107 protein-coding genes, 1 tRNA gene and 1 pseudogene (2 of these 109 running past the window's edge) are annotated in these 112,733 nt (G+C 70.8%); 43 read left to right on the forward strand and 66 right to left on the reverse strand.

Annotated features, from left to right (window positions below; translation table 11 throughout):
• A protein-coding gene (locus tag ACTXG6_RS12445; RefSeq protein WP_445187935.1) for a S10 family peptidase crosses the window boundary here: on the reverse strand, nt 1-767 show its 5' portion. Its footprint begins 709 nt before the window's first position; only the first 767 of its 1,476 coding nucleotides appear in the window; it begins with the start codon at nt 765-767; its stop codon lies beyond the left edge, outside the window.
• Between ACTXG6_RS12445 and ACTXG6_RS12450 the strand changes: the two genes are divergently transcribed.
• Together ACTXG6_RS12450 and ACTXG6_RS12455 are read left to right on the forward strand one after the other, a co-directional pair.
• Nucleotides 766-1,482, forward strand: a complete 717-nt coding sequence (locus ACTXG6_RS12450) for a uracil-DNA glycosylase (protein ID WP_445187936.1) — start codon at nt 766-768, stop codon at nt 1,480-1,482. The genes ACTXG6_RS12445 and ACTXG6_RS12450 overlap by 2 nt on opposite strands.
• A 112-nt stretch (nt 1,483-1,594) precedes the next feature.
• The gene (locus tag ACTXG6_RS12455; RefSeq protein WP_445187937.1) at nt 1,595-2,923 is read left to right on the forward strand and encodes an NAD(P)/FAD-dependent oxidoreductase; all 1,329 of its coding nucleotides are present in this window, start codon (nt 1,595-1,597) and stop codon (nt 2,921-2,923) included.
• A 13-nt stretch (nt 2,924-2,936) separates the two neighbouring features.
• Here the strand turns inward: ACTXG6_RS12455 and ACTXG6_RS12460 are convergent, their stop codons facing one another.
• Both ACTXG6_RS12460 and ACTXG6_RS12465 read right to left on the reverse strand, forming a co-directional pair.
• Nucleotides 2,937-3,875, reverse strand: coding sequence for an Abi-alpha family protein (locus ACTXG6_RS12460; protein ID WP_445187938.1), 939 nt, complete (start codon nt 3,873-3,875; stop codon nt 2,937-2,939).
• A gap of 183 nt (nt 3,876-4,058) precedes the next feature.
• Nucleotides 4,059-5,147, reverse strand: coding sequence for a hypothetical protein (locus ACTXG6_RS12465; RefSeq protein WP_445187939.1), 1,089 nt, complete (start codon nt 5,145-5,147; stop codon nt 4,059-4,061).
• A 165-nt stretch (nt 5,148-5,312) separates the two neighbouring features.
• On the opposite strand from ACTXG6_RS12465, the gene ACTXG6_RS12470 reads away from it, so the two are divergent.
• A complete protein-coding gene (locus ACTXG6_RS12470) occupies nt 5,313-6,281 on the forward strand; it encodes a VWA domain-containing protein (protein WP_445187940.1) in 969 nt (322 codons plus the stop codon).
• 100 nt (nt 6,282-6,381) lie between these two features.
• A complete protein-coding gene (locus tag ACTXG6_RS12475; protein ID WP_445187941.1) occupies nt 6,382-7,440 on the forward strand; it encodes an undecaprenyl-diphosphate phosphatase in 1,059 nt (352 codons plus the stop codon).
• A 97-nt stretch (nt 7,441-7,537) separates the two neighbouring features.
• On the opposite strand, the gene ACTXG6_RS12480 is transcribed toward ACTXG6_RS12475, so the two are convergent.
• Nucleotides 7,538-8,428 carry an SDR family NAD(P)-dependent oxidoreductase gene (locus ACTXG6_RS12480; protein ID WP_445187942.1) on the reverse strand — a complete coding sequence of 297 codons (891 nt, stop codon included), beginning with the start codon at nt 8,426-8,428 and terminating at the stop codon, nt 7,538-7,540.
• A gap of 103 nt (nt 8,429-8,531) precedes the next feature.
• Here ACTXG6_RS12480 and ACTXG6_RS12485 point away from each other — a divergent pair, with 103 nt between their 5' ends.
• The 12 genes from ACTXG6_RS12485 (at nt 8,532) to ACTXG6_RS12540 (ending at nt 23,826) form a co-directional block, all read left to right on the forward strand.
• Nucleotides 8,532-9,098 carry a TetR family transcriptional regulator gene (locus ACTXG6_RS12485; protein ID WP_445187943.1) on the forward strand — a complete coding sequence of 189 codons (567 nt, stop codon included), beginning with the start codon at nt 8,532-8,534 and terminating at the stop codon, nt 9,096-9,098.
• A gap of 173 nt (nt 9,099-9,271) precedes the next feature.
• The gene (locus tag ACTXG6_RS12490) at nt 9,272-10,024 is read left to right on the forward strand and encodes a TetR/AcrR family transcriptional regulator (RefSeq protein WP_445187944.1); all 753 of its coding nucleotides are present in this window, start codon (nt 9,272-9,274) and stop codon (nt 10,022-10,024) included.
• A gap of 35 nt (nt 10,025-10,059) precedes the next feature.
• Nucleotides 10,060-10,551 (forward strand): MarR family winged helix-turn-helix transcriptional regulator, encoded by a 492-nt coding sequence (locus tag ACTXG6_RS12495; protein WP_445187945.1) that lies wholly within the window; start codon nt 10,060-10,062, stop codon nt 10,549-10,551.
• A gap of 267 nt (nt 10,552-10,818) precedes the next feature.
• Nucleotides 10,819-12,099, forward strand: a complete 1,281-nt coding sequence (locus ACTXG6_RS12500) for an FAD-dependent monooxygenase (protein WP_445187946.1) — start codon at nt 10,819-10,821, stop codon at nt 12,097-12,099.
• A gap of 42 nt (nt 12,100-12,141) precedes the next feature.
• Nucleotides 12,142-13,548, forward strand: a complete 1,407-nt coding sequence (locus tag ACTXG6_RS12505) for an MFS transporter (protein ID WP_445187947.1) — start codon at nt 12,142-12,144, stop codon at nt 13,546-13,548.
• 4 nt (nt 13,549-13,552) lie between these two features.
• Nucleotides 13,553-14,383, forward strand: coding sequence for an FAD binding domain-containing protein (locus tag ACTXG6_RS12510; protein WP_445187948.1), 831 nt, complete (start codon nt 13,553-13,555; stop codon nt 14,381-14,383).
• Complete coding sequence (locus tag ACTXG6_RS12515) at nt 14,380-16,767, forward strand: xanthine dehydrogenase family protein molybdopterin-binding subunit (protein ID WP_445187949.1); 2,388 nt, start codon at nt 14,380-14,382, stop codon at nt 16,765-16,767. The genes ACTXG6_RS12510 and ACTXG6_RS12515 overlap by 4 nt, the downstream gene beginning before the upstream one ends.
• On the forward strand, nt 16,764-17,288 hold the full coding sequence (locus ACTXG6_RS12520; protein WP_445187950.1) for a (2Fe-2S)-binding protein: 525 nt from the start codon (nt 16,764-16,766) through the stop codon (nt 17,286-17,288). The genes ACTXG6_RS12515 and ACTXG6_RS12520 overlap by 4 nt, the downstream gene beginning before the upstream one ends.
• The gene (locus tag ACTXG6_RS12525; RefSeq protein ID WP_445187951.1) at nt 17,285-17,941 is read left to right on the forward strand and encodes an isochorismatase family protein; all 657 of its coding nucleotides are present in this window, start codon (nt 17,285-17,287) and stop codon (nt 17,939-17,941) included. The genes ACTXG6_RS12520 and ACTXG6_RS12525 overlap by 4 nt, the downstream gene beginning before the upstream one ends.
• Complete coding sequence (locus ACTXG6_RS12530; RefSeq protein WP_445187952.1) at nt 17,938-18,777, forward strand: alpha/beta fold hydrolase; 840 nt, start codon at nt 17,938-17,940, stop codon at nt 18,775-18,777. The genes ACTXG6_RS12525 and ACTXG6_RS12530 overlap by 4 nt, the downstream gene beginning before the upstream one ends.
• A gap of 177 nt (nt 18,778-18,954) precedes the next feature.
• Nucleotides 18,955-22,980: an NACHT and WD repeat domain-containing protein gene (locus tag ACTXG6_RS12535; protein ID WP_445187953.1), complete on the forward strand. Its 4,026-nt coding sequence runs from the start codon at nt 18,955-18,957 to the stop codon at nt 22,978-22,980.
• A gap of 72 nt (nt 22,981-23,052) precedes the next feature.
• Nucleotides 23,053-23,826, forward strand: a complete 774-nt coding sequence (locus ACTXG6_RS12540) for a glycosyltransferase family 2 protein (RefSeq protein ID WP_445187954.1) — start codon at nt 23,053-23,055, stop codon at nt 23,824-23,826.
• A 49-nt stretch (nt 23,827-23,875) separates the two neighbouring features.
• On the opposite strand, the gene ACTXG6_RS12545 is transcribed toward ACTXG6_RS12540, so the two are convergent.
• Nucleotides 23,876-24,544 (reverse strand): hypothetical protein, encoded by a 669-nt coding sequence (locus ACTXG6_RS12545; protein WP_445187955.1) that lies wholly within the window; start codon nt 24,542-24,544, stop codon nt 23,876-23,878.
• Between the two features lie 81 nt (nt 24,545-24,625).
• Complete coding sequence (locus tag ACTXG6_RS12550) at nt 24,626-25,870, reverse strand: ABC transporter permease (RefSeq protein WP_445189985.1); 1,245 nt, start codon at nt 25,868-25,870, stop codon at nt 24,626-24,628.
• Nucleotides 25,871-29,545: 3,675 nt separating this feature from the next.
• On the opposite strand from ACTXG6_RS12550, the gene ACTXG6_RS12555 reads away from it, so the two are divergent.
• Nucleotides 29,546-29,791 carry a hypothetical protein gene (locus ACTXG6_RS12555; RefSeq protein WP_445187956.1) on the forward strand — a complete coding sequence of 82 codons (246 nt, stop codon included), beginning with the start codon at nt 29,546-29,548 and terminating at the stop codon, nt 29,789-29,791.
• A 43-nt stretch (nt 29,792-29,834) separates the two neighbouring features.
• Here ACTXG6_RS12555 and ACTXG6_RS12560 read toward each other — a convergent pair whose 3' ends face one another.
• Nucleotides 29,835-30,203: a hypothetical protein gene (locus tag ACTXG6_RS12560; protein ID WP_445187957.1), complete on the reverse strand. Its 369-nt coding sequence runs from the start codon at nt 30,201-30,203 to the stop codon at nt 29,835-29,837.
• 721 nt (nt 30,204-30,924) lie between these two features.
• On the opposite strand from ACTXG6_RS12560, the gene ACTXG6_RS12565 reads away from it, so the two are divergent.
• Nucleotides 30,925-31,209: a hypothetical protein gene (locus ACTXG6_RS12565; RefSeq protein ID WP_445187958.1), complete on the forward strand. Its 285-nt coding sequence runs from the start codon at nt 30,925-30,927 to the stop codon at nt 31,207-31,209.
• A 72-nt stretch (nt 31,210-31,281) separates the two neighbouring features.
• Here the strand turns inward: ACTXG6_RS12565 and ACTXG6_RS12570 are convergent, their stop codons facing one another.
• From ACTXG6_RS12570 to rpmG, 12 genes are all read right to left on the reverse strand, one after another.
• The gene (locus tag ACTXG6_RS12570) at nt 31,282-31,932 is read right to left on the reverse strand and encodes a hypothetical protein (protein WP_445187959.1); all 651 of its coding nucleotides are present in this window, start codon (nt 31,930-31,932) and stop codon (nt 31,282-31,284) included.
• Between the two features lie 1,458 nt (nt 31,933-33,390).
• Complete coding sequence (locus ACTXG6_RS12575) at nt 33,391-34,134, reverse strand: maleate cis-trans isomerase family protein (protein ID WP_445189986.1); 744 nt, start codon at nt 34,132-34,134, stop codon at nt 33,391-33,393.
• 20 nt (nt 34,135-34,154) lie between these two features.
• A complete protein-coding gene (locus tag ACTXG6_RS12580; protein WP_445187960.1) occupies nt 34,155-35,186 on the reverse strand; it encodes a leucyl aminopeptidase in 1,032 nt (343 codons plus the stop codon).
• A gap of 129 nt (nt 35,187-35,315) precedes the next feature.
• Nucleotides 35,316-36,617 (reverse strand): MFS transporter, encoded by a 1,302-nt coding sequence (locus ACTXG6_RS12585; RefSeq protein ID WP_445187961.1) that lies wholly within the window; start codon nt 36,615-36,617, stop codon nt 35,316-35,318.
• Between the two features lie 694 nt (nt 36,618-37,311).
• Nucleotides 37,312-38,673: an amino acid permease gene (locus tag ACTXG6_RS12590; RefSeq protein ID WP_445189987.1), complete on the reverse strand. Its 1,362-nt coding sequence runs from the start codon at nt 38,671-38,673 to the stop codon at nt 37,312-37,314.
• A gap of 438 nt (nt 38,674-39,111) precedes the next feature.
• A complete protein-coding gene (locus tag ACTXG6_RS12595; protein ID WP_445187962.1) occupies nt 39,112-39,453 on the reverse strand; it encodes a hypothetical protein in 342 nt (113 codons plus the stop codon).
• An 800-nt stretch (nt 39,454-40,253) separates the two neighbouring features.
• A tRNA-Leu gene (locus ACTXG6_RS12600) sits at nt 40,254-40,327 on the reverse strand.
• A 146-nt stretch (nt 40,328-40,473) separates the two neighbouring features.
• On the reverse strand, nt 40,474-41,103 hold the full coding sequence (locus ACTXG6_RS12605; protein WP_445187963.1) for a response regulator: 630 nt from the start codon (nt 41,101-41,103) through the stop codon (nt 40,474-40,476).
• On the reverse strand, nt 41,100-41,792 hold the full coding sequence (locus ACTXG6_RS12610) for a sensor histidine kinase (RefSeq protein ID WP_445187964.1): 693 nt from the start codon (nt 41,790-41,792) through the stop codon (nt 41,100-41,102). Before ACTXG6_RS12610 ends, ACTXG6_RS12605 begins: the two co-directional genes overlap by 4 nt.
• 159 nt (nt 41,793-41,951) lie before the next feature.
• A complete protein-coding gene (gene rpsN / locus ACTXG6_RS12615; protein WP_445187965.1) occupies nt 41,952-42,257 on the reverse strand; it encodes a 30S ribosomal protein S14 in 306 nt (101 codons plus the stop codon).
• Nucleotide 42,258: 1 nt separating this feature from the next.
• Entirely contained in the window at nt 42,259-42,495 is a 237-nt protein-coding gene (gene rpmB, locus ACTXG6_RS12620) for a 50S ribosomal protein L28 (protein WP_445187966.1), read from the reverse strand.
• Nucleotides 42,496-42,635: 140 nt separating this feature from the next.
• On the reverse strand, nt 42,636-42,800 hold the full coding sequence (gene rpmG / locus ACTXG6_RS12625) for a 50S ribosomal protein L33 (RefSeq protein ID WP_445187967.1): 165 nt from the start codon (nt 42,798-42,800) through the stop codon (nt 42,636-42,638).
• A 74-nt stretch (nt 42,801-42,874) separates the two neighbouring features.
• Here rpmG and mrf point away from each other — a divergent pair, with 74 nt between their 5' ends.
• Entirely contained in the window at nt 42,875-44,209 is a 1,335-nt protein-coding gene (gene mrf / locus ACTXG6_RS12630; RefSeq protein ID WP_445187968.1) for a ribosome hibernation factor-recruiting GTPase MRF, read from the forward strand.
• Nucleotides 44,210-44,246: 37 nt separating this feature from the next.
• Here mrf and ACTXG6_RS12635 read toward each other — a convergent pair whose 3' ends face one another.
• Nucleotides 44,247-45,122, reverse strand: coding sequence for a LysR substrate-binding domain-containing protein (locus tag ACTXG6_RS12635; protein WP_445187969.1), 876 nt, complete (start codon nt 45,120-45,122; stop codon nt 44,247-44,249).
• Nucleotides 45,123-45,236: 114 nt separating this feature from the next.
• Between ACTXG6_RS12635 and ACTXG6_RS12640 the strand changes: the two genes are divergently transcribed.
• Both ACTXG6_RS12640 and ACTXG6_RS12645 read left to right on the forward strand, forming a co-directional pair.
• Nucleotides 45,237-46,202, forward strand: a complete 966-nt coding sequence (locus ACTXG6_RS12640) for a threonine ammonia-lyase (RefSeq protein ID WP_445187970.1) — start codon at nt 45,237-45,239, stop codon at nt 46,200-46,202.
• Between the two features lie 119 nt (nt 46,203-46,321).
• Nucleotides 46,322-47,155, forward strand: coding sequence for a Bax inhibitor-1/YccA family protein (locus tag ACTXG6_RS12645; protein ID WP_445187971.1), 834 nt, complete (start codon nt 46,322-46,324; stop codon nt 47,153-47,155).
• 181 nt (nt 47,156-47,336) lie between these two features.
• Here the strand turns inward: ACTXG6_RS12645 and ACTXG6_RS12650 are convergent, their stop codons facing one another.
• The 4 genes from ACTXG6_RS12650 to mca form a co-directional block, all read right to left on the reverse strand.
• Nucleotides 47,337-48,557, reverse strand: coding sequence for an acetyl-CoA C-acetyltransferase (locus tag ACTXG6_RS12650; protein ID WP_445187972.1), 1,221 nt, complete (start codon nt 48,555-48,557; stop codon nt 47,337-47,339).
• A gap of 253 nt (nt 48,558-48,810) precedes the next feature.
• Nucleotides 48,811-50,862: a thioredoxin domain-containing protein gene (locus ACTXG6_RS12655; RefSeq protein WP_445187973.1), complete on the reverse strand. Its 2,052-nt coding sequence runs from the start codon at nt 50,860-50,862 to the stop codon at nt 48,811-48,813.
• Between the two features lie 112 nt (nt 50,863-50,974).
• Nucleotides 50,975-51,325 carry a hypothetical protein gene (locus ACTXG6_RS12660; protein WP_445187974.1) on the reverse strand — a complete coding sequence of 117 codons (351 nt, stop codon included), beginning with the start codon at nt 51,323-51,325 and terminating at the stop codon, nt 50,975-50,977.
• A gap of 28 nt (nt 51,326-51,353) precedes the next feature.
• The gene (gene mca / locus ACTXG6_RS12665) at nt 51,354-52,235 is read right to left on the reverse strand and encodes a mycothiol conjugate amidase Mca (RefSeq protein WP_445187975.1); all 882 of its coding nucleotides are present in this window, start codon (nt 52,233-52,235) and stop codon (nt 51,354-51,356) included.
• 452 nt (nt 52,236-52,687) lie between these two features.
• Between mca and greA the strand changes: the two genes are divergently transcribed.
• A complete protein-coding gene (gene greA / locus ACTXG6_RS12670; RefSeq protein ID WP_445189988.1) occupies nt 52,688-53,176 on the forward strand; it encodes a transcription elongation factor GreA in 489 nt (162 codons plus the stop codon).
• A 22-nt stretch (nt 53,177-53,198) separates the two neighbouring features.
• Here the strand turns inward: greA and ilvA are convergent, their stop codons facing one another.
• Nucleotides 53,199-54,425 carry a threonine ammonia-lyase gene (gene ilvA / locus ACTXG6_RS12675; protein WP_445187976.1) on the reverse strand — a complete coding sequence of 409 codons (1,227 nt, stop codon included), beginning with the start codon at nt 54,423-54,425 and terminating at the stop codon, nt 53,199-53,201.
• Nucleotides 54,426-54,507: 82 nt separating this feature from the next.
• Between ilvA and ACTXG6_RS12680 the strand changes: the two genes are divergently transcribed.
• The gene (locus tag ACTXG6_RS12680) at nt 54,508-54,759 is read left to right on the forward strand and encodes a hypothetical protein (RefSeq protein ID WP_445187977.1); all 252 of its coding nucleotides are present in this window, start codon (nt 54,508-54,510) and stop codon (nt 54,757-54,759) included.
• Nucleotides 54,760-54,883: 124 nt separating this feature from the next.
• Here ACTXG6_RS12680 and ACTXG6_RS12685 read toward each other — a convergent pair whose 3' ends face one another.
• The 9 genes from ACTXG6_RS12685 to ACTXG6_RS12725 all read right to left on the reverse strand — a co-directional run bounded on the left by ACTXG6_RS12685 (nt 54,884) and on the right by ACTXG6_RS12725 (nt 63,800).
• On the reverse strand, nt 54,884-56,035 hold the full coding sequence (locus tag ACTXG6_RS12685) for a cystathionine gamma-synthase (RefSeq protein WP_445187978.1): 1,152 nt from the start codon (nt 56,033-56,035) through the stop codon (nt 54,884-54,886).
• 141 nt (nt 56,036-56,176) lie between these two features.
• Nucleotides 56,177-57,565, reverse strand: a complete 1,389-nt coding sequence (locus ACTXG6_RS12690) for a cystathionine beta-synthase (RefSeq protein WP_445187979.1) — start codon at nt 57,563-57,565, stop codon at nt 56,177-56,179.
• Between the two features lie 7 nt (nt 57,566-57,572).
• Nucleotides 57,573-58,844, reverse strand: coding sequence for an RNA polymerase sigma factor (locus tag ACTXG6_RS12695; RefSeq protein WP_445187980.1), 1,272 nt, complete (start codon nt 58,842-58,844; stop codon nt 57,573-57,575).
• 2 nt (nt 58,845-58,846) lie between these two features.
• Nucleotides 58,847-59,197: a YciI family protein gene (locus ACTXG6_RS12700; protein WP_445187981.1), complete on the reverse strand. Its 351-nt coding sequence runs from the start codon at nt 59,195-59,197 to the stop codon at nt 58,847-58,849.
• Between the two features lie 256 nt (nt 59,198-59,453).
• On the reverse strand, nt 59,454-59,915 hold the full coding sequence (locus tag ACTXG6_RS12705) for a pyridoxamine 5'-phosphate oxidase family protein (RefSeq protein ID WP_445187982.1): 462 nt from the start codon (nt 59,913-59,915) through the stop codon (nt 59,454-59,456).
• 56 nt (nt 59,916-59,971) lie between these two features.
• Nucleotides 59,972-61,240 carry an S-adenosylmethionine:tRNA ribosyltransferase-isomerase gene (locus tag ACTXG6_RS12710; protein WP_445187983.1) on the reverse strand — a complete coding sequence of 423 codons (1,269 nt, stop codon included), beginning with the start codon at nt 61,238-61,240 and terminating at the stop codon, nt 59,972-59,974.
• Nucleotides 61,237-61,917, reverse strand: coding sequence for an SDR family oxidoreductase (locus tag ACTXG6_RS12715; RefSeq protein ID WP_445187984.1), 681 nt, complete (start codon nt 61,915-61,917; stop codon nt 61,237-61,239). The genes ACTXG6_RS12710 and ACTXG6_RS12715 overlap by 4 nt, the downstream gene beginning before the upstream one ends.
• A gap of 114 nt (nt 61,918-62,031) precedes the next feature.
• Nucleotides 62,032-62,649: a response regulator gene (locus ACTXG6_RS12720; protein WP_445187985.1), complete on the reverse strand. Its 618-nt coding sequence runs from the start codon at nt 62,647-62,649 to the stop codon at nt 62,032-62,034.
• Nucleotides 62,646-63,800: a GAF domain-containing sensor histidine kinase gene (locus tag ACTXG6_RS12725; protein ID WP_445187986.1), complete on the reverse strand. Its 1,155-nt coding sequence runs from the start codon at nt 63,798-63,800 to the stop codon at nt 62,646-62,648. The genes ACTXG6_RS12720 and ACTXG6_RS12725 overlap by 4 nt, the downstream gene beginning before the upstream one ends.
• Before the next feature lie 120 nt (nt 63,801-63,920).
• On the opposite strand from ACTXG6_RS12725, the gene ACTXG6_RS12730 reads away from it, so the two are divergent.
• Nucleotides 63,921-64,517, forward strand: coding sequence for a hypothetical protein (locus ACTXG6_RS12730; protein WP_445189989.1), 597 nt, complete (start codon nt 63,921-63,923; stop codon nt 64,515-64,517).
• Nucleotides 64,518-64,593: 76 nt separating this feature from the next.
• Here ACTXG6_RS12730 and trhA read toward each other — a convergent pair whose 3' ends face one another.
• Nucleotides 64,594-65,286, reverse strand: coding sequence for a PAQR family membrane homeostasis protein TrhA (trhA, locus tag ACTXG6_RS12735; RefSeq protein WP_445187987.1), 693 nt, complete (start codon nt 65,284-65,286; stop codon nt 64,594-64,596).
• A gap of 148 nt (nt 65,287-65,434) precedes the next feature.
• On the opposite strand from trhA, the gene ACTXG6_RS12740 reads away from it, so the two are divergent.
• Nucleotides 65,435-66,196: an isoprenyl transferase gene (locus ACTXG6_RS12740; RefSeq protein WP_445189990.1), complete on the forward strand. Its 762-nt coding sequence runs from the start codon at nt 65,435-65,437 to the stop codon at nt 66,194-66,196.
• Between the two features lie 838 nt (nt 66,197-67,034).
• On the opposite strand, the gene ACTXG6_RS12745 is transcribed toward ACTXG6_RS12740, so the two are convergent.
• Together ACTXG6_RS12745 and ACTXG6_RS12750 are read right to left on the reverse strand one after the other, a co-directional pair.
• A complete protein-coding gene (locus ACTXG6_RS12745; RefSeq protein WP_445187988.1) occupies nt 67,035-67,328 on the reverse strand; it encodes a hypothetical protein in 294 nt (97 codons plus the stop codon).
• A gap of 311 nt (nt 67,329-67,639) precedes the next feature.
• Nucleotides 67,640-67,981 carry a hypothetical protein gene (locus ACTXG6_RS12750; RefSeq protein ID WP_445187989.1) on the reverse strand — a complete coding sequence of 114 codons (342 nt, stop codon included), beginning with the start codon at nt 67,979-67,981 and terminating at the stop codon, nt 67,640-67,642.
• Nucleotides 67,982-68,342: 361 nt separating this feature from the next.
• On the opposite strand from ACTXG6_RS12750, the gene ACTXG6_RS12755 reads away from it, so the two are divergent.
• The gene (locus ACTXG6_RS12755; protein WP_445187990.1) at nt 68,343-69,578 is read left to right on the forward strand and encodes a DUF885 domain-containing protein; all 1,236 of its coding nucleotides are present in this window, start codon (nt 68,343-68,345) and stop codon (nt 69,576-69,578) included.
• 474 nt (nt 69,579-70,052) lie between these two features.
• The gene (locus tag ACTXG6_RS12760) at nt 70,053-71,411 is read left to right on the forward strand and encodes a PhoH family protein (protein WP_445189991.1); all 1,359 of its coding nucleotides are present in this window, start codon (nt 70,053-70,055) and stop codon (nt 71,409-71,411) included.
• A 60-nt stretch (nt 71,412-71,471) separates the two neighbouring features.
• Here ACTXG6_RS12760 and ACTXG6_RS12765 read toward each other — a convergent pair whose 3' ends face one another.
• The 3 genes from ACTXG6_RS12765 to ACTXG6_RS12775 form a co-directional block, all read right to left on the reverse strand.
• Nucleotides 71,472-72,917 (reverse strand): GuaB1 family IMP dehydrogenase-related protein, encoded by a 1,446-nt coding sequence (locus ACTXG6_RS12765; protein WP_445187991.1) that lies wholly within the window; start codon nt 72,915-72,917, stop codon nt 71,472-71,474.
• Nucleotides 72,918-73,103: 186 nt separating this feature from the next.
• Nucleotides 73,104-74,603, reverse strand: a complete 1,500-nt coding sequence (locus tag ACTXG6_RS12770; RefSeq protein WP_445187992.1) for an ATP-dependent DNA ligase — start codon at nt 74,601-74,603, stop codon at nt 73,104-73,106.
• A gap of 78 nt (nt 74,604-74,681) precedes the next feature.
• Nucleotides 74,682-76,106: an MFS transporter gene (locus ACTXG6_RS12775; protein ID WP_445189992.1), complete on the reverse strand. Its 1,425-nt coding sequence runs from the start codon at nt 76,104-76,106 to the stop codon at nt 74,682-74,684.
• Nucleotides 76,107-76,275: 169 nt separating this feature from the next.
• Between ACTXG6_RS12775 and ACTXG6_RS12780 the strand changes: the two genes are divergently transcribed.
• Complete coding sequence (locus tag ACTXG6_RS12780) at nt 76,276-77,118, forward strand: helix-turn-helix transcriptional regulator (protein ID WP_445187993.1); 843 nt, start codon at nt 76,276-76,278, stop codon at nt 77,116-77,118.
• A gap of 138 nt (nt 77,119-77,256) precedes the next feature.
• Here ACTXG6_RS12780 and ACTXG6_RS12785 read toward each other — a convergent pair whose 3' ends face one another.
• The 3 genes from ACTXG6_RS12785 to glpX all read right to left on the reverse strand — a co-directional run bounded on the left by ACTXG6_RS12785 (nt 77,257) and on the right by glpX (nt 80,624).
• Nucleotides 77,257-78,660, reverse strand: a complete 1,404-nt coding sequence (locus tag ACTXG6_RS12785) for a class II fumarate hydratase (RefSeq protein ID WP_445187994.1) — start codon at nt 78,658-78,660, stop codon at nt 77,257-77,259.
• 72 nt (nt 78,661-78,732) lie between these two features.
• On the reverse strand, nt 78,733-79,374 hold the full coding sequence (locus tag ACTXG6_RS12790) for a L,D-transpeptidase (RefSeq protein WP_445187995.1): 642 nt from the start codon (nt 79,372-79,374) through the stop codon (nt 78,733-78,735).
• Nucleotides 79,375-79,556: 182 nt separating this feature from the next.
• Entirely contained in the window at nt 79,557-80,624 is a 1,068-nt protein-coding gene (gene glpX, locus ACTXG6_RS12795) for a class II fructose-bisphosphatase (protein ID WP_445187996.1), read from the reverse strand.
• Between the two features lie 103 nt (nt 80,625-80,727).
• Here glpX and ACTXG6_RS12800 point away from each other — a divergent pair, with 103 nt between their 5' ends.
• On the forward strand, nt 80,728-81,447 hold the full coding sequence (locus tag ACTXG6_RS12800) for a DUF4245 domain-containing protein (RefSeq protein WP_445187997.1): 720 nt from the start codon (nt 80,728-80,730) through the stop codon (nt 81,445-81,447).
• 51 nt (nt 81,448-81,498) lie between these two features.
• On the opposite strand, the gene ACTXG6_RS12805 is transcribed toward ACTXG6_RS12800, so the two are convergent.
• Genes ACTXG6_RS12805 through ACTXG6_RS12820 form a run of 4 tightly spaced genes read right to left on the reverse strand, consistent with a single transcriptional unit; the run spans nt 81,499 to nt 84,277 of the window.
• Nucleotides 81,499-81,783: an exodeoxyribonuclease VII small subunit gene (locus ACTXG6_RS12805; protein WP_445187998.1), complete on the reverse strand. Its 285-nt coding sequence runs from the start codon at nt 81,781-81,783 to the stop codon at nt 81,499-81,501.
• A 43-nt stretch (nt 81,784-81,826) separates the two neighbouring features.
• On the reverse strand, nt 81,827-82,243 hold the full coding sequence (locus tag ACTXG6_RS12810) for a hypothetical protein (protein ID WP_445187999.1): 417 nt from the start codon (nt 82,241-82,243) through the stop codon (nt 81,827-81,829).
• 25 nt (nt 82,244-82,268) lie between these two features.
• A complete protein-coding gene (gene xseA / locus ACTXG6_RS12815; protein ID WP_445188000.1) occupies nt 82,269-83,513 on the reverse strand; it encodes an exodeoxyribonuclease VII large subunit in 1,245 nt (414 codons plus the stop codon).
• A complete protein-coding gene (locus ACTXG6_RS12820; RefSeq protein ID WP_445188001.1) occupies nt 83,510-84,277 on the reverse strand; it encodes a lipid droplet-associated protein in 768 nt (255 codons plus the stop codon). The genes xseA and ACTXG6_RS12820 overlap by 4 nt, the downstream gene beginning before the upstream one ends.
• A 135-nt stretch (nt 84,278-84,412) precedes the next feature.
• Here ACTXG6_RS12820 and ACTXG6_RS12825 point away from each other — a divergent pair, with 135 nt between their 5' ends.
• Nucleotides 84,413-85,378: a 4-hydroxy-3-methylbut-2-enyl diphosphate reductase gene (locus ACTXG6_RS12825; protein ID WP_445188002.1), complete on the forward strand. Its 966-nt coding sequence runs from the start codon at nt 84,413-84,415 to the stop codon at nt 85,376-85,378.
• A 104-nt stretch (nt 85,379-85,482) separates the two neighbouring features.
• On the opposite strand, the gene ACTXG6_RS12830 is transcribed toward ACTXG6_RS12825, so the two are convergent.
• The 3 genes from ACTXG6_RS12830 to ACTXG6_RS12840 all read right to left on the reverse strand — a co-directional run bounded on the left by ACTXG6_RS12830 (nt 85,483) and on the right by ACTXG6_RS12840 (nt 89,652).
• A complete protein-coding gene (locus ACTXG6_RS12830; protein WP_445188003.1) occupies nt 85,483-86,724 on the reverse strand; it encodes a DUF6542 domain-containing protein in 1,242 nt (413 codons plus the stop codon).
• The gene (locus ACTXG6_RS12835; RefSeq protein WP_445188004.1) at nt 86,721-88,259 is read right to left on the reverse strand and encodes a DNA recombination protein RmuC; all 1,539 of its coding nucleotides are present in this window, start codon (nt 88,257-88,259) and stop codon (nt 86,721-86,723) included. Before ACTXG6_RS12835 ends, ACTXG6_RS12830 begins: the two co-directional genes overlap by 4 nt.
• A 256-nt stretch (nt 88,260-88,515) precedes the next feature.
• Nucleotides 88,516-89,652 carry a winged helix DNA-binding domain-containing protein gene (locus ACTXG6_RS12840; RefSeq protein ID WP_445188005.1) on the reverse strand — a complete coding sequence of 379 codons (1,137 nt, stop codon included), beginning with the start codon at nt 89,650-89,652 and terminating at the stop codon, nt 88,516-88,518.
• A gap of 64 nt (nt 89,653-89,716) precedes the next feature.
• Here ACTXG6_RS12840 and ychF point away from each other — a divergent pair, with 64 nt between their 5' ends.
• Nucleotides 89,717-90,790, forward strand: a complete 1,074-nt coding sequence (ychF, locus tag ACTXG6_RS12845; RefSeq protein WP_445188006.1) for a redox-regulated ATPase YchF — start codon at nt 89,717-89,719, stop codon at nt 90,788-90,790.
• A 28-nt stretch (nt 90,791-90,818) separates the two neighbouring features.
• Here ychF and ACTXG6_RS12850 read toward each other — a convergent pair whose 3' ends face one another.
• On the reverse strand, nt 90,819-91,802 hold the full coding sequence (locus tag ACTXG6_RS12850) for a helix-turn-helix domain-containing protein (RefSeq protein ID WP_445188007.1): 984 nt from the start codon (nt 91,800-91,802) through the stop codon (nt 90,819-90,821).
• Nucleotides 91,803-91,999: 197 nt separating this feature from the next.
• A complete protein-coding gene (locus tag ACTXG6_RS12855) occupies nt 92,000-92,461 on the reverse strand; it encodes a MarR family winged helix-turn-helix transcriptional regulator (protein ID WP_445188008.1) in 462 nt (153 codons plus the stop codon).
• Between the two features lie 93 nt (nt 92,462-92,554).
• Here ACTXG6_RS12855 and ACTXG6_RS12860 point away from each other — a divergent pair, with 93 nt between their 5' ends.
• Both ACTXG6_RS12860 and ACTXG6_RS12865 read left to right on the forward strand, forming a co-directional pair.
• Nucleotides 92,555-92,749: a hypothetical protein gene (locus ACTXG6_RS12860; protein WP_445188009.1), complete on the forward strand. Its 195-nt coding sequence runs from the start codon at nt 92,555-92,557 to the stop codon at nt 92,747-92,749.
• A 71-nt stretch (nt 92,750-92,820) separates the two neighbouring features.
• A complete protein-coding gene (locus ACTXG6_RS12865) occupies nt 92,821-93,465 on the forward strand; it encodes a hypothetical protein (RefSeq protein ID WP_445188010.1) in 645 nt (214 codons plus the stop codon).
• A 32-nt stretch (nt 93,466-93,497) separates the two neighbouring features.
• Here ACTXG6_RS12865 and ACTXG6_RS12870 read toward each other — a convergent pair whose 3' ends face one another.
• Nucleotides 93,498-93,923, reverse strand: coding sequence for a VOC family protein (locus ACTXG6_RS12870; protein WP_445188011.1), 426 nt, complete (start codon nt 93,921-93,923; stop codon nt 93,498-93,500).
• 219 nt (nt 93,924-94,142) lie between these two features.
• Here ACTXG6_RS12870 and ACTXG6_RS12875 point away from each other — a divergent pair, with 219 nt between their 5' ends.
• The gene (locus ACTXG6_RS12875) at nt 94,143-95,075 is read left to right on the forward strand and encodes an alpha/beta fold hydrolase (RefSeq protein ID WP_445188012.1); all 933 of its coding nucleotides are present in this window, start codon (nt 94,143-94,145) and stop codon (nt 95,073-95,075) included.
• 95 nt (nt 95,076-95,170) lie between these two features.
• The gene (locus tag ACTXG6_RS12880; protein WP_445188013.1) at nt 95,171-95,635 is read left to right on the forward strand and encodes a pyridoxamine 5'-phosphate oxidase family protein; all 465 of its coding nucleotides are present in this window, start codon (nt 95,171-95,173) and stop codon (nt 95,633-95,635) included.
• Between the two features lie 4 nt (nt 95,636-95,639).
• Here the strand turns inward: ACTXG6_RS12880 and ACTXG6_RS12885 are convergent, their stop codons facing one another.
• Nucleotides 95,640-96,287 carry a phosphate signaling complex PhoU family protein gene (locus ACTXG6_RS12885; protein WP_445188014.1) on the reverse strand — a complete coding sequence of 216 codons (648 nt, stop codon included), beginning with the start codon at nt 96,285-96,287 and terminating at the stop codon, nt 95,640-95,642.
• Nucleotides 96,288-96,497: 210 nt separating this feature from the next.
• On the opposite strand from ACTXG6_RS12885, the gene ACTXG6_RS12890 reads away from it, so the two are divergent.
• On the forward strand, nt 96,498-96,719 hold the full coding sequence (locus ACTXG6_RS12890) for a DUF6158 family protein (RefSeq protein ID WP_445188015.1): 222 nt from the start codon (nt 96,498-96,500) through the stop codon (nt 96,717-96,719).
• A 63-nt stretch (nt 96,720-96,782) separates the two neighbouring features.
• On the opposite strand, the gene ACTXG6_RS12895 is transcribed toward ACTXG6_RS12890, so the two are convergent.
• From ACTXG6_RS12895 to ACTXG6_RS12915, 5 genes are all read right to left on the reverse strand, one after another.
• Nucleotides 96,783-97,403: a DUF3558 domain-containing protein gene (locus tag ACTXG6_RS12895; RefSeq protein WP_445188016.1), complete on the reverse strand. Its 621-nt coding sequence runs from the start codon at nt 97,401-97,403 to the stop codon at nt 96,783-96,785.
• Nucleotides 97,400-97,927, reverse strand: a complete 528-nt coding sequence (locus ACTXG6_RS12900) for a hypothetical protein (RefSeq protein WP_445188017.1) — start codon at nt 97,925-97,927, stop codon at nt 97,400-97,402. The genes ACTXG6_RS12895 and ACTXG6_RS12900 overlap by 4 nt, the downstream gene beginning before the upstream one ends.
• 222 nt (nt 97,928-98,149) lie before the next feature.
• Entirely contained in the window at nt 98,150-98,362 is a 213-nt protein-coding gene (locus ACTXG6_RS12905) for a hypothetical protein (protein ID WP_445188018.1), read from the reverse strand.
• Between the two features lie 102 nt (nt 98,363-98,464).
• Nucleotides 98,465-99,334 carry an SMP-30/gluconolactonase/LRE family protein gene (locus ACTXG6_RS12910; protein WP_445188019.1) on the reverse strand — a complete coding sequence of 290 codons (870 nt, stop codon included), beginning with the start codon at nt 99,332-99,334 and terminating at the stop codon, nt 98,465-98,467.
• A complete protein-coding gene (locus ACTXG6_RS12915; RefSeq protein WP_445188020.1) occupies nt 99,331-99,519 on the reverse strand; it encodes a hypothetical protein in 189 nt (62 codons plus the stop codon). Before ACTXG6_RS12915 ends, ACTXG6_RS12910 begins: the two co-directional genes overlap by 4 nt.
• A 123-nt stretch (nt 99,520-99,642) precedes the next feature.
• On the opposite strand from ACTXG6_RS12915, the gene ACTXG6_RS12920 reads away from it, so the two are divergent.
• Nucleotides 99,643-100,398: an SDR family NAD(P)-dependent oxidoreductase gene (locus ACTXG6_RS12920; RefSeq protein ID WP_445188021.1), complete on the forward strand. Its 756-nt coding sequence runs from the start codon at nt 99,643-99,645 to the stop codon at nt 100,396-100,398.
• A gap of 32 nt (nt 100,399-100,430) precedes the next feature.
• Here the strand turns inward: ACTXG6_RS12920 and ACTXG6_RS12925 are convergent, their stop codons facing one another.
• Together ACTXG6_RS12925 and ACTXG6_RS12930 are read right to left on the reverse strand one after the other, a co-directional pair.
• Complete coding sequence (locus tag ACTXG6_RS12925) at nt 100,431-101,036, reverse strand: L,D-transpeptidase (protein ID WP_445188022.1); 606 nt, start codon at nt 101,034-101,036, stop codon at nt 100,431-100,433.
• Between the two features lie 225 nt (nt 101,037-101,261).
• Nucleotides 101,262-102,044, reverse strand: a complete 783-nt coding sequence (locus ACTXG6_RS12930) for a TetR/AcrR family transcriptional regulator (RefSeq protein WP_445188023.1) — start codon at nt 102,042-102,044, stop codon at nt 101,262-101,264.
• 82 nt (nt 102,045-102,126) lie between these two features.
• Between ACTXG6_RS12930 and ACTXG6_RS12935 the strand changes: the two genes are divergently transcribed.
• From ACTXG6_RS12935 to metF, 3 genes are all read left to right on the forward strand, one after another.
• Complete coding sequence (locus tag ACTXG6_RS12935; protein ID WP_445188024.1) at nt 102,127-102,978, forward strand: oxygenase MpaB family protein; 852 nt, start codon at nt 102,127-102,129, stop codon at nt 102,976-102,978.
• Nucleotides 102,979-103,144: 166 nt separating this feature from the next.
• Nucleotides 103,145-104,698, forward strand: a complete 1,554-nt coding sequence (gene guaA / locus ACTXG6_RS12940; RefSeq protein ID WP_445188025.1) for a glutamine-hydrolyzing GMP synthase — start codon at nt 103,145-103,147, stop codon at nt 104,696-104,698.
• Nucleotides 104,695-105,567, forward strand: coding sequence for a methylenetetrahydrofolate reductase [NAD(P)H] (metF, locus tag ACTXG6_RS12945; protein WP_445188026.1), 873 nt, complete (start codon nt 104,695-104,697; stop codon nt 105,565-105,567). The genes guaA and metF overlap by 4 nt, the downstream gene beginning before the upstream one ends.
• 81 nt (nt 105,568-105,648) lie before the next feature.
• Here the strand turns inward: metF and ACTXG6_RS12950 are convergent, their stop codons facing one another.
• The 3 genes and pseudogenes from ACTXG6_RS12950 to ACTXG6_RS12960 all read right to left on the reverse strand — a co-directional run bounded on the left by ACTXG6_RS12950 (nt 105,649) and on the right by ACTXG6_RS12960 (nt 108,182).
• A complete protein-coding gene (locus ACTXG6_RS12950) occupies nt 105,649-107,589 on the reverse strand; it encodes a heavy metal translocating P-type ATPase (protein ID WP_445188027.1) in 1,941 nt (646 codons plus the stop codon).
• A gap of 94 nt (nt 107,590-107,683) precedes the next feature.
• Nucleotides 107,684-107,911: pseudogene (locus ACTXG6_RS12955) on the reverse strand (hypothetical protein); the annotation flags it as partial.
• Nucleotides 107,895-108,182: a DUF1490 family protein gene (locus ACTXG6_RS12960; RefSeq protein ID WP_445188028.1), complete on the reverse strand. Its 288-nt coding sequence runs from the start codon at nt 108,180-108,182 to the stop codon at nt 107,895-107,897. The gene ACTXG6_RS12960 and the pseudogene ACTXG6_RS12955, both read right to left, overlap by 17 nt.
• Nucleotides 108,183-108,424: 242 nt before the next feature.
• On the opposite strand from ACTXG6_RS12960, the gene ACTXG6_RS12965 reads away from it, so the two are divergent.
• Entirely contained in the window at nt 108,425-109,027 is a 603-nt protein-coding gene (locus tag ACTXG6_RS12965; protein WP_445188029.1) for a TetR/AcrR family transcriptional regulator, read from the forward strand.
• Between the two features lie 148 nt (nt 109,028-109,175).
• On the opposite strand, the gene ACTXG6_RS12970 is transcribed toward ACTXG6_RS12965, so the two are convergent.
• Together ACTXG6_RS12970 and ACTXG6_RS12975 are read right to left on the reverse strand one after the other, a co-directional pair.
• Nucleotides 109,176-109,433, reverse strand: a complete 258-nt coding sequence (locus ACTXG6_RS12970; protein WP_445188030.1) for a hypothetical protein — start codon at nt 109,431-109,433, stop codon at nt 109,176-109,178.
• Complete coding sequence (locus ACTXG6_RS12975; protein WP_445188031.1) at nt 109,426-111,003, reverse strand: PspC domain-containing protein; 1,578 nt, start codon at nt 111,001-111,003, stop codon at nt 109,426-109,428. The genes ACTXG6_RS12970 and ACTXG6_RS12975 overlap by 8 nt, the downstream gene beginning before the upstream one ends.
• A gap of 189 nt (nt 111,004-111,192) precedes the next feature.
• Here ACTXG6_RS12975 and ACTXG6_RS12980 point away from each other — a divergent pair, with 189 nt between their 5' ends.
• Both ACTXG6_RS12980 and ACTXG6_RS12985 read left to right on the forward strand, forming a co-directional pair.
• Nucleotides 111,193-112,620, forward strand: a complete 1,428-nt coding sequence (locus ACTXG6_RS12980) for an ATP-binding protein (protein WP_445188032.1) — start codon at nt 111,193-111,195, stop codon at nt 112,618-112,620.
• A protein-coding gene (locus tag ACTXG6_RS12985; protein ID WP_445188033.1) for a response regulator crosses the window boundary here: on the forward strand, nt 112,617-112,733 show its beginning. It continues 585 nt past the right edge of the window; the window shows 117 of its 702 coding nt (coding positions 1-117); it begins with the start codon at nt 112,617-112,619; its stop codon lies beyond the right edge, outside the window. The genes ACTXG6_RS12980 and ACTXG6_RS12985 overlap by 4 nt, the downstream gene beginning before the upstream one ends.

Consider the following 112,733-nt stretch of genomic DNA (forward strand, 5'->3'; position numbering starts at 1 on the left):
TGGTAGTGCGCGACGGCCGCGTAGCTGGGCAGGAACAGCGAGTACGGCAGCAGGTTGCCCTCGTGGAACCGGATGCTCGTCATGTCCAGCACCGTGGAGATCAGCATCAACCCGTTCAGATACATGCCGAACTTCTCCTGCAGCCGCCCGGCCAGCGCCGCGGCCCGCAGGGTGCCGTAGGACTCACCGGCCAGGAACAGCGGCGACAGCCAGCGCTGCTGCCGGGTCACCCAGAGCCGGATCACCTCGGCGACCGCGTCCAGGTCGCCTGCGAAGCCGTGGAAATCGGCCGGCTTGCCTCCGGTGACCGCGCGCGAGTAGCCGGTGGACACCGGGTCGACGAAAAGCAGGTCCGACTGGGCGAGCAGGGACTCGGCGTTGTCGACCAGCCGGTACGGCGGCGGGACCGGGTCGCCGGCATCGCCGGACAGCACCCGGCGCGGCCCGAGCAGCCCCAGGTGCAGCCACACGCTCGACGACCCCGGACCGCCGTTGAACGCCACGGTGAGCGGCCGTTCGGCGGGGTCGGAGCCCGCCGCACGGTCCGCGGTGTACGCCACCACGAACACCTCCGCCCCGGGCTTGTGGCCGTCGAAGACACCGTCGGTGTGCTCCTCGCGGCGCAGCACGATCCGGCCCGCGGTCGCGGTGTAGGCCAGCTCCCCGGCCGGGGTGCGTAACGTGTGCCGGGTGGTGACCAGGTCGTCGGCGGGCTCGTCCCGGGGTGTGCGGTCGTCGGCCACTGCGTCGGCCCGGTCCTCGCTCATGCCGGCGAGCCTAGGTCAACTCGACGCCGCGATCAGCGAGTGCCGTAGCTGCCCCCGGCTGGTGTCCTGGCGCGAGCAGGTGGCCCGGGAGAAGCGGGCCGCCTACGCCGACCAGGTCTACTGGGGGCGCCCGGTTCCCGGGTTCGGGCCGGCGGACGCCGCACTGCTCGTCGTCGGGCTGGCCCCGGCCGCGCACGGCGCCAACCGCACCGGCCGGATGTTCACCGGCGACCGCAGCGGCGACGTGCTCTACGCCGCACTGCACGCCGAGGGCCTGGCCAGCCAGCCGACCGCGACGCACCTCGGCGACGGGCTCACCCTGTACGGCACCCGGATCACCTCGCCGGTGCACTGCGCGCCGCCGGCGAACAAGCCCGAACCGGCCGAGCGGGACGCCTGCCGGCGGTGGCTGCTCCAGGAGCTCGCGCTACTCACCCCGACGTTGCGCGCGGTGGTGGTGCTCGGCGGGTTCGGCTGGCAGGCGCTATTGCCGGTGCTCGCGGAGAGCGGCTGGACGATTCCCCGGCCGCGCCCTGTCTTCGGTCACGGGGCGCACGTGGAGCTGGCGCCCAGCGGCCCGGGCGGCCGGCCGTTGCACCTGCTCGGCTGCTACCACGTCAGCCAACAGAACACCTTTACCGGCCGACTGACCCCGGCGATGGTGCGGGCGGTGTTGGCCAATGCGGCCCGGTTGGCCGGTTTGCGCCCCGAATAACGGAAATAGAAACATCCTCGTAATTAAGTTAAAAAAGTAGCCCCGATCACGCGACGAGGCTCACCCGGTATGGACGTGTGTTGTTTGCCCGGCTGATGGGAGCATAAGAAGTATGGCAAGCAACGCACGAATAGTGATCGTCGGCGGCGGCTACGTCGGCATGTACACCGCGCTGCGCCTGCAGAAGAAATTGGGCGCCAACGAAGCGTCGGTGACGGTCATCGATCCGCAGGCGAACATGACCTACCAGCCCTTCCTGCCGGAAGCGGCGGCCGGCTCGATCGAGCCCCGGCACGTGGTGGTGCCGCTGCGCAAGACGCTGCGCAAGTGCCACGTCCTCACCGGGCGGGTCACCGCGATCAGCCGGGAGGCCCGCGAGGTCACCGTGGAGGCGTCCACCGGGAACATCAGCAAGATCGGCTACGACGTGCTGGTGGCGGCTCCCGGCTCGGTGGCCCGTACGTTGCCCATTCCCGGGCTGGCCGAGCAGGGCATCTCGTTCAAGACCGTCGCCGAGGCGATCTACCTGCGCAACCATGTGCTGTCCCGGATGGACGACGCGACCAGCACGCTCGACCCGGCGCTGCGCCGCAAGCTGCTCACCTTCATGGTCGTCGGCGGCGGTTACGCCGGCGTCGAGGCGCTCGCCGAACTGGCCGACATGTCCCGCTACGCCAGCCGCTACTACGAAACGATCAATGCGTCCGATCTGCGCTGGGTGCTGGTCGAGGCGTCCGGGCGGATCATGCCCGAGGTCAGCGCGCCGATGGGCGAGTACACCGTCAAGCAGCTGCTGGCCGCCGGTACCGAGGTCTTCCTGGACACCCGGGTCAAGACCATGGAGGGCGGGCACGTCGTACTGGACGACGGCACCGAGTTCGACGCGGACACCATCGTCTGGACCGCCGGGGTGAAGCCGAACCCGATGCTGGCCAACACCGACCTGCCGCTCGACGACAAGGGCCGGGTGATCTGCTCGGCCGCGCTGCAGGTCGAGGGCAGCCCCGAGGTGTTCAGCGCCGGGGACTGTGCCTCGGTGCCCGACCTGTCCAAGGACGACCCGGAGGCCAAGACCAGCCCGTCCGCCCAGCACGCGGTCCGGCAGGCGAAACAGCTCGCCGACAACATCGTGGCGCACCTGCGGGACGAACCGGTCAAGCCGTACAAGCACAGCTACGCCGGTTCGGTGGCCAGCCTCGGCCTGTACAAAGGCGCGGCGGAGATCTACGGCGTCAAGCTCAAGGGTGTCGTGGCCTGGTTCATGCACCGGACCTACCACCTGAGCCGGATGCCCACCTTCAACCGCAAGTTCCGGATCTGCTCGGACTGGACGCAGGCGCTGCTGTTCCGCCGCGAAGTGGTCTCCCTGGAGCAGATCCACGAGCCCAAGGCGGAGTTCTCCCGGGCGATCGGCCTGCCGCAGGAGCCCGACAAGGACTGAGCGGCGGGCGCGGTCAGCGGCCGGCAACTCCCGAGGTGTGGCTGCCGTTCAGGCTTCCCGAGTCGGGCCGGTACCCGGTGTCCGGGTTGAACTGGAGCCCAGATGCCGCCGAGCCCAATGCCCGGGCCACACCGTCGGAATCGAGCAGGTCGGCGTCGGAGACGCTCTCCGGACCCGGTTCGGGCAGGTCATCGGGCCGGCAGGCCTTCCACAGCTCACGGCCCAGCGGCGAGATGCGCAGTGTCCGGCGGACCACCCGGGCGCCGAGCCGACCGGCGTCGCGGGCCTCCTCCTCGGCGGCCCGGACCTCCGGCTCGCCGAGCAGGATGTCGTACTGCACGCTCTGGGAGTCGTCGGAAGGGCCCTCCTCGGCCAGCCCGAGGGCGCGCAGGTGGGCGACGTAGGTGCTCACCGCGTCCGGCACCTGCACCCCGGCCGCGCGGCCGACGGAGGAGGCGTTGGACAGCACGGTGCGGCCGCCGTTCGCCCGCGCCTGCACGTGGACCAGCGGGTACGGGGTGCCGTCCGACAGCGCGGCGAGGATCCGGGCCTCGTCGGGGACCAGCCGCAGCAGCAGTGCGCGGTACAGCTCGTCGCGGCTGCCGGCGGAGTCGGCGTCGATGGAGGCACCGAGCAGGTCGTCCAGCAGCTGGCCCGGGGTGGGCTTGCGACCGCCCGCCGCGTGCCCGTGGTGCGGCCGGTGGTCGCCGGTCGCGTCCACCTGGTCGAGCCGGTTCTTGATCTCCCGCAGGACGGCGTCCTCGATGCGGGTCCAGCCGGTGGTCAGCTCGGTGATCGGCGGCATCGGCACCCGAGGCACCTGGCGTGCCATGTTGGCGCCGGCAACGGTCAGGTCGACCGCGAGGGTACGGACGTCACGGAACACCGCTGCCCAGGACGCGGTCACACCGGTGGCCGGCTCAGTGCTCTCGTCGTCCCAGTCCTGCCGCACCGCTTGTCACCTCTTACCGTGAGTAGGTTAAGTGATGGTGGAGTGCCGGGCGCACGGATGCAAGTTCCAGCGCGCAGTCGTGGCGGGCACCACGTCAATGGGTGGAAAAACGGGCTCTGAAAACGTTGTGAGCCCGGGAATTCACCACCGCGGTGAGCCCCCGGCCGGGATCGCCGGGCCGGCTCAGGGATTGCCCCCGGACGGCGGACCCTGGTACCCCGGCTTGGACGAGTCGTCCATGCCGACCTCGTAGCGGACGGCCGGGTTGATCTTGTTGTCGCTGACCTTCGTGCCGGTGGTCATGTTCTGCAGGGCGAACGCGTGGTTGATGTCGCCGGCGATCTCGTTCCTGGTGATCGTCAGGTTCTGCACGTCGTCGATCTGCAGTGCCTCGTCGGCGTGGTTCTGGCAGTAGTTGTTGACGTAGGTGACGTCGTTGGTCGCGCCGACCCCGCTGCCGTCGCCCGCTTCGCTGTTCGGACCCTCCATGATCAGGCAGGTGTTGGAGATGTCCTCGCAACGGTTGCTGTCGATCAGGATGTGCTGACTCGCGGGGCTCTCGTCGTCGGTGGCGAAGGTCTGCATGCAGTCCGCGTGTGCCTTGTGCGCGTTGCTGGTGTGCTGGATGGTGTTGTGCCGGATCACGATGTTGCTGCCCCAGAACCGGATGCCGTCGGCGTCGTCGCCGTGCGGGCTGATCGAGGTCGAGTTCTCCAGGGTGATGTTGTTGCCGGCAAGCGAGATGCCCGGGGCGTGCGGGTTGATCGCGTTGATGCCGTTGATGTCGACGAAGCTGGCCGCCACCGTGATGCCCTTGACGACGGTCCTACCGTCGCCGACGACACGGATCGGGGCCTTCGCGGTGCCGGAGCTCTTGATCGACAGGCGCGCGTCGCCGAGGTTGCCGAGCACACAGATCGTATTGCCCGGCCGGGCGGCGGCCAGTGCCTGCTTCATCGCGTCGCTGTCGCTGACCGTGCTGGTGCAGCCGGCCGGCGCCGCCATCGGGCGGATCACACCCCGGCCGTCCGGCGCGGTGGCGGTCGGGCCGGTGGGCTCGGCCGGGCCGGGTGGCGCGGCCTCGGTCGGGCTCGCGGACTCCGATGGGGTACCAGTTTCACCTGAGCCGCCGGTCCCGCCGTGGCCGCAGCCGGCCAGCAGCGCCGCGGCGCAGGCCGCACCGAGCGCCGCGGCCAACCAACGGGCCCGGCGGCGTCGGCGCGGCGCCGGGGCGCCCGGTCGGCTGGACGGATCGGTGGTCAACGGGAGCATCTACCCTCCGGGTTCTGGGCCGGGCCCGGCCACGGCGGGCCGTCCCGAGTCTTCCCGGGGCCGCTGTCGCTGTCGCGCAGGGCCGCACCGGTTGGCTGAGAGCATGGCGGGTTCCGGGCCCGGGCCTTCACTCGGGTTACATGCCGGACGGGGTTCACTCTGGGCATGGCCATCGACGGGTTCGCCCAGCCGTGGTGGCTGGTGCTGCTCGTACCGGTCGCCGCCCTGGTCGTCGGATATCTGTGGGCGCAGCGCAGGCGCCAGCGCGCCGCGCTGCGGTTCAGCAACCTCGCGCTGCTCGAGCGGGTGGCGACCAGGCTGCCCGGCTGGCAGCGGCACATTCCGGCGGCGCTGCTCGGGGTGGCGCTGCTGGTGCTAACCGTCGGGCTGGCCGGGCCGACGGCGGAGACCAAGGTGCCACGCAACCGGGCCACCGTGCTGCTGGTGATCGACGTCTCGCTGTCCATGCAGGCCACCGACGTGGCGCCGAGCCGGCTGGCGGCGGCCCAGGACGCGGCGGCGAAGTTCGTCCGGGGCATGCCCCCGACCATCAACCTCGGGTTGGAGTCGTTCGCCGGCACACCCGCGGTCCTGGTGCCACCGACCACCGACCGGGACGCGGTGGTGGGCCAGATCCAGACCCTGAAGCTGGCCGAGTCGACGGCCACCGGTGAGTCGCTCGCCGCCGCGTTGAACGCGATCGATGCGTTCAATGCGCAGATCCCGGGCAGTGAGGGTGGGCCGCCACCGGCCCGGATCGTGCTGATGAGCGACGGCAAGCAGACCGTCGGCCAGGACGAGTTCGCGGTGGCCGCCAGGGCCGGGCAGCGGCACATCCCGATCAGCACGATCTCCTTCGGCACGCCGTACGGCTCCATCGACCTCGAGGGGCGGCAGATCCCGGTGCCGGTGGACGACCCGTCGCTGGAGCAGGTCGCCCAGATGTCCGGTGGCCAGTTCTACCCGGCGCAGAGCAACGCCGAACTGCACCAGGTCTACGACACCCTCGGCGAGCAGATCGGGTACCAGAAGGTGCACGCCGACGTCAGCAAGCCGTGGTTCGTGCTCGGCACGCTGATCCTGCTGCTGGCCACCGGCCTGGCGATCGGCCGGTCCCAGCGACTGCCGATCTGAGACGTTGTCAGTCGGTGCCGTCGCCGCGCCGCGCGGTCCCCTAGCGTGGCGGCGGTCGGATCGGCAGCCGGTGCCAACGGCCGCGACGTGAAAGTGGGCAATGTCGACAATCAGTTATCTCGAGGCGATCGTCATCGGGGCCCTGCAAGGCGTCAGTGAGCTCTTCCCGGTTTCCAGCCTCGGGCACAGTGTGCTGTTCCCGGCGCTGGTCGGCGGGCGGTGGGCCACCGACCTGAGTGTGGTCGGCAACGATTCGCCGTACCTGGCGGTGCTGGTCGCCATGCACGTGGCCACCGCGCTGGCCCTGGTCGTGTTCTTCTGGTCGGACTGGGTGCGGCTGGTCGGTGCGCTGTTCGGCTCGATCCGGCGCCGGCGTATCCGGACCGCGGACGAACGGCTGGTCTGGCTGCTGGTGCTGGCCACGATCCCGGTGGGGCTGGCCGGGTTGGTGCTGGAGCACGCGCTGCGGAGCACGCTCGGCAAGCCGATCCCGGCCGCGATCTTCCTCGCGTTGAACGGCCTGGTGCTCTATGCCGCCGAGCGGATGCGGCGGGGCGACGCGGCCGGGACCGCTGTGGTCGCTGACCGGGGCGCCAAGGTGGCCGATGGCCCGGCGCCCGACACGGCGCCTGACACGACCGCTGACGTGGACGCCGACACGGCCGCCGACGTGGACCCTTCGGCCCCGACCCAGATCATCGACATGTCCGGCCAGGACACCGTGGTGCTGAGCGGGCTGGTCGACACGCTGACCGCCGGGGGTGACGCCGACCGGCGGCTGGCCCGGCTCTCGGTGCGGGAGGCGGTGCTCATCGGCGCGACGCAGATCCTGGCGTTGCTGCCCGGTATCAGCCGTTCCGGGATCACCATCGTCGGCGGGCTGTGCCGTGGCCTGCGCCATGACGACGCGGCCCGGTTCGCCTTCCTGCTGTCCACCCCGGTCATCCTGGCCGCGGGGGTACTGAAGGTCCCCAGCCTGTTCACCCCGCAGTATCACTCGGTACTCGGCCCGGCACTGGCCGGCAGCCTGGTCGCCGGCGGCTGCGCCTACCTGTCGGTGCGCTTCCTCACCTCGTACTTCGAGACCCGTACGTTGAAGCCGTTCGCCATCTATTGCCTGGCCGCCGGCCTCGGCAGCCTGGTGTACCTGGCCGGGTAGGGCCGGGGGTCGGCGTGCGGGAGACCGGGAGGGCCGCCGCCCAGACGGCGTGGCAGCCCTGGTTGGGGGGCCGCCACGCACTCGCTGATCCCGGTGTTCAGTCGGCCGAGGAGACCGAGGCGAGCATGTCCTTGAGCGCGGCCAGGTGCGCCGGGATCCACTCGTCGTGGTCGGTGGACTCGCTCAGCTCCCGCAGCTGATCGTCGGACTCGGCGCGGACCTTCGTCAACTTCTCGGCCACGGCGACGGCGTCGCTGCCCAGCAGCAGGCGCAGCGGCGGGTTCTCCATGTCGGCCACCTGCAGCAGCACCTGCGCGACCTTTGCCGGGTCGCTCGCCGCACCTTCGTTGTTGGCGCGGATGCGCTCGGCGAACACGCCGACGGTGGCCTGGTAGGGCTCGCTGACCGGCGGCACGGCCATCGACGAGCCGCCCCATTCGGTGCGCATGCCGCCCGGCTCCAGCACGGTGACCTTGATGCCCAGCGGCGCGACCTCCAGGTTCAGCACCTCGGAGAAGCCGCCGACCGCCCATTTCGCGGCCTGGTACGCGGACAGCCCGAGCGCCGGCCCCCGCCCGCCCACCGAGGACACCTGGATGATGTGGCCGGCGCCCTGCTCGCGCAGCACCGGCAGGGCCGCCTTGGTCACGTTCACCACGCCGAGCAGGTTGGTGTCGATCTGCTCGCGGAAGTCCTCGGCGGTGATGTCCTCCACGGAGGCCAGGTTGGCGTAGCCGGCGTTGTTCACCACCACGTCCAGCCGCCCGAAGGTGTCGACGGCGGTGCGGATCGCGCGCTCGGCGGCCGCCGGGTCGGTGACATCCAGTGCCACGGCGCGGATCTGGTCGCCGTACTTCTGCACCAGGTCGTCGAGCTGCTCCGGCTTGCGGGCGGTGGCGACCAGCTGGTGGCCGGCCTCCAGTACCGCCTCGGCGATCGACCGTCCCAGGCCTCGTGAGCTCCCGGTGACGAGGTAGACCTTGCTCATGTCCGTTCCCTTCTCGAACACAGTGCTTTTCTAAACGGTTAGTTAGAGTGAACCATCGGCACTCCACGTTGTCAACTAGTTGGTTAGTCAGTTAGAGTGGGTCATGCCCGGAGACTCGGAAGCCACCAAGAAACGCCTGCTGGAGGCCGGTGCGCGCGAGTTCGCCGCGTACGGGATCGCCGGCGCCAGGGTGGATCGCATCGCCGAGCAGGCCAAGTCCAACAAGGCGCAGATCTACCACTACTTCGGCAGCAAGGACGCGCTGTTCGACGCGGTCTTCCACGAGCTGGTGGTGAACACCGTCCGGGAGTCGCCGATCGACCCCGACGACCTGCCCGGCTACGCCGCGCGGCTGTTCGACGGGTACGAGGAACGTCCGGAGATCCAGCGGATCGCCACCTGGTACCGGCTCGAGCGGGCCGACACCCAGTCGCCGCTGGAGGTCATCGTGGCGAGCAACCGGCACAAGGTCGAGGTCATCGAGGCAGCTCAGCGGGCCGGCACGATCTCCTCCCGGTGGCCGGCGGCCGACCTGCTCGGGCTGCTGCTCAGCATCACCGCCATGTGGACCACCGTGACGCCGGAGTTCAACGAGCTGATCGCCGGGCGCACCAGGGACGAGCGCCGCAAAGTGATCATCGACGCCGTCGCCGCCCTGATCGCCGTCTGACCAGCTCCCGCGAGTCGCGGATTTCGTCAGGGTGAGTCGGGGGATTTGTCGGTGCTCTTCATCGGGCCCTCCGGAGGCTTCGTCGGTGCGCCCGAAGTTAACAGCCCGCCGGTCCGTAAACAATAGGACGCCGGTCTCTTAATAACGCACTAGCGGGCTGATAGCCTCGTCCGGTGAATACCGGGCAGTGCGGATTCCGGCGGGCCCGACGCCCTGAGCAGGTCGAGGCGCGCCGGGCGGCGATCCTGGACGCTGCCGTGTCGATGTTGCGTGAGCGTCCGGTGGCCGACATCAGCCTACGCGAGCTGAGTGAGCGGATCGGCCTCGCGAAGTCCAATGTGCTGCGCTACTTCGACAGTCGCGAAGCGATCTTCCTCGAAGTGCTGGACCAGGTGTGGAGCGACTGGCTCGACGCCCTGGAGGCCGAGTTCGACACCCTGCGCGCACCGGCCGACGGCTATCGGCGTGCGGTCGAGGTCGCCTCGGTGGTCGCCGCCGCGCTGGTCCGCGACCCGCTGTTGTGCGAGCTGCTCGCGGCGATGGCCGGCGTGCTGGAGCGCAACATCTCGGTGGACTTCGCGCGCACGTTCAAGGGCCGGGCCCGGGTCAATGCGGGGCGGGCCGAGGTGCTGGTGCGCCGGCGCCTGCCTGAGCTGAGCGCGGCCGCCGCCTCGCAGTTCGTCGGCACCGTGGGTGTCCTGCTGGCCGGGCTGTGGCCGCACGCCAACCCGACGGATGCGGTGGCCACCGTGATGGCGGAGTTCGGTGCGCCGGACGCGCGCGCGATGTTCGGTCAGACGCTGACCCAGGCGTTGATCAACCAGCTGGTCGGGCTGGCCGCCCGGGAGGCCGGTGGCTTCGGTCCGGGCGGCGGGTCCGAGGTCGGTGTCGGCTCCGGTGGCGAAACGCCGGGCGGGACCCCCTGAGACAACCCCTGAAGACAACCGGATACCGAGCGTGGTTGAGTAGTTACGTGGGTGGTATTGCGCAAACGGGGGGTTCCGGGTCGCTGCCGGCCCCGCCTGAGCTGCTGGCGGCGCCGGGCTACGTGGCTCGGCGGCTGCATCAGTCCTACGTCGCGGCCTGGGTTCGACTGGTGGACGCGACCCTCACCGGGCCGCAGTTCGCGGTGCTGACGGCCGTCAATGCCTATCCCGGGGTGGAACAGGGCTCGCTCGCCTCGTCGGTGGCGCTGGACCGCTCGACGATGGCCAGCATCGTGCGCCGGCTCGAGGACAGACGCCTGATCACCCGCGAGACGCCGGCCGAGGACGGTCGCAAGCGGTTGCTGTTCCTCACCGAGGACGGCATCGAGACGCTGCGGGACGCGGACCGCCGGGCCAGGGAGCTCGACGTACTGCTGATGAAGGGCTACGACCCGGAGCGCCAGGATGCCCTGCTGCGCGAGCTCACCGCGCTGTCCGAGCACTGGGAGAGCCTGGTCGACGACTGAGCTCTGCTCTGTTCGGTCCCTTTGGTCCGCTGCTGAGCGGCGGATCCATCCGCCAAGCGGGTTTCTGACGCGTTAAAGCTGGCCGTACCTCTTGCTTTTTCAGATCGTCAGTGTTCGGATTATCTCCGATGGGCGCCGAGTACGACGCCTTGAGCTGCTGAGAGACCGGTTACCGAGCGCCCTGACAAAGCGTCCACAGTAGACGGTCAGGGGAAAGTCCGGCGCGCTCGACGACGAGCGTGCGAGGCAACCACTGTGGAGGAAGCTGTGCCGTCCAGTCAGTCGTACACGGTCACCATCGCCGGCGGCGGTCTCGGCGGGCTGACCGCCGCACTGGCGATCCGCCAGCGCGGGCTGCGGGTCACCGTGCTCGAAGCAGCGCCCGAGCTTGGCGAGGTCGGCGCCGGCATCCAGACCGCCCCCAACGCGAGTCGCATCCTGCTCGGCCTGGGACTGCGCCACCAGCTCGCCGCCATCCGCACCGAGCCCCTGGACCAGGTGCGCCGGCGCTGGCGGGACGGCGCGATCATCGCGCAGCTCTCCCTCGGCGAGCGGGTCAAGCGGGAGTTCAACGCGCCGTACTGGCACTACCACCGCGCCGACCTGCACCGGGTGTTGCTGGACGCCTGCCTGGACGCCGAAGGCCCCGGCCCGGTCGTCGAGGTGTACACCAACGCCAAGGTGATCGACATCGACAGCGCCGACCCGGCCCGCCCGGTCGCGGTCACCGAGGACGGCCGCCGGTTCGCCGGTGACGTGCTGATCGGCGCCGACGGCATCCGGTCCAGCGTGCGCGACGCGATGGGCCTGCCGGACACGCTGGTCTTCTCCGGCGAGATGGCCTACCGCGCCCTCATCCCCGGCGACAAGATCGCCGCCGACCCGGCGACCCGGTTCCTGCTGGACCGGTACCACTCCACGATCTGGTACGGCCCGGACCGGCACCTCGTGCACTACTGCATCCGCGGCGGCGAGTTCCTCAACGTCGTCGCGATCGTGCCCAACACCCTGGACGTCGAGCAGACCTGGACCGCACCGGCCACCGCCGACGAGCTGGTCGAGGCGTTCGCCGGCTGGGATGACCGGGTGGCCGCGATGCTGTCCAAGGCCGAGGGGGACGCGTCCAGCTGGGCGCTGTTCCGCCGCCGCCGCGACCCGGTGTGGGTGGACGGGCACGTCGCGCTGCTCGGCGACGCCTGCCACGCGATGCTGCCGTACCAGGCGCAGGGTGCCTCGCAGGCCATGGAGGACGCCGCCGTGCTCGCCGAGGAGCTGGGCGGGGTCACCACCGACGGCATCGCCGAGGCACTGGTCCGCTACGTCGGCCGCCGGGCCAAGCACGCCGGCATGGTGCAGGACGCGTCCTGGGCGAACATGCGCTTCTACCATCTGCCGGACGGCCCCGAGCAGGAGGAGCGCGACCGCAAGCTGCGCGAGTTCGGCGCCGGGTTCAGAGGCGAATCCGACGTGTCGTACGACTGGCTCTGGCAGGGGACACCGCTCAACGACCCCGACCTTGAGTCCTTCCACTACCCGTTCGTGCGCTGACCGCGCCGCGAGAACCGCACCCATCGAGGACGGAGCCCGACCATGCGTACCGGAGACCAGGTGGTCCAGGACCTCCCGTGGAAGTGGGGCGTCCAGGGCAAGATCTTCATCATCGGCGGACTCGGCTACATGTTCGACGCCTGGGACGTCACGCTCAACGGCTTCCTCACCCCGCTGCTGGGCACCGCGTTCCACCTGAGCACCGCTGAGCGTGGGCTGGTGGCCACCGCGAACCTGATCGGCCTCGCCGCCGGCGCCATCACCTGGGGCACCATCGCGGACCGCCTCGGGCGCAAGCGGGCGTTCGGGCTGACCCTGCTGATCTTCGCGCTGTTCTCCGCGCTCGGCGCGCTCTCGCCGAACTTCGGGGTGTTCCTGGTGCTCCGGTTCATCGCCGGGATCGGCCTCGGCGGCTGCATCCCGGTGGACTATGCGCTGGTCAGCGAGTTCAGCCCGCGCGCGCAACGTGGCCGGGTACTGACCGCGATGGACGGCTGGTGGCCGATCGGCGGAACCCTGTGCGGGGTCGTGGCCACCGCTATGCTGCCGCTGCACGGCAACTGGCGGTGGATGCTCGCGGTGATGATCCTGCCGGCCGTACTGCTGTTCTGGCTGCGCCGGGGCGTGCCGGAGTCGCCGATCTTCCTGGCCAGGGCGGGGCGGGAGGCCGAGGCGCGGGTGGTGATCGACGATCTGGTGTCGCGGACCGGTGCCGCGCCCGAGCCCTACCGGATCCCGGCTGTGCCGGAGCGGCGTGGCCCGCGCGGGCTTGGTGCCGCACTGGAGCAGCTGCGCCGGGTGTGGGCGGTCAACCCGGTGCTCACCGGCATGGTGTGGCTGCTGTTCTGCACCGTGCTGCTGGTCTACTACGCCGCGCTGAGCTGGATGCCGTCGATCCTGCGCGCCCAGGGCATGGGTGAGTACGCGGCGTTCGCGGGCACCACGGTGATGAACGCGGTCGGCATCCTCGGCGTGGTCGCCTCGATGGTGCTGGTCGAGCGGGTCGGCCGCAAATGGGTGATCGGGGTGACGGCGCCGCTGGCCTCGCTCGCGCTGGTGGTGTTCGCCCTGGTCCTCCGAGTGAACGCGATCGCTGCGTTTGTCTCGATCGCGGTGTTCGGGTTCCTGATCCTGATGGTGATCCCGGTGATGTACGCCTACGTCTCCGAGCTGTACCCGACCGAGCTGCGGGCCAGCGGGTTCGGCTGGGCATCCTCGGCGAGCCGGGTGGTCACCGGGTTCACCCCGCTGATCTTCGGCAGCCTGCTGTGGCCGGTACTCGGCCTCCCGTTGACCTTCGGGGTGCTCGCCGCGGTGGTCGTGGTGGCGGTGGTCTGGATGGCGAAGGTCGGCCCGGAGACCCGGGGCCGCGAGCTGGACCGGATAACCCCGGACGAGGTACCCGGTTCGCTGGCGTTGGACTCGGGCGACGCGGCTGTCCAGGCTTGAGCGCATGAAGCCCGCCGCCTTCACCTACCACCGTCCCGGTTCCGTCGCCGGCGCGGTGGGCCTGCTCCGCGACCTCGGGGACGACGCGAAGCTCATCGCCGGCGGCCAGAGCCTGGTCGCGATGATGAACTTCCGGCTGGCCCGCCCCGAGCACCTGATCGACATCCGCCGGGTGCCCGGGCTGGACCAGATCCGCCGAGAGGGCGACTGCCTGCGGATCGGCGCGCTGGTCACCCACCACGCGGTGGAGATCGCGTCGCTCGGCGCCGAGTTCGCGGTGCTGTCGCGGGCGATGCGCTGGGTCGGCCACCTGCCGATCCGCACCCGGGGCACCATCGGGGGCAGCCTGGCGCACGCCGACGCCACCGCCGAGTGGTGCCTGCTCGCGGTGCTGCTGGACGCGGTGATCGTCGTCGAGGGGCCGGCCGGGCGCCGGTCGGTCGCCGCCGCCGACTTCTTCCAGGGCGTGTTCACCACCGCGCTGGAACCGGACGAGCTGATCGTCGAGGTGGTGTTCCCCCGCGCGGCACCCCGCGCGGCCCTGACCGAGTTCGCCGAACGCCGGGGCGACTTCGCGATCGTGGCCGCCGCGGTGGACCTGGACCTGCCCCGGATCGTGCTCGGCGGCGTGTCCACCGTCCCGTTCGTGGTCACCAACCTGCCCGCGAGTCGGGGCTCTCAGCACACTGAGTCGGTGCTCTGGGCACATCTGGCGGAGGCTGCGGTCGACGCTGTACGGGTGCGGGACGAGCCGGGGATCAGCGCGCACTACCGCCGTGGGTTGGTCCGCACGCTCGTCGAGCGCGCTTGCGCCGAAGCCGAGGGGGCACGGTGACGCGGGAGCCCGGGTTCCGCCGGGACGGCAGCTGGGTGGGCGCCTCGGTGCCCCGCCGCGAGGACCCCAGGCTGCTCGCCGGCCGGGGCCGTTTCGTCGACGACATCACGCTGCCCGGCCTGCTGCACGCCCAGTTCGTCCGGGCCAGCGTGGCGCACGCGCGGATCACCGGGATCGACCTGTCCGAGGTCCGCGCCACGCCGGGTGTGGTGGCCGCGTACACCGCCGACGACCTGGACCTCGGCGACATCACCGCCGTGCTGGACCGCCCGCCGCACGAGTTCGTGCCCACCGCGATGCCGGTGCTGGCCAGGGACAAGGTGCGCTACGTCGGCGAGCCCATCGCCATCGTGGTGGCCCGCGACCCGTACGCGGTGGAGGACGGGGTGGAGGCGGCGGTCGTCGAGTACGACGAGCTGGCGCCGGTCATGTCGGACACCGCCGCGCTCGCCCCGGGCGCGGAGCTGGTGCACGCGGAGGCGCCGGCGAACACCCTGGTCGACGTGTCCCTGTTCGCCACCGAGGGCATCGACGGGGTGTTCGACGACGCGCACACCGTGGTGCGGGTACAGGCCAAGACGGGCCGGCAGAACGCGCTGCCGCTGGAGACCCGGGGCGTGGTGGCCGACTGGGACGACCGGGACGAGCAGCTGCGGGTGCAGACCTGCACGCAGATCCCGCACCAGGTGCGCACCGTGCTGGCGCGCTGCGTCGGGCTCGACGAGCGCCAGGTCCGGGTCACCGTGCCGGACATGGGCGGCGGGTTCGGCCAGAAGTGCGTGGTCGGCCGGGAGGAGATCGCCGCGGCGGCGGCCGCACTGCGGCTGCGCCGGCCGGTGAAGTGGATCGAGGACCGCCGGGATGCGCTGACCGCGGCGTTCCTGGCCCGCGAGCAGCGCTACGACGCCCGCGCCGCCTTCGACGCCGACGGCGCGATCCTGGCGCTGGACGTGGACCTCGTCTGCGACATGGGCGCGTACTCCTGCTACCCGTTCACCGCCGGCATCGAGCCGCTGATGGCGTCGGCGGAGATGCCCGGGGTGTACCGGCTGCCGGCGTACCGGGTGCGCGGCCGGGCGGTCACCACGAACAAGGCGCCGACCGGGCCGTACCGCGGGGTGAGCCGGCCGCAGTACGTGATGGTCATGGAGCGCTTGATGGAAAAGGCAGCGAAGGCGCTCAGTATCGACGCGGTGGAGCTGCGCCGGCGCAACGTGATCACCGTGTTCCCGTACCGGGGCGTCAACAACATCACCTACGACCCGGGTTCGTACCTGGAGTCGCTGGACCTGTGCGAGCAGGTGCTCCGGGACGAGGGCTGGTACAAGGTGCGTGACGAGTCGCCGGACCGGGTGATCGGCATCGGCTACTCCTGCTTCTCCGAGCGCACCGGCTACGGCTCCGGAGCGTTCGCGGCGCGCAAGATGTCCGTGGTGCCCGGCTTCGACATCTCCGAGATCAGGATGGACACCTCGGGCACGGTGGTGGTCACCAGCGGCACGATGAGCCACGGGCAGAGCCACGAGACCACGATGGCGCAGATCGTCGCGGACCGCCTCGGCCTCGACCTCAACCAGGTCAAGATCGTCCAGGGTGACACCGACCGGATCACCTACGGTTTCGGCAGCTTCGCCAGCCGGTCGATCACCATCGGCGGCAGCGCGGTCGCCGCCGCGTCGGTCAAGCTCGGCGAGCAGCTGCGGGAGATCGCCGCGCACCTGCTGGACACCGACCTGGACAACACCGAGCTGGACGGGGACGGCGGGGTCCGGCTGCGGGACACCCCGGATCGCGGGATGACCTTCGCGGCGTTGGCCAACGTCGCCCACCTGCAGGCGCACCTGCTGCCCAAGAGCGTCGGGCCCGGGCTGAGCGCGACCGCCAGCTTCGACGTGATGGGCGACGGCACGTTCTCCAACGCCACGCACGGCGTGGTCGTCGAGCTGGACCGGGGCACCGGCGGCGTCGAGATCCTGCGCTACGTGTGCGTGGAGGACTGCGGGGTGGCCATCCACCCGCAGGTTGTCGAGGGCCAGTGCCGGGGCGGCATCGCGCAGGGCATCGCCGGTGCGCTGTTCGAGCAGGTCAACTACGACGAGACCGGGCAGCCGCTGTGCCCCAGCTTCATGGAGTACAAGGTGCCGACCGCCGCCGAGATCCCGGACGTGGCGATCCACCACCTGGAGACCCCGTGCGCGTTCACCGAGAGCGGGGCGAAGGGCGCCGGCGAGGGCGGCACCATCGGCGCGCCGGCAGCGGTGCTGAACGCGGTGAACAACGCGCTGCGCGGCACCGGGGTGGAGCTGGACAACACGCCGATCGCCCGCGAGTCGGTGTACCGGGCACTGGAGGGGACCCTCGTGGACTTGTTGGAGAACGCATGACCGAGATCCAGCTGATCGAGCTGACGGTGAACGGCGAGCGGCACGAACTGGGAATCGAGCCGCGCCGCACCCTGGTCGACGTGCTGCGCCACGACCTCGGCCTGACCGGCACCCACGTGGGCTGCGAGCACGGCATCTGCGGTGCCTGCACGGTGCTGGTGGACGGGGCACCGGCCAGGGCGTGCCTGATGTTCGCCGCGCAGGCCGAAGGGTCCGACATCCGCACCGTGGAGTCGCTGGCCGAGCCGGGCGGCGAGCTGAACGACCTGCAGCGGTCCTTCACCGAGCACCACGGGCTGCAGTGCGGGTTCTGCACCCCGGGCTTCCTGATGCTGGCCGAGGGCTACCTCGCCGAACGGCCCGGGGCGACCAAGGAGGAGATCCGGGAAGTGGTCGCCTCGAACCTGTGCCGGTGCACCGGCTACCAGACCATCGTCGAGGCCATCGACAGCTGCGCCACGCGGCGCCGCATCGCCTCGAACGGGACAGACTGCGCCGCGGCGCGGAGGAGCAACGCATGAGCCTGCACGGCACCGACACCGATCAGACCTACGCGCGCGCCGGCTTCGGTGCGGCCGTCGAACCCGGGACCCGGCCGGCGATCGTGGTGGTGGACCTGACCAACGGGTTCACCGACCCGGCCGCCGACACCGGCGCCGAGCTGTCCGCCGAGGTCGCCGCGACCACCGAGCTGATCACCGCCGGCCGCCGCGCCGACGTGCCGGTGGTGTTCACCACGATCGGTTTCACCGCCGCCGAACTGGCCGGCGGGGTGGCCTGGCTGCGCAAGGCACCGGGGATGGCGTCACTGCGGATCGGCTCGAGGGCCGTCGAGATCGACGCCCGGCTGCCCCGCACCGAGGACGACCACCTGATCGCCAAGAAGGGCGCCTCGGCGTTCTTCGGTACCGGGCTGGCCGCGCTGCTGACCGGGCTGCGGGTCGACACCGTGCTCGTCTGCGGTGCCACCACCAGCGGCTGTGTGCGGGCCACGGCGGTGGACGCGGTGCAGTCCGGGTTCACCGTGCTGGTGCCCCGGCAGTGTGTCGGCGACCGGGCGCAGGGGCCGCACGAGGCGAACCTGTTCGACATCCAGGCCAAGTACGGCGACGTGATCGAGCTGTCCGAGGCGATCGGCTACCTGTCCGGGCTGGCCTCGGCGGTGACCGTATGACCGGGCGGTCGGTGTTGCAGGCGGCGCTGGCCGACCTCGCCGACGTGCCGGCGAGCAGTCGCTGGGTGCACTCCGGAGCGCTGCGGCTGCACGTGCTGGACTACGGCGGGGCGGGGGTGCCGCTGGTGGTGCTGCCCGGGATCACCAGCCCGGCGATCACCATGGACTTCGTGGCCCGCGAGCTGACCGACCTGGTACGCCCGATCGTGCTGGACGTGCGTGGGCGCGGGCTGTCCGATGCCGGGCCGTCGTACACCCTGGACGACTACGCCGCCGACACGCTGGCCGTGGTGGCCGGGCTGGGCCTGGACCGGCCGTTGCTGCTCGGGCACTCGATGGGCGCCCGGATCGCCGCCGTGGTGGCCGCTTCCGGTGGTGCCGACCCGCGCGGCACGGTGCTGGTCGACCCGCCGATGAGTGGACCGGGGCGCGCGCCGTACCCGACCACGCTGGCGGCGTTCGTCGGTCAGCTCGCCGAGGCACAGCGGGGTACCGACGCCGACGAGGTGGCCAGGTCATGGCCGCGCTGGCCGCGCCGCGAGCAGGAGCTGCGGGCGCGCTGGCTGTCCAGTTGCGACGAGGCCGCGATCGCCGCCACGCACGCCGGGTTCGAGGCCGAGGACTTCTTCGACGCGTGGCCGAAGGTGCCCGCGCCGACCGTCCTGCTGCACGGCGCGGACAGCCCGGTGGTGACCGCGGCCGGTGTCGCCGAGGCACGGGCCGCCAATGCGGGGGCGACGTTCGTGGAGATCCCGGACGCCGGCCACATGGTCTTCTGGGACAACCCGGCCACCGCGCTGACCCTCGTCCGCCAAGCCCTCACGACTCTCACCTGAGCTGTTACCCCACCGCACGGCCAACCCAGGACGTCCCGGCACCTATCTGAGCGCTTCACTCTGTTGAGTGCGGAGCCGGGCGTGCGGGCCCGGCTCGTGATCTCTACGGCTAGAGTTTCCGGGCAGTCCGCCGTCGCGCCGATGCCGGTCCGGGAGCCTCGAGGGGAGGTGTCGGGGATGCCGGAGGGGCCGAAGCAGGTCTTCGTGGAGCGGCTGGGGCTGTTGCGTAGCGCGGCGGGACAGCCGACGTACGAGAGCATCGAACGCGGCGCCGGGCAGATCCTCGACCCCGGGAAGAAGGATCAGCGGGGACAGACCCTGACCGCTCCCTCGCACAAGCGGATCCATGACTGGTGCAACGGACGGGCTGTCCCGGCCGGCTGGCCTCAGCTCGAACTGGTGCTGAGCGTGCTGATCGAGAAGGCACGTGCGGCGACGCCGCGCCCCGAGGTGGAGGGCCTCTACGGGCTCACCGCGTGGCAGGTCCTGTGGAAGACCGCGCGGGAGAGCCCGGACGCCGAGCACGCCGTCTGCCCCTACCGCGGCCTCGAGTCGTACCAGCAGGAGCACGCCGCGTCCTTCTGCGGCCGGGAGAAGAGCACCGACGCGCTGTTGAAGCGCCTCGACGGCGTACACAGCGGCGCCGGCGGGCTGCTGATGCTGGTCGGGCCCTCCGGGGTGGGTAAGTCGTCCCTGCTGCGGGCCGGGCTGGTGCCGGCCATCCGGGAACACGGGCTGTCGGCGGCCGGCTCCCGGAACTGGCCGGTCGTGATCACCACCCCGGGGCAGGACCCGGTGCTCGAACTGACTCGGCGCGTCCCCGATCTCAAAGAGCCCCTCGATGCCGCCCGCTGGCGGGGCGATGCCTCCGCTGGCAAGGCCGACCCGGGCGCCGAGCGCGAGCCGGGTGCGGGCGAGCCCGAGGAGCGGCCCCCCGCACTGGACGTCGCCGCGGTTCGGGCGGCGATCACGACCTACGCCGAACACCAAGCGGGTTCCGGTGCCCGTCTGATCATCGTCGTCGACCAGTTCGAGGAGGTGTTCACCCTCTGCGGGGACCGCCAGCGACAGGTGTACATCGAGACTCTGCACGCGGCGTGCACGCCGGAGAACGCCGTCGGCGCCGCGCCGGCCCTGGTGGTCGTGGGTGTGCGCGCGGATTTTTACGGGCGCTGTCTGGACGATCCGACCCTGGCCGAGGCGCTGCAGGACCGCCAGATGGTGCTGGGGCCGATGACCGATGAGGAGCTGCACGAGGCCGTTGTCCGGCCGGCGAGATCAGCGGGCCTGCGGGTGGAACCTGGCTTGGTCGAGCTGCTGCTGCACGATGCGGGACTGCGCCGCTTCCGGGGTGCGCAGACCGACGCGGGTGTTCTGCCGCTGGTGTCCCACGCACTCACCGCGACCTGGCGGAAGCGGAAAAAAGGCGCGCTCACCACCGAGGGCTACCGGGAGACGAAGGGTATCCACGGGGCGGTCGAGGCGACCGCGGAGCAGGCGTGGGACGAGCTGGACGGCGGCGGCCGGCGGGCGGCGCTGTACCTGCTGCTGAAGCTGACCAGGATCGGCGCCGACGGCAGCCACGACACCCGGGGTCGCTGCGACAAACAGCAGCTGCTGGACCAGGCACCGGACCGCGCGGCGGCCGAGACGGCGTTGGAGGTCCTGGTCGGGGCGCGCCTGGTCACCTTGGACGCGGAGTGGGCGCAACTGGCGCACGAGGCGTTGCTGCAGGCGTGGCCACGGCTGCGCCAGCTCACCGACGAGCACCGCGAGGGCCTGCTCCTGCGGCAACGGGTCGAAGAGGAAGCGAAGGCATGGCAGGCCCAGCACCGCGACTCGTCGCTGCTCTACCGCGGCGCGCGGCTGGAGACTGCCCAGCAGTGGGCCGACACGGCCGACCTGGACGGTCCCAGCGACCTCGCCCGGTCCTTCCTGGACAGGTCCATCGGCCAGCGCCGGCGCAGAACGTGGCTGCTCCGCACCGCGGTGGTCTTCTACCTGGTGCTGGCGCTGGTCGCGGGCATTGTCGCGGTGATCGCCAGTGATCAGCGGGACAACGCCCAGTACGCCGACGTGGTCGCTCAAGCCGACCGCCTGGAGAGGTCCGATCCCTCCCTGGCCGCCCAGCTGTACCTGGTCGCCCAGCGGAGACGGCCGGACGATCAAGAGGTCCGCGGGCGCGTGCTCTCCACCCAGAACGCACCGCTGGGCCGCCCGTTGCCCGGGCACGCCGGTGCCGTCTACTACACCGGGTTCAGCCCGGACGGCCGCACCCTGGCCACCGCCAATGAAGGGCACACCGTCCAGCTGTGGAACCTCACCGATCCGGAGCAGCCCACCCGCCTGGGGAAACCCCTGGACGCGGGAACCAGCTGGACCAGCGCGGCGGCGTTCAGCCCCAGCGGCCGCGTCCTGGCCAGCACGAACGGCGACGGCACCGTCCACCTGTGGGACGTCACCGACCCGGCGAACCCGACGGCATCGGCGCCACCGCTCAACGGCCACAACGGCGCGATGTCCCTGCTCGCGTTCAGCCCGGACAGCCGCACCCTTGCCACCGCCAACGACGACCACACGGTCCGGCTGTGGAATCTCACCGACCCCGCACACCCGGCGCCCCTCGGTGCTCCCTTGACGGGGCCCGCCGGGGTCGTTCGGTCGGTCGCGTTCAGCCCCGACGGTCACCTCCTCGCGGAGGGCGGTGACGACAAGACAGCGCTGCTCTGGAACGTCACCGACCCCGCCCACCCGGTACGCGTCGGCACCCCGCTCGCTGGGCACTCCGACGCGGTGCACTCGGTCGCGTTCAGCCCGGACGGCCACACTCTGGCCACCGGCAGCGATGACAAGACCGCCCGGCTGTGGAACGTCACCGACCCTGCCCACCCGGTGCCCCTGGGCGGGCCGCTGAGTGGTCACGAGGGCACGATCTGGTCGGTCGCGTTCAGTCCCGACGGCCGAACCCTGGCCACCGGCAGCAGCGACGGCAACGCCAAGCTGTGGAACATCACGAACCTGGCCAACGCGATCCAGATCGGCGGAAACCTCTCCTCGAGCGCGGGCAGCGTTGCGGCGCTCGCGTTCAGTCCCGACGGGCACTCCCTGGCCACCGGCGGCGGGGACGGCACGACCATGCTCTGGTCGCTGCCCAGAACAGTGCTGCTGGGGCCGGTGTCCCGGGTGCGCGTGGTGGCCTTCAGCCCGGACGGGCGCACCCTTGCCAGCGGCAGCTACGACCACACCATCCGACTCTGGGACGTGGCGGACCCCGCCCACCCCGCGCCGCTGGGCGCTCTGTTCGCCGGGGACGTCGGCTTCGTCAACTCCGTCGCGTTCAGCCCCAACGGCCGTATCCTCGCGAGCGAGAACCCTCGGGACGGGACGGTCCGGCTGTGGGATGTAACCGACCCCGCCCACCCTGTACCTCTCGGGCAACCCATCGCGCGGCACACCCAGTACTCGGGGATTGTGGCCTTCAGCCCCAATGGACACGTTCTGGCTACCGGCGACACCGACGACACCGCCCAGCTGTGGGATGTGGCCGACCCCACCCGGCCCATCCCGCTAGGTGCCCCGTTGACCGGGCACACCAGCTACGTCAACTCTGTCGCGTTCAGCCCCGACAGCCGCACCGTCGCCACCGCCAGCAGTGACGAGACCGTCAGGCTCTGGGCGGTGGCTGACCCCGCTCATGCTGTTCCGCTCGGGGCGCCGCTCGCCCCGCACGCGGGGGCGATCGCGCAGGCAGCGTTCAGTCCCGACGGACACACACTCGCCATAACCGGCGGGGACAAGAGCATCCGACTATGGGATGTGACCGATCCAGCCCACCCCGAGCCCGCTCGGTCGCTTGTCGGGCACACAGAAGGGGTGTCCTCGGTCGCGTTCAGCCCGGACGGACGCACCATGGCCTCCGGAAGCGGCGACAGTACGGCCCGGCTGTGGGATGTCGGCGATCCCACCGAGCCGACGGTGCCCGGCTCGCCAATCGGTGGGCACACCAGCACTGTGCGATACGTCGCGTTCAGCCCCGATGGGCACACTCTGGCCACCGCGAGTGACGACGACACGGTGATGCTGTGGGATGTGCACATCGAGGACTCGGTCCGCCGGATCTGTACCAGTACGCAGGGAGTCCTGACCTCAAGAGAATGGAATCAAACCCTGCCTCAGCAGCCTTACCAGCCGCCCTGCCCATGAGCCTGGCCGTACGTTCGGACGTTGATCCCAAGGGAATGACCATCGCAAGAGAAGTCCAGACAGGAGTCGAATTTGGCAACCATCTCGGTCATTACTCCAAGCTGGAACCCCGTACCCGAGCAGTTGGAAGCCGCGTACGAGTCCGTAGCCAGCCAAGTACTGCCCGACGGCTGGTCGCTGGAGTGGGTCGTCCAGGAGGATGGGACTGAAGGTCGCCGGGCGGGCGACATCCTGCCCGCTGATCCGGTCATACGGCTCGGCAGCGGCCGCTGGGGTGGCCTCCCGCTGAGCCGCAATCTCGCCCTGGCCCGGTCCACTGGGGCCGTCGTGAAGAACCTCGACGCCGACGACATACTCACGCCGGGCGTTCTTGCGCGAGATATCGCTGCGCTCACAAGCAACGAGGACGTGCACTGGGTGACGTCACGAGCGCTCGACCTGCTCCCGGACGGATCGACCGTTGGTTTCGACACAGATCCGTTGGCCGGGCGCATCGAACCGGGGGAATTAGTCAAATACTGGCGTGATCACAATTATCGACTCCCCATGCATCCGACTACGATATGCATACGCCGGTCACTCGCGGTAGCTCTAGGCGGGTGGATGGGAGTTCCGGGATCGGACGACACAGGGCTCCTGATTGCGGCGTCCATCGTGAGTGTCGGCTACTTCAGCGACGATGTGGGGCTTCTCTACCGGAAATGGCCTGGACAGGCCACCGCATCTGCCCAACACACAGAGCCAACGGAACTGAACATGCGTAGGAAGCTGATCAGTGACCGGGCTGATGCGCTCACCGCCCTGCGTTGGTCAGCGGGGCTGGCCGAGCCGGCCGCCGAACACTAGGCGGCCGACCGGACCGGGAGCCCAGCACCGGCCGTGGCCCTAGGTGGGCTCAGCGGCCGAACAGGCTGCTGAACAGCCGGCCCACACCGGAGAACACGCTGTGGATCACGTCACCGATGCCGGCCGCGGCTGATGTCTTCGAGGACTTGTCGTCGCCGGCGGCGCCGCTGGCGCTGGAGGGCTTGACCTGCTTGGGCGCCGCGGCGGTTGGGTCCTGGTCGGAAGCGCGGTCGGCGTGGGGGGCCGCGGCGGGGTGCGCACCCTCAGCCGAGTCGCCGCTGGCGGGGGAACGATCGGCGGACAGGCCAAACCACCGTCCCACCGTCTTGAACACCGCCCCGACCGGACCCGAGTCGTGCGACGACGAGGCATGGCTGCTGACCGACCCGCCCGAGCCACTTGAACTCGACCCGCCGTTCGACTCGTGCTTGGCCGGACTGGGAGCGACCGCATTGCCGGGTGATCCGTCCGAACCGCCGCCCGGACCGCTGCCCGGTCCGCCGGCGGCTGGCCACGCCGGGCGCAACGACGTGACGTCGGCGACCGGGCGCACCGTCGCTCCCGATGCCGCTCCCGATGCCGAGGACGTCGCGGCTGACGGCGGACTCGCGCTCGTCGGGTGGGCCGTGTTGGCGGAGATCGGGGTGAGCCAGGCTCCGGCCAGGCACACCATCGCCGCACCACCAGACACCAGCGCGGCGGGCCTCACTCGTGACATAACCGGCGTCGACACCATGATGATCACTCCATTTGGTTCGAGGAAGCTGAAAAGGACTGCTCGCCGCGTCGTACATCGCGGTCATTCGAAGCGGAGTGCTTCGATGGGTCGGAGTCGGGCGGCGCGGTAGGCGGGATAGCCGCCGGCGAGTAGGCCGATGAGGAGGCTGACTCCGAATGCGATGAGTACGGGGTTGGGGCTGAGTAGTGGTATGGGGGTGGGGGTGAGTGAGGTGGGGTCGGGTGGCCAGATTTTGGGGATGAGGGTTTTGCCGAGTAGGCAGAGGCCGGTTCCGGTGATGGATCCGATGAGGCCGCCGAGTGCGGTGAGCATGACGGCTTCGGAGAGGAATTGGCGCATGATGGCGCGTCGTGGTGCGCCGATGGCTTTGCGGATGCCGATTTCGCGGGTTCGTTCGGTGACGGCGACGAGCATGATGTTGGCGACGCCGACGCCGCCGACGAACAGTGAGATGGCGGCGACGGCGAGGATGAACATAGATAGGAATTTGATGGATTGTGTTTGTTGTTGGAGGAAGTCGGTGTTGTCGGCGACGTTGAAGTCGCGGTCGGTGTCGACTCTGACGTGGTGTTGGGTGTAGAGGATTTGGAAGATTTCGTTCTTGGCCAGTTCGAGGGTGTTGATGTTGCTTGATTTGGCGATGATGACGTCGAGTTTTCCGACGTTGTTGCCGACGACGAATGCGCGGGCGGCTTCGAGGGGGACCATGACGACGTTGTCGGCTTGGCCGTTGCCGCTGACCACGCCTTGGATTTCGAAGGTGCTGTGTCCGACCCGCACTGGTTGGCCGATCACCGAGTTGGGGTCGGTGCCGGGTCCCCACAGTTCGTTGATTACCTGTGGTCCGATGATGGCTTGGCGGGTGCCGGCGCTCATTTGGTCGGGGGTGAACCATTGGCCGGCGGTCATGTGGCGGTTGGCGAGGTCGAGGTAGTTCTCGATGATGCCGAACAGTTGGCCGCGGCCTTTTTGGCCGTCGACGGTGAGGGTGACGTTGTTGCTGGCCACGGCGGGGGAGAGGCTGGTGACGTCGGGGGCGTTCTCGGGGTTCTGGAGGGCTTTGAGGTCGTTGTCGGTGAGGTGTTGGGGGGCTTTGCCGGTGGCGACGGGGCCCGTGATCGGGGTGATGGTGATTTGGGTGGCGAACTTGCTCCATTGGTCGTTGAAGCCTTTGGTCATGCCGTCGCCCATGGCGACGAGCACGATGACGGAGGCGACGCCGGCGATGATGCCGATGGTGGTCAGCAGCGACCGCAGCCGGTTGTTCGACAGGCTGTGCAGCGCGGCGTACAGGGCCTCGCGCATCTGCCCCAGCCACGCCACCTGGATAGGCGGGAGCGAGTCGACCGGCTTCGCCAGCTTCGCCGCGCGCCGGCCACGCCACCGGGCGGGCGCGCAGTCCTCGACCAGGCCGGGGATCGGGTCGCCGGCCAGCATCGCGGCCGCTTGTCGGCGCAGGGTCGCCTCCGCGGCCTTGCGTTGTTCGGTCACAACCCGACGGCCGGCCAGCCTGTCCCGCTGCCCGGCCAGCAGCGCCGCTACCCGCCGGGTAGACCGCGTGAGGACACCTCGACAGGTCGTCAGGACCACGGCGGTCACTGCCAACACAGCCGAGCGGAGCAACCGGGCCGACTCGGACAACACAGCTGGGTCGGACATCCCGGCCGGTTCGTCCGAGGTGGCGAACACCTGCCGTCCCTCGGCGGGTAGCGGTGCCGCGATGGGCGCCGGCGCTGGGGAGGGTGCCGGTGCCGTGACGGGCGCCGGTGCCGGGGTGGGTGCCGGTGCCGTGATGGGCGCCGGCGCTGGGGAGGGTGCCGCGGGGGGACAAACGGGCGAATAGGGCGGCAACCACTGCGGCAGCGGTGGCTGCGTGTCGTGCGGGTGCGTCCGGCCGACACCGCGTGGGGTGTGGGGCCGCGGTGCGAGGCGACGGGGCGACTGTGACCGCAACCATTCCGGCAGCAACGGCAGCGGTTGGTGCACGTAGCGCGGGCGGACACCGCGTGCGGCATAGGGCCGGGAAGCCGAGCGGCGGTACCAGCGAGGCCGCGGCTCGGGCACCAGACGCCGGTACGGCGGGCCCGGTTCCACGTTACGGCTCCGCGAGGCAGCGGCAGTTGACCTCGCCGGTATCGGAGCGGTCGGCAGCTCGGACTCCCGTTGCCGATACGGTGCGCCTGGCACCGCGTCCCGGCTCGGCCACTTGGCAACCGTCGGGCGCTCCGCTCCCACCTGCTCCCTGCGGTGTTTACGAGCGATCTTGCGATGCGCCGCGCAGCAGTATCGACGGGCTTGTCTGGAGGTGACCTTGATCAGGTTCTCGCACCCCTCCAGGGCGCACACCTGCTCCGTGTCGGTCACGGTCAGTACGTCCAGGCCCATCTGACATCACCTACCAACGAGCGCGGTAGCGGAAGCGGTCACGACGCAATGTTGGAGTGCGCCGGTCGCGTGCCGGGTTGATTCCTGGGGCTGGTGCGCTGAAGTCGCTGGTCAGGACCGGTGTGGGGCTTTTCCGGTCCGGACTGTTGTGGTGGCGGTCGGAGGGTGGCACGACCTCGGGGAGTCCGGACCGGAAAACTGGATCTCTGATTTTCGCCCGTGCCGGTCGTGCTTGCTGTTAATCTGCCGCGGCGTCCATCGTTGATCGGTGGGCGCCTGACCGGACGTACCTGAGTGCTCGGCGCTTGGGGCTGGCTCGTCGCGTGACTTCCGCCGCGGCTGCTGATCGGGTCGGGCCTGGGTGCCGTAGAGCCCTGGGCAGTGCTGATCTCCGGCGTGCCCGTGCTTCCCGCCGATACCCGTTCCTGGGCATCGGGCGTGGCTGTCTGAGGCCCGCCGCGGCAGTGCCTGCCCGTCTTCCTGATCTTTCTTCGAGGTCTGTCCTGACCTGTCCGGCGTGGGGGTGTGTGGTGTCCGAGCCGTCTGCGAGTCGGCCGCGTGTTCGTGCGGCGTCCTGGGTTGTGGTTTCGTCGGGGCCTCCCGGTTTGGGGGCGGTCCTGGTGGTCGGTGCGATGTTGGCGGGACCGGGGTTGTCCTCGCCGCCGCCCGGAGCGGCGGACTCGGCTGTGTCGCCGGCGGTGCGACTGGTTGCGCGGGTATCGGCCCAGCCGTCCTTGCCCCGGCCGGTGTCGCGTCCGCTGCAGTGGACTCTCAGCGGACCGGCTCCCGGGCCTGGAGGAGGCTCGGGTGGCGGGAGCTCCCCCGCACCCTCCCCGGCACACCACGACTCGTCGAGTTCCTCATCGTCGAGTGGTGGCGGATCGTCCGCCCCTGCGCCCGCCCCCCACAAGGCGCCGAGTTCGTCGGGGTCGGGCAGCGGCAGCTCCGCGGGCTCGTCGAACGGCGGCAGTGGGCCGGCTCCCGCGCCGGCTCCGGCGCACAAGGAGGCGCCCAGTACGGCGAACAGCGGCGCGCAGGGTCCGCCGCCGGGGCCGAAGCCGCCGGCTCAGCCGGGTGCTCAGGGGTCGCAGGCCGCGGAGGGTGTGCAGGGGCCGAAGCCGGGCCCGAAACCGCCCGCTCAGCCGGGCACGCAGGCCACGGAGGGAGTGCAGGGCCCGCCGCCGGGCCCGAAACCCCCAACTCAGCCGGGCGCGCAGGGGCCACAGCCGTCGGGGCCGAAGCCGCCGACTCAGCAAGCGCAGCAGGGTGTGCAGCCGGAGCAGGGGGTAGTGCCGGGGCAGCGGAAGCCGGGTTTTGTCGGGCCGGTGGCTTCTAAGCCTGGTCAGGTGAGGGCCGGCGACCCCAATTTCATTGGGCCGGTGGCTACTGGGCCCGGCCAGGTGAAGGCTGGCGACCCCAATTTCATTGGGCCGGTGGCTTCCAGGCCCGGCCAGCCGAAGGCCGGCGACTCGGCAGCTGCTCAGGTCTGGGACTTTATGAAACCCTCTAAATTGGACGGTGTATTCGGCGCCGTTGGAGCGGCCCAGGGCGCATTGAGTGGAGTGCAGGATCGCGCCTCTCAAAATGAGGGCCAGGCAGGAAGATTTCACGATTTTGGCTCAGATAGGCAGGCCATTGCCAACGATCCGACGAATACTCCCGATGTGCGTCGTAGAGCCGCTCACGACGCGGTGGTGGCCGGGCGACGCGAAGAAAGATACGCGGGAGCCGCCGCAAGGCAGCTGGGGCCCGTCGCCAGTGCCATCCCAGAAAATATTCGGTCGACGGTGACGAGGACTCCTTGGGATACGTTGCAGGATTCAGCGAAAGCCGCAGGTAAAGAACTAGGACCAGTGGCAAAGATCGCTAAGCCCATTGCGGAGGGGACTCCCTACGTGGGTGCGATAGTGACCGGTGTTCAGACCGGGCTCGAAGTCGCGGGCGGCAAGTCGTGGGGCCGATCGCTTGCTGAGGGGGCCGGATCACTCGTTGGAGGCGCCCTTGGTGCCGCAGCTGCCGGAGCCCTCGCAACTCCGGAAAGCGCAGGTCTCGCTACTATTCCCGCAGCGGTCGCGGGTGGCACGGGCGGCTCATACCTCGGAGGAAAGCTGGCCGACTTGGCCACAGACGGGGTAGACAACCTGTTCGGTATAGAGCACTGAGGACTGCGTGGCGATAATGAGGCGGCAGGAGCGAGGGAAGGGGCTCGTTGTGGAGCGCGGTCGTTATCTAGGGGTGGACGAGTTACCGGCTCGGCCGGACCCGTCTACGGGGCTACCGCGGCCTCCCCATGCGCCCGCCTACGTGCGTGGGGCGGACCCGGGGCAGCGAGATCCGGCCGATGCCCCGAGCCCACCGCCCGGCCAGGGACCTGTGCTGGCGTGGTACCAGGCCAACTGCCGCTATCCGCTGACCGTGGCGGCATGGACCTTGGGGTTGTCTGTTGGAATAATCACTTTGGCCAATGGATTCGCGTGGACGAAGTACTGGTGGGCCTGGGGGATCTTTGGTCTAGGCACGTTCGCGAGTTACCGGTCGTCGTGGTCTGGCGCATGCGCGGTGGGCGCCCATTGGTTGGCGCGGGGCAGGAAGTGGGTGAAGATCTACGAACTGGTCGAGGTCACGTACCGCATGCCCATCGGTGGCGCGAGACTGCGCCTGCGAGACAATGACGGTCGCCGGTTGACGGTCAAGGTCAAGGCGCTCCGCAGTGATCGGGTTATCTGGGATTCCCTGTACAACGGGATTCTGCACTCGGTGATCGCCGGCGGCGCGCGCACAAATAGTAAATTGCACCTGGATATGCATGTTCCTCACCCTAGGCCCGACGCGGAAGACTGACTCTGAGCGACCACCGCGTCGATCTGAGCAATAACGCGGTAAGCTAAAAAATCTTCGCTACCGTTCGGATCTGTTCGATCACGTCATCGAGTCTTTGGACCCGGAACCGCTCTACGGCCCCGTCGTTGTACTCGATCCACAGTCGGTCCCTAAGACTTCCGCCGAGAATCTGGCTGAGACCTTTCCTTAGTCGCCCCAAATCGACAATATCAGCGTGGTAGGCGCGCCAGTACGCACCGTCGAGCACGGCGTCTGAGACACGGGGGGTGAATACCAGTCGCTGACTGGTCAGATAGAGATAGCCGCCGACCAGGCGACGCGAACTTTGCGTGCGACCGGCCATCCACCGAGCCAGCACCTGCTCATCCTCGAGTTGCCCGACCTCAGACGGGAGCTGGAGCTCCTGAGTCACGAACCCCCCACATCACACGACCTAGTCAAGCACACTGGAATAAGACTCAATTTGGATGCCGTGAGGCTAGCACGGGTCCTGAACCGACACTGCTATTCGTTGTCAAGATAGCCCACCGGAACATGCACCGACCCACTCGAGATCCTGACCGGAAAACTGATGGAGTGCGGTCAGTAGCGACGCCCCGCATGCCTGAGGCCTCACCATTGGAGCCACGCTTGAACCCGCTTCGCCGTCCGCGCAGATGGGCGTGCCTAGCAGCGACTGCAATAGTCGTCGTCGCTGCCTGGCTGCTGTTCGTCCCGATCTCCGCGGTCTACGTCACGAGCGACATATCGAGTGTCGATCATCTACCGCCGCACGATGTTTCGACCTTGTACACGTGGTGGACCAGCGATGAGAGCCTGGTCTACTCCGACGCCGGCTTGACCGAGACCCACGTAGTGAAAGGTGTCAGGCTCGACTGCGGGAACACTTTCACTGCCGGTTCCCACGAACAACAACAGCAACCGGACGGACCTCTAGTGTGCGCCGGTGTGGGGACGGCACGACGGATCATTGGTCTGTCGTTGATCACGCTCGGTGTGCTTGGCCTGCTGGGAGCGGTGAAGCTACCGATCGAACCCGAGCGGTACAGAAACCAGTACCGACAACCCTATCGTCAGCGCCGCCTACTTAAGCGCGGCAGGTAATGTCCGTACGCCCAGTTCCGGCGGCCGTAGTGGTGGGGCTCGCGCTCCTTGCGCTCGGTGGCTGTGCCAGCCACAGTGGCGGCGCTCCACAGCCCGACAAGTTGAAGGCCTCGATCCAGAGTCTCGGCGGCACCCCCGAAACGATCTATCAAGAGCAAGTTCTCTCCAAGGACCTGACGAGCGGGCACTACACCTCCCAGATGGTTTTTCTGGTCCCGTCGAAGGTCACCAAGGGTTTCGAGATCGTTGACTCCGGAGGCGAGATTTACCGTGACTTCGACGACTTCCTCCGGAACAACAGGTGGCCCGAGTAGCGGGCCTGGTTCAGAGCCCACCGCACCTGCATAGTCACGTGCAGTCAGCCAAGCCCGACTACCGGCCGGTGATCAGCCCAGGGTGAAAGAGGCCAAAGAGGCCTGGATGAGGTCATGGTAGCTGTCGAAACTTGCCGCCGGGCTGGTGAAGGTGATCGTGTACTCCTTGCCGGCGCTCACCAGTATCAGCTGGATGTTCTCTAGCGAACCGGACCGTTCGTCGTCGGAAGTCCCGCCCAGCAGATGCGCTGGCTGGCCGTTGGGCAGGGTGATCGGCTGGTCGGTGACGACCTTGTAGTTTTTGAGGACACTCGGGTATTTCTGCTTGGTCTCAGAGACGAGACTATCCAGATTCTCCGGGGTCGCCGTGATCACCACGTTCAGGTTGTCGACGAATGGTTTTGGGGCCGCCTTGTCCACCGTCGGGGCGCCGAACAACACAGACAGTCCGTCTTGACCGTCGGTCGGGTGAAGAATCCAGTCGGCCGGCGGGCTGATGCTATATCCGTCCGGTGAGTGATAAGCCGCCGCCAAGGGAGTCGAGGGGGCTGCGGCCGGGGGCGCCGCGGATGGGGTCGGTGTGCTCGGCGCGCTGGCGTTTCCCGACGAGCACCCCGCCGCGCCGACCAACCCGACCGCGATCACCACAGCGAACAGGCCTAAACGTGATCCGGTCGCATCGACGGCGCAGCGTGTCTTCATGCACAACATCATCGTGGTCATGCTTCCCCACAACAAGGACCGTGGCAGTTCGCGGGTCCGTGTTTCCGCCATACAGTCATTGGCAGCCCGATTCGGTCACAGTGTTTGTACGGCGTGGTAATCGCCTGCTCTGTGTCGGTCATGGTCACTAGGCTCCCGGGCCGGTCGGTGCCACCGCGGTCCAGGCCACATTGACGAGGGAAAGCAGTGACTAAGACGATGTTGGATGCGCCGGTCGCGCTCGGGGTTGGTTCTTGGGGTTGGCGTGCTGAAGTCGCTGGTCAGACCGGGTGTAAGACTTTTCCGGTCCGGACGGTTGTGCTGGCGGTCGGGGCGAGGTGCGGAGCCGCGCCCGGGGGTGCCGCGGATGAGGTGGGGATGGTCGGGGCGCTTCACGGACCCGCGTTTCACCTAGATGTGTTCAGTTTGGGATCCTGCGTCCGGGTCACTCGGCGAGATGACTCATGCAACGTTGCATCGGTGTTGATTCGGCCGATCATTTGAGAGGACTTGACCAGTTTATCGAGGAAGCGCTCAGTGATAGGCGCTATAGGATCGCCATTTCCCCACAAGGACGTTGCGGGCGGGGCAACGTCGGCTTCTGCCGGTAAGGTTCGTGGATCCGGGGGTGACACTGTGGGGGATGGCGGCGTGACCGGCCAGGCCTTTTACCAGGTCAAACACGGCTGGAACTCGATCACGACGGTCTTCGCGGTCGTGTTCGCGGGTTTCGCCGCGATTTGCTTGATGACGTGGTCCCAGTCACCGCTGGGCGCGGTAATCTTGGCGGGAATCCCCGGGGGGCTTGGGCCTTCTAGCCATGGTCGATGCGCTCCGGGCCAACCTGGCTCTGCGGGTAGACAGCTAAGGCATCACTCTCGGATCCTCACCCGTGCGCAAAGCGATACCCGGCCGGACCGTGCCGTGGTCGGACATCGAAGCTATCGTGCTCTTTGACGTTCCCACCGGACGAAGCAGCGTGGGCTATCTCGGGATCAAGCGTCGGCAGGGCCTCGAACGGTTGCCGGGTAGCCCCGGAGACCGAACGTTGCGCATGTTCCCCGTTATTCCCGGCGTCCCCCTTGCGGCTAACCCCGACATCCAAGCCACGAGTGTGGCGATCGGCAGTTGGTACCTGGACAAAGCTCGCCTGACCCAGGCGATCGCACTGAATGCATCACAGGTGCCATTGTGCGACCACCGGAAGTGACGGGCGCGGACTATGTGTCAGGTCATGTCCGATCGACGGCTAACGCCGCTCGGTCGCCGTGTTGTCAGTCATCCGGATCCGGATGCCCTTACTTGCCATCCATATGTAGAGCAGCCCGTCCTCGCGGTTCAGGAAGCCGCGTCGGCCTACCCGGTCACTCGTTGGGCGCGCTCGCGGATCGGGCTGACGGAAACCCTCGACGCAGTGTGCTGAAAACCCCGACTCGGTGTGCTGAGATCCCCGACTCGCGGGAGGGTTTGGGGTGGGGGTCAGGCGAGGAGGCGGCCGGCGTTGGGCACGGTGGGGGGTAGGCCGAGCTCCTGCAGGATCCGGTACGTCGTCGCGGTGGCCGCCGACAGCACCGGTAGGCCGAGCTCGTCCTGCACCGGCTGGATCGACGGCAGTGACGGCATCTGCACGCAGGCCGAGAGCACCAGCGCGTCGGCGCCCGCCAGCGACAGCTTCTTGTGATGCGTCCGCAGGTCGGCCGGGTCCAGCCGGGCCACCGCGAGGTTGTCCGGCACCTCCAACGACAGTGCGTCGACCACCTCCACGCCGGCGTCCTCGAGATAGTCCACCACCGCCTGGGTCAGCGGTTTCAGGTACGGCGTGATGATCGAGACCTTGCGGGCCCCGAGTGCGGCGATACCGGAGAGCAGCGCGCCGGCGCTGGATACGACCGGCGCGTCGGAACCGCAAGAGCGCAGCGCCGCCGTGATCGAGTCCTCGGCGGTGCAGTGGTAACCGGGGCCCTGCGCCATGATCGCCACCAGGCAGGCGGTGGCGACCACGTCCGGCCGGGCGTCGGCCAGCTCGGTCGCGGCCCGCTCGGCCTGGGCGTTCATCGCGCGCAGCTGTTCCGGCGTGACGTGCTGCATGCGGGCGCGGGCGGAGTGGAACACGAACCGGTTCGCCGGGTCGACCTCCTCTCGGGCCCGCAGCATCCGGGGCAGCTCGGTCTCCATGGTGAGATTCGAACTCGGCACGATCATGCCGATGTGGTGGTCGCGCACGGGTTGCCCTGTCAGCTCCGTCATCGCTTGGCCGCTGGGCGCATCTCGGGCACGGTGAGCTCGCCGGCGTTCACGATCAGCTCGTCGTCCAGGTAGAGCGAGTTCCCGCGCATCGGGATGTCGAAGTGGCACGGGGTGTCGTTCGGGCCGCCGAGCTCGTTGTTCGGGCCGATGGAGAACATCACGTTGCCGTAGAAGCTGCGCAGCTCCATGCCCATGCCGCCGCCGAACTGGGTCAGCCCGTGCCAGTGCGCCCGCTCGTCGAGGCCCCAGCCGACGTGCGACATGCCGTAGCCGCGCGGGTCGTCGAAGCTCTTGATGTACGAGGACAGCAGCTCGGCGTCCAGCCCGCCCCGGATGTCGGTGATGAACCCCTGCTCGATGGTGATCTCGACCGGCGTCTGCACGTAGGTGTTGAACGGCAGCAGCACGTCGCCCGGGGACAGCACGATCTTGCCGTCCACCCCGTCGTCGGCGCCACCGGTGAACACGAACGCGGCCGGCCAGTGGTCCCAGCGGCCGGGCTGGTCGGTGTAGCCGTACTCGCTCATCGTCGGGTAGACGCCGAGGCGGTAGGTCACGTCGGTGCCGTGCGGACTGGTGATCCGCATGGACTGTGACTTGGCGAGCAGCTCGGCACCGATCTCCACCCGTTCCCGCAGCTCGCGGGTGGGCATCAGCCGGGCGAGCAGTGGTGCGGGCTCGACGGCGGTCAGTACCCGGGTACCGGCGGCCTGGATCTCGAACTGCTCCTTGCTGAACAGCAGGAACGTCAGGTCGACGAGCATCTCGGTCTGCTTGAGTGCGTCGACGGCGAGCTGGTTGCCGGCCAGCCCGGACTGCCCGACGGCCCAGGACCCGGAGGCGCTCGCCGGCGACGGCAGCCGCAGGTGGAAGGTCTGCGCCCCGAGCTTCTGGGCGGCCCACATGAAGGCGTCCGCGTAGTCGGCCCGTTCGTCGCCCTGGGTCAGCACCGAGATCGTCTCGCCCTCGTGCACGCCGCTCAGGGTCAGTTGTTGCAGACAGATGTCGTTGAGCAGGTTGTGGTTCACGGCAGCCTCCCGGCGTCCGACAGAAATAGTTCGAACACTGACGATCCCCTGTCGAGGCGCTGAGGTCAAGGCCTGGCGGCCACTCGTGAGTGGCGAGTGGTCCCCTGGGGCCACTCGCCACTCACGGGGTCAGCTGCGTACCGGGCTCGGGTTGCCCTGCTCGGTGCCGAGTCGGCCGCCGAACTCGATGCCCCGGGCCTCCTTGCCGATCAGCGACAGCACGATCACCGCGACGAACACCGGGACGATCGTCGCGGCCAGCGCGAACTGGTAGCTGTGCGAGGCGGCGAGAGACTGCTGAATGGGCAGGTTGAACGCGGCGAGGCAGTTGCCCAGTTGGTAGGTCACCCCGGGGTAGAAGCCGCGGATGGTGTCCGGCGACATCTCGGAGAGGTGGGCCGGGATCACCCCCCAGGCGCCCTGCACCACCACCTGCATCAGGAACGAGCCGAGGCAGAGCAGGCCGACCGTGTGCGAGTAGGCGAACAGCGGCACGATCGGCAGGCCCAGCACCGCGCAGAACACGATGGTGTAGCGCCGGCCGTACTTCGAGGACAGTGCGCCGAAGGTGATGCCGCCGATGGTCGCACCGATTGTGTAGAGGACGGCGATCCAGGACGCGGTCGCGCCGGACACCCCCGCGCCGCCGTGCTCGGTAGCCTTGAGGAAGGTCGGGTAGATGTCCTGGGTGCCGTGGCTCATCCAGTTGAACGCGGTCATCAGCAGGATCAGGTAGCCGAACCGGCGCAGGATGGCCGGGTTGAACGCGATGTCGCGGAACGACGACTGCGTCATCTTCATCCGCTTCTGGGTTTCCTCCCAGACCTCGGACTCCTTGACCCGGCTCCGGATCCACAGGCTGATCAGTGCGGGGAAGATGCTCAACGCGAACAGCCAGCGCCAGGACAGCCCGGCCCAGTTGATCACCACCAGTGAGGCCAGCGAGGCGACCAGGTAGCCCAGCGAGTAACCCTGCTGCAGGATCCCGGAGAACAGCCCGCGCCGCTTCGCCGGGATCTTCTCCATGGCCAGCGCCGCACCGAGGCCCCACTCGCCGCCCATGCCGATGCCGTAGAGCAACCGCAGGATGAGCAGCACCGTGAAGTTCGGCGCGAAGGCGCACAGGAACCCGATGACCGAGTAGAAGCTGACGTCGACCAGCAGTGGGATCCGCCGGCCCTTGCGGTCCGCCCAGAGTCCGAAGATGATCGCGCCGACCGGCCGCATGATCAGGGTGGCGGTGGTCAGGAAGGCCACCTCGGCCAGCGAGATGTGGAAGTCCTTGGCGATGTCGGCATAGACGAACACGACGATGAAGTAGTCGAACGCGTCCATCATCCAGCCGAGCAGCGCGGCGATGAACGAGTTGCGCTGATCCGGGGTGAGGTGCGTTGACACCTCACTGGTCGATCCGGGCTGTCCCGATGTCATCGCACCGCCCCTTGCTACGCGACAGATGATTTCGGCGGACGTTACGCCCGGAATCGGAGATCGCGCGCGCTGTGTGGCGTGTTCGGGGCGGCTCCGCGCTGATCTTTCTCAGCGCGTTCTCAGACGTCCGCCTACGGACGCCGACGAACGGGGCCGTCGCTGGCTGGCGGGCGGCGGTACTCCTGGGAGGGTTGCCGGGGCGACCCTGAAGACACTCACTCTCGGGAGATAGGAGAGGCCAGTTCCACCATTTCACACACAAGCGCAAATCAAGTGTGTGACGATCAATGTGCACAGGGGCTGGGAAGGGGAAACCGGCACCTGACACGGCTGACGCGAGTCTAGATGCCTGGAGCGAACGAGCTTAGCTGCCTTCTCTCAGTTCGTCGCGAACGAATCACGCAGGAGTCCGTGTCATGTTCACAAAACTACTCGGTGTGTCCGCTGCGTTCGCCGTCGGTGGCTTCATAGTTCCGTTGGTGCAAACCACGTTGGCGCGGTTGATGTTATAGCGGGCCACCCGCTTATGTCGGCCACCGGACCGTAGGCCGTAGACATCCGCCTTGTTGACCAGGGTGCAGGAGTCCGCCGCGCGGTGAGTCAGACCAGAGGAGATGAACGCCCACGTGGAAGATGCCCGCCGCCGGCCGGTGCGGTCGATAGGCGGGCCTCGTCCATGGCTAGAGAGCAAGCGCTATTCCGTGTCCGCGTGCTGGTGGCTGTGGGCGGAGCCCTGTTGGCGGATCCGGGCGACACCCTTGCGGCAGGCGAACCAGCCGGCGACCAGGAACGCGAGGATGAACGGGATGCCAATGATCACGATCCGGCCAGTTTCGCCGTTGAACCAAGTCATTGCCAGCACGAAGATCAGGAACGCCACCGTGATGTAGTTCGTGTATGGCGCACCGGGTAGTCGGAACTCGGGGCGCGGCAGTAGTCCGGCCTGGGTCGCCTTGTAGAAGGCGAGGTGCGCAATCATGATCATTGACCACATGCCGATGATTCCCACGGCGGAGAACTCGGTGGTGATCTCGAAGGCCGACTTCGGTAGTTTCAGGTTGAGGAACACGCCGATCAGGTAGATCCCGCCGGTCAGCAGCACACCTGCGTAGGGCACTCCGTGCCGGCTCATCTTGCCCAACACCATAGGTGCCGACCCGTTGAACGCGAGCGAACGCAGCACTCGGCCGGTGGTGTAGAGCCCGGAGTTGACGCTAGACAGTGCAGCGGTGATCAGCACGATGTTCATGATGCCGGCGGCAGCCGGAATGCCGAGCTTGGACAGCACAGTCACGAACGGACTGCCCGCAGACGAGTACATCGACGTCGGCAGCAGCATGACCAGCAGCAGCACCGAACCGACGTAGAAGATGGCGATCCGCCAGCCGACCGAGTTGACCGCCTTCGGGATGACCTTGCGGGGGTTCTCGGTCTCGCCGGCCGCGACGCCGACCATCTCCACGCCAGCGTAGGCGAACACCACGCCTTGCAGGATCATCAGCACCGCGAACAATCCGGCCGGGAAGAATCCGCCGTGCTCGAAGATCAGCTGAGGCCCGGTGGCGATGCCGGGCGCCACCTCAGTGCGTTTGATCAGCGTCACGATGGCGATGACCATGAACGCGATGAGGGTTAGCACCTTGATGGCGGCGAACCAGAACTCGAGCTCGCCGAATATCTTCACCGACACCAGGTTGACCGCGAGTACGACGGCAAGGGCGATGAGCGCGGGGATCCACTGCTGGACGTTCGGGTAGAAGAACTTGACGTACACCGCCGCAGCGGTGACGTCGCCCATTCCACTGCAAGCCCAGTTGAGGAAGTACATCCAGCCGGCGAAGAAGGCGGCCTTCTCACCGATGAACTCGCGGGAGTAGGAGACGAATGAACCCGAGGTCGGGCGGTGCATCACCATCTCGCCCATAGCCCGCACGACCAGGAACGCGAACACGCCGGCGACCGCGTAGACCAGCATCAACGCCGGGCCAGCCGAGTGCAGCCGGCCGCCGGCGCCGAGGAACAGGCCACTGCCGATGGCGCCGCCGATAGCGATCATCTGGACTTGGCGATTGCCCAGCGCCTTCTGATAGCCTTGGTCCTCGAAGACGGTGATATCTGTGCGAGATTCGTACTTGCTCGCGTCTTCTTCCTCAACCCCGTGTGTCACGCTGGCTCCCCCTGCGAGTGGCGCCGGTTGCCCGACTTGTCGAATCGCGTCCAGGTGTACGAGCGGTGCTCAAGAGCGGGCACCGCCGAGATGATCAGTTGGCCTGAAAGTTTAAGTAGGCTTAGACGAATCGTCCAGAGACCTTGATGCAGACTTGAGGAAGTAACCCGCCGGTCACCATCCTGAGGCGATCCGATCGCTCGGAAGTTCGCCGGGTAACTGGTCAGGGAGCAGGACCCTGCAGGTCAGGCGGGGGTCAGGAGCGCCGGCGCGGCCAGCGGGTGCCCGGAGCGGGGAGTTGACCCGGGCTTCGGTGCTGAGAATTACTCAGTCGTTGTTGTCGTCCCAGAGCAGTGACTGGAAAGTGGGAACCCGGTTCTGCGTCGAATTATCGTCGATCGTTGTAATGCGATTCGCGTCGGTGCAGTCGGGCGTCTTGTAGAGGGTGACGCTGGCGTCGGTGTTATTCTTGACCGGCCCGCTTCCGACTACCTTGAGACAATCGCCGGACGGCGGATTCGCGCTCGTCTTCACCTTGCCGTCGCCGCCGGTGTAGGTGAATGTCCCGTCTGCGGCGAATGCCATCGGGACGTGCAGCGGAAGTAGGACGACGGCGCCGGCCGCGGCCACGGCGGCTGCCAGGGACCCGACCCTCATGCCACGCAGCACGTCATTTCCTCCTCATTGCCGGAAGGCGGCTCGGCGGCGCCGGTCGGCCAGCTGTACCGCGTGGACTATACCGACGTCCGGATCTGTCCGAACCGCTGCGGTCCGGTTAGCTGAGAAATGTCGCGGTGAACGTGTGTATTCGCTGGAGCCGTCCGGCCCGGGAATGCCGTCGCGACATTGCTGGAGCTGCCACCCCGGTACCGGCCACCCCGGTACCGGCCACCCCGGTACCGGCCACGGCACCGGACCGCCGGGGCGCGACCCACCCGGGCGGGCGGTGGGGTCGTCGATCGACGCCGGGGTTGGTCCCGCTGCCCGGCGCCCGGCCGGCAAACGGACGCATGCGGGTGCCGGCGATTGGCTGTGATTGACCGATATGAATGGCCGGTCGATCCACTTCGATTCGCACCGGAGTGGGTGCCGGAATTGTATCCACTGATATCCCAGGTGCTGGGGTGACCGGCGTGACGTGACGAAGTAGTTGCTTCGGCAATTTCTTCGCTGTGCCTCGACGGTCGTCGGGAATTCGGTCGGTGTGTACTCCGGTGGGCGCCGGGCGGGCACCGATGGACACGGCACGTGAGCGCTCTCCGGGCAACCGCGACGATCACCCGCCGTGATCACCCGGTTACCCCGATTGTCGGGTCCGCTCGGTGCGTACCGCCTGCGCAGGGGCACGGGCGCCCGGTACGGGCGGGCTTGCCGGGCGGCCAGCCGAGCGGCCGGGGCGGTCGTCTCGGAAGATCGTTTTCTCGAAGTATAGGCGCAGGTAAAGGCCTCTTTACTCAGCAAAAAATCAGTGCCCCCGGTGGGAGTCGAACCCACACTGAGGCCCTTTTAAGGGGCTTGCCTCTGCCGATTGGGCTACGGGGGCGCGCGGATAGCGTACGTGCTGAGCCGAACCGATGGGAAAAATGCGCAATAAGAGTGGCGGCTATCGCATACCGTGTACTGACGGCTGTGAACCGTCACAGTTCCCAATCAACGGGCCGACGGATCCTGGCGGAATTGGCCGCTGCGTCAGATGAGCTGGGCCCGCCGGGCGACGGCCAGCGCCTCGATCCGGCTGCGGACGCCGAGCTTCGTGAGTAACGCCTTCGTGTAGCTGCGCACGGTGCTCTCCGCGAGGTACAGCTCCTGCGAGATCTCCCGGGTCGACTGGCCCAGCGCGAGCGCGCACAGCACGTCGTACTCCCGGGGAGACAGCGGATCGACGACCTGGCGGTCGGCGTCGCCCCGGCGGGCCGCGCCACGCTCGCTGCGCAACCGGGGATCCAGGTAGACCTCGCCGGAGGTCAGCACAGCGCGCAGGGCCAACACCAGGTCCCGACCGTCCTTGAACACCGCGCCGTCCGCGCCGGCCCGCAGCGCCGCGTGCACCGGCTCGTGCTCCTCCGACGCGGTGTGGATCAGCACCTTCGTGCCCGGTGCGGCGGCCTTGATAGAGGTGGACGTCTCCGGGGCGAACCGGCCGCCCATGCGCAGGTCCAGGATGACCGCGTCCGGCTTCAGCGCGGCGGACATCCGCACGGCGCCGGCCGGTTCGTCGGCCTCGCCCACCACCCGCAGGTCGGGGTGCGCGGCCAGCGCGTTGCGGACGCCGTCGACCACCACCGGGTGGTCGTCCACCACCAGGATCCGTGCGGTCATCGGGCCCCGGCCGGTCGAGGTAGTTGCACGCGCAGCTGGGTGCCGCCCTCTTCGACGCGGCGCAGCTCCACCGAGCCACCGAGCCGCTCGACCTGTTCAGCCATCGAGGTGAACCCCCAGTGGTGTCCGTCGGCCGGTACCGCGCGCGGCTCGAACCCGGCCGGCAGGCCACACCCGTCGTCCTGCACCACCAGGCGCAGCCGGTCCGGCCGGTAGTCCAGCGTCACGATCACCAGGCTGGCCTCGGCGTGCCGCTCGATGTTGAACAGCGCCTGCCGCAGGCAGTTCAGGGCCACCCGTTCGACCGAGGGCGGCAGGTGCTCCGGGCGGCCGTGCAGCAACAGGTGGGCGGTGACGCCGGTGCGGTCGGTGAAGTCGTCGAGATTACGCTGAGTAGTCGCCGGGATGCCGTCCTCGGCCGCCGCCGGACCGCAGTCGCGGATCACGCCGCGTAGCCGGTCCTGGGCTTCCTGGAGCTGCTCGTTGAGTGTCGCCACGGTTCTGCGTAGCTCGGCGAGGTCGTCGGAGTGCAGCTCGTGTGCCCGCCGCGCGCGGCCTGCCATGGCGAACAGCAGCTGGCTGACCTCGTCGTGGAGTGCGCTGGCGATCCGCTGGCGCTCCGCGCTGACCCGGAGGGCTGTGTGATCGACGGTCCGCGCGGTCGCGGTGCGATCACTCAGCGCGGTCATACCTGGATAACGAGCAGCGCGTCAGTGTGGTCAGTCGAATCACTCAAAGGTAGGAAATCGAGGCTCACGCGCCCGCGCGGTTGCAGTGAGTAGTCACTCGCGGCACCGCGCGGGCCCTGTCGTCACGCCCTGCCGTCGTGTTAGCGCCGGGCCCATCGGCTACCAGCTGGACTTGCGCAGCCCCGGTAGATAGCCCTCGTGGGCCAGCCCACGCAGTCGCACCCGGGAGACGCCGAAGGCGCGCAGGTAGCCGCGCGGCCGGCCGTCGACGGCGTCCCGGTTGCGCAGCCGGGTGGCGCTGGCGTCCCGGGGTTGGCGGCTCAGCTCGCGCCGGGCGTCGTCGCGCTCGGCGTCCGTGCGGTGCGGGCTGGCGATGATCGCGGTGAGCTCGGCACGGCGGTCGGCGTAGCGGGCCACGATCCGCCTCCGGTGCTCGTTGCGTGCGATCTTGCTCTGCTTGGCCATCTCAGATCCGCTCCCCGCGCGCCCGCAGCCGGGCCACCACGGCCTCGATTCCGTCCCGGTCCACCACCTTGATCGCTCTCGTGCTGAGCTTCAGGCGCAGGTAGCGGCCCTCGGTCGGCAGCCAGTAGCGGCGGGTCTGCACGTTGGGGTCCCAACGGCGGTTGGTGCGGACGTGCGAGTGCGAGACGGACTTGCCGAAACCGGGCTGGCGGCCGGTCAGTTGGCAGCGGCGGGACATGGGCGGCTCCTCGGTCGGGGTTCGCGATGACGGGTCGGTCGGGCGGCTGGGTCAGCCCCGGGAGCCCGACGGGTAGGGCAGCAGGGCGTGCAGGGGGTTCGTCTTGCGCCGCTTGGGGCGGTCGGCCTCGGCCCGGCGCATCAGCGCTCCTCGCGGAAGTCGACGTGCTGGCGCAGCACCGGGTCGTACTTGCGCAGCACCATCCGGTCCGGGTCGTTCCGGCGGTTCTTGCGGGTCACGTAGGTGTATCCGGTGCCACCGGTCGAACGCAGCTTGACCAGGGGCCGTACTTCGGATCGTGCCATCGAGCTACCCTCCTGATAACGAAAGTCGTTTTCATCTATGCTCCACGATAGCAAGTCTGGGACGGAGGGGATCCGTGGACACCGAGCTGGTGCTGGTGGGCGGAGTGGCCGGGGACGGCGTGACCGAGGCGGTGGGTCGGCTGTTGCTCGAGCCGGGCACCGCAGTGCTGCATCACGACCTGACCGAGGTGGCCTCCGGCGTGGTCCGGCGGCGGCTGCGGGTGTCCGGGCGGGGGCCGCGTGGCGTCGGGACCGTCACGACCGACCACGCCGAGGTGCTGGAGCTGGCCCACGGCTGCGTCTCCTGCACGCTGCGCGAGGACGTGCTGCCGCTGATCCGGGCGCTGGCGCGGCGGCCGGGGGTGGCTCGCATCGTGCTGCACCTGGACCCGGTGATGGAGCCCGAGCAGGTGTGCTGGGCGGTGCTGCACGTACTGGTGGACGGCGCGACCGTGGCCGGGGAGGTGAGCATGGGCGGCGTCATCACGGTGATCGAGGCGGCGACCTGGCTGGCCGACGCGACCAGTGAGTGCGACGTCGCCGACCGTGGGCTGGCACTGCTGCCGGACGACGAGCGCACCGTCGCGCTGCTGGCGGTGGCGCAGGCCGAGTTCGCCGACCTGCTCGTGTACGCCGGCGACCCGGCGAACCCGGCCGAGGCCTGGCTGGCGGCGCGCACCGACGCCGTGCTGGCCCGGCTCACCCCGCTGGCGCCGCGGCGCGAGGTCGCCGCGCTGAACCCGGCGGACCCGCTGGCCGGGCTGCCGGCTACCGCGCGGCGGGGGGTGCCGGACGGTCCGCACGCCATCCTGCTGCGCGGGCAACCGTCGTTGCGCGAGGACTGCGGCGTCCAGCTCACCATGTTCACCGCGCGCCGGCCGTTCCACCCGGAGCGGCTGCACCGGGCGATGGACCTGCTGCTGGACGGCGTGGTGCGCACCAAGGGGCGGGTCTGGCTGGCCACCCGTCCGGAGGCGGTGCTGTGGCTGGAGTCGGCCGGCGGCGGACTCCAGGTCGGCTACGTCGACGAATGGCTGGCCGCACAGAACGACGACGCCTGGGCGGCCGCCGACCCGGAGCGGCGGGCCGCGGCGGCGCTGCGCTGGCACCCGCGCTACGGCGACCGGGTGCAGGAGCTGGCCGTGCTCAGCTGCGGCGCCGACCCGGAGGAGATCGAGCAGGGACTGCGCGGCGCGCTGCTCACCGACGCCGAGGTGATCGCCGGGGAGGCTGCCTGGCGGTACTACCCGGACCCGTTCGGCTGGCACCACACCGACCCCTGCGGTGACCCGATCGCCGTGCTGCCGCCGCTGGCCGGTGGTCCCGCGCCGGAGCGGCGCCGCGGCCAGGACGACGACCCGCGCCGGACCGGAGAGCCCGAGCCGCGCCGCACCCGAGAGGACGACTGATGAAACCCGGCATCCACCCCGACTACCACCCGGTGGTCTACCGCGACAGCTCCAGTGCCTCGACCAGCGCGAGCACGCCGGGCGGGTCGGGCGGCAGGCCGTAGCGGGCCAGCAGCACCCGGCGCGAGGTGTCGGGCAGCTGGCGGGTGCGCACTCCCGGGCGGCGATAGGCGCGCAGTGCCAGGTCGGGCAGCACGGTCATGCCGAGGCCGGCGGCGACCAGTGCCTGTGCGGCCACGTAGTCGTCGGTGGTGAACTGGATCCTCGGGGTGAAGCCGACGCGCTCGCACATCCGGAGCAGGTGGTTGCGGCAGCGCTCGCAGCCGGCGATCCAGTCCGCGCCGGCGTGGTCGGCGAGCTCGCCCGACCAGTCCGCGTCGAGCGGGCCGACCAGGTGCAGCGCCTCCTCGTCGAGCTGGTCCAGGCGCAGGTCGTCGTCGGTGTGGGCCGGGTCGTCGTCCCAGTAGCGGAATACCACCGCGGCGTCGACCTCGCCGGCGCGCAGCAGCTGCAGCGCCTCCGGCGGTTCCACCTCGGTCAGCTCGAGGGCGAGGTCGGGGTGCGTGGCGCGCAGCCGGGCGGCGGCCACCGGGACGATGGTGCCCAGTGCGGAGGGGAACGCGGCCAGCCGTACCCGGCCGGCGCGCAGCCCGGTGTGCTCGTCCAGCTCGGCCTGGGCGGCCTCCACCCGGCCCAGGATCTCGGTGGCCCGCGTCGCGAGCAGTCGGCCAGCCTCGGTCAGGCGGACGCCCCGGCCGACCCGGCGGATCAGCACCGCGCCGGTCTCCGCCTCCAACCTGGCCAGGTGGTGGCTCACCGACGGCTGGGCGTAGTGCAGGGCGGCGGCCGCTGCGGTGACGGAGCCGTGCTCGGCGACGGCGGCCAGCACCCGCAACCGGGTCAAGCTGAGCACAGGCGTCCTCCCGTTCCCGCGGGTGACAGGTCAGGTGATAGATAGGTGCGGTCTATGTGTTTCAGTGAATACTGGCACTGGATTGATGAGAGGTCAGCGTCCACCCTGGGATCCGTGAACATCGACGCTGTCCGAGCAGCACAGGAGACCCTCGCCGGCCATCTCGACCCCACGCCGGCCTGGGGAGCGCCCGCGCTGGACGGGGTCACCGGTTGCCAGGTGGTGCTCAAGCACGAGGAGGTGCAGCCCACCGGCGCGTTCAAGGTCCGGGGCGGGCTGAACCTGCTGGCCGGGATGTCACCGGTGGAGCGGGCGGCCGGGGTGGTCTCCGCGTCCACCGGCAACCACGGGCAGTCGCTGGCGTTCGCGGCCCGCCGGTTCGGGGCGCGCTGCCGCATCGTGCTGCCCGAGCCGGCGAACCCCACCAAGGTGCGCGCACTGCGGGGTTGGGGTGCCGAGCTGGTGCTGCACGGTACGACGATGGAGGCCGCCGCCGGGCACGCCCGGGAGCTGGCCGAGCGGGACGGCGCCCGGTTCGTGCACCCGGCCAACGAGCCCGCTCTGGTCGCCGGCGTCGGCACCCTCTACCTGGAGCTGCTGACCAGCCACCCGGACCTGGAGTACCTGATCGTCCCGGTCGGCGGTGGCAGCGGGGCGGCGGCCGCCTGTCTGGTGGCCGACGCGGTCGCGCCGGGCTGCCGGGTGATCGCGGTGCAGGCCAGGGCCTCACGGGCCGCGCACGACTCATGGCGCGCCGGCGAGCCGCTGTCCCGGCCCAACCGCACGGCGGTGGAGGGGTTGGCCATCGGTACCGGCTACCCGGCCACCCAGGCCGTGCTGCGCAAGCACCTTGCCGACTTCGTGCTGGTGGACGACGAGCAGGTGCGGGCCGCACAGCTGCTGCTGCTCACCCACGCGCACACCATGGCCGAGGGTGCCGGCGCCGCCTCGCTGGCCGGGTTGCTGCGCTGCCGGGCGGAACTGGCGGGCGCGCGGGTCGGCGTCGTGGTCACCGGTGGCAACGCATCGCCCGCCGAGCTGACCGCCGTCCTGAGTGCTTCTCAGGTCACAGCGGCCTGACCAGCGGGTTCTTTCGATCTTCCCGTTATACCGCTGGCCAGGGAACCCAATGGCTGCTATGTGCGTTGGCACAGGTGAGACCGATAGCGGTCTGAACTTGGGTGTCTGAGGAGGGCACGGTGCGCACCAGTAGCAACCCGGCGTTCCGCAACCTGCCTACTGGGCGGGGCGGCTACGCGGGATTTGACGATCGAATCGGCGGGGCCGCCGGTGGCGCGGCCGCGTATCGACAGACGTCCCAACCGACCGGCTACGACCGGGCCACCAACGATCGCCCGCTGACCGTCGACGACGTGGTCACCAAGACCGCGATCACCGCCGGCCTCGCGTTGGTCGCCGGCGTACTCACGGTGCTCAGCGGCCAGTTGTGGCTGGCCCTGCCGGCGTTCATCGTCGGCCTGGTCATCTCGCTGATCGTCATCTTCAAGCAGAGCAGCAACCCGGCGCTCATCATCACCTACTCGATCGCCGAGGGCATTGCGCTCGGTGGCATCACCGGTGCGCTCGAGTCCTACGGCAGCACGGGGAGCGGCCAGCTCGGCGGGCTCGCCGGCATCGGCTTCCAGGCGGTGGTCGGTACCTTCGGCGTGTTCATCGGGATGCTGGTCGTCTACAAGACCGGTGCGGTCAAGGTCACTCCCCGCCTGACCAAGATGATCATCGGCGCGATGTTCGGTGTGATCGGCCTGATGCTGATCAACTTCGTGGTGAGCTTCTTCACCACCGGTGGCATCGGCATCCGCTCCGGCGGCCCGCTGGCCATCATCTTCAGCATCGTCGTGATCGGCATCGCGGCGTTCACCCTGCTGCTGGACTTCGACATGGCCGACAAGGCGATCAGGGCCGGTGCGCCGGCGCGGATGTCCTGGTACATCGCGTTCGGCATGATGACCACGCTGGTCTGGCTCTACCTGGAGATCCTGCGGCTGCTCAGCTACATGCGGCAGAACTAGCCAGCTCTCTATAGTCCACCGACAAACCCCGCGCGGCTCAGGCTCGAGCCTGAGCCGCGCGGGGTTCAGACCACCGGGTCCCCCCTCCCCGGTTGGCAACGCGGCGGGCACCTTCTTCGGAAGGTGCCCGCCGCGTTCGTTTCCGGTGCCGTTTCCGTGCTGCCGGCCGGTGGGTCGCGGACTAGCTGAGGCGCTCCAGCACCATGGCCATGCCCTGGCCGCCGCCGACGCACATCGTCTCCAGCCCGATGCTCTTGTCGTGCGTGCGCAGCCCGTTGAGCAGCGTGGTGGTGATCCGGGCGCCGGTCATGCCGAACGGGTGGCCCAGCGCGATCGCGCCGCCGTTGACGTTCAGCTTGTCCTCGTCGATGCCCAGGTCACGCGCGGAGGGCAGCACCTGCGCGGCGAACGCCTCGTTGATCTCGACCAGATCGATGTCGTCGATGGTCATGCCGGCGCGGGCCAGCGCCTGCTTCGACGCCTCGACCGGGCCGAGTCCCATGATCTCCGGTGAGAGCCCCGAGACGCCGGTGGAGATGACCCGGGCCAGCGGCGTGATGCCGAGCTCCCGGGCCTTGGTGTCGGACATGATCACGAGTGCGGCGGCACCGTCGTTGAGCGGGCAGCAGTTGCCGGCGGTGACAAAGCCGTCCGGGCGGAACACCGGCTTGAGCCCGCTGACCGCCTCATAGGTGACGCCGGCGCGCGGGCCGTCGTCCTTCTCCACCACCGTGCCGTCCGGCAGGGTGACCGGGGTGATCTCGCGGGCGAAGAAGCCGTTCGCGATGGCCTTCTCCGCCAGGTTCTGCGAGCGGACGCCGAAGTGGTCCATGTCCTCGCGGCTGACGCCCTTGGCGCGTGCGAGGTTCTCGGCGGTCTGGCCCATCGCGATGTAGACGTCGGGGGTGTCGCCACCCGTACGCGGGTCGGTCCAGGAGTCGAGGCCGCCCTCGGCCAGCTTCGTGGAACGGGCCTCCGCGTCGGCGAACAGCGGGTTGTGGGTGTCGGGCAGCGAGTCGGAGTTGCCCTTCACGAACCGGGACACCGTCTCGACGCCGGCGGAGATGAACGCGTCGCCCTCGCCCGCCTTGATCGCATGCAGGGCCATCCGGGTGGTCTGCAACGAGGACGAACAGTAGCGGGTGATCGTGGTGCCGGGCAGCGTGTCGTAGCCGAGCAGCACCGCGACGACGCGGGCCAGGTTGAAGCCCTGCTCGCCGCCGGGCAGCCCGCAGCCGAGCATCAGGTCGTCGATGGTGGCCGGGTCGAGTTCGGGTACCTGGGCCAGGGCGGCCTTGACCAGCTGCACGGTCAGGTCGTCGGGGCGGATGCTGGCCAGCGAACCCTTGAACGCTCGTCCGATCGGGGACCGGGCGGCGGCGACGATCACTGCCTCGGGCATGGCGGGGCCTCCTTGTGTTCCGCCGCTCGGTGTGTGCGGCGTGCGCTACCGCCGACCCTACTGCGGGGTAGCTCCGGGCGCTGTCGGCTCACTCGGCGGGGGGCCGGGAGCGGTCCGGCTGGTCGCGGGCGGGGCGGTGGGCGGCGGCGCTTTGCTCTGCGTAGGGATACGCAACGGCTGCGCGTGGGGCGGTGGGCGGCGCTTTGCTCTGCGTAGGGATACGCAACAGCGCAGCAGCTCAGCTCAGCGCGGCTCAGCGCAGGGCGGCCGCCAGCTCACCCTCCGTGGTCACCGGGCGGTCGCACACGTAGCCGCGGCATACGTAGGCGGCCGCCGACCCGTCGACCAGCGGCCGGCCGGCCAGCAGCGGGACCCCGGGCGCGTCCGGCTCGCCGGCCACCACGACGGTGCCGCCAGGGGCCACCCGTTGCGTATAGCTACGCAGAGCAAAGCGCCGCTCGTCGTCCGCGCAGCCGACCACCGCGACCTGCAGCGGGCCGCGTGCGGCCGCCTCCGCGACGGTCAGCCAGTGCCCGGCGAAGCGCGGGTGCCGCCCGGCCAGGGCACCGACCGCCGAGACCGCGGCCGCGCTCGCCTCGCCGTAGCGGGAGGCCCGCGCCGGGTCGCCCAGCACCGACGCGGTGAGCAGGGCCCCGGCCAGGGCTGCCGCGCCGGACGGGGTGGCGCCGTCGGTGAGGTCCCGGGGCCGGTGCAGCAGCGCCTCGGCGTCGTCGGCCGTGTCCAGGTAGCCGCCCGGCTGCTCCGGATCGGCGAAGTGCTCCAGCGCGGTGTCCAGCAGTTCGAGCGCCGCGTCCAGCCACTGGGCCGCCCCGGTGGCCTGGTGCAGCGCCAGCAGGCCGTCGGCCAGACAGCCGTAGTCCTCCAGCACCCCGGCCGCCGCGCCGACCACACCGCCTCGGGAGGACCGGCGCAGCCGACCGTCCACCAGGTGCAACCCGAGCAGCAGGGTCGCGGCGCCGGCGGCGGCGTCCACCCAGTCCGATCGACTCAGCGCGGCGCCCGCCTCGGCCAGCGCGCCGATGGCCATCCCGTTCCAGGCGGTGACCACCTTGTCGTCGCGGGCCGGCTGCGGCCGCTGCGCACGGACGGCGAGCAGCTCGGCGCGCATCCGTTGCCAGCGCGGCTCGTCGACGGGTTCGGGGTCGGTCAGCAGCTGCAGCGTGGAGCTGCCGTGCTCGAAGGTGCCGGCCGGCGTCACCGTGAGCAGCTCGGCCACCCAGCTGCCGTCCTCCGCGCCCAGCACCTCGCGCAGCTGCTCCGGGGTCCAGGCGTAGGTCAGTCCCTCCACGCCGTCGGTGTCCGCGTCCAGGGCGGCCGCGAAGCCCCCTTCGGCGGTACGCAGGTCGCTGAGCAGGAACGCGGCGGTCTCCTCGGCCACCCGCTGGGCGAGCGCACCGCTGGGCAGCGCGCCGCCGCTTGGCCCGTTGCCGGTGCGCCGGGCCAGGTGGGCGTAGACGCGCAGCAGCAGGGCGTTGTCGTAGAGCATCTTCTCGAAGTGCGGCACCACCCAGGCGGCGTCCACGCTGTAGCGGGCGAAGCCGCCGGCGAGCTGGTCGTACATGCCGCCCCTGGCCATCCGCTCGCAGGTCAGCTCGACCATCTCCAGCGTGCGGGCCGAGACGGTGCGTTCGTGGTGGCGCAGCAGGAACTCCAGCACCATGGACGGCGGGAACTTGGGGGCACCGCCGAAGCCGCCGGCGTTGAGGTCGAAATCGCCGACCAGGGTGGCCACCGCCGCGTCGAGTGCCGCCGCGTCCAGGTTCGCCGGGGGCAGGCTCGCCGATGCCGACTCGGCCAGCCGGGTGGCGATCTGCCCGGCGGCGTCGCGCACCCGAACACCGTCCTCGTGCCACGCCCTGGTGACCGCGGTGAGCAGCTGGCGGAAGGCGGGCATGCCCTGGCGCGCCGTCGGCGGGTAGTAGGTGCCGCACTGGAACGGCTCGCCGGCCGGGGTCAGGAAGCAGGTCATCGGCCAGCCGCCGGCGCCGGTCATCGCCTGGGTGGCGGCCATGTAGACGGCGTCGATGTCCGGCCGCTCCTCCCGGTCCACCTTGATCGCCACGAACTCGGCGTTCACCTGATCGGCGGTCTCGGTGTCCTCGAAGGACTCATGCGCCATCACGTGACACCAGTGGCACGCGGCGTAGCCGACGGACAGCAGCACCGGCACGTCACGCTCGCGTGCCTCGGCGAACGCCTCCGGGCACCACGGCCACCAGTTGATCGGATTGGCGGCATGCTGCAGCAGATACGGACTGGTCGAGTTCCCGAGCCTGTTCGGCATGCCGCCAAGAGTGTCACCCCTACGCGCCGAACGCCGCTCGTAGGCGTAGCACACGCCGTATCGGAGTACATACAGCGGGTGACGACCCGGGTGGGCAGCCGCCTCCGCCCGGTTACCTCGGTGGTGCGCCGTTCGTCGTGGACCCCGTCGTTGAGCCGGACGGGGGACCCGAGGACGGCTTCTCGCCGGCGTCGCCGGCCGGAGTGGACACCGCGCCCGACCCGGCGGCCGATGCCGGTCCGGCCTCCGCGCGCCCGTCCGGCCCGTCCTGCTCGACCGGGTCGAACGACGGCGGCACCTTGCGCAGGTGCTTGTTCATCGAACGGATCAGGAAGATCAGCGCGACCACCATCAGCAGGGTCACGACCAGGCCGACCGGCGAGGAGCCGCCGAACTCCGGGCCCTGTGCGGGCGGCGCCTGGTCCTGCCCGAGCAGTGGCTGTACCGCCAGTACGGTGATCATGGTCGCGCGGTGCCCCGATCCGGTGTGCTCACGCCGAGACCCGTTCCCGGAGCCCGGCGAACAGGTCGTCCTCTGGAGTGGTGCTGTCTACCAGCGACCGCACCAGTTCGTAGTCCTCGGTCGGCCAGATCTGCCGTTGCATATCCAGCGGGATGGCGAACCAGCGACTCGTCGGGTCGATCTGGGTGGCGTGCGCCAGGAGCGCCTTGTCGCGCACCGCGAAGTAGTCCGCGCACTCCACCCGGGTGGTCACCCTGGAGCCCGGGTCCGGCCGGTCCTCGGACCAGTTCTTGATCCAGTCAGTGTACGGCGACTCCATGCCGGCGGCCAGTAAGGCCTCGTGGAACGCCGTCACCCGGGCCCGCGAGAACCCGTGCGAGTAGTACAGCTTGAGCGGCTGCCACGGAGCGCCCGCCTCCGGGAACCGGTCCGGGTCGCCGGCGGCGTCGAATGCGGCCACCGAGACCTCGTGACATCGGATGTGGTCCGGGTGCGGGTAGCCGCCGTTCTCGTCGTAGGTGACCAGCACGTGTGGCCGGAACTCCCGGATCAGCGCGACCAGGGCGGCGGTCTGCTCCGGCAGGTCACCGACCGCGAAGCAGCCGTCCGGCAGCGGGGGCTTCGGGTCGCCCTCGGGCAGGCCGGAGTCGACGTAGCCGAGCCAGCGGTGCTCGGCGCCGAGGATCTCCGCCGCGCGGGCCATCTCCTCGCGGCGGATCTCGGTCATGTTGGCGACCACATCGGGACGGTCCATGGCCGGGTTCAGCACGCTGCCCCGTTCGCCCCCGGTGCACGTGACGATCATGACCTCGTGACCGTCAGCAACGTAGCGGGCACAGGTCGCCGCGCCCTTGCTCGACTCGTCGTCGGGGTGGGCGTGCACAGTCATCAGGCGTAGGGGTCCGACCATGTCCTCTTCCTCGTCTCGACGCCCAGAGGTGAGCGGGCGGCGTAGTCTCCAGCGACACACCATGAAAGGCGCGCCAACTCCATTGTCCAGGCCTCGCCGACAACTTCGGTACTCGGTGCAACCAGGGGCCTACGACAATTCTTCCCGGCCGCAATGGGGCGGTTCGGCGGGGTGCGCGTGTGACTGGTGGGACGACTGAGAAGATCCTCAAAGGCCGCCGGAGTCCCAACGACCTGCGACGTTGTCAGGTTCGGGAACTTCTGAGAGAACTCGACCGTTTGTCGAAAAACTGCGCCGAGCGGCTAACCATCGTGTTACGGTGGCCACCGCACGGCCCGGCGTCGGGTCGTGTTTTTCCATCTCAGGGCTTTGGTGCCTTGAGGCGGGCGGCCCGAGTGCGTCAAACCGACCCGCAAGCCCGCTGGTCCGGAAAGGCTGGAGGAGTGATGACCGTGACCGAGATCCAGGTGACCTGGCTTACCCAGGATGCCTACGACCGGCTCAAGCACGAACTCGATGAGCTGATCGCGAACCGGCCGGTTATCGCAGCGGAGATCAATGCGCGCCGCGAAGAGGGCGATCTCAAGGAGAACGGCGGCTACCACGCCGCCCGCGAGGACCAGGGTCAGCAGGAAGCCCGGATCCGCCAGCTGCAGGAGCTGCTGCGCACCGCGAAGGTCGGCCAGGCGCCGACCCACAGCGACTTCGCGCAGCCCGGCATGGTTCTCACCGTGCGTTACGACGGCGACGACGACGTCGAGCGGTTCCTGCTCGGCTCCCGTGAAGAGGGCAGCCACGGCGACCTGGAGGTCTACTCGCCCAACTCCCCGCTGGGTGCCGCCATCCTGGGCGCCAAGGTCGGCGAGACCCGGCAGTACCAGCTGCCCGGCGGCAGCACCATGAAGGTGACCCTGGAGGGTGCGGAGCCCTTCAAGGGCTGACCTGCAGTTTCGGGTCTGAACCTCACGCCAGCTCGACCCGGTGACCCGAGGCCCGCAGCGCATCCAGAACCTCGATGCGATGCCGTGGGCCTCGGGTCTCCGTGCGTAGTGCCACGTCCACCTCGCCGAGGGCCAGCGCGCCGGAGATCCGGGTGTGCTCCACGTCCAGCACGTTGCAGCCCAGCTCCCCGACCAGCGCGAGCAGCTCGGCCAGTGCGCCGGGGCGGTCCACCAGCCGGACCCGGGCGCTCAGGTAGCGCCCGGCCGCCGCCATGCCGTGCTGGATGACGTGCAGCATGATCAGCGGATCCACGTTGCCCCCGGACAGCACGCAGACCACCGGCGGCTCGAACCGGTCCGGATCGTCCATCAGCGCGGCGACCCCGGCCGCACCGGCCGGCTCGACGACCAGCTTGGTCCGCTCCAGGCAGTGCAACAGAGCCCGGGACAGTGAGTCCTCGCTGACCGTGATCACCTCGGTGACCAGCTCGGACAGCACCTCGAACGGTGCGGCGCCCGGCTCGGCCACCGCGATCCCGTCGGCGATGGTGGGCCGGGCCGGGGTGCGCACCGGGTGGCCGGCGGTGAGCGACTCCGGCCAGGCGGCCATCTCGGCGGCCTGCACCGCGATCACCTTGGCCGCCGGCGCCAGCTCGGCCACCGCCGCCGCCACCCCGGCCGCCAGCCCGCCGCCGCCCGTCGGTACCAGGATGGTGCGTGCCTCGGGTGCCTGCTCGCAGATCTCCAGGCCCACGGTGCCCTGGCCGGCCACCACCGCCGGGTGGTCGAACGGGTGGATGAAGTGCGCGCCGGTCTCCTTGGCGTACTGCTGGGCGGCCGCAAGGGTGTCCTGGAGAGCCGTGCCGACCAGCTCGACGTCCGCCCCGTAGCCGCGGGTGGCGGCGATCTTCGGCAGCGCGGCCCGTACCGGCATGAACACCGTGGCGTGCATGCCGAGCATGTCGGCGGCCAGCGCCACGCCCTGCGCGTGGTTGCCGGCGCTCGCGGCGACCACGCCGGCGGCCCGCTCCTCGGCGCTCAGCGCGTGCATCCGGACGTACGCGCCTCGGATTTTGAATGACCCAGTACGCTGCAGGTTCTCGCACTTGAACTGCACCGGGCCACCCACCGTGTCGCTCAGCGCGCGAGAGTAGGCCAACGGCGTGCGGCGCGCGATGCCCTCGAGCAGCGCGGCCGCCTTCCGGATAGCAGCAAGATCGACCCGGTCGGGGGAGTGCCTGGCGCCCATCGACGCATCCTCGCATCGGCAACGGGTAGCCTCAGCACCAGCCGCACCTGGTCGGTGTGTCGGCGAAATCGGGGAGGAACGCATGGTGGGGCCGAGTACCGGCGGCACACGCTGGTCGGTCGTGGTCTCGTTGCTGGTCGCCGCCGCGATGGCGGCGATCGCGTTCATCACCGTGCAGCAGGCGGGCTGCCCCAACCCGGGCCAGTACGTGGCGCGTGGCGACGGGTACGAGCTCGTCGGCGGCTGCGTGGAGCCGAACGACCTGCCGATCGCCCCGGACACGGTGCCGGCGCCGCAACCGGCCTCCGACGCCCGCTCTCCGCTGCGCCCCTGATCCAGCCAGGTTTCCGCGAGTCGGGGTTCTCAGCACACTGAGTCGGGCGTTTCAGCACATCTCAGCCGAGAGTCAGCACATCTCAGCCGAGAGTCAGCACATCTCAGCCGAGAGTCAGCACATCTCAGCCGAGAGCTTGCAGCAGGTCCTCGATCAGGTCGTCGGCGTCCTCGATGCCGACCGAGAGCCGCACCAGGTTGGCCGGCACCTCCAACGCCGAGCCGGCGGTCGATGCGTGCGTCATCTTGGCGGGGTGCTCGATGAGGGATTCCACTCCACCGAGTGACTCGGCGAGGATGAACAGCCGGGTCGCACCGCAGACCCGCACGGCCTCGGCCGCCGGGTCGTCGCCGCCGTCCGGGGCAACCTCGAAGGACACCATGCCGCCGAACCGGCGCATCTGCTTGGCCGCCACCTCGTGCCCTAGGTGCTCCGGCAGTCCGGGGTAGTACACCTTGCTGACCTTGGGGTGCCTGGCCAGCGCGGCGGCCACGCGCTCGGCGTTGTCGCTGTGCCGCTCCATCCGCACCGCGAGCGTCTTGATCCCGCGCAGTGTCAGCCAGGCGTCGAACGGCCCGGGCACCGCGCCGACCGAGTTCTGCGCGAACGCCAACTGCTCGGCGAGCTCGCTGTCGTCGGTCACCAGCGCGCCGCCGACCACGTCGGAGTGCCCACCGAGGTACTTGGTGGTGGAGTGCACGACCACGTCCGCGCCGAGCGCCAGCGGGGTCTGCAGGTACGGCGAGGCGAACGTGTTGTCGACCACCAGCCGGATGTCGGCGCTGTGCGCGACGTCGGCCAGCGCGGCGATGTCGGCGATGCCCAGCAGCGGGTTGGTCGGCGACTCGCTCCAGATCATCCGGGTGGTCGGGCGCAGGGCGGCGCGGGTGGCGGCCAGGTCGGACAGGTCGACCGGGGTGTGCTCGATGCCCCAGACCGACAGCACCTTGTCGACCAGGCGGAACGTGCCGCCGTACGCGTCGAGCGGGATGAGCAGGTGGTCACCGGGGCGCAGCGCGACGCGCAGCAGCGTGTCGGTGGTGGACATCCCGGAGCCGAAGATCAGCCCGTACCGGCCGCCCTCCAGCGCGGCCATGCACTCGGCCAGCGCGGTGCGCGTCGGATTCGCGCTACGCGCGTACTCGTAGCCGCCCCGGGTGCCGCCCACGCCGTCCTGCGCGAACGTCGAGGTGGCATAGATCGGTGGGATGACCGATCCGGTCGTCGGGTCGGGGTTCTGGCCGGCATGGATAGCCCGCGTCGAGAAGCCGCTCACGTTTGCCGACGGTACGCCGCCCCGGCCGGCGGCCTGGCGCCGGCCGGGGTGTCCAGGAACACCCGACCCGATTGTGCTGACGCGCGCGACTCGGTGTGCTGTGGGTCCCGACTCGCGGGGAGGGAATCCCCGACTCGCGGGTCAGTGGTGGGTGGCGGAGAGGAAGGCGAGGACGTCGTGCCGGGTGATCACGCCGGCCGGCTTGCCGTCGATCAGGACCAGCGCGCCGTCGCCGGCGGCCAGCGCCTTCATCGCGGCGGTGACCGGCTCACCGGCGCCGATGGTCGGCAGCGGGGCGGACATGTGCTGCTCGACGCGGTCCGCGAGGTTGGCCTGGCCGGTGAACAGGGCGTCCAACAGGTCTCGCTCGTTCACCGCGCCGACCACCTCAGCGGCCATCACCGGCGGCTCGGCGGCCACGATCGGCAGCTGGGACACGCCGAACTCGCGCAGGTAGCCGGCCACGTCGGCGACCGTCTCGTTCGGGTGGCCGTGCACCAGCTCGGGCAGTCGGCCGTCCTTGCCGCGCAGCACGTCGCCCACGGTCGCCTCGCTGGACTCCGCCGACAGGAACCCGTAGGTGGACATCCACGCGTCGTCGAACACCTTCGCCAGGTAGCCGCGGCCGCCGTCCGGCAGCAGCACGACGACCACCGCGTCCGCCGCCTCCTTGCCGGTCAGCGACGCGGCGACGCGCAGCGCGGCCACCGCCGCCATCCCGCACGAGCCGCCGACCAGCAGCGCCTCCTCGCGAGCCAGCCGGCGGGTCATGTCGAACGAGTCGGCGTCGCGCACCGCGAGGATCTCGTCGCAGATGTCGCGGTCGTAGGTGGTCGGCCAGAAGTCCTCGCCGACGCCTTCGACCAGGTACGGCCGGCCGCTTCCACCGCTGTAGACCGAGCCCTCCGGGTCGGCGCCGATGACCTTCACCCGGCCGTCGGAGACCTCCTTGAGGTACCGCCCGGTGCCGCTGATGGTGCCGCCGGTGCCGATGCCGGCGACGAAGTGGGTGATCTTCCCCTCGGTCTGTTCCCAGAGCTCGGGGCCGGTCGTCGCGAAGTGGCTGGCCGGGTTGCTCTGGTTGGCGTACTGGTTGGGCTTCCACCCGCCGGGGATGTCCCGGGCCAGCCGGTCCGAGGTGTTGTAGTACGAGTCCGGGTGCTCCGGGGCCACCGCCGTCGGGCAGACCACCACCTCGGCCCCGTACGCGCGCAGCACGTTGCGCTTGTCCTCGCTGACCTTGTCCGGGCAGACGAAGACACACTTGTAGCCGCGCCGCTGGGCAATCATGGCGAGCCCGATGCCGGTGTTGCCGGAGGTCGGTTCGACGATCGTGCCGCCGGGCTGTAGCTCACCGCTCTGCTCGGCGGCGTCGATCATGCGCAGCGCGATGCGGTCCTTCACGCTCCCGCCGGGGTTGAAGTACTCCACCTTGGCCAGCACCAGCGGCCGCAGCCCCTCGGCGACCTTGGTCAGCTTGACCAGGGGGGTGTCGCCCACCAGGTCCATGACGTGTTCCGCGTAGCGCATAGCTGCATCATGCCTGGTCGCCCAGTGCGCTCAGCCGACGCTCCAGGAACGCCCGCTCCGGCTCGTTGCCGACCAGCTCCAGGGCGCACCGGTAGGCACCCGCGGCCTCGCCGTAGCGGCCCAGCCGACGCAGCAGGTCGGCGCGGGCGGCGGGCAGCAGGTGGTAGCCGGCAAGCCGAGGATCGGCGGCCAACTGGTCGAGCAGTGACAACCCGGCCGCCGGACCGTCCCGCATGGCCACCGCGACCGCCCGGTTGAGCTCGACGAGCGGTGAGCCGTCCAGGGTCTTGAGCACGTCGTAGAGCGCGACGATCTGCGGCCAGTCCGTGCTGGCCGCGTCCGGTGCCTCGTCGTGCAGCGCGGCGATGGCGGCCTGCAGCGCGTACCGCCCCGGCGGCGTGCCGCGCAGCGCGTTCACCACCAGCCGCCCGCCCTCCTCGACCTGGTCCGGGTTCCAGCGGGTGCGGTCCTGTTCGTCGAGCAGCAGCAGCTCGCCGGTCGGCCCGGTGCGTGCCGCCCGCCGGGCGTCGACCAGCAGCAACAGTGCCAGCAGCCCGGTGATCTCGCGTTCGGCCGGCAGCAGCCGGTGCAGGATGCGGGCCAGCCGGATCGCCTCGTCGGCCAGCTCGGGACGCAGCAGGTCGTCCCCGGCGCTCGCCGCGTAGGACTCGGTGAAGATCAGGTAGATCACTCTGAGCACGCCGGGCAGGCGCTCCGGGAGCTCGTCGGTCGTCGGGACGCGGAACGGGATACGCGCGTCGGCGATCTTGCGTTTGGCCCGGACGATGCGCTGCGCCATGGTCGGGACGGGCACCAGGAAGGCCCTGGCCACCTCGCCGGTGGAGAAGCCGGCAAGGCAGCGCAGGGTGAGCGCGGTCTGCGCCTCCAACCGCAGCGCCGGGTGGCAGCAGGTGAAGAACAGCCGCAGCCGGTCGTCCGGTACGTCATCGGGTCCCGTGGCGTGGCCCGCCGAACCGGCCGGGTCGGGACCGCTGGCCGCCCGGTCCGCGTCGACCGCGAGCAACGCCAGCCGGGTGGCCAACCGCTGGTCGCGGCGCAGCATGTCCAGTGCCCGGTGCCGGGCGGTGGTGAGCAGCCAGGCGGCCGGGCTGCGCGGCACTCCGTCGACCGGCCAACGCCGCAGAGCCGACGCGACCGCGTCGGAGGCGACCTCCTCGGCCAGGTCAAGGTCGCCGAACTGGCGGACCAGCGCGGCGAGCAGCCGACCCCATTCCTCGCGGAACACCGCCTCGACGGAGTCGGCCGCTCGCCCCGTCATCGTTAGTGGCCCGTCATTTCCCAGATCGGCCGGACCTCGACACTGCCCCGCGAGGCGCCAGGGCAACGCGCCGCCCAGTCCAACGCGCTGTCCAGGTCCGGCACGTCGATCAGGTAGTAGCCGCCGAGGACCTCACGGGTCTCGGCGAACGGCCCATCGGTGACCAGCCGCTCGCCGTCCCGCACCCGCACGGTGGTCGCGGTCTCGACTTCCCGTAGTGCGTCGCCGGCCTGCTGGACCCCGGCGTCGGCGATGGCCTTCGTGTACGCGCCGTAGGCCTCCATCATCTGGTTGAACTCGTCCTCGGGCTGCGGCGGTCCGACGGGGGTGTAGATCAGCAACAGGTAGCGCATGGTGCTCCTTCATGGGTGCGGATCGGTCGGGGCCGGGTCGTGCTGGGCTGTGCTAGTTGCCGGCTGCCCATCTTGGAGACGAACGGGCCGGCGGGGAATCGACAGTGTCGGCCCAGTTTCGTGTCGGTTTTTTGTTCCGTGTCGGGTTTGGTCGTTTCGGCCGCGCCGTCGTCAGGCGCTGGGTACCCGTCGCCGAACAGTCCCGGCCGGGCCGCCGCCGAGCGGGCCGCCCTGGACCTGGTCGGTGCCGCTCCGGTTACTTGCGGCTGAACTCGCGCAACCCCCTACCCGGCCGCCAGACCTGGATGACCAGCTGATCCCCGGCCGCGTTGAGCCCGATGCGGACCACCTCGTCGATGTCCACCCGGAACCCCTGCCCCGGCTGCGGACCGGTCAGCTCATGGGTGAACACCGCGCGGCCGGCGATCTTGGCGTCGCCCTGCCAGTCGGCCGGTGCATCCTCGGGCGGGTCGACCGACGGACTGTGCAGTGCGAGCCGGGGATCGCGGGCCAGGTCGGCGCCCTTCCGGGAGCCCGGCATCGAGCCGAAGGTCAGCTCGCCGTCGCCGTCGTCGAACTCCGCCTCGATGCCACTGATCCGGGGGCCCCCGTCGGCCCGCAGCGTGGCGATCGTCTTGTGCTTGCTCTTCTCGAACACCGTCCGCACGCTGGCCGCGAACTCCGGCTCCGCCTTCTCGACCTCGTTCCAGCCCACCATGCCTCGCAGGGTGGCAGTGGACCCCGACAGTTCAGCGACCGATCCGGGCCGTTCGGTCAACGCGGCGGCAGGATCAGGTGCAGGTCGCCGAACTCGTGCCACCGGTAGCCGCCGGCCAGCGCGGCCGCGTAGGAGTCCACCAGCAGCTGCCGGCCGGCCACCGCCTCCAGCATGAGCAGGTGTGAGGCCGCCGGCTCGTGCCAGCCGGTGAGCAGCCCGTCCACTGTGCGTACGCCGCGCTCCGGGGTGATCACCAGATCGGTCCAGCCCGCGCGGGCAACCGGCCGGCCGTCCCCGGTCGGCGACACCGCGGCCGATTCGAGGGCCCGCACCACGGTCGTGCCCACGGCGATCACCCGGCCACCGTCGGCCCTGGTGGCGGCCACGGCGGCCGCGGTGGACGGCGGTACCTCGTACCACTCCGGGTGCGGCCCGTCGCCGGCCTCCAGCGAGGACACCCCGGTGTGCAGCAGCAGTCCGGCCACCTGCACACCCCGGGCGTGGAGCCGGCGCAGCACGCGCGGCGTGATCGCGCGGCCGGCGCTGGGCATCTCCGCGCTGCCGGGGGTGTCGGCATACGTGGTGCGGTACGCCGACAGTGGCCAGCGCGCCGAGACGTACCGGTAGCGGATCGGGTCGCCGTGCTCGGTGAGCCAGCCCAGCAGCGGCACCGGAGTGACCAGCTCGGCCGACCACAGCCGGCGGCTGCCGGTGGGCCGGACACCGCGCAGCACTCCGTCGCCGGCCAGCCGGATGGACTCCGCCGCCCTGTCCACCTCGGACGGCTCGCCGCCCAGTACTCCGCCGGGGCCGCCGCCGGTGCGTATCTCGACGATCCAGCGCGATCGGGTGGACGCCAGCGCGGCCGGGTAGCCGCTCGGGTCCGGCCGCGTCCGGTCGGTAGCCGGTCCCACCGCCGGGTCGAGCGTGGACAGGTGTACCTCGACGCGCTCGCCGTGCCGGGTGACGCCGGTCAGCGCGGCGGCCAGGGTGTCCGAGGTGTTCAGCACCAGCAGGTCGCCGGCCCGCAGCGCGTCCGCCAGTGCGGCCGCGTGGCGGTGCCGCGGCCCGTCCGGGCCGGCCACCAGCAGCCGCACTCCGTCCCTGGCCAGGCCGCGCACCTCGGCCGGTGCGGTGGCCAGCGCCCCGGCCGGTAGCTCGGTCGGCAGCCCGGTCGGCAGTCGGGTCGGCAACCAGGCGCTCGGCCGCCCGCCGGTCGGCAACCCGGCGCTCGCCAACCCGGTAGTCGCCAACCCGGCGCCCGCTAAACCGGTACTCGGCAACCCGGCCGGTGCATCACTCGTCAGCGCTGCCTCCCCCTTCACGCCGACACCTCGCGCAGCTGGCCCTCGGTGTAGCGGCCGGACGGCAGCGAGCCCTCGATCAGCCGGCGCAGGGCGGGCAGCACGGACTCCGGGGCCGGCCGGTCGCTGATGTCCTCGCCGGGGAACGCGGCGGCGTGCATCCGGGTGCGCATGTCACCGGGATCCACCGCGTACGCCCGCACGCCCGGCTCCTCCGCCGCGAGCACCCGGACCAGTTGATCCAGCGCTGCCTTGGAGGCCCCGTAGCCGCCCCAGCCGGGGTAACCCTCGACGGCGGCGTCACTGCTGATCGCCAGTACCCGCCCGGCGGCGGCGCGCAGTGCGGGCAGGGCGAGCTGGACCAGGCGCAGCGGGGCCACCACGTTCGTCTCCAGCACCGCGCGCAGCTCGTCCAGCCGGTAGCCGGCCAGCGGTGGCAGCGGGACCTGGCCGAGGGAGGACGCGTTGAGTACCAGCAGGTCCAGCCGCCCGCCGGCGGCCGCGACCAGCTCGGCGCGGTGCGCCTCGTCGGTGATGTCGCCGGGGTGGACCTCGGCGTTCGGCCAGCCGGCGGCGGCCTCGTGGAGCTCGGCGGCGGTGCGGGCGTCCACGACGGTCCGCCAGCCGCGCCGGGACAGGTCTTCGGCGAGCGCCCGGCCGAGCCCGGTGGACGCTCCGGTGATGATCGCTGTTGGCATACCTCCACGCTGCGCGCGTTGCCGGCCGCCGCCCTCGGCCGCTGGCCCGGACCTACCGGGACCTTGGTCCTAGGACTCGTGAGTGGCGAGTGGTCCGCTGAGACCACTCGCCACTCACGGGGTCACCCCGTCGCGGACGGCGAGCAGGGCGGCCTGGGTGCGGTCGGCGACGCCGAGCTTGGCCAGCACCGCGCTGACGTGCGTCTTCACCGTCTTCTCGGACAGCACCAGCTCGCGCGCGATCAGCCGGTTGGACAGCCCGAGGGCGATCAGCCGCAGTACCTCCCGTTCGCGCGGGGTGAGCGGGTCGGCGGCGGCGCTGACCTGGCGCAACACGGTGGCCGCAACCGTCGGGTGCAGCGGCGACCCGCCGGCGTACACCGAGCGCAGCGCATCGGCGAGCTCGGCGGGCCCGACGTCCTTGAGCAGGTAACCGGCCACCCCGGCGCGGACCGCCGGCAGCACCGAGTCCTGCCCGGCGAACGAGGTGAGCACGACGACCTTGACGTCCGGGTGTGCCGCCCGCAGCCGGCGGACCGTGTCCACCCCGCTCATCCCGGGCAGCACCAGGTCCAGCAGCACGATGTCCGGGGCCAGCCCGGCGACGAGGGCGAGCGCCTGCTCACCGCTGCCGGCCTCACCCACCACCGCCATGTCCGGCTGCAGCTCCAGGAAGGTGCGCAGCCCGGCGCGGACCAGCTCGTGGTCGTCCACCAGCAGCACTGTGATCACGAGAGTGGCACCTCGCAGGTGACCGCGGTGCCGGCGCCCGGCGCGGTGTCGATGCGCAGCGTGCCGCCCAGCGCCTCGGCCCGCTCGCGCATGCTGGTCAGCCCGAGCCGCCGCGTTGTGCGCAGCGTGGCAGCCAGGTCGAACCCGCCGCCGTCGTCGGTGACCACCAGCCGCGCGGCCTCGCCCACCTCCAGCGACACCGCCACCTCCAGCGAGACCGACACCCGCGCCTCGCCGGCGTGCCGCAACGCGTTGCCCAGCGCCTCATTGCCGATCTTCAACAGCTCCCGTCCGAGCACCTCGTCCAGCGGTCGGGACACCCGCGTGTGCAGCACGATGGGTGTCCCGTGCACCGCGCGCAACAGGTCGACCCGGGTACGCAGCGCGCTGGCCAGCCCGTCCCGACCCAGCTCGGCGGGGCGCAGGGTGTCGACCAGCTCGCGCAGCTCGTCCAACCCGAGCTGGGCCAGGTCGCGCACCCGGTCCAGTTGGCCGGTCAGCCCGTCCGGGGCCGCCGGTCCGGCCAGCGTGACCGCCGACTCCGCCGCGAGGCTCAGGCTGAACAACGTCTGGGTGACCGAGTCGTGCAGCTCGCGGGCGATCCGGGTGCGCTCGGCCACGATGGACAGCTCGCGCAGCCGCTCCTGGCGTTGCGCGGTGACCACCGCGAGCGCGGCGTGCCCGGCCAGCGCCTCGACCACCCGCAACGCGGCGTCGGAGAACTCCGGCCCGCCGGCCGGGTTGGTCAGGAAGAGCTCCGCGACCACCTCGCCGCCGGCCAGGATGGGCACGGCGAGGAAGGCGACCATGTCCGGGTGGGCGGCCGGGTAGCCGAGGAAGCGGGGGTCGGCCCGGATGTCCGCCAGCCGCAGCGCGCGCGGTTCGCACAGCACGGCGCCGAGCAGGCCGTGGGTGCGGGGCAGCGCGCCGATCCGGGCCCAGGTCGCACTGTCGACCCCGGCGGTGAGGAACCGCTCGAAGCCCCCGGCGCCGTCCGGCACCCCGATCGCGGCGTAACCGGCGCCGGTCAGCTCCCTCGCCGCGTCGACGACCTGCCTCAGCACCGGTTCCACCTGGCGTTCCGTGCCGAGCCGCAGCACCACGTCGAGAAGCCGGCGCAGGGTGACCGACTCGGCGTCGGTTGTGGTCATGTCGGCCATCCTCGTCCCGCCGGGCCCGACGGTGGGTCGAATTTCTCCGCCAATGTACGGATGTATCTGTGTAATACTGTAAGCAGAGACGATAGATGGAGGCCGGCGATGGTCGGACGAATGCATCGAGGATGGTCGGGACCGGGCCGAGGGCCCGGCAGGGGACAGGGCCGTGGCGGTTGGCAGCAGGCCGATCTGCCGCCGGCCGAGGACGCGGCGGGGTGGCTGCACGGCCGGCTGCCGGACGGCTGGTTCACCGGCGCCCCAGAGGTACGGGTGGACCGGGAAGAGATCCTGATCGTCGGCGAGCTGCCGGCGCTGGACGAGGAGTTCACCGACGACGACGCCGGGCGGGCCAACCGGGCCGCGGCGGTGGCCGGACGTATCGCCAGGTTCCGGGAGCAGACCCGGGACGAGCGGATCGACATCGCCCTGCAGGCCCAGCACCGGTACCGCCGCAAGGTGGCCTGGGGAGCCCGTCTCGGCGAGGTCGAGGAGCTGTTCACCACGCTGTCCGTGCCGGTGATGACGCGGCTGCGCCAGCCGGAGCGGATCGTGCTGGACACACTGGTCGACGCCGGGGTGGCGCGGTCCCGGTCGGATGCGCTGGCCTGGGCGGTCAAGCTGGTCGGCGAGCACGCGGACGACTGGCTCACCGAGCTGCGCACCGCGATGTCGAAGGTGGATGAGCTGCGGGGGCAGGGCCCGACCAGCTGACGCGCTGGCTGGTGAGTGGTATTGGTCCTGAGTGGTACTGGTCGCACTGGCGACCAATACCACTCACAGAGCCTCCCTAGCCGGAGAAGCTGGCCAGCACGAACCAGATGGCGACGTAGTGGCACAGCGCGGCGAGCACGGTGGCCGCGTGGAAGAACTCGTGGAAGCCGAAGGTGGCCGGCCACGGGTCGGGCCACTTGACGGCGTAGCAGACCGCGCCCAACGTGTAGAGCGCCCCGCCGGCAAGCAACAGCACCAACGCTGCCACTCCGACGTGGTGCAACAGGTCGGGCAGCACGAAGACCGCGACCCAGCCCAGCGCGAGATAGATCGGTACGCCGACCCAGCGCGGCGCGCGCGGCCACGCGAGATTCAGGGTCACCCCGCCCAGCGCGCCGGCCCACACCACCGCGAGCACGACCCACCGCGTGGTCGGGGGCAGCGCCATCGCGGCCACCGGGGTGTACGTGCCGGCGATGAACACGAAGATCATCGAGTGGTCCAGCCGGCGCATCCAGGACCGGGTGACCTCACTGCGCCAGGCGACCCGGTGGTAGAGCGCGCTGATGCCGAACAGTCCGAGCACGGTCCCCGCGTACACCGCAACCGAGACCACCGCGAGCGGAGAACCGCTGGTAGTGACGGTGGCGGTGACCAGGGCGGCCCCGGCGGCCATCGAGAAGACGAATGAAGCCTGATGCAACCGGCCCCGCAGTCGGGGCTTGGCGCCCCTCGGGAGCAGGGTGTCGGCGGCGGTCCCGCTGGTCACGCTTCGAGCGTACGGCACACCGGGCGGCCATCGCGCCACGGTCGAGTGGAATGGACCGGTCACCGCGGCTGACCGGGGCGCTGAGCAGGCCGAGCGGGTGATTGGCTGTTCGATCACAGCGATCGGCGTACTCTTTCCTCCCGTGGGCCTGCGCAACCTGCTGTACTCCGCTTACGAGCGGAAGTTGCGGCGTCAGCTGGACGGTGCCCAGCGCCCCCGGCACGTGGGTGTGATCCTGGACGGGAACCGGCGCTGGGCGCGGGATGCCGGCCTCCTCGATGTCAACGACGGGCATCGAGCCGGCGCATCCCGGATCACCGAGCTGCTCGGCTGGTGCCGGGACAACGATGTCGAGGTGGTCACGCTCTGGCTGCTGTCCACCGACAACCTGAACCGGCCCGATGCCGAGCTGCGCCCGCTGCTGGACATCATCGTCGGCGTGGTCGACGAGCTGAGCGGGCCGGGCCGCTCCTGGCGGGTCCGGGTGGTCGGCGCGTTGGACCTGCTGCCGGGGGACACCTCGGCGCGCCTGGTCAGTGCCGCGGCCCGTACCCAGCAACGCACCGGCATGCAGGTGAACATCGCGGTCGGCTACGGCGGCCGGCGGGAGATCGCCGACGCGGTGCGCAAGCTACTGCTCAGCCACGCCGAGAACGGCACCTCGATCGAAGAGCTGGCCGAGGTACTCGATGTGGACCACATCGCCGAGCACCTCTACACCTCGGGCCAACCCGACCCGGACCTGGTGATCAGGACGTCGGGGGAGCAGCGGCTGTCCGGGTTCCTGCTGTGGCAGTCCGCGCACTCGGAGTTCTGGTTCTGCGAGGCGTACTGGCCGGAGTTCCGCCGGGTCGACTTCCTGCGCGCGCTGCGCGACTACGGGATTCGGCACCGCCGCTTCGGCTCCTGACCGCCCGAAGGGCCAGTTGCGGCTCAGTGGGTAGCGGCTCGGTGGGTTGCGGCTCGGTGGGTTGCGGCTCGGTGGGTTGCGGCTCGGTGGGTTGCGGCTCGGTGGGTTGCGGCTCATTGGAATGGCGGCTCAGTGGACCTTCCGGTCTGCGCGGCCGGTGCGGCAGCGGCCGGGAGCGGCAGCGGCCGGTACAGCAGCGCGTGGGGGCGGCGCGCGGCGAACTCGGCTGGCACAGACCTGCTGCGTGCCGCACAGACGTTGCACGGTCTGCGCCGCGGGTGGGCGGTCTGTGCCGCAGGCAGGGCCGCAGTGGGGTAGGGCAGCCGTGCGACTGGGGTCGCAGCGACTGACACCTCGGCCCTGTGGATAACTCGGCTGCGACGCCGCGCACCTTGCGTGGACGTCGCGCACGGTGCGAGGTGCGCGACGTGCACGGGAGATGCGCGACGTGGTGTCGCAAGAGGCGCGGGAATCACGCAACGTGCGCGGGAACTAGCGCGTGGAAGGTCCGTGGGGCGAGTGGCGAGTCCGGCGCTGGTCGCCTTGGCGAAGCCGGCCGCACAGACGCTGTCAGTGCGGCACAGACGCTGCACATTCTGTGCGGACCGCGGGCGGTCTGTGCGACCGCGAGGGGGCTCAGCCCCCTATGGCTGTGCGGACGGCGGGCGGTCTGTGCGACGCGAGGCGGCTCAGCCGACTACGGCTGTGCGGACGGCGGGCGGTCTGTGCGACGCGAGGCGGCTCAGCCCACTACGGCTGTGCGAACCTTCCAGACCCGGACATACAAGAAGGGCGCCGGACTCGAGGTCCAGCGCCCTTCCCGCCTAGCTGAGCAGACTCAGTCGTCGTCGCTGCTGCCAGCGCTGTCGACGGCCTTGTTCTTCTGGTGGCACTCACCGTCGTGGGAGTCGCTGTTCTTCTGGTTCTTGGCCAGCACGCCCAGAACGCCCTCGATGACCGAGTTGTTGCACGCCTGGATCGGCACCTGAACGGCGCTGTCCTGGACGTTGACCAGGCCAACCTGGCCGTGCGCACCATCGAGAATCCCGTGACCGTCTGCAAAAGCAAGCGGGCTCACGGCGAGCAGCCCGGCAGCGGCGGCCGCCACCACGATTCCAGCCTTCTTCAGCACAGTTACTCTCCTGTTCAATCGGCGGCATCGCTCGACGACCGCCATCGTTGTCAGCGGTGATTGGGGAGCCCTCGCTGACAACTTGAATATAGCGGAGCCTGTCCACGATTCCTACTCGGACACCGAAATTGGGTCCCGCGGCTATCTCGTAAAGGTTACGGCCCTATCGGGTGAACCGAGGATTTAACGGGATCGGACAGTAAAAAGCCCGACAGCGGACCGGTGAGGTCCGCCGTCGGGCTCAAAGTCTTGCCTGCCCTCGGGGGGAGCGTGCTCCGTCGAGGCGGAGCGCGTTAACGAGGGATCAAACCTCAGCCGTGGTCGTCAGAGTTCTTCTGGTTCTTGGCGAGAATGCCGAGGACACCCTCGATGACCGAGTTGTTGCAGGCCTGGATCGGCACCTGGACGGTGGTGTCCTGCACGTTGACCAGGCCGCCCTGCGCGTGAACGCCGTCGGCCTTGTCCTTCGAGCTGTTGTCCTGGTGGCAGCTCGCGCTGTGGTCGTTGTCGTTGTCGTCGCTATCGCTGCTGTGGTGGTGGTGGTGACCGTGACCCGAGTCGTAGTCGCCGGCGAATGCCAGCGGGCTCAATGCGAGCACACCGGCGGTCGCGGCCGCCAAAACAATTCCAGCCTTCTTCAGCACAGTGTTCATCTCCTGATTGAGTCTACCGACGCCGTTAAGACGACGGCCCCCTTCACGACGTCAGCGATGCCTGGGGAGCCCGCGCTGACTGGGTCGAAACTACTGCTGAGTCGAGCACACGCAAAACCTCGTACCACTATCGTGTGACTTGACGTGTTTTGGATTAGTTATTCCCTCAATTAGGTGACTTTTGCCGTGGAATACCTGGGCAATTGTCGCCAAATGAGCACGCTCTGTAGTCGACTCTCACTCGAACGGCCCAACAGAGGTAAGGGCACCCTTGCCTGACGGAGAGCCTGGTATTGATTCGTGCGGGGGAGCGATTGATTGTGTGTCCGAGTAGCATCTCGCGGCCGTGGATTTGGACGCGTTGGCACGAGCCTACGTGCTGCTGGGACTGCGCAGCGATCGGCTGGTACCCGGCCTGGTCGATGCCCATACCGGCGCTGTTTCCCTGCGCCGGCAGGTGGCCAGCGAGCCCCGGCCGAGGGTGGACGAGCTGCTCCGTGAGGCGGCCCGGCTGAGGACTGAACTGCCGTCCGCCGAACCCTCCGCCGAACTGCCCTCCGCCGAACTGGTGCCCGGGCGGCGCGACTTCCTGGACCGGCAGCTGACCGCGCTGGACTGCTCGCTGCGGCGGGCGGCGGGGCGGGCGCCCGGGTTCCGCGCCGAGCTGCGCGCCTACTTCGACACCGACGTCGAGCTGGGCGAACCGGACTCCTACCGGGCGGCCCACGCCGAGCTCGCCACGCTGCTACCCGGCGGCGGGCCGCTGGCCGCGCGGATGGCCGCCTACCGCAAGGCGGAGGAGCTGCCGGTCGAGTGGCTGGGGCCGGCGATCCGAGTGCTGTCCGGCGCGCTGCGCGAGGTGACCCGGAGCCAGCTCGAGCTGCCCGCCGAGGAGACGGTGACCTACGAGATCTCCTCGGACCGCCCGTGGAGCGCCTTCAACCACTACCTCGGCGGTCACCACTCGCGCGTGGTGATCAATTCCGAGACCGGGCGGCGGGCCTCGCAGTTGCCGCACCTGCTGGCACACGAGGCCTATCCGGGGCACCACACCGAGCGGTGCCGTCGGCACACCGTGCTGGTGCAGCGGGGCGGGTGCGTCGAGCACTCCCTCTTCCTGCTGAACAGCCCGCAGTGTCTGCTGTCCGAGGGGCTCGCGGACCTGGGGCTGACCGCGGCGATCGGGCAGGCGTGGGGGCGCTGGGCGGCCGAGGTGCTGGCCGAGTCGGGCGTCCGGTTGGACGGCGAGCTGGCCGAGCGGGTGGAGCGGGCGAGTGCCGCCCTGCTGGCGGTGCGCCAGGACGCGGCTCTGATGCTCTACGAACGGCACGCCGACCTCGACGAGGTGGTCGACTACCTGAGTCGCTGGCTGCTCGTGCCCGACTCCCGGGCCCGCCAGATGCTGCGGTTCCTCACCCATCCGCTGTGGCGCAGTTACACCACTAGCTATGTGGAGGGCGTCCGCCTGCTCGGTGCGTGGCTGGACGCGCGGCCGGCGGGGCAGTCCGCGTTGCTCCGGTTGTGTCGGCTGCACGACGAGCCGCTCACTCCGCGTGCGCTGCGGGCCGATCTGGGTTGGCCGGAGCCAGCGGGCTGACCTGCGGTTAGCACGGCCAAGCAGTTCGGCGATGAATCGAATGTGAACGCTGGGTAAGAATCTTCGATCATCATCTCGTCATGCGGTTGACGCTGAGCGACGAGCGGTAGCCCATCCCGGTATTTGGCCTAACCCGATCACGGAAAGTGTGCGGATTTGTTGACCAAATCCCGCTCGTCGCCGGTAGCGTTGCGAGTGGCGGACCGTATCCGATGCGGGCCGCCCGGGAGGCCCTGATCGTGGCTGTCACGAGCACGGGGGGGCCGGCACCCGGCCCTCGCGGCCGTGGTGGAGGGCGTCGGTGAAGTTACTGACGCCCGAGGCCGCGTCCGAACAGGGTCGGCCGGCCCACCACCAGTGCGGGCGCGGTGCCGTGCCCGCGAGGGAGAAGCCGTGACTGCACGACGTCCCGCCTCGAGCTCGTCCCCGACCGCCGCCTCCAGTGGCGTAACCGGGGCTGGTACCACTTCCGCCATCGCGACAGGCCCCGTCACCCCGGCCAACCGCTTGTTGCAGACGGACGCTCGCTGCTACGTCCTCGACACTTCGGTCCTTCTGTCCGACCCCTGGGCAATTACCCGATTTGCCGAGCATGACGTAGTGCTTCCGCTAGTGGTCATCTCTGAGCTGGAGGGCAAGAGGCACCATCCGGAACTGGGCTGGTTCGCCCGCGAGGCATTGCGGCTGCTGGACGACCTGCGCATCCGGTACGGACGGCTGGACACCCCGGTACCGATCGGCGAGGGCGGCGGAACCGTCCGCGTCGAGCTCAACCACACCGACCCCGAGGTGCTCCCCTCCGGGTTTCGCACGGACAGCAACGACAGCCGGATCCTGGCCTGCGCGCTGAACCTGGCGGCGGAGCTCGAGGACGCCGGAGTCGTGCTGGTCACCAAGGACATGCCGCTGCGGGTCAAGGCCGCCGCCGTCGGGCTGGTTGCCGACGAGTACCGCGGGCAGGATGTGGTGCCGTCCGGCTGGACCGGCCTGGCCGACGTGGAGGTGCAGTCCTCGGAGATGGTGAACGCGCTGTTCCGGGACGGCTCCATCGAGTTGGAGGGCACCGAGCTGGAATGGGTCCGCGAGCTGCCCTGCCACACCGGCCTGAAACTGGTCGGTTCCGGTACGGCCGCCCTGGCCAGAGTGGGCCCGGACAAGCGGATCAAGTTGGTGCGCGGCGACCGCGAGGCCTTCGGGCTGCACGGCCGCTCCGCCGAGCAGCGGATCGCGCTGGACCTGCTGCTGGACCCCGACATCGGCATCGTGTCGCTGGGCGGGCGCGCCGGCACCGGCAAGTCCGCGCTCGCGTTGTGCGCCGGGCTGGAGGCGGTGCTGGAACGTCAGCAGCACCGCAAGGTGGTGGTCTTCCGCCCGGTGTACGCGGTCGGCGGTCAGGAGCTCGGCTACCTACCCGGTAGCGAGAGCGAGAAGATGGCGCCCTGGGCCCAGGCTGTCTTCGACACCCTCGGCGCACTGGTCAGCTCCGAAGTGGTGGAGGAGGTACTGGCCAGGGGCATGCTCGAGGTGCTGCCGCTGACCCATATCCGGGGCCGGTCACTGCACGACGCGTTCGTCATCGTGGACGAGGCGCAGTCGCTGGAGCGCAATGTGCTGCTCACCGTGCTGTCCCGGTTGGGCACCGGGTCGCGGGTGGTGCTCACGCACGACGTGGCACAGCGGGACAACCTGCGGGTCGGTCGGCACGACGGCGTTGCGGCAGTGATCGAGAAGTTGAAGGGTCACCCGCTGTTCGCGCACGTCACGCTGGCCCGCTCGGAACGCTCCGCGATCGCCGCGCTGGTCACCGAGATGCTGGAAGGGGACGTCGCCTAGCAGACCCCGTGAGTGGCGTTGGTCGCGCTGGCGACCAACGCCACTCACAGGTCTCACGGTCTAGGGCCTCGGCTCGCCCTCGGCGAAGCCGGAGGGGGACTGCACCCCGAGCACCGCTCCGGTGTGCAGCTCCTCGAGAGTGCGGGCGCCGGTGTACGTGCAGGTCGACCGCACGCCGGCGCAGATCTCGTCGAGTAGGTCCTCGACACCGGGGCGCAGCGGGTCCAACATCATCCGGCCGCTGGAGATGCCCTCCTCGAACAGCGCCTTGCGGGCCCGGTCGAACGCACCCTCACCCCGGGTGCGCGCGGTGACCGCCCGCTTGGACGCCATCCCGAACGACTCCTTGTACTGCCGCCCGTCCGCGTCGCGCATCAGGTCGCCGGGTGACTCGTAGCTGCCGGCGAACCAGGAGCCGATCATCACCGCGCTCGCGCCGGCGGCCAGCGCCAGCGCCACGTCCCTGGGGTGGCGGACCCCGCCGTCCGCCCAGACGTGTCGACCCAGCTCGCGGGCCGCCGCGGCGCACTCGGCCACCGCGGAGAACTGCGGCCGGCCGACCCCGGTCATCATCCGGGTGGTGCACATGGCGCCGGGGCCGACGCCGACCTTGACGATGTCCGCGCCCGCCGCGACCAGGTCCCGCACGCCGTCGGCGGTCACCACGTTGCCGGCCACCAGCGGCACGGCCGAACCCATGCTGTCCACCGCCGCCCGGACGGCGGCCAGCGCGGTGAGCATCTTCTCCTGGTGACCGTGCGCGGTGTCCACCACGAGCAGGTCGACCTCAGCCTTGACCAGCGCGGTGGCCTTCGTCGCCACGTCCCCGTTGACACCGATCGCCGCCGCCACCCGCAGCCGTCCGCCGTCGTCCAGAGCGGGGCGGTAGATGTCCGCGCGCAGGGCACCGAGCTGGGTCAGGATGCCGGCCAGCTGGCCTTCCCCGTTGAGGGCGAGCGCGACCCGCTCCGTGCGGTACTGCAGCGCGTCGAACACCTCGCGCGGCGGGGTGTCCAGCGGCAGTGTCACCGGGTCCGGCGCGAGCACCTCGGACAGCCGGGTGAACCGGTCCACCCCGGCGCACGCCGCCTCGTCGACGGTGCCCAGCGGCCGGCCGTCGCCGTCCACCACCACGACGGCGTCGTGGGCGCGCTTGGGCAGCAGGTTGATCGCGTCGGCGACCGCCTGGTCGGCGGTGAGCACCAGCGGGGTGTCCCAGACCGGGTGCCGCGACTTGACCCAGGCGACGATGTTGGCGACCGCCTCCGGGGCGACGTCCTGCGGGAGCACGGTGAGCGCACCGCGGCGGGCCAGCGTCTCGGCCATCCGCCGGCCGGCCACCGCGGTCATGTTCGCGGCGACCACCGGCACCCGGGATCCGGAGCCGTCGGGGCTGCTCAGGTCGACGTCGAACCGGGATGTCACCGCCGAGCGGCGGGGTACCAGGAAGACGTCGTCGTAGGTCAGGTCGCGGGAAAGGCCGTCGTGGCCGGGGAGGAACCGCACGAGACGTGAAGGTTAATCGGCGAACGTGAGAACAGGTACCCAAACGTTTGGGTAATGAGTTCGTCTCTCGGCCAGCTGTGGGACGGTTGCAGCTCGTCACCGGCCGGGCGGTGCGCTGAGATCCGCGACTCGGTGTGCTGAGAGCCCCGACTCGGTGTGCTGAGAGCCCCGACTCGTGGGGGTGGGTTAGTGCAGGAGGGCGCGGACGGCGTCGATGGTGTCGGCGTCGCCCGCGGCCTTGTCGGGGCGGTAGCGGAGCACCCGGGCGAACCGCAGCGCCACGCCGCCGGGATACCGGGTGCTGGCCTGCGCGCCGTCCAGCTCGATCTCCACCACGAAGTCCGCCGGGAGGCGCACCACGTGCCCGTCGTCGCTCAGTGCCCGGGCGGAGAACTGCTCGGTCTGCCAGCTGAGCAGCTCATCGGTCATGCCCTTGAACGTCTTGCCGACCATCACCGGCGGCCCGCCGTCCGGGTCGCGCGCGCCGAGGTGGATGTTGGACAGCTTGCCGGTGCGGCGCCCGTAGCCCCACTCGACGGCGAGCACGACCAGGTCGAGGGTGTGTGCCGGCTTCACCTTCTGCCACGCCTTGCCGCGCCGACCGGCCGCGTACGGCGAGCCCAGCGACTTGACCATGACGCCCTCGTGGCCGGCCTCCAGGGCCTCGTCGAGCAGGGTGGCGGCCTGCGCGGCGGTGGCATCGAGCAGGCCGGGCATCCGGTGCGGGCCGGCGACCTTCTCCAGCGCCTCGAGGCGTTCGCGCAGCGGTGCGTCCAGCAGGTCGACCCCGTCCAGGTGCAGGCAGTCGAAGAACCGGGGCCGCAGGGTGCCGGCGCTGGTGTTGCGCATCGTCTCCTGGAACGGGCGGGGCCGGCCGTCGTCGGTGAGTGCCAGCGACTCCCCGTCCAGCACCACGGCGCGACACGGCAGCGCCCTGGCCAGCTCGACCAGCTCGGGGACCCGGTCGGTGATGTCGCGCAGCGAGCGGGTGAACACGTGGACCTGATCGTCGTCGCGGTGTACCTGGATGCGCGCCCCGTCCAGCTTGTACTCGACGGTGACCCCGCCGGCGGCGGCGAGCTCGGCCACCGCGCCGGCCAGCGTGTCGGCCGGGGAGGCCAACATCGGCCGGATGCCCCGGCCCACCTCCAGCCGGAAGGCGGCCACCGCCTCGGCCCCGTCCACCAGGGCCGCCCGCGCGGTCGCCGGCAGCGAGCCGGACAGCATCAGGCCGCGGCGCACCTGCTCGGACGGGATCCCGGCGGCCACCGCCACCGCCTCGGTGAGCACGCCCTCCAGGGCGCCCTGGCGGAGCTCGCCGGTGAGCAGCCGGAACAGGAACCGCTGCTCGTCCTCGGTGGCCGCGCCGAACAGGCCCGTCAGCAGCTCCTTGCGGCGCCGGGCCGATCCCGCGCCGGAGCTGGTGGCGAGCTCGGCCAGCACCTCGTCCACCTCGGCGAGGGTGAGCCCCGGAAGCGCGGCGGGCGGCACCGCCAGCCCCGCCAGGGTGCGCCATCCGGTGCCGAGGCGGCCCTGGCGGGGCTCCCCAGCCAGCCAGGACACCGCCGCCTCGATCTCGGCCGGGGCGAGCGCTCTCAGCAACCCGGCCAGTGCCTCCACCTTCGCCTTGCGCGAGCGGGTGCCCCCCACCGTGGCGGAGGTGGCCACCAGCTCGGCGAACAACATGCGGCGATCCTGCCAGCCGGCACCGACAGAATCACCGGCCCCGGCGCGCGCCGGCCACCCAGCGCCCGGCGCGCGGGGTCAGGTCCGGGGGTCGGGCAGGCCGATCGCCAGCAGGCCGATGGCGATCGAGGTCAGAACCTGTACCGAGGAGACGATCACCAGCGCGTGCTCGACACCCGTCGACGCGCTGAGTGCCGCGAACAGGCTGCCCAGGGTCGCCACCCCGAGAGCCAGCGAGGTCTGCTGGGTGGTGGTCAGCATGCCGCTGCCGACGCCGGCGCTCTCGGCGGGCACCTGGGACAGGATCAGCCGGAACAGGGTGGGCGCGGCCAGGCCCTGGCCGATGCCGAACAGCAGGGTGCCGGGTACCAGGTCGAGCACCCCGAGGTGCGGCCAGGCCAGCAACGTTGTCCCGATCAGCACCAGCAGCGACACCACCAGCACCACGGCGCCGGCCACCATCACCCACCGGCCGAAGCGCTCCACCAGCCGCGCGACCAGCAGCGTGGTCGCCAGGAACGACAGCGCCGTCGGGGTCAGCGCGAGCCCGGACTCCAGCGGGCTCAGGTGCAGCCCGTCCTGCAGCAGCAGCGCGTAGACGAACATGAACGCGCCGAAGCCGCCGAAGAACGGCACCGCGATGAGCAGGCCGCGCCGCATCGACGGCACCCGCAGCACCGACGGCGGCAGCAGCGGCACCCCGCCCCGGTCCTCCAGCCGCCGCTCCACCAGGAAGAACACCGCGCTGATCACCGGGAACGCGGCCAGCAGCAGCCAGCACCACAGCGGCCACCCCAGCCCTGCCCCCTCCATCAGCGGGACCAGCAGCGCCAGCAGCGAGGCCCCGAGCAGCACGGTGCCCCAGAGGTCCACGCCGATCGGGTTGGCGGCCCGGGTCTCCGGCAGCGTCCGGTGGGCCAGCAGCATGGCGAGCAGGCCGATCGGCACGTTCACCAGGAAGATCGGCCGCCAGCCCGCGCCGCCCAGGTCCGCGGCCACCAGCACACCGCCCAGCAGCTGGCCGATCACCATCGAGATGCCGCCGGTGGCGCCGTAGTAGCCGAGTGTCCGGGCCCGCCGCTCGCCGGCGGTGGTCGCCTGGATGATCGAGAGCACCTGCGGTACCAGCATCGCGGCCGCCGCCCCCTGAGCGGCCCTGGCCAGCACCAGGACGCCGGCGTTCGGGGCGAGGCCGCAGACCAGCGAGGTCAGGGTGAACGCGGCCAGCCCGACGGAGAACAGCCGCCGCCGGCCGAACGCGTCGCCGAGCCGCCCACCGATGACCAGCAGCAGCGCGAACCCGATGCCGTACCCGGCCACCACCCATTCCAGGGTTGCGGCGGAGGCGCGCAGGTCGGCCTGGATGGTGGGCAGTGCGACGTTGACGATGAACAGGTCGATCGGGGCCAGCGCGGCGCCCAGCAGCACGGTGAGCAGGCCGCTGGTCGTGAGCCGTGTCGGGTTCCCTGTCGCGGGACCTGTCGTGTGCCCCGCGGTGAGCACCGGTGCCGCGGCGGCGGGAGCCCCGCGCCGGGTACGGATCAGTGGGCGCGTGGTTTTCGTCGTCACGACTACCACGATGCGTCCGCCGGGACACTGGTACCAGGAGGTGTCTTATCCGGGTACCAATAAGTACCTGGTAACAGGCTGAGCGCTGTGTCACAGTGCGAGGGTGGACACTGCGGTACGCGCGCTCGGCGACGCCGTCCGGCGCCAGGAGCTCGCCGGCTTCCTGCGCAACCGGCGGGAGCGGATCACCCCGGAGCAGGTCGGCCTGCCGGTCGCCGGCCGGCGGCGGACCCCTGGCCTGCGCCGCGAGGAGGTCGCGCAGCTCGCCGGGGTCGGGGTCACCTGGTACACCTGGCTGGAACAGGGGCGCGACATCAAGGCCTCGGAGCAGGTACTGGGCGCCATCGCGGGCACCCTGCGGCTGGATCCCTACGAGCGCAGCCACCTGTTCGCGCTGGCCGGGGCACCTGAGCCGATGGTCCAGAAGGACTGCGCCGCGGTGTCCCCGGCGATCCACGCCATCCTCGCCAAGCTGGATCCGTTCCCCGCGGTGGTACAGAACGCGCGTACCGACATCCTGGCCTTCAACTGCGGTTACAACTGGCTGATGGACGTCGACGGGCTGCCCTTCGAGGAGCGCAACTCTCTGCTGCAGTGCTTCACCAACCCGGCCTGGCGGTCCCGGATCCAGGACTGGTCGGACCGGATGCCCGCCTCGGTCGCCGAGTTCCGCGCCCAGATGGCCGACCATGTCGCGGAGCCGGCATGGAAGATGCTGGTCAAGCGGCTACGGCAGGAGTCGGTCGAGTTCGAGGCGCTGTGGACGCAGCACGAGGTGCAGCCGATGCGCAACCAGACCAAGCGGTTCCTGCACCCGGTCGCCGGCCCGCTGCACTTCGAGTTCACCTACCTCTGGTTCGGCCAGCGCAGCTCGGTCCGGGTGACCACCTACACGCCGGCCGACGAGCAGACCGCCGCCACCCTGGCCGCCCACCTGAGCGACTGAGCGCCCGCTTCGCGCTCCCGGCTTGTTGTTGCCGAGCTGCACAGGAGGCAGGTCGGAGGCGCGGTGAACCTGCCTGGTGTGTAGTTAGGTAACGCCAGGCAGGTTCCGGCCGGACCCGAGCCGGCGGCTATCCGTCGGCTAGTCGTTCACGTGGGTCATCGCCAGCACGTCGAGCGCGCTGTCCAGCTGCTCGAGGGTGAGCTTGCCGCTGTCCACGTGGCCGCGCTCGAGCACCACCTCGCGAATCGTCTTGCGCTCCTTGAGCGACTGCTTGGCGATGGACGCGGCCTCTTCGTAGCCGATGTAGCGGTTCAGCGGCGTGACCACCGACGGCGAGGACTCGGCGAGCTCGCGCAGCCGCGCCACGTCGGCCTCCGCGCCGGCCACCACCTTGTCCGCGAGCAGCCGCGACACCGAGGTGAGCAGCCGCGCCGACTCCAGCACGTTGCGCGCCATCACCGGCATCATCACGTTCAGCTCGAAGTTGCCCTGGGTGCCGGAGAAACCGACGGTTGCGTCGTTGCCGATCACCTGGGCGGCCACCATCATGGTCGCCTCGCAGATCACCGGGTTGACCTTGCCCGGCATGATCGAGCTGCCCGGCTGCAGGTCCGGCAGGTGTATCTCGGCCAGCCCGGTACGTGGCCCGGAGCTGAGCCAGCGCAGGTCGTTGGCCACCTTGAACAGCGACACGGCGGCCGCGCGCAGCGCGCCAGACGCCTCCACCAGCCCGTCCCGGGAGGCCTGCGCGGCGATGTGGTCGGCCGCCTCGGTGAGCACGTCCAGACCGGTCGCGGCGCGCAGCTCGGCCACCACGTTGGCACCGAACCCGGGCGGCGCGTTCAGCCCGGTGCCGACCGCGGTGCCGCCGATGGGCAGCTCGGCGAGGCGCGGCAGGCAGTCGCGGAGCCGCGCGGCGCTGTGCTCGATCTGGGTGGCCCAGCCGCCGGCCTCCTGGCCCAGGGTGATCGGCACGGCATCCATCAGGTGGGTGCGGCCGGCCTTGACCACCTCGCGCCAGTCCGCCGCCCGGGCCCGCAACCCCTTCGCCAGGTACTCCAGCGCCGGGATCACGTCCTTGGCCACGGCCTCGGTGGCGGCCAGGTGGATGGTGGTCGGGAACACGTCGTTGGACGACTGCGAGGCGTTCACGTGGTCGTTGGGGTGCACCGAGACGTCACCAGCGCCGAGCGCCCGGGTGGCCAGGGTCGCGATCACCTCGTTGGCGTTCATGTTCGACGAGGTGCCGGAGCCGGTCTGGAAGACGTCCACCGGGAAGTGCTCGTCGTGCTGACCGGCGGCCACTTCGTCGGCGGCCGCCGCGATCACCTTGGCCATCTCCTCGGTCAACGTCCCGTCGCGGCCGTTGACCCGCGCGCAGGCCGCCTTGACCAGACCCAGCGCGCGGATCTGGGCCCGCTCGAGGCCGCGCCCGGAGATCGGGAAGTTCTGCACCGCCCGCTGCGTCTGGGCTCGCCACAGCGCGTCGACCGGAACCTGTACCTCGCCCATCGTGTCGTGTTCGACGCGAAACTCAGTCATGCCGCCAGTCTGGCCGCTATCGCGCCACCCGTCCGGGTGGAGTCGGTCACGTGGGTGCCCGATGTCGGCGGGTTACCTCAGGACCTGGACCACGTCGCCAACCGTGAGGTTGCCGAAGAACCGCTTTGCGGTGGCGTCGGAGAGGTGGATGCAGCCACTGGACTGGGCTCGCAGGCTGCCGGTGTGGAACGCGATGCCGCCGGCCGCGAAGAACACCGACCACGGCATCGGCGCGTCGTCGAACTCCCTGCTCAGGTGGTCCTTGTCCTTCCAGAGCACCCGGTGCCGGCCGGTCGGCGTGCGCTCGCCGGACTTACCGCTGGTGATCGGGACGGGACCCAGGATCACCCGGCCCTTGTCGATCAGCCAGGCCTGCCGGGTGGACAGCCGCACACACGCGGCGACGTTGCTCAGGCACGGTGTGCCCCGCACCAGGACCGGCGGCGGCGGTGGCGGTGGCGGCGGGGGTGGCGGCGGCAGCGGGATGAGCAGCGGCCCCGACCCGGGCGCCGGGATCGGCGCGGTCGACGGCCCTGGCACGATCGGCCCCGGCAGGTGTGGGCCGTCCTGGCTCAGCGCCGACTCGTGCGCCGTGATCCGGGCCGCCTGCGCGGACTCGGCCAGGTTCTGCCGAGACTGCAGGACGGATCCGGTGACGGTGCTGGTCCCCCAGACGGCGACGACGAGCGTCGCCAGCAGCACGCGGTTGTGCATCGACTTCCTTCAGGTCAACCGAACTCGGGCAATCGGGTCTCCCGGGTCCAAGCAGGTGGGTCTGAACAACGCCGACCCAGCTCCCAGTGGGCGACGCTGTCCAGCACCCAACAGGTAGGACGCGTGACCGGCCCCCCGGATGCGGCCGTCGCCCAGTCCCACACTATCGGGTGATTCTGACGTCAGGGCCGGGGCGGCACCGGCATGACGCCGGCACCGGCTTTGTCGATGTCGTAGTCCACCGAGGAGTACGAACGCAGCTTGGTGAGCCGGTGGTAGCCGTCGATCATGCGCACGGTGCCCGACTTGGACCGCATCACGATGGACTGCGTGGTGCAGCCGCCCGGCGTGTAGTGCACGCCGCGCAGCAGGTCACCGTCGGTCACGCCGGTCGCGCAGAAGAACACGTTGTCGCCGGACACCAGGTCGTCGGTCTCCAGCACCCGGTCCAGGTCGTGGCCGGCGGCCAGCGCCTTCTCCCGCTCGGCGTAGTCGCGGGGCCAGAGCCGGGCCTGGATCGCGCCGCCCATGCACTTGAGCGCGGCCGCCGCGATGATCCCCTCCGGTGTGCCGCCGATGCCGAGCAGCATGTCCACACCGGTACCCGGGCGGGCGGCGGAGATCGCGCCCGCCACGTCGCCGTCGGAGATGAAGTGGATCCGGGCGCCGGTCTCCCGGATGGTCTGCACCAACTTGTCGTGCCGGGGCCGGTCCAGGACGCACACCGTCACGTCGGCCACGTCGATCGAGCGCGCCTTGGCCACCCGGCGGACGTTCTCGCTGATCGGCGCGGTGATGTCGATCGCATCGGCGGACTCGGGGCCCACCGCGAGCTTCTCCATGTAGAACACCGCGGACGGGTCGAACATCGCGCCGCGCTCGGCCACCGCGAGCACGGCCAGCGCGTTCGGCATGCCCTTGCTCATCAGGGTGGTGCCGTCGATCGGGTCGACCGCGACGTCGCACTGCGGGCCGTCGCCGTTGCCGACCTCCTCGCCGTTGTAGAGCATCGGGGCCTCGTCCTTCTCACCCTCCCCGATGACCACGACGCCGTGCATCGACACGCTGGAGATCAGCTTGCGCATGGCGTCCACGGCTGCCTGGTCCCCGCCGTTCTTGTCGCCTCTGCCGACCCACCGCCCGGCGGCCATCGCGGCCGCCTCGGTGACCCGGACCAGCTCCATCGCCAGGTTGCGGTCGGGGGCTTCCCTGCGACGTTCCACCGGTTCGGTCGGAAGAGAGGTGTCCATGGGCTAGATCCTGACAGATCACGGTTGGCCGGTGGTTGTGACGAGCGCTAACAGCACCGGACCGGACGCGGGCGCCCGTGTCCGGGGGCAGACAATGGGACCCGTGAGCACCCCGTCCGACCCATCCTCAACTCCGTCCGCCGGCTCATCCCCCGCCGAATCGGCCGGACCGTCCCCGGCCGAGTCGTCGCCCGCTGAGTCGTCGCCCGCTGAGTCGTCGCCCTCGGCACCGCCGGCCGCGGCGCAACGGAGCAAACCCACCACCACGCTGGGCGCCGGCCCCCGGGACATGTTGATCTCGATGCTGATCCTGCTGCCGATCATCGGGCTGCTCGCGTTCCTGGGCCGGGGCTGCTCGTTCAGCCCGGGCGGCCCGACCGTGGACCCGTCGGCGACGCCCAACGTGGACACCCGGCAGGCGCTCGCGGCGGCCGCGCACCAGGTGGCGTTCCCGCTGCGTGACCCGGCGGTGCCGCCCGGCTGGCGGGCCAACGTGGTCGACCAGCGCAAGGCGCCGGGCGACGTGAACGCCGTCCGGGTCGGCTGGATCACCGCGGGTGGCCGGTACCTGCGACTGGTGCAGACCACCGCCGAGGAGGGCGCCCTGGTCGCGGCGGAGACGGGCGGTCCGCCGGGTTCGGCCGCCCCGGTCCAGGCAGCGGGGCTGACCTGGGTGAACTACCGGGGCGCCAACAACGAGCAGGCCTGGGCGTACCGGGCCGACGGGGTGGAGTGGCTGATCACCGGGGACGGGATCGTGCCGGAGTTCCAGATCCTGGCCGCCGCGTTGGCCAAGGCCCCGCCGCTGCCGACCAACGGCTGATCCTGCTCGGGATCAGTGCGCGGGGTCAGGGCTCGGGGACAATGCGCGGGGTCAGTGCTCGGGCCCGCCGCCGTTCGTGTCGGAGGCATCGGCGTGCAGCACCGCGTCCACCCGGTCCCGGGCACCGGCCAGCTGCTGCTCGCAGCGCCGGGCCAGTCGTTCGCCGCGCTCCCAGAGCGTGAGCGAGTCGTCCAGGCTCAGGCCGCCGACCTCCAGCGCGCGCACGACGTCGGCCAGCTCGTCCCTGGCCTGCTCGTAGCCGAGCTGGTCGATGCTGTTGTCCTCGGCTGACGGGTCGCCGGCACTGCCGGCGGGCGGGGCGGCTTCGGGGGTCACCCGGACCATGGTGCCGGATGGCCCGCCGGGCCGGCCGCCCGGCTCAGCTGTCCACCCGGTCGCGCACGCTGGCCATCGCATGGGCGAGCGCGGCGTCGTAGCCGGCACAGGCCTCGGCGAACTCCTCGCCGTCACCCTCGGCCAGCGCCTCGGCCACCCAGTGCTCGAACGCGGCGACCCGGTCGCGGTAGGTGCTGCCCCGGCCGCGCCACCAGGCGCCGCCGGCGTACTCACCGGCCGCTTCGGAGAGCAGCCGCAGCCGGTCGGGGAACTGGCCGCGGCGAGCGCACGCACAGTCGCCGAGCAGCGCGTGCCAGCTGTCCTCGGCGGCCCGTTCGGCGGCCCACGCACGGTCGGTCAGCGGGCCCAGCTCGGGCCGGTGACCGGCCGTCGGGGTGGACCGGATCTCGGAGAGGGTGAGCGGAAGGAAGGCGCCCGCCGGTGGGTGCACTCCAGACATCGCGTTCCTCCGCTCGCCCGGTTGATCAGGTCGAACCGGGTCCATCTACCACCGCGGGGATCGCCCCGTCGGCAAGTCGGATGCGCAGCCGGGCGCCCGGTGGGGCATCGGCCACCGAGCGCAGCACCGGCGACCGTGAACCCGGTGCCGTGACGTGCTGCACCACGGCATATCCACGCGCCAGAGTGGCTGCCGGTCCGAGGCTCGTCAAGCGTGATTGCAGGTGGGAGAGGTCGGTGGCGCGCTCGATGAGGGCACGCTGCACCGTGTCGCGGAAGGACTGGCGCAGCGTGGCCACCTCCTGCGCGCGGCGGTCGAGCTCGCGGTAGGGGGCGGCGAGCACCGGGCGGCCGCGCAGCGAGTCGAGCAGCCGGCGTTCCCGGTCGACCCAGCCGGCGAGCGCGCGCCGAGCCCGGTCACGTAGCCCGGAGATCCGCGCTGTCTCCTCGACAAGATCGGGTACGACCGTCCGGCCCGCCGCCGTCGGGGTGGAACAGCGCAGGTCAGCAACGTGATCGAGCAGTGGTGTGTCCGGCTCGTGGCCGATTGCGGAGATCACCGGAGTGCGCGCGGCGGCGACCGCCCGACACAGCGCCTCGTCGGAGAACGGCAGCAGATCCTCCACGCTGCCGCCGCCCCGGGCGATCACGATGACGTCGGTCTCGCGGTCCCGGTCCAGCATCTCCAGTGCGTCGATGAGCTGCGGCACGGCCAGCGCGCCCTGGGTGGCGGTGTGGCAGATCCGGAATCGGGCGGCCGGCCAACGATTCTGTGCGTTGCTCACCACATCGTGCTCCGCGGCACTGGCCCGGCCGGTGATCAGGCCGATCTGGCGGGGCAGGAACGGCGGCCGGCGCTTGCGCTCCCGGTCGAACAGGCCCTCGGCGGCCAGCAGCTTACGCAGCCGTTCGATCCGGGCGAGCAGCTCACCGATGCCCACCGAGCGGATCTCGTCCACCCGCAGGCTGAACGTGCCCCGGCCGAGGAAGAACGCCGGCTTGCCGTGCACGATCACCCGGCTGCCCTCGGTGACCGGTACCTCGGCGCCGCGGACCAGGCCGATCGGGCAGGTCAGGGTCAACGAGACGTCCGCCGCCGGGTCGCGCAGCACCATGAACGCGGTGCCGGTGCCGGGCCGGGCGTTGACCTGGGTGAGCTGACCCTCCACCCAGACCGCGCCCAGCCGGTCGATCCAGCCGGCCACCTTGCGGGCCACCGTGCGCACCGGCCAGGGCTGCTCCGGCGTGGTCGCGGGGGTCGCGTCGCTCAACGTCCGGCGACGCTGGTGATCCGGTTGCTGAGCATCGTGACGAACGGCGGCCGGTCCTGGTGGGTGGTCTCCCAGGCCAGCAGCCGCTCGAGCTGTTCGAGGCTCAGCGCGCGGAACCGGCCGCGCAGCTGCGGGAGGGTCCAGCTCTCGTACTCGGGCAGCCCGGGCGGACCGGTCTCGGCCGGCTTGGCCGTCGGCTCGGGGGTCTTGGGCTCGGACTTCTTGGTCCCGGGCGTCTTGGTCCCGGACGTCTTGGTCCCGGGCGTCTTGGTCTTGGTGCTGGTCGCCGCGGCGGTGTTCGGCTCGGACACCACTTCGGCGGCCGGCAGCTCGGAGTCCGGGTGCTCGACCGGCGGGCGCGGCACCGGGAGCTCGGAGATGCCCGGCTCAGGGAAGTCGTCCTCGTCGAAGAAGTCCTCGGGCTCCGGGTCGGGCAGGATCCGCACCGGGGTGACCTTCGGCGGCCTCGGCATCTCGACCGAGCGAAGCCCGTTGGCCAGGCCGTTCCGCGGCGCCAGGTCCTCGTCCTCGTCGAACCGCGCCCAGGCTGGGGTCTCCGGCACCGGCCGGAGCGCACCGAGCGCCCGGTCGCCCTTGATGGCCAGCTCGGTGATCCGCTGCTGCAGTCGCATGGACGCCTGCAGCGCCCCGCTGACCGCCGTCACGGGCATCTCGGTGAGCTTGCGGGGCAGCTCCTGCACCTCTTCGAGCGCGGTGGCCACCAGGCCGGCGGCGATCCGAATCGGCATCGGCAGCGGTTTCATACCCGCATTCTTACCTGTCTTGGCTGGTCTGTGTATGTCGGGGACACGATCTGTGCTGGCGGATGGGGGACTGATCCGGGTCAGACCGGTCACTGCGCCCGGCAGGGGCACGGGGTGCCCGCTTACCCTGGACCCATGTCTGCGACGTCTTCGGAAGGCAAGCGCGTCCTCTTGGCCGCGCCCAGGGGCTACTGCGCCGGCGTGGACCGGGCCGTCATCGCGGTGGAGAAGGCGCTGGAGACCTACGGCCCGCCGGTCTACGTGCGCAAGGAGATCGTGCACAACCGGCACGTGGTCGAGACCCTCGCGGAGCGCGGCGCGATCTTCGTCGCCGAGGCGGACGAGGTACCGGAGGGCGCCATCGTGGTGTTCTCCGCGCACGGCGTGGCGCCCAGCGTGCACACCGAGGCCGCCGAGCGCGGGCTGCGCACCATCGACGCGACCTGCCCGCTCGTCACCAAGGTGCACCACGAGGCCAAGCGGTTCGCCAAGGACGACTACGACATCCTGCTGGTCGGCCACCACGGGCACGAAGAGGTCGAAGGCACCGCGGGGGAGGCCCCGAACCACGTCCAGCTGGTCGACGGCCCTCGGGACGTGGCGGCCGTGAAGGTGCGCGACCCGGAGAAGGTCGTCTGGCTGTCCCAGACCACGCTGAGCGTCGACGAGACCATGGAGACGGTCCGCCAGCTGCGGGAGCGGTTCCCCGGCCTGCAGGATCCGCCGAGCGACGACATCTGCTACGCCACCCAGAACCGGCAGGTCGCGGTCAAGGCGATGGCCCCGCACTGCGACCTGGTGCTGGTCGTGGGCTCACAGAACTCGTCGAACTCGAAGCGGCTGGTGGAGGTGGCGCTGACCGCCGGCGCCGGTGCCAGCTACCTGATCGACTACGCCAGGGAGATCGACGAGAGCTGGCTGGGCGGGGTGCGGACCGTCGGTCTGACCAGCGGTGCGTCGGTCCCCGAGATCCTGGTCCAGGGCGTCGTCGACTACCTCGCCGAGCGTGGCTGGGTGGACGTGGAGGAGATCAGCACCGCCGAGGAGTCGCTGACCTTCTCGCTGCCCCGCGAGCTGCGTACCCGCCGCGCCCGCCGCTAGCGCCCGCCCGGTGCTCGCACAGACGGAGTGTGGGCCGCACAGACGCTGCAAGCCCTGTGCGGCCTGCACTGGATCTGTGCGACGGGTGCCGGGGTGCGCCGGAGTTAGGTGGGGCGGGTGCCTCGGGCTGGGGGGCGTTCGCCGGGACGCCGCTCGGGTGGCGGGCGTCGGTCCGCGCCGGGGGGCGGCTCGGCGCGGCGGTCCTTGGCTCGGCGGTCCGGCGGTATCCGGTCGGGCGGTATCCGGTCCGGCGGCGGTCGGCGGTCGGCCGGCGGGCGACCACCCGGAGGCAGCCGGTCCGGCGGCGGCCTGCGGTCACCCGGCTTGCGCTCGCCGCCGGGTCGGTCACCGGGCTTGCGTTCGGCACCGGGTCGGTCACCCGGCTTGCGCTCGCCGCCGGGTCGGTCACCGGGCTTGCGTTCGGCACCGGGTCGGTCACCGGGCTTGCGTTCGGCACCAGGTTTGCGGTCGACGGCGGGCCGGTCAGCCGGCTTGCGGTCGCCGGCGGGGCGGCTGCCGGGCTTGCGGTCGCCGGCCACTCGATCGGCGCGGTCGCCCGGCGGGCGGTCAGCGGCCTTGCGGTCGGTCGGCGTGCGCCCACCAGGGAGCCGGTCGCCCGGCTTGCGCTCGCGGGGCGTGCGGTCGGCCGTGCCGCGGTCGGCGGTAGCGCGGTCATCCGGCTTGCGCTCGGGCCGGCGCCGCTCGGGGCGGGCGTCCGCCGTCCGCTCACCGGGCGTCCGCTCAGCCGGCCCGCGCGCGGTGGCGCCGCGCGCACCGGGCGGGCGACCGGCGGCGGACCGGAGCTCGGACCGCACGCCTCGCTCGCCGGCCGGCCGCCGTCCATCCGGGCGCCCGGAGGCCGGCCGCACCGGCGGGCGACGAATCGCGTCGGCGCCGTTCGAGCGCTGCAGGGCGTACCGCGCCAGCCCGATGGCCACCGCGAACGCCGTGGTCACCGCCATCGTCGGGAACCCGTTGAGCAGCGGCGCACCGATGGAGAGCAGGTGGTCGGTCAGCCCCGAGCTACCGGTGCCGCCCTCACCGGACAGCAGCACCACGGCGGGTACCGCGATCGCCAGCAGCAGCGGCGGCTGCACCATCGGCCCGAACAGCGCGCGCCGCTTGACCCAGCACACCGCCAGCACGCAGCCGGCGAAGTAGCAGCCCTTGAAAATGGTGCCCAGCCCGCTGATGCGGTTCAGGTCGATGAACACACCCAGCCCGGTGAAGCCCAGCGCGATACCGATCGCCGCGTACCCGGGCAGACCCAGCACGCTGCCGACGATGGACCGCTCGTACACGGGCCAACCGGCGGTCGCCGGGCGCGCGGTTTGGCGGGTGGTCACCCGGTCACGGTAGACCGTCCGCCCCCCGAGGCATTTTCGGCCGGGTAACCCGCCTGGTTTGCCCCGGATGACTCGTGCAACGCGATCAGTGCGTCATCGGCGGAGGCGACCAACTCGGGAGCCTGCAGCTGCCGAGGTGAGCGCTCCACCTGGCCGGGCGCGGGCAGCTCGGCATCGCTGACCTTCAGCTCGGTGAGCTTGCGCGCGGTGACCAGCACCCGCGACTCCAGCGAGCTGACCGTCCGGTTGTAGCTGTCCACCGCGGTGTCCAGGCTGCGGCCCAGCTTCGCCACGTGGGTGCCCATGGTCGCCAGCCGGGAGTGCAGCTCGCGGCCCAGCGAGTGCACCTGCGCGGCATTGGCGGCCAGCGCCTCCTGCCGCCAGGTGTAGGCGACGGTGCGCAGCAGGGCGATCAGCGTCGTCGGGGTGGCGATGATGACGTTGTGCGCGAACGCGTGCTCCATCAGCGACGGGTCGGCCCGCAGGGCGGCTTCCAGGAACGGGTCGCCGGGGACGAACAGCACCACGAACTCCGGGCTCGGCTCGAACGTCACCCAGTACGACTTCGAGGACAGCGAGTCCACGTGCGCGCGCAGCTGGCGGGCGTGCGCCGCCAACCGGTCGGTGTGCACGTCCGGGTCGTTCGACTCGACGGCCTCCAGGTAGGCCGCGAACGGCACCTTGGCGTCCACCACGATCTGCTTGTCGCCGGCCAGGTGCACGACCATGTCCGGCCGGGCGCCGCCGTCCTCACCGGTGGCGACGACCTGCTGGTCGAAGTCGCAGTGCTCGACCATGCCGGCGAGCTGCACGATCCGCTCCAGCTGCAGCTCGCCCCAACGGCCCCGCACCTGCGGCGCGCGCAGCGCGTTGACCAGTTGCTTCGTCTCCGCGTGCAGCTGGTCGGAGCTGCGGTGCATGGCGCTGACCTGCTCGCGCAACCCGGCGTAGGCCGACTCGCGGTCCTTCTCCACCACGCGCAGCTGGCCCTCGACCCGGCGCAGCGTGACGTTCATCGGGTCGAGCATCGCGTTGATCGCCTGGGTGCGCGCGGTCGCGTCGCCGTCGGCCTTCGCGGTGAGCGCGGCGGTGACCTCTTTGAGCCGGCCCTCGGCCATCGCCACGAAAGCCTCGTTGTTGCGGGCCAGCGCGTCCGCGGAGAGCACCTGGAAGCTCTCCTTCAGCTGGGTGTCGCGGTGGGCCAGCAGCCGCTCGCGCTCCATCGCGGCGGTGCGCTCGGCGTCCAGCGCGGCGTTCGCACCCACTGCCTCGGTCTCGGCGCGCCGCGCCCGCAGCTCAGAACCGGCGGCCTGCTCGCTGAGCTCGTTGAGCCGGCGCATCAGCGAGTCGCGCTCGACGTGCAGCGCGGCCAGCTCGGAGCGGGCGCCGGCCGCCTTGTCCGCGCCGGCCCGCGCGGTCTCGGCGACGGTCACCCGGTAGCGCGCGTTGAGCAGCACCCAGGCCACCGCCACACCGGCGGCGGCGCCGGCCAGCAGGCCGATCAGCAACATGTTGAGCGCGGTCACGGCGCTCATGCCTCAGCTCCGCGCTCGTTCCGCTCCTCGCTCGCTAGCGCTCGCTGCGATGCTCGCTCGCTGTCGCTCTCGGGGCCCATGTGACTAGCGTGCCGCCTGCACCGACACTTTCGGGTGTGGCACGCCGATCGACCTTCTGTTCGAATACGAGCGGCAGCCGCGGTTCGGCGGACGGTCGGTGCCCGTCAGAACGCTGTGGGCCGGACCACAGGGACCGCTCGGCAGTCCCGATGACCGACGCCGCCGGGTACCGGGATCAGCCGGCGACGTCGATGCCGGCCAGGCGGACCCGCCGGTGCGCGGCCAAGCGCTCCGCCTGCGCGGAGATCGCGTCGAGCAGGGCGGCGGTCGGCCGCGCCCACGGCTCGACGCTCACCCGCAGCTTCCTACCGGTCTTGCGGGGACGCCAGGTGCCGACGATCTCGCCGTCGTGCAGCACGGCGCCTGGCCGCCCCAGCACCGGCCACAGCGCTTTCGCCCGCGCCGGGTCGGCGACCAGCAACGGCCGGTCCCTGGCCTGCAGGAACAGATCGAACGGCCCGAGCATCCGGGTGGCGGCCGGCGGACCGTCGAGCAGCCGGTCGGCGTCGGCGGCCAGCATCCAGGCACTCGTGCCGTCCACCGAGACCTCGACGGCGTCGACCGGCCACCGGTCCTTGACCTCCTTCACCGGCGCATCCAGATAACCGGCGACGTCCCTCGGTGTGGCCGGCCCGAGCAACCGCAGGTAGGCCCTGATCACGTCGGACCGCTCCGGCACCGTGCCGCCCGGGGAGCCGCCCGGGGAGCCGTCCGGTGCGAAGTCGGCGATGCGCTCCAACACCGGCGGCGAGGTGCCGGGCCGCAACTCCAGCCCGGCGCGCAGCGCGGCGAGCCGGAACGGCATCTCGTAGAGGTGGGTGGCGTCGCAGGAGCGGCAGAACCGCAGGTAGGGCGGGTCCAGCAGGGTCGCCACCCGTCCCGATACCTCACCCTTGGCCATCGGTGAGGTCACCACCGACCGCAGGGCCGCCGCGACGGTGTCCAGCGCGTCGAGGTTGGCGATTCCGGCTGCCTTGAGTGGCCTGGTCGCGTCGTAGATCCGCCTGCCGGCGTCGGCGTCGGAGAACGGCTCGACGGCGGCGGCCACCGAGGCCAGGTCCGCACGCCGGTAGAGATGCGGCGCGCCCCGGACCGTCCACACCGTCACCAGCTCCCGAGCCAGCTCACGGTCGGTCAGCTCGGCTACACCGACGCCGCGGATCGCCAGTGCCCACCGCCCGCCGTCCGGCCCGGTGTCCTGCACGCCGATGTCCAGCACCGCCGTATCCGCCACGTCGCCGGCATCCCGGTCCAGCTGCTGGGCGCGCATCCGGAAGCCGAGAACCTGCGCGCGCGTGATCAGGGCCGTCACCCTGGATACGGTAGGCGCCGGTACCCGGGGTCGGGAGCGGCGGCGGCGACTACCCTGGACCCTCGTGAGTCTCACCCTCGGCATCGTCGGACTGCCCAACGTCGGTAAATCGACCCTGTTCAACGCGCTGACCCGTAACGACGTGCTCGCGGCGAACTACCCGTTCGCCACCATCGAGCCCAACGTCGGAGTGGTCGCGCTGCCCGACGCCCGGCTGAACAAGTTGGCCGAGATGTTCAGCTCGGCCAAGATCGTGCCGGCCGTGGTGTCCTTCGTGGACATCGCGGGCATCGTCGCGGGCGCGTCCGAGGGCGCCGGGCTCGGCAACAAGTTCCTGGCCAACATCCGCGAGTCGGACGCGATCTGCCAGGTGGTCCGGGTGTTCGACGACCCGGACGTGGTGCACGTGGACGGCCGCATCGACGCCAAGGAAGACATCTCGGTTATCGAGACGGAACTGATCCTGGCCGACCTGCAGACCCTGGAGAAGGCGATTCCCAGACTCCAGAAGGAAGCCCGGATGCAGAAGGACCGGCGGCTGGTGCTGGAGGCGGCCGAGGCGGCACGCGAGCTGCTCAACGGTGGCACCACGCTGTTCGCCGCCGGGGTCGACAAGGCGCCGCTGCGCGAGCTGACGCTGCTGACCACCAAACCGTTCCTCTACGTCTTCAACGCCGACGAGGGGGTGCTCACCGACGAGGCCAAGCGCGCGGAGCTGGCCGCGCTGGTCGCGCCGGCCGACTCGGTGTTCCTGGACGCGAAGGTGGAGTTCGAGCTGCTGGAGCTGGATGACGAGTCGGCGGCCGAGCTGCTCGAGTCGATCGGGCAGGACGAGCCGGGCCTCCACGCGCTGGCCCGCGCCGGCTTCCACACCCTCGGCCTGCAGACCTACCTCACCGCGGGCCCGAAGGAGAGCCGGGCGTGGACGATCCGCATCGGCGCGACCGCTCCGCAGGCCGCCGGCGTGATCCACACCGATTTCGAGAAGGGCTTCATCAAGGCCGAGATCGTGTCCTACGACGACCTGGTGGAGACCGGCTCGATGGCGGCGGCCAAGGCGGCCGGCAAGGTCCGCATGGAGGGCAAGGACTACGTGATGGCCGACGGCGACGTCGTGGAGTTCCGCTTCAACGTGTAGTCGGTGCTGCTCTGGCTGGTCACCGGCGCTAGCTGTCGCGCAGGGTGTGGTGTGGGCTGACGCCGAAGGTGTGGCGGTAGTGGGCGGCGAACCGGCTGTGGTTGTAGAAGCCCCAACGGGCGGCGATCTGCGCGACGGTGTCTCCGCCGCCCGGATCGGCCGCGAGCAGCTCGCGGTGCACGTGGTCCAGCCGCACCGCGCGCAGATAGGCCACGGGCGTGGTGTCGCGGTGGCGGCGGAAGGCGAACTGGACGGCGCGGTGGCTGACGTTCGCGGCGGCGGCGATGTCCGCGAGGCTGATGTCGGCGTCGGCGTGCTGTTCGATGAACGCGACGGCCCGCCGCACGGTGGCGCTGGTGGCGTCCGAGCGGTCCCGCCCGCTGGGTGCGATGACCGCGGTGTTGGGAAAGGTGGCCAGCGCGGTCGCGGCCAGCAGCCGTGCGCCGTTGCCCCGGATGAGCGGCTGGGCGGCGGCTTCGGGGTTGGCGAGCAGTTCTCCGAGGTAGCGGGTGGTGTTGCGCCAGTGCGCGGCGGCGGCCGGTGAGACGGGCTGGTAGCCGGTGAAACGGACCGGGCCGGGTGCGCGGGAGGATGAGGTGGCGGCGACCTGGGCGAGCACTCCTAGGTCCAGCATTATCGTCTGCAGCTCGACGTGGAGCAGTCGCACGGTGGAGGGCAGACCGGGTTCGGCGTCGATGAAGACATCGCCTGGCAGGAAGCGTTCGTCGATCCCGCCGCACTCGCGGCCGAACCGGCCCGCCCGGAGCAGGACGACGACCAGCGAGTTGAAGGGATCCTGTCGGACCCGCACGTTCAACGGCACCCGCAGGTCGTCGAGGGCGAACGATCCGCCGTCGAGCCGGGAGTGCGCGAACACGTAGCCGTCGCGTGCGCCGCTGACCTCGAAGTTCGTGCCGTAGACGTTCTTCAGGTTGTCGATCGCCAGTGCCGAGTCGGTGGTGCTGAACTCGATGCGTCCCGGCGCGAGGGCGTCGGCTGCCAGCGCGGTCATTCCCGGTGTCGCTCCCTTGCGATCACGGTTCGCTCTCTGACCCCCGGCACGAACACCCCCACGATAGTCCGGCACGCACCGCCGCGTGTGACCACTGAATCGCCGGGGGCTGATGGGACAGTGAAGGTCGAGTGGGGACCGAATCGGCGCTGATATCGCCGCCGGCCCGAAGACCCTCGTGGAGCACGTGGGCACGGTCAGCTCGGGGTCCCGCGCAGCTCGGCCGCGTACTCGGCGTGCCGTACCCGGGTCTCCCGCAGAAACGTCCTGATGAGCCGCAGCTCGCCGGCGGAGTACGGGGCCAACTGCTCGCGCCCGGCCCGCGCCCTCGGCTCCACCAGCGGCGCGACAAGTTCGATCAACCGTTGCGTCGGCACCACGAGGACCCGCTTGCCGTGCGCGGGGTCGGGCTGTCGGCTCGCGTAGCCGGCACGCTCCAGCCTGTCGAGCAGGGCAGTCACCGAGCCCCTCGTCAGTCCCAGCCGTGCGGCCACCTGCGTCGCACTGCACGGGCCCCCTCGGACGATCAGGTCGAGGCAGCGCAGATCGGTCCGCCCGATGCCGAGACGGTCCGCCAGCGCCCGATCACTGTCGTCGTACGCGGCCTGCAGCTCAGCGAGCTCGTCACCTATCTCACGCTCCAGCGCCTCGCGTCCCATACCGTCCTCATTGTGTTTGACAGTCAAACACTTTTGTCAGATGATGTGTTTGATTGTCAAGCATCTTAGTCGTTGACGAGCAGGGAGGCTCTGATGAGCAGCAACAACCCGGAGGACCGGCCGAGGTCGGCTGTGGACGCCGCTGTCGGCGGGCTGCTGTCCTGGGTGACCGGCAAGGACTCGGTGCGGCGGGGCCGCTCGGCCGTCGACGGCGCGCTGGGTGAACTGCTGTCCTGGATCACCGGCCGGGGCGGGCGGAAGGACCCGGACGTGCAGCCCCGCTCCTGACGCGGTGCGGGGGACTCGGAGCGGACCCGATTCTCAGGAGATGCACAAACTGCGCGGTTAGCCTCGAGTTCATGTCCACAACCACCCCGGACCGCCCGATCCTGCCGGCCCCGTCGCATGCGGCGCTCGCCACGATCCGGACGACGGCGGTGGCGCTGGCGGTGTTGGCGGGTGGGCTGGCCGCGCAGTTGTGGCGCTACGACGCGTTGCTGGGTGGCAGGGTGGCGCGGGCGGCGATCCCGCATGACGACCGGGGTTGGCGCTGGCCGCACTTCGTGGCCAACGGGGTCTCCCTCGCCGGCGGCACCCTCATCGCGCCGGCGCTGCTGCTCACGCTCGCGGCGGTGCTCTCGGTCCGCGCCGGCCGGTGGCGGCCGCTGCTCGGGGCCGGCGCGGCGGTTCTTCTGGTGGCCGTCTGCCTGGCGGTGGGCAAGGGGCTCGCCGGCGGTTCGGCCATCTCCGGACCGGCCACCACCAGCGTGGTGTGCTGGGGAGCCGCCGCCTGGCTGCTGCGCCACCAGGTGCGCGACTCGCTGCGCCACGCGCTGCACTGGCTCGCCGCCTCGGCCGCGCTCACCATCGGGATAGCGCAGCTCTACCTGGGTCATCCACTAGCGGCCCTGCTCGCCAGCTGGCTACTCGGCGCCCTCGTCCTCGCCGTGCTCGCGCTGCTCGCCCACGGCTCGGGCGGTGCCCGGCGCGGGACCCAGGAGTAGCCGCGAGCTCCGCCAGTCACGCGCACGACAGTTCACCGCCGCTGCTGTTGCTCCCGGCCGGCGAGGCGCGCCTCGCCGCGGGTCGGTTCGAACAGTTCGACGGGATTGCCGGAGGGGTCGTCGATCAGAACTTGGTTGCCCCCCACACCGGTGATCACGTTGCCGCGTAGCTGGACTCCGGCAGCGCGGAGCCTCTCCACCATGTCCGCCAGGTCCGCGACTTCGAGCGAGAACCGGTTCCATCCTCCCGGCTCGGGCACAGTGCCATCAGGCATGGCCTGCCCCCCGCCGCCCGGGCCGCCGCCAGGAGCGCTGAGCACGAGCCGAAGGTCGCCGCGACTCAATATGGCAAAGGTCGGGGCGGGATGCAGCTGTTCCTCGAAGCCGAGGTGCTGGCAGTAGAACGCGATCGCGGCGTCGACGTCATCGACGATGTAACGGACGCTGACCGTGGCCATGGGTACGCCTCCGTCGGTCCACTTGCCTGAACGGCTAGCCTAAGGTCACAGCCGCGCGCGAGACGCAAGCGATCTCCGCCCTGCACGGCGCCCGCCCCGGACCCCGGCGGTCAGCACAGCTGATAGACCGGTGGGCCGGAGGCGAACGCGTGGCGACGACATCTCAGGGGCTGGACCCACATGCCTGACCGCTGTCCCGCTCCGCCCGCGGTGATCGCCGTGCAACCAGGGGTGAGCCGGCACCATCTCACCGTGCACGGCCAGCCGATGAGTTACCTCGAGGCCGGGCGACAGAGCGATGGTCCCGTCGTGGTGCTCGTCCACGGACTCGGCAGCAACGCGGCAACCTGGCTGGACCTGATGGCGCTGCTCGGACCCCACGTGCACGTGGTGGCCCCTGATCTGCTCGGCCACGGCCAGTCCGGCGCGCCGAGGCGGGGTGACTACTCGGTGGGCGGTCACGCATCGAGGCTGCGCGACCTGCTGCGCGCGATGGGTCTGGCGCGGGCATCCGTGGTGGGTCATTCGTTCGGCGGCGGGGTGGCGATGAGTTTCGCCTACCAGTTCCCCGAACGCGCGGACAGCCTGGTGCTGATCTCCAGCGGCGGGTTGGGACCCGAGCTGAGCCTCGCGCTGCGCGCCGCATGTCTGCCCGGGGTGGCGCTGACCGCGCAGAGCCTGACCACGCTCGCGCCCGGCTGGATCGTCCACCTCGCCCGCTACGGCGCGATGCGGATGGGATGGGCGCCGCCCATCGAGCTCGTGCGGTTGGGCCGGATACTGCGGTCACTGACCGACCCGGACGCTCGGCGGGTGTTTCTGCACACCCTGCGCGGCGCGGTCAGCTGGTCCGGTCAGCGCCTGGACGCGACCGATCTGTTGTACCTGCTGGCAGAGCTACCCACGTTGCTGATCGCCGGACGCCGCGACCGTTGTATCCCGCACCGCCACACGCTGCAGGCCCACCAGGCGCTGCCCGGGAGCCGGCTGGCGGTGCTCGAGGCGGGACACTTCCCGCACTCCGAGCACCCCGAACAGGTCGCCGAGCTCATCCTCGACCTGCTCGCGGCCTCCACTGCCGCCGCGGCGGCGACAGTAGTCGTCCAAGCGGCGGCGCCGGCTCCGCACGGCGCGAATCGCGCCGCGTCCTGACAACAGGGTCTTCTGTGCGCGGCGGTATCCCACTTACCGGCAGAGCTGCCCGTAAGGTAGGCCGCAGAAGCCGAACGCGAACCCCTGGAGCTGACATGACCGAGTCCCTGGCGCCGCAGAAACGTAGTCGCCGAATCGCCATGACACCCCAGGAGGTCGACGAGTTCCTGGCCGTGCAGCGCACCGCGCGGGTGGCCACCACGAACGGCGACGGCCCGCACGTCACACCACTCTGGTTCATCTGGGAGGGCGGCGCGCTGTGGCTGTACTCGATCACCAGGAGCCGCCGCTGGGCCGACCTGCGCGCCGACCCCCGGGTCGCCGTACTCGTCGACGACGGCATCGAGTTCCGGGAGCTGCACGGGGTGGAGATCACCGGCGAGGTGACCGTCGTCGGCGAGGTGCCCAGGGTCGGGGAGGACTGCCCGGAGCTCGTCGCCCCGGAGCGGTCCATGGCGCGCAAGTACTTCGGTGGTGACCAGCTGCCCTACGACGGACGGCACGGCTGGCTGAAGGTCACCCCGAGGAAGATCGCGAGCTGGGACCACCGCAAGATCTAGTGCCTCAGTCGCCGGCCCGCGACCAGTCGCCGGTGGCCGCGAACTGGAGTCTGCGAGCCGCGGCGACGCCCTGGTCGGCGTAGCGCTCGAAATAGCGGGCGAGCAGGGCCACGTCCACCCCGGTCTGGACGTCGATGTCCTCGGTGGTCAACCACAACAGGACCTCGGCCTCCAGCTCGTCCACACGGTCGTCGAGCAGCTCCAGCTCGGCGATGCACGTCTCGGAGGGCCGGTCGATCTCGAGCCCGACCTTGCGGCTGATGAACACGCCGATCTGGGCCATCTCGGCGAAGCGGTCGATGAGCGGTTCGGGAATGGCCGAGGCCGGGTGGCGGCGGCGGGCGGACTCGGCGACATGGCGGGCCAGGTCACCCATCCGCATGATCTTCTCGCCGACCTGGATCATGCTGACCAGGGTTCGCAGTTCGCCGGCCACCGGGGCCTGCAGCGCCAGCACCGAGCAGGCCGCCTGCTCGAACCCGGCGTAGGCCCGGTCGATGTCGACGTCGTCGGTGATCACGTGTTCGGCCTGGGACAGGTTCCGGCCCACCAGCGCCTGCGCGGCGCGGGCCATGGCATCCGCGGCTAGCTGGGACAGGGCTTGCAGATCGGAGCTGAGCCGCCGCAGCTCGCCGTGATAGGCCTCGCGCATGCCCGGACACTACGGAGCCCTCGGCGGCGCCACACCCTCAGAACAGGCGATTTAGCGTCCCGTTAGCGTTGAATTTGGCCTGCGCTTGCCCGCTGCCGGGCAGCGCGGGCGCCGCTCTACCGTGCGGGCCGGCGACCGGGAAGGCTGCCCTGGCTTGCGCTGCGCGGACGAAGTGGGTAAGCCGAACGTCTCCAGTCAGAGGAGTTCGACGTGACAGCCACCCGCACCGAGGACCTAGCCGAGACCGACCTGATCCGCGAGCTGGAACACCTGCACCGGACCCGCCACGAGACGTTCCTGCACGGCGCGCCGCAGGCCCTCCGCGAGCACAGCAACCGGACCGGTGAGCTCGAGGGCGAGTACCTCCGCCGTCATCCCGAGCGGGAGGTCGACCCCGCGAGGACGCGTTCGGGTGCTCGCGGCGAGGGGTAGGACCCCGAGCCGGTGAAGCGGCGCCGCGCCGTCCGGCGGGCGGTGCCCCGCCCGGGGAGCGGGTCAGTTGCCGTGGGGCTTCTTGCGCAGGTTGGCCAGCATGAGCTTCGCGGCGGAGGTGGCCTTCTGACACGCGACGCCGTGGTTGACGTTGGGCAGGTCGCCGCGCCGGTTTACGTACTCGACGGAAAGGCTCTGACCGGGCGCCACGTCGACGTAGAGCAGGCAGTCCAGCCCCGGGTCGAGAAACCGCGAGCTGGTCTGCACGGTCGGGAAACCGTCGACCAGCACGACCTGCGGCCCGGTGGAGCTTCGCAACCAGACGTCGGCGCCGCGCTTGACGACCGCCTTCGCCACCCAGTTGTTGTCCGGGGAGCCGGACGGGTTGGTCCACATGCAGCCGGGACTGGCGAGCTCGTCGGTGCCGTTGTCGGGCGCACCCGGGCCCACCGCGAGCTCGACCTGCTGGGGCTTGGTCAGCAGATCGCACGGGTTCACGCTGTCCAGCCGGAGCTCGACCGGCCGCGGCGGCAGGCTCGGCGTCGACGGGGTGGCCGCCTTCGATGCGGACGGCGGCGGTTCCGTCTGCTCGGTGACGTTCGGCGGGGTGTCACAGCCGGTGAGCCCGGTGAGTAGCACGGCGCCGAGCACGATGGTGATCCATGGGGAGCGGCGAGGGGTCACGTCCAGCACCATAGAGGCCGGCTCCGGGAGCGTTCAGCGGGGCCGGTCGTGGCAGTTGGCCGGCACCCGGGCGCTAGGAGAGACCGAGCGCCGCGATCGACCCGAGATCGACAGCGGCGGTGGCGTGGGCTCCCCGACGGTGCGCCGGCCCGGTCGAAGAAGTAGTTCCCGATGTGCGGGTCACCGTGGAACAGGCTGGCCGGCCCACCGCGCTTTGCCCGCCACGCGCGGCGGATCGCCGAGGTGACCCGCCGGTGGTCGGTGAGCTCGGCCGGCACGCGATTCCCGCGCGGCCGGGCCATCTGCTGGTCCCAGTTCACCTCGGACAGGAAGCCGTCCAGCATGCCGCCGTCGAGCATCCCGTCGCTCAGTGGTCGGCGCGCGAGGTCCGGGTCGTCCCAGCGGGCGGCATGCAGGGTGGCGAGCGGGTCCAGCACGCCCGCCAGGGTGTCGGCGTCGAGCGGCCGGTCGAAGGTGCCGAAGTCCACCTGCCCCCGGTTGCCCAGGTCCTCCAGGACCAGCACCGACGTCCGCCCGGTCGAGTGGGCGGGTCATCGGTGCCGAGGCCCTCGGTGAACGAACCCTTGACCAGGACCGACGCCGGCACGCCCGAGGCCCCGGAGCTCGTCAGCCGAAGCCGGGCCTTGCAGGCGGACCCGTTGAGCACACCGTCGGCGGCCACGGCTGCTCCTCGTCCAGCCATTAAGCGACACTTGGTCGCCTCATGCTACGAGGTGCCGGTGCGCTCAGCGCCGTGGTGTCTGGTGCCGTTCGCGGTCGCGCAGGTCGCGCCAGCGCAGGTACTCGATCCGGACCGACGCCACCGCGAACCCGGCCAGGATGATGACCGCCAGCCAGGAGTAGCCGGGCCAGCCCATCGAGATGAGCAGGACGGTGACCGCGACGAGGGCGAGCACCGGGGTGATGGCGAACAGCCCCGGTCGGGGTCGGAACGGCACGGAGGCCTCCTCTTACCGATGACGTGGCCGGTGAGCCCGTATTCCACCAGGCGCGCGTCCGGGCGGGCCCGCCGGGTGCGACGGCCGGCCGCGTCAGACGCGTCAGACTTCGGTGGCCAGGAGGACGGCCTCGCGGGTGTCCCGGCGCTCGTGCTCGGCGAAGGACGGCGCCGCGCACAGGAACAGGGTGTGCCCGTCGGCGCCGCCCAGCGCGCACGCGTACACCTGCAGCTCGCCGCTGGACACCTCGTCCACGATCTTGCCGCCCTCGGCCACCCGGATCGCCCGGTGGTTGTCGGCGTCGGCGACCCAGACCGTGTCGTCCGGCGCCGCGCACATGCCGTCCGGCACCACGCTGACCGAAGCCAGCACCTCGCCGAGGTCGTCACTGGTCGGGGCGGGTCCGAAGCTGGCCCAGTCGCGGCGGTCGGTCAGCTCGCCGTCCGGGCCGACGGTGTACCCGCCGAGCCGGTTGCCGAACGACTCGGACACCACCAGCGTGGCTCCGTCGTCGAGCAGCGCCATGCCGTTGGGGAAGGCGAGGTCGTCGGCGGCGACCGAGGCGGTGCCGTCCGGGTCGATCCGCACCAGGTTGGCGGTGCGCAGGGGGGCGCCGGACATCAGGTCGAAGCCGAAGTTGCCCACATAGGCCCGGCCGGCGTCGTCCACCAGCATGTCGTTGAGGTGCCCGGTGGCCAGCTCGGACAGGTCGGCGTGCTCCACCAGCGTGCCGTCCGGCTCCCTCCGCAGCACCCGCCGGTCCCGCATGGAGACCACCAGCAGCCGCCCGTCCGGCAGCCAGCCGAGGCCCGACGGCTGCCCGGCGACCTCGGTGATCGTCTCCACCCGGCCGGACTCGTGCACCGCGATGACCCGCCGGGAGTAGAAGTCCGACAGCCACAGTCGGCCGCCGCGCCAACGGGGGCACTCGAGGAAGCTGAAACCGTCCGCCACGGTGCGCACCGTCGTCATGTGCCGAGCATGGCACGCATCCGGGCCCGCCGCCCAGGTCCAGTTCCCGCGTCGACCTGTGCGGCTCGAGCCCGGGCCGGACGCTCGCGGGCGACCGGTTCGCCGACCGTGCCGACCAGGGTGGCGACACCGACCGTGTCCGCGATCCCCGTGGTGTGCTCCGTTCGGGTGGTCAGCGGTGTCATATTTTAATCGAGATTAGATCTTTCTGCCATGAAGGCAGTCTCAGGAAACTCACTGGACTTGACGGTCCATTTCTGATGGCCTAAGAATGGACCACACAGTCCATAGATGGGGAGGAAGTCATCGTGACCGGACGTCTACCGGGCCGCACCGCACTGGTGACCGGATCGACCAGCGGTATCGGCGTCGCCATCGCGCGGGCGCTGGCGGCCGAGGGCACGCACGTCGTCCTCACCGGGCGCAGCGTGGAGCGGGGCGCGAAGGCGGTCGCCGAGATCGAGGCGGCCGGCGGGCGGGCCGACTTCGTCGCCGCTGACCTCGGCGCCGGTGCCGAGGCGGTCACCGAACTGGCCTCGCGGACCACCGAGCTCGTCGGCGGGGCGCCGGACATCCTGGTGAACAACGCCGCGTTCCTGGTCGGCGGCAGCGCCACGGCGGACACCGAGGTCGCCACCGTGGATGCCGCGCTCGCGGTGAGCGTGAAAGCGCCGTTCCTGCTCACCAGGGCGTTGGCGCCGGCCATGGCGGCCCGCGGTTCCGGTGCGATCGTCAACATCGGCTCGATCAACGGCTTGGTCGGCATGAACGGTGCCGCGCTCTACGGCGCCACCAAGGCGGCGTTGCACTCGCTGACCAAGTCCTGGGCCGCCGAGTTCGGGCCGGCCGGGGTGCGCGTCAACACGGTGGCGCCCGGGCCGACGCTGACCGAGGGCAACGAGCGCCGCCGTGACCTGCTGGCGGGGCTGGTGGCCGGCATTCCCTCGCGGCGGCTGAGCACCGTCGAGGAGGTCGCCGCCGCCGTGGTCTTCCTGGCCGGTGACGACGCCGGCAACATCCACGGGGCCACGCTGCCGGTGGACGGCGGATTCACCACCGTCTGAGGGCGCCACTCACAGCTACCCAGGGGGTCGGCTCAGTTGCCGGAGTCGCCGTCGTCGCCGCCGTCATCGCCGCTGCCGTCGTCGCCGGAGTTGTCGTCACCGGAGTTGTCGTCGCTGGAATCGTCGCCCTTGTGAACCTGGACCTCGTTGCCGACCTGCAGCGTATTGAAGAATGCTTGCGCGTCGGCGGGGTTCAGGTGAACGCAACCGGCGGAGGCCCTATCCGGACTGCCGGAGTGGAACGCGATTCCGCCCCACTCGAAGAACACGGACCAGGGCATCGGGGCCTCCTGGCCGTTCGGCATCTTGAACTCGTTGCTCTTGTGGTCCTTGTCCTTGGAGATGACGTGGAAGGTCCCTGGCGGGGTCTCTTCGCCGTCGCCGCCGGACGCGATCGCGACCGGGCCGCGAACGATCTTGCCGTCCTGCATCAGCCAGGCCTTTTGGCTGTCCAGGTCCACGCAGGCGCGAGCCGACGCCGAGCACGGGGTGCCGGCGACCCCGTCCGGGGCGGAGTCGGCGTTGTCGTCGGCGAGCGCGGTACCGGCGAACGCCGCGCCGGCCAGGCAGGACATGCCGAGGACCGCCGCCGAGAGAAAGGCGACGCGACGGTTCGCTACCTTGAAGTGCCTGCTCATTCGTACCTTTTTCCAGCCTGAGCGGGCAAACCCCGCCGCACGAATCCGACTGCCTCTATCTGAATAGACGCGCACAGAGCAACAGCGATGCGCACCGTCACTACTTCGGGGGAGCGGAGTGGGCCGCGCGCCGGATGACTGTCTCATACCGGGCCGATCACAGATTGCGCGGTCCCGGTCACGCAGGGTGACTACAAGCCTCGAAAGTGGCTGGGGTTGGACCCGCTATCGGATCGACCCGGTGCGTGGTGCCGACCGCGCGCCGGCGAGCCGCTCGATGACCTGCGCGACGTGCTCGACGAACCGCTCCTCGGACACCGCGCGCTCGCCAGGGCGCAGCCACCGCCGGTAGAGGAACGCCAGCGCGCCGAAGATCGCCAGCGCGTTGAGGTCCACGTCGGTGTCGTCCGGGCCGCTCCCGGTCGCGCCCCGGTCGGCCGGGTCGGCCGGGTCGGTCGCGCCCCGGTCGGCGGGGTCGGCCGGGTCGGTCGGGAGTGCCTGGGACCGGAAGACGCCGGCGATCGGCACGGTGAACTCGGCGACCAGCGTGGCGCCCCGGCTGGCCAGTGCCGCGGTGACCTGCGACTCCACGAACATCACCCGGCCGCGCCTCGGGTCGGCGAGCAGGAACTCGGTGAACGCGCGCACCCCGTGCCTGATCAACGGGCCGAGCTCGGCCGGCGCGGTGTCCAGTGCGGCGAACAGTGCGTCCCTGGCCTGCAACACCACCAGCTCGAGCACCTCGACGAGCAGCTCGTCGACGTGGCCGAAACTCTCGTAGAAGTACCGCTCGGTGAGCCCGGCCTGCCGGCAGACCCCGCGCATCGACACCCCGCGGGCCCCGGCGGTGCCCATCAGCTCCAGGCCGGCCTCGACCAGCTGAGCGCGGCGGTCCGCGACCCGGTCGGCCGGCTCGCGGCCGCGCCAGCGGCGCTGTACCCCGGCGGCGGGGTCCGAGCTGGTCACCATGGCCGCCATTGTCGCAGGCGGGTCGTGGGTCGGGTTCATGTTGACATCACCTGATGTTGACATCGCTTGATGTCTAAATTATCGTCTGAGCTGTTGGAAGCGTGTTCCCGAGGGAGGTCCGATGTCCGCGACGCTCGACGGTGCCGCTCTGGCGGCCGAACTGGCCCCGCTGGGGCCCGACTCGCTGACCTGGCGCCGCTTCGGCGACCTGCGCACGTTCCTGGTGATCTCCTGGGCCGCCACCCTGCAGGGCATGCACCCGGTGATCAGTACCGCGCTGGTGCAGCACTCCGACGTGTTCGAGAACCCGTTGCACCGGGTGCTGCGGTCCGCGCCGCCCATCGTCGACGTGGTCTATTCCGGGGCGGCGGCCGGCGCGCGGGTGCGCGGCTTCCACCGGGGCGTCGAGGGGGTGGACGAGCACGGCCAGCGGTACCACGCGCTGAACCCCGAGCCGTACTTCTGGGCGCACGCCACCTTCCTGGCCATGCAGTACGCCGTTGCCGAGTACTTCGCCGAGCCGCTCACCGACGCCGAGAAGGAGCAGCTCTACCAGGAGTCCGTCCGCTGGTACGCCCAGTACGGGCTGTCGATGCGCACCGTCCCGCCGGACTACGCGTCCTTCCTGCGGTACTGGGAGCACACGACCGCCGACGTGCTCGTCGAGACCGAGACCATCCGGCGCTCCGTGCTGCACCGCGGTGGGCGGGGGCCGGTGCCCTTCCCGTGGATCCCGCCGCCGCTCTGGACACTGTTCGGTGGCCGGCTGGTCGGCCTGTCGATGTGGCTGACCAGGGGACTCCTGCCGCCCGCCGCGCGCGAGACGCTCGGCTGGACCTGGTCGGCGCGGGAGGAGAGGGCGCTGCGGCTGTTCGGCGGCACGGTACGGGCGGTGTTCCGGGTGATTCCGCCGGCGTACCGACTGAGCCCGGGTGGCCGGCGCGCGTTCCGGGCGGCCGGGGTGCGTCCGTAGGGCTGGGGGTCCGGTTTCATGGTCAACTCAACACAGTTCTGGTTTGATCATGATTCTGACCAGAACCACGTTGAGTTGACCATCGGCGACCCTCGGCTCATCCCCCGCTGTGCTCCCGCGAAGCCAGCCGCGCCGCCGACCGAGTGCGGCCAGGTACCGTGAGCAGGTGCAGCCGCCAACCGTTCTCGTGGTCGACTTCGGGGCGCAGTACGCCCAGCTCATCGCCCGCCGGGTCCGTGAGGCCCAGGTGTACTCCGAGATCGTTCCCTCGGATACCCCGGTGGCCGACATCGTGGCCCGCAAGCCGGCGGCGGTGATCCTCTCCGGCGGACCGTCCAGCGTGTACGCCGACGGGGCACCGGCCGTCGACCCCGAGCTGTTCCGGGTCGGGATCCCGGTGCTCGGGCTGTGTTACGGCTTCCAGGCGATGGCCATGGCGATGGGCGGCGAGGTCGCCCCGGACGGCACCCGGGAGTACGGCCGCACCGAGCTGACCGTGACCTCCGACGACGCCGGCGTGCTGCACGGCGGGCTGCCGGCGAAGCACCCGGTGTGGATGAGCCACGGCGACTCGGTGGTGCGCGCCCCGGAGGGGTTCACCGTGACCGCGTCCTCGCAGCGGGCCGCGGTGGCCGCCTTCGAGGACACCGACCGCAGGCTGGCCGGCGTGCAGTACCACCCCGAGGTCGGCCACTCGCCGCACGGGCAGGAGGTGCTGGAGCGGTTCCTGCGGGAGGTCGCCGGCATTGCCCCGTCCTGGACCACCGCGTCCATCGTGAACGACACCATCGACGCCGTCCGTGCGCAGGTCGGCGACGGGCGGGCGATCTGCGGGCTGTCCGGCGGCGTCGACTCGGCGGTGGCTGCCGCGCTCGTGCAGCGCGCCATCGGTGATCAGCTGACCTGCGTCTTCGTCGACCACGGGCTGCTGCGCTCCGGTGAGCGCGAGCAGGTCGAGCGCGACTTCGTGGCGGCCACCGGCGCCAAGCTGCACACCGTGGACGCGCGGGAGCGGTTCCTCGCCGCCCTGGCCGGCGTGACCGACCCGGAGCAGAAGCGCAAGATCATCGGGCGCGAGTTCATCAGAGTTTTCGAAGCGGCCACCGCCGAAGTCGCGCAGGATGAGCACGTGGGATACCTGGTGCAGGGCACGCTCTACCCGGACGTGGTGGAGTCCGGCGGCGGCACCGGAACGGCGACGATCAAGAGCCACCACAACGTCGGCGGCCTGCCGGACGACATCGAGTTCGCCCTGGTCGAGCCGCTGCGCGCGCTGTTCAAGGACGAGGTGCGCCGGGTCGGCGCCGAGCTCGGGCTCCCCGACGCGATCGTCGGGCGGCAGCCGTTCCCCGGCCCCGGCCTGGGGATCCGGATCATCGGCGAGGTCACCGAGGACCGGTTGGACACGTTGCGCGCCGCCGACGCGATCGCCCGTGAGGAGCTCACCGCGGCCGGCCTGGACAAGACAATCTGGCAGTGCCCGGTGGTGCTGCTGGCAGACGTGCGCAGCGTCGGTGTGCAGGGCGACGGGCGCACCTACGGCCACCCGGTGGTGCTCCGCCCGGTCAGCTCGGAGGACGCGATGACCGCCGACTGGACCCGGTTGCCCTACGACGTGCTGGAGCGCATCTCCACCCGGATCACCAACGAGGTCGCGGAGGTCAACCGCGTGGTACTCGACGTCACCAGCAAGCCGCCGGGAACGATCGAATGGGAGTGACCCGGCTGGAGGACTACTACGCCGATCCCGGGCGGGTGCTGTCCATCGAGTTCTGGCCGCCCAAGACCGAGATCGGCGAGCGGAACCTGTTCGCCGAGCTCGAGCGGCTGCGCAAGCTGAACCCGGCGTTCTGCTCGATGACCTACGGCGCCGGCGGTTCGACCAGGGACAAGACGGTTGAGCTGGTCTCCCGCATCGAGCGGGAGTTCGGGCTGGACATGATGTGCCACCTCACCGTGGTCGGGCAGTCCCGCGCCGAGGTGCGCGCGGTACTGGACCAGCTCCGGGCGAACGACGTGCGCAACATCATCGCGCTCGGCGGCGACCCGGCACCGGGCACCGACTGGGCCCCGCACGCCGACGGGTTCCGGTACGCGCACGAGCTGGTCTCCGAGGCGCTCGGCTGGGACGGCGGGGGCCAGTTCTCCGTCGCGGTGGCCGGGTTCCCGGAGGTGCACCCCCGGGCGACCAGCCGCGAGTCCGACCTGCGCTACCTGAAGGCGAAGGTGGACGCCGGCGCCGCGGTGGTGATCACCCAGCTGTTCTTCGACAACGACGACTTCTACCGGTTCGTCGACGACGCCCGCCGGATCGGTATCGAGGTGCCGATCGTGCCGGGGATGCTGCCGATCCGGTCCGCCGCCCAGGCCCGCCGGTTCACCGCCATGTGCGGCGCGCGGATCCCGGCGAAGTTGGACGCGCTGCTGGCCACCGTCGAGGACGACGACGCGGCGGCCGTGCAGCTGGGCATCGACTACACCACCGAGCAGTGCGAGCAGCTGCTGCGCTTCGGTGTCCCCGGCTTCCACTTCTACTCGTTGAACCGGGCCGACGCGCTCCTGGAGATCCACCGCCGCCTGGGTCTGTAGTTCGGCTCGCACAGACCTGCCGCGGTCCGCACAGAGGTTGGAACGTGTGTGCGGGGCGCAGCCGGTCTGTGCGAGCGGAGTTCAGCGGGCGCTGTCCACCCGGTAGCGGATGAGGCGTGAGCTGTTGCCGACTACGGCGACCGAGGACGCGTTGTGCAGGATCGCGGCGACCACCGGCGACATCGCGCCCGCCGCGGACACCGCCAGCCCGGCGGCGTTGACCGCGATGGACAGCCCGTAGTTCTGTCGGATCAGCCCGACACTGCGCCGGCCGAGGTCGCGCAGCTCGAGCAGGGTGCGCAGGTCGTCGCCGGCCAGCGCGACGTCGGCGGTCTCCACCGCGACGTCGGTGCCGCCGACACCCATCGCGATGCCGATGTCGGCCAGCGCGAGCGCGGGCGCGTCGTTGGTGCCGTCGCCGACCATGGCCACCGTGTAGCCCTCGGCCCGCAGCGCGCGCACCACGTCCTGCTTCTCCTCGGGCAGAACCTGGGCGCGGAACTCGTCGATGCCCAGCTCGGCGGCCACCGCGGCGGCGGTCTCCGGGTGATCACCGGTGAGCAGCACGATCCGCTTGACCCCGTCGGCGCGCAGCGCGTCGAGTACCGCGCGCGACTCCGGACGCACCGTGTCGCGCAGTGAGAGCAGACCGACCAGCGTGCCGTCCACGGCGAGCAGCAGCGGCGTCTCGGTGGCCCGCTGCAGCCGGCGCACCCAGTCGGCCGCGCGCCGGCTGACCGGTACGCCTTGGCGGCGCAGCAGCTCCCGGGAGCCGATCAGCATGGTGCGGCCGTCCTTGAGCACCCGCATGCCCTGCCCGAGCAGCACCTCGCACTCCTCGTGCGGCGGGATCTCGATGTGGCGTTCCTCGGTGGAGCGGATGACCGCCTGGGCCAGTGGGTGCCGGGAGTGGATCTCCGAGCTGGCCGCGTAGGCGAGCACCTGCTCCGGGGTCCAGTCGTCGTCGAAGGACACCACGTTGGTGACCACCGGGCGGCCCAGGGTGAGCGTGCCGGTCTTGTCGAACACGATCGCGTCGACCCGCCCGGCCGCCTCCAGGTGCGCGCCGCCCTTGATCAGGATGCCGCGCCGGGCGCCGTTGCCGATGGCCGCGCTGATCGCGGTCGGGGTGGACAGCCCCACCGCGCACGGGCAGGCCACCAGCAGCATGGTCATCGCCCGCCGGACGTCGCGGGTGACCAGCAGGGTGAGCCCGGCGAGCGCGAACGAGGTGGGCACGAAGCGGCGGGAGAAGTTCTCCCCGACGGTCTGGATCGGCGCCCGGTCCTCCTGGGCCTGCTCGACGCGCGCGATGATCCGCCCGATCGCGGTGTCCCGGCCGACCGCCGAGGCGCGGACCACCAGTCGCCCGCGCAGCAGCACCGAGCCGGCGTGCAGCTTCGCGCCGGGCGCGACCGTGATCGGCAGCTGCTCGCCGGTGATCGCGGCCTGGTCGACGACGCCCTCGCCGTCCACCACCACGCCGTCCACCGGGAGCACCACGTGCTCGTGCACGACGACCTCGTCGCCGATCACCAGCGCTTCGATGTCCACCTCGACCTCGATGAAGTCACCCTGATCGGCACCCTGATCGGCACCGTGATCGTCACCCTGATCGGCACCGTCACCTTCGGCGCAGGTGGTGCGGACCCAGGTGCGGGTCTGGGTGCCGGTGAGTAGTTCCGAGATCGCCCGGCGGGAGCGGCGCAGGGTGAGGTCCTGGAGGTACTCGCCGATGTTGAGTAGCCAGAGCACGGTCAGTGCGACCACGTTCTCCCGCAGCACCAGGCTGGCCACGGTGGCGGCCGACACGAGCGCGTCGGTGCCGGCGCCCCGCCCGCCGGCCAGCGACCGCAGCGCGCCGCGCAGGAACGGGTAACCGGTGAAGATCGTGACGCCGGTGGCCACGGTGCGGCTGGTGGCGCCGAGAATGGGCGGGCGGCGCAGCCCGTAGCGGCGGAACCCGAGCGCGGCCAGGGCGGCACCACCGACGACGAGGCGGACCAGATCGCTGGAGTGCACGTCCGCCGAGCGCGGGGTCCGTGCAGCGGTGGCCTCGGGGGTCGGCGCCGAGTCCCTTGCCGATGGCTTCGGTCAGCTCGGTGCGGTCGCAGCGCTCCGGGTCGTACCAGACGACGACGTTGCCGGTGCGCGGGTAGGCGTGCACCTGGCGAACGCCCGCGACGGCGTCCACCGTGTCCTCGACGGCTACGGCCAGAGCCGGGCTCCCGAGCAGCTCAGGGGTGGCGAAGCGGACCCGGCCGGCGGCGTCGGACACGATCCGCGGCGGACTGCCGCCGGTCCGCTCTAGGGCGCTGCCGGTTGTGTCAGCGTCCGTGGCCATGATCAGCCGAGGTGCCCGAACTGGGCGGCGGCGTCTGCTCGCCGATCCGGCCGCGGGCCTCGCTGACGATATCGGAAGCGGCCAGTCGGGCCTTCTCCGCGCCCACCTCGGCGGCCCGCGCCCCGCGTAGCCCCCAGGAGGTGACCGCGACGGCCGTGCTGTGCAGCACCTGGCTCTGGGCGACCTTCTTGACGCCCTCCAGCGCGGCGGCACCGGCGAGGCCGGTGACCACGATTCCCGCTGCCTTGCCGACGAACGCGCCGACTATCACGCCGAACCTCAGTGAACTCCGGGCGACAGCTCGGGAACGTCGAAGTGGCCGGCCCCCGCAACTGCCGCGTGATCACAGTGGTAACCGTCGGGGTGATCCTGTCCGAACAAGCCTCTCAACGTGCAAAGTTGACTATCTGAGTAGTCACCCGACTGGAAGTTCGAGCACGGACTAGTCGGTAGGCCGATCTCCAGCGGTCGACTGTTAATATCCGCGGAACTTCGGGGAAGAAGTTGGTGGATATGTCCGCGCATCAGGTGGTGCCGGTTCCGGGCGGCGCGCCGAGCGGCCGGGAACGGGTAGAACGCGCGGCCTATGACCTGTTCAGCCGGCGTGGGGTCCGCGCCGTCGGGGTCGACACGGTCATCAGTGAGGCCAACGTCGCCAAGATGACGCTGTACCGCAACTTCGACTCCAAGGACGAGCTGATCCTGGCCTTCCTGCGGCGTCGCGAGCTGCTGTGGACGAACGGCTGGGTGCGCGCCGAGGCCACCCGCCGGGGGAGCACCCCCACGGAGCGGTTGCTGGCCATCTTCGAGATCTTCGACGAGTGGTTCCACGAGCCCGATTTCGAGGGCTGCGCGTTCATCACGACCATGTTGGAGTTCGCCGACCGGGACAGCTCGGTGCGCCAGGCCAGCGTCGCCCACCTGGCCGAGATCCGCGGCTTCCTGCGGGAACTGGCCACCGATGCCGGCGCGGCGGATCCGGACAGCTTCGCCCGGCAGTGGCACATCCTGATGAAGGGCTCCATCATCGCCGCCGGCGAGGGCGACACCGAGGCGGCCATGCGGGCCCGGGAACTGGGCGTCCTGCTGCTGCGCGAGCGAGGCCTCACCGACTGACCCGGTACTGATGGGGCTCGCACAGACCGGGTGCCACTCGCACAGACCGTGCAAGGTCTGTGCGGCATGTACCCGGTCTGTGCGAGCCGGTTTCGGGGTGAGCCCGGGTTCGGGGTGAGCCCGGTTCGGGGTGAGCCCGGTTTCTGGGTCAGCGGTTACGGGGTGGGCGCACGCTGGCGGCCAACAGCAACAGTCCGACCAGCACCGCGGCCCCGGCGAGCAGCCAGCGCGGGTCTAGCAGTGGCAGCGGCGGCGTCCACTGGAACAGCGCCATGCACGCCGCAACGATACTGATCAACCCCATCAGCAGGGTGAGCACGTCCGGGCCCCGGCGCGCTCGTCCGGCGGCGGGTGAGCCCGGCCGCGGTGCCGGCTGATCCCCGGTTCGGTAGCTCGGTTCAGCCACGGTGCACCTCCACCTGACCGGCCCGGACAGTGACGTCGAGCTCCAGCTGCGGGGACAGGGCGCCGGCCGGGTCGGTGACCGTCACATCCGCCGCCGGGCCCTGACCCCGGCCGCGCTGGCCAAGACAGTCCACGTCACCGACGTCGGCGTGGCAGTGCACCCGCACGGTCAGGTTCGGCGGCAGCAGCACGGTGGCCTGGCCGGCCTCAAGGCCGACCACAGTGCGCACCGTCGCGGCGGCGCCCGGCGGCGCCGGAGTGCCGGGTGCCGGGACGACGGGGACCGCCGGCGGCGCCGCCGCCGGGGCGCCCGGAACCGGGGCACCGGGTACCGCGGGGGTGCCCGCGACCGGGGCACCGGGTACCGCCGGGGTGCCCGCGACCGGGGCACCGGGTACCGCCGGGGTGCCCGCGACCGGGACACCCGGCGGCGAGGGCGTGCCCGGAACCGGGACACCCGGTGCCAAGGGCGTGCCCGGAACCGGTGTGCCCGGTGCTGCCGGCGGCCGCGCGGCGAGCGGCGTGAGGTTGAGGCCGCGTAGGTCCAGGGTGACCTCGCCGAGGGTGCGCCGGTAACTGGGCGCGAGTTCGGCGAGTGTGGTCGGGGCGGCGCGCAGCTCGCCGGCACCCTGCCAGCGGTGCACCGGGACGGCGGTCGCCGCGTAGCTGACCAGCACCAACGGGATGGCCACCGCGATCAGGCCGCGGCCGGTGTGCCGGAACGCGCCGAGCACCAGGCCGAGCCCGAGCACCGCGAGCATCACGCCGATGATCAGCCGGACACCGCCGAACCCGCTGTCAGCCAGCACGATCGCGCCGGTGACCCCGCCGGCGAGCAACGCCAGTCCGATGGTGGCCGCCGTCAGCACCGAGCGCCGGCGGTCCGGGACCTGTGCGGGGGCCGCGCCGGGCTCGGGCAGGTCCCAGGCGAACGGGGCGGCGCCGAGCGGATCCCAGGCGGGTGGTTTCGGTTGCTCAGCACCGGGTGGCAGGTCGGCCCGGGACCCGCTCGACGCCACCGGCGCCGGGTGCACCGCCGTTGAGGTCGACCCCACCGCGCCGGGCGACCCCGCGCCGCCCGCACCGGGGACCAGACCGGCCGGGTCGGCGGCCACCGCCGCCTCACCGACCTGACCCGACGTCGTCGCGCCGGCGGTGAGCCCGCGCTCGCTCCTGCTCTGATGCAGCACATAGAGCAGCCCGCCGAGCACCGCGAGCCCGACGAGCACCCCCGGGTCACCACTGAGAAGCGACCCGGCGCCGGCAAGCGCGGCCACGATGGCGGCGATCAGCACCAGCGGGTGCACCGCGCCGCCGCGGCGGACGAACGGGCCTCTCGGTGGGTCGCCCGGGTCGGGCGGCAGCGACACCCAGGCCAGGAGGTAGAGCAGGATGCCCACCCCGTAGAAGGCGGCGACCACAAACGCGATCCGGACCAGTACCGGGTCGATGTCGTAGCGGCGGGCAATGGCGGCGGCCACCCCAGCGATCTTGCGGTCGCCCTGGCGGCGCCCCGGGCGGGTCTGCCAGATGGCATGCAGCGTGGCGCGGGGCTCGGTGGTCGGACTCATGTGGTCCACCTTCCGGTCGGGCGCGGCATGGTCACATCGGGGCGGAACCCGGAGGTGCCCCTGAGTCTGCCACCGCCCGTCAGGGGCCCGGCCCCGACGCACCTCCGGGTCTACCCCGATGAATACCGTGCCGGTCCGTGTGAACATGGTCGTCGTGAGCACCCGACAACCGCGTGGGGCGGACGCTGCATGAGCAGTGACAACCCACCTACCCAGACACCCGGTGCGGGGCCGCCCGGCCCGCCCGCCCCGGGGCTGGCGGGCGCCGCTGCTGCCCACCCCACACCGGCGGCCCCCGCACCGGGACCGGGCGGTGCCCACGCCGCCGCGGCCCTCGAGCGGGTACCGCTGCGCCGGCACCGCTCGGGCCGGATGGTGGCCGGGGTGGCCGGCGGCATCGCCGAGCACCTGGGCGCCCCGGTGCTCTGGGTGCGCGCCGGGTTCACCGTGCTGGCCGCGCTGTCCGGCGCGGGCGTGCTGGCCTACGGGCTGTGCTGGATGTTCATCGCCCAGGAGGACAGCCGCCGGCTGCGTGTGGTGTCGGCGCGCGAACGCCGGCAGGCACTCGGACTGGCCGCGATCGGGCTCGGCGTGGCGATCGCGGCGTCGGCGGCCGGGGACACCCTGGTCGGTTGGTTGGCCGGTCCGCTCGGGGTGGCCGCGGTCGGCGTCGCCCTGGTGTGGCGGGAGGCCGACGAGACCCGCCGGCGACGCTGGGCGGCGGCCGGGCGCAGCGGCGTTGTCGGTGGTGGGGGCAAGGCCGCCGCGGTCCGGGTGCTGGCCGGCGCGCTGTTCGTGGCCGGCGGCCTCACCGTGTTCCTGCTCGGCCGCCTGGACCTGGGGCAGCTGCAGTTCGGGGTACTCGCGGTGCTGGCCACGCTGGTCGGCGTCGCGGTGCTCACGGTGCCGTTCTGGGTGCGGTTGTCGCACGAGCTCAGCGAGGAGCGGCGGGAGCGGATCCGCGGCGCCGAGCGTGCCGAGATCGCCGCCCACCTGCACGACTCGGTGCTGCAGACACTCGCGCTGATCCAGCGGCAGGCCGAGCAGCCCCGTGAGGTGCGCCGGCTGGCCCGGGGCCAGGAACGTGAGCTGCGCACCTGGCTGTACGGCCCGACCGGCTACGGGCAGGTGGGCTCGCCGCCCGGTGCGGCCGGCACCCCAGCGGCCAGCACGGTCGCCGAGGCGATCACCTCCGCCGCCGCCGAGGTGGAGGACACGTACGCGATCGCGGTACACCCGGTGGTGGTCGGCGACTGCGCGCTGGACGAGTCGCTGGCAGCCCTGGTGCAGGCCAGCCGGGAGGCGATGGTGAACGCCGCCAAGCACGCGGAGGTGGGCGAGGTCAGCCTGTACGCGGAGGTGGAACCGGACACCGTGCACGTGTTCGTGCGGGACCGGGGAGTGGGGTTCGACCCGGCGGCGGTACCGGATGATCGGCACGGCCTGGTCGACTCGGTACACGGCAGAATGGGCCGGCATGGCGGGGCGGCGTCGCTGCGCAGCTCACCGGGGGAGGGCACCGAGGTGCACCTGGAGATGCCGAGGGGTCGGGCGCTGGAGCCGGCTCGGGGCACCGAGGGCGGCGCGGAGCCGAGCAAACGACAGGGAGCGTCATGACTGAGCAGACCCAGACCGACAGTGCGGCCGGCGCCGCCGACGGTCCGGCCCGGATCCGGGTGTTCCTGGTCGACGACCACGCGCTGTTCCGCAGCGGGGTGCGCGCCGAGCTG

The organism is Pseudonocardia sp. Cha107L01, assembly GCF_052566575.1.

Coding starts and splice junctions, on each gene's coding strand:
- ACTXG6_RS12450 (WP_445187936.1), top strand. CDS start 766: ATGCCGGCGAGCCTAGGTCAACTCGACGCCGCGATCAGCGAGTGCCGT.
- ACTXG6_RS12455 (WP_445187937.1), top strand. CDS start 1,595: ATGGCAAGCAACGCACGAATAGTGATCGTCGGCGGCGGCTACGTCGGC.
- ACTXG6_RS12465 (WP_445187939.1), bottom strand. CDS start 5,147: ATGCTCCCGTTGACCACCGATCCGTCCAGCCGACCGGGCGCCCCGGCG.
- ACTXG6_RS12470 (WP_445187940.1), top strand. CDS start 5,313: ATGGCCATCGACGGGTTCGCCCAGCCGTGGTGGCTGGTGCTGCTCGTA.
- ACTXG6_RS12475 (WP_445187941.1), top strand. CDS start 6,382: ATGTCGACAATCAGTTATCTCGAGGCGATCGTCATCGGGGCCCTGCAA.
- ACTXG6_RS12480 (WP_445187942.1), bottom strand. CDS start 8,428: ATGAGCAAGGTCTACCTCGTCACCGGGAGCTCACGAGGCCTGGGACGG.
- ACTXG6_RS12485 (WP_445187943.1), top strand. CDS start 8,532: ATGCCCGGAGACTCGGAAGCCACCAAGAAACGCCTGCTGGAGGCCGGT.
- ACTXG6_RS12505 (WP_445187947.1), top strand. CDS start 12,142: ATGCGTACCGGAGACCAGGTGGTCCAGGACCTCCCGTGGAAGTGGGGC.
- ACTXG6_RS12510 (WP_445187948.1), top strand. CDS start 13,553: ATGAAGCCCGCCGCCTTCACCTACCACCGTCCCGGTTCCGTCGCCGGC.
- ACTXG6_RS12520 (WP_445187950.1), top strand. CDS start 16,764: ATGACCGAGATCCAGCTGATCGAGCTGACGGTGAACGGCGAGCGGCAC.
- ACTXG6_RS12525 (WP_445187951.1), top strand. CDS start 17,285: ATGAGCCTGCACGGCACCGACACCGATCAGACCTACGCGCGCGCCGGC.
- ACTXG6_RS12530 (WP_445187952.1), top strand. CDS start 17,938: ATGACCGGGCGGTCGGTGTTGCAGGCGGCGCTGGCCGACCTCGCCGAC.
- ACTXG6_RS12535 (WP_445187953.1), top strand. CDS start 18,955: ATGCCGGAGGGGCCGAAGCAGGTCTTCGTGGAGCGGCTGGGGCTGTTG.
- ACTXG6_RS12545 (WP_445187955.1), bottom strand. CDS start 24,544: ATGTCACGAGTGAGGCCCGCCGCGCTGGTGTCTGGTGGTGCGGCGATG.
- ACTXG6_RS12550 (WP_445189985.1), bottom strand. CDS start 25,870: ATGCGCGAGGCCCTGTACGCCGCGCTGCACAGCCTGTCGAACAACCGG.
- ACTXG6_RS12570 (WP_445187959.1), bottom strand. CDS start 31,932: ATGACCACGATGATGTTGTGCATGAAGACACGCTGCGCCGTCGATGCG.
- ACTXG6_RS12585 (WP_445187961.1), bottom strand. CDS start 36,617: ATGACATCGGGACAGCCCGGATCGACCAGTGAGGTGTCAACGCACCTC.
- ACTXG6_RS12590 (WP_445189987.1), bottom strand. CDS start 38,673: ATGATCGCTATCGGCGGCGCCATCGGCAGTGGCCTGTTCCTCGGCGCC.
- ACTXG6_RS12605 (WP_445187963.1), bottom strand. CDS start 41,103: ATGACCGCACGGATCCTGGTGGTGGACGACCACCCGGTGGTGGTCGAC.
- ACTXG6_RS12610 (WP_445187964.1), bottom strand. CDS start 41,792: ATGACCGCGCTGAGTGATCGCACCGCGACCGCGCGGACCGTCGATCAC.
- rpsN (WP_445187965.1), bottom strand. CDS start 42,257: ATGGCCAAGCAGAGCAAGATCGCACGCAACGAGCACCGGAGGCGGATC.
- rpmB (WP_445187966.1), bottom strand. CDS start 42,495: ATGTCCCGCCGCTGCCAACTGACCGGCCGCCAGCCCGGTTTCGGCAAG.
- rpmG (WP_445187967.1), bottom strand. CDS start 42,800: ATGGCACGATCCGAAGTACGGCCCCTGGTCAAGCTGCGTTCGACCGGT.
- ACTXG6_RS12650 (WP_445187972.1), bottom strand. CDS start 48,557: ATGCCCGAGGCAGTGATCGTCGCCGCCGCCCGGTCCCCGATCGGACGA.
- ACTXG6_RS12655 (WP_445187973.1), bottom strand. CDS start 50,862: ATGCCGAACAGGCTCGGGAACTCGACCAGTCCGTATCTGCTGCAGCAT.
- ACTXG6_RS12660 (WP_445187974.1), bottom strand. CDS start 51,325: ATGATCACCGTACTGGCGGTACAGCCACTGCTCGGGCAGGACCAGGCG.
- mca (WP_445187975.1), bottom strand. CDS start 52,235: ATGGTCGGACCCCTACGCCTGATGACTGTGCACGCCCACCCCGACGAC.
- ilvA (WP_445187976.1), bottom strand. CDS start 54,425: ATGGGCGCCAGGCACTCCCCCGACCGGGTCGATCTTGCTGCTATCCGG.
- ACTXG6_RS12680 (WP_445187977.1), top strand. CDS start 54,508: ATGGTGGGGCCGAGTACCGGCGGCACACGCTGGTCGGTCGTGGTCTCG.
- ACTXG6_RS12690 (WP_445187979.1), bottom strand. CDS start 57,565: ATGCGCTACGCGGAACACGTCATGGACCTGGTGGGCGACACCCCCCTG.
- ACTXG6_RS12695 (WP_445187980.1), bottom strand. CDS start 58,844: ATGACGGGGCGAGCGGCCGACTCCGTCGAGGCGGTGTTCCGCGAGGAA.
- ACTXG6_RS12700 (WP_445187981.1), bottom strand. CDS start 59,197: ATGCGCTACCTGTTGCTGATCTACACCCCCGTCGGACCGCCGCAGCCC.
- ACTXG6_RS12705 (WP_445187982.1), bottom strand. CDS start 59,915: ATGGTGGGCTGGAACGAGGTCGAGAAGGCGGAGCCGGAGTTCGCGGCC.
- ACTXG6_RS12715 (WP_445187984.1), bottom strand. CDS start 61,917: ATGCCAACAGCGATCATCACCGGAGCGTCCACCGGGCTCGGCCGGGCG.
- ACTXG6_RS12725 (WP_445187986.1), bottom strand. CDS start 63,800: ATGACCACAACCGACGCCGAGTCGGTCACCCTGCGCCGGCTTCTCGAC.
- ACTXG6_RS12730 (WP_445189989.1), top strand. CDS start 63,921: ATGCATCGAGGATGGTCGGGACCGGGCCGAGGGCCCGGCAGGGGACAG.
- ACTXG6_RS12750 (WP_445187989.1), bottom strand. CDS start 67,981: ATGAACACTGTGCTGAAGAAGGCTGGAATTGTTTTGGCGGCCGCGACC.
- ACTXG6_RS12770 (WP_445187992.1), bottom strand. CDS start 74,603: ATGTTGTTCGCCGAGCTGGTGGCCACCTCCGCCACGGTGGGGGGCACC.
- ACTXG6_RS12785 (WP_445187994.1), bottom strand. CDS start 78,660: ATGACTGAGTTTCGCGTCGAACACGACACGATGGGCGAGGTACAGGTT.
- ACTXG6_RS12790 (WP_445187995.1), bottom strand. CDS start 79,374: ATGCACAACCGCGTGCTGCTGGCGACGCTCGTCGTCGCCGTCTGGGGG.
- glpX (WP_445187996.1), bottom strand. CDS start 80,624: ATGGACACCTCTCTTCCGACCGAACCGGTGGAACGTCGCAGGGAAGCC.
- ACTXG6_RS12810 (WP_445187999.1), bottom strand. CDS start 82,243: ATGTCTGGAGTGCACCCACCGGCGGGCGCCTTCCTTCCGCTCACCCTC.
- ACTXG6_RS12820 (WP_445188001.1), bottom strand. CDS start 84,277: ATGAAACCGCTGCCGATGCCGATTCGGATCGCCGCCGGCCTGGTGGCC.
- ACTXG6_RS12825 (WP_445188002.1), top strand. CDS start 84,413: ATGTCTGCGACGTCTTCGGAAGGCAAGCGCGTCCTCTTGGCCGCGCCC.
- ACTXG6_RS12835 (WP_445188004.1), bottom strand. CDS start 88,259: ATGAGCGCCGTGACCGCGCTCAACATGTTGCTGATCGGCCTGCTGGCC.
- ACTXG6_RS12850 (WP_445188007.1), bottom strand. CDS start 91,802: ATGACCGCGCTGGCAGCCGACGCCCTCGCGCCGGGACGCATCGAGTTC.
- ACTXG6_RS12855 (WP_445188008.1), bottom strand. CDS start 92,461: ATGGGACGCGAGGCGCTGGAGCGTGAGATAGGTGACGAGCTCGCTGAG.
- ACTXG6_RS12860 (WP_445188009.1), top strand. CDS start 92,555: ATGAGCAGCAACAACCCGGAGGACCGGCCGAGGTCGGCTGTGGACGCC.
- ACTXG6_RS12865 (WP_445188010.1), top strand. CDS start 92,821: ATGTCCACAACCACCCCGGACCGCCCGATCCTGCCGGCCCCGTCGCAT.
- ACTXG6_RS12870 (WP_445188011.1), bottom strand. CDS start 93,923: ATGGCCACGGTCAGCGTCCGTTACATCGTCGATGACGTCGACGCCGCG.
- ACTXG6_RS12880 (WP_445188013.1), top strand. CDS start 95,171: ATGACCGAGTCCCTGGCGCCGCAGAAACGTAGTCGCCGAATCGCCATG.
- ACTXG6_RS12885 (WP_445188014.1), bottom strand. CDS start 96,287: ATGCGCGAGGCCTATCACGGCGAGCTGCGGCGGCTCAGCTCCGATCTG.
- ACTXG6_RS12910 (WP_445188019.1), bottom strand. CDS start 99,334: ATGACGACGGTGCGCACCGTGGCGGACGGTTTCAGCTTCCTCGAGTGC.
- ACTXG6_RS12915 (WP_445188020.1), bottom strand. CDS start 99,519: ATGACACCGCTGACCACCCGAACGGAGCACACCACGGGGATCGCGGAC.
- ACTXG6_RS12925 (WP_445188022.1), bottom strand. CDS start 101,036: ATGAGCAGGCACTTCAAGGTAGCGAACCGTCGCGTCGCCTTTCTCTCG.
- ACTXG6_RS12930 (WP_445188023.1), bottom strand. CDS start 102,044: ATGAACCCGACCCACGACCCGCCTGCGACAATGGCGGCCATGGTGACC.
- ACTXG6_RS12935 (WP_445188024.1), top strand. CDS start 102,127: ATGTCCGCGACGCTCGACGGTGCCGCTCTGGCGGCCGAACTGGCCCCG.
- ACTXG6_RS12965 (WP_445188029.1), top strand. CDS start 108,425: ATGTCCGCGCATCAGGTGGTGCCGGTTCCGGGCGGCGCGCCGAGCGGC.
- ACTXG6_RS12975 (WP_445188031.1), bottom strand. CDS start 111,003: ATGAGTCCGACCACCGAGCCCCGCGCCACGCTGCATGCCATCTGGCAG.
- ACTXG6_RS12980 (WP_445188032.1), top strand. CDS start 111,193: ATGAGCAGTGACAACCCACCTACCCAGACACCCGGTGCGGGGCCGCCC.